General features: G+C 70.1%; 118 protein-coding genes and 1 tRNA gene (1 of these 119 cut by a window edge). 33 read left to right on the top strand and 86 right to left on the bottom strand.

All coding sequences use genetic code 11. The features are described 5' to 3' along the window. The 12 genes in view from VKT83_13295 to VKT83_13240 are tightly spaced (at most 33 nt apart) and all read left to right on the top strand, a layout consistent with a single transcriptional unit that may run on beyond the window. Nucleotides 1-438, top strand: the 3' portion of a protein-coding gene (locus VKT83_13295) for a LacI family DNA-binding transcriptional regulator (GenBank protein HLY23434.1). The gene continues 642 nt to the left of window position 1, outside the view; only the last 438 of its 1,080 coding nucleotides appear in the window; the start codon falls outside the window, past its left edge; its stop codon occupies nt 436-438. Beyond that, a complete protein-coding gene (locus VKT83_13290; protein HLY23433.1) occupies nt 435-1,712 on the top strand; it encodes a DegT/DnrJ/EryC1/StrS family aminotransferase in 1,278 nt (425 codons plus the stop codon). Before VKT83_13295 ends, VKT83_13290 begins: the two co-directional genes overlap by 4 nt. Before the next feature lies 1 nt (nt 1,713). After that, nucleotides 1,714-2,877 (top strand): Gfo/Idh/MocA family oxidoreductase, encoded by a 1,164-nt coding sequence (locus tag VKT83_13285; GenBank protein ID HLY23432.1) that lies wholly within the window; start codon nt 1,714-1,716, stop codon nt 2,875-2,877. A 25-nt stretch (nt 2,878-2,902) separates the two neighbouring features. Continuing rightward, entirely contained in the window at nt 2,903-3,886 is a 984-nt protein-coding gene (locus VKT83_13280) for a Gfo/Idh/MocA family oxidoreductase (protein HLY23431.1), read from the top strand. A gap of 33 nt (nt 3,887-3,919) precedes the next feature. Then, on the top strand, nt 3,920-5,161 hold the full coding sequence (locus tag VKT83_13275) for an extracellular solute-binding protein (protein HLY23430.1): 1,242 nt from the start codon (nt 3,920-3,922) through the stop codon (nt 5,159-5,161). Between the two features lies 1 nt (nt 5,162). Next, a complete protein-coding gene (locus tag VKT83_13270) occupies nt 5,163-6,212 on the top strand; it encodes an ABC transporter ATP-binding protein (GenBank protein HLY23429.1) in 1,050 nt (349 codons plus the stop codon). A gap of 3 nt (nt 6,213-6,215) precedes the next feature. Then, complete coding sequence (locus VKT83_13265) at nt 6,216-7,118, top strand: ABC transporter permease subunit (GenBank protein HLY23428.1); 903 nt, start codon at nt 6,216-6,218, stop codon at nt 7,116-7,118. Beyond that, nucleotides 7,115-7,960, top strand: a complete 846-nt coding sequence (locus VKT83_13260; protein ID HLY23427.1) for an ABC transporter permease — start codon at nt 7,115-7,117, stop codon at nt 7,958-7,960. The genes VKT83_13265 and VKT83_13260 overlap by 4 nt, the downstream gene beginning before the upstream one ends. Before the next feature lie 9 nt (nt 7,961-7,969). Next, the gene (locus VKT83_13255; protein ID HLY23426.1) at nt 7,970-8,737 is read left to right on the top strand and encodes a glycerophosphodiester phosphodiesterase family protein; all 768 of its coding nucleotides are present in this window, start codon (nt 7,970-7,972) and stop codon (nt 8,735-8,737) included. Continuing rightward, entirely contained in the window at nt 8,734-9,498 is a 765-nt protein-coding gene (locus VKT83_13250) for an inositol monophosphatase family protein (protein HLY23425.1), read from the top strand. The genes VKT83_13255 and VKT83_13250 overlap by 4 nt, the downstream gene beginning before the upstream one ends. After that, nucleotides 9,495-10,193, top strand: a complete 699-nt coding sequence (locus tag VKT83_13245; GenBank protein HLY23424.1) for a hypothetical protein — start codon at nt 9,495-9,497, stop codon at nt 10,191-10,193. The genes VKT83_13250 and VKT83_13245 overlap by 4 nt, the downstream gene beginning before the upstream one ends. Further along, complete coding sequence (locus VKT83_13240) at nt 10,190-11,017, top strand: sugar phosphate isomerase/epimerase family protein (protein ID HLY23423.1); 828 nt, start codon at nt 10,190-10,192, stop codon at nt 11,015-11,017. The genes VKT83_13245 and VKT83_13240 overlap by 4 nt, the downstream gene beginning before the upstream one ends. A gap of 19 nt (nt 11,018-11,036) precedes the next feature. On the opposite strand, the gene VKT83_13235 is transcribed toward VKT83_13240, so the two are convergent. From VKT83_13235 to VKT83_13135, 21 genes are all read right to left on the bottom strand, one after another. Beyond that, nucleotides 11,037-12,338, bottom strand: a complete 1,302-nt coding sequence (locus tag VKT83_13235; protein HLY23422.1) for a hypothetical protein — start codon at nt 12,336-12,338, stop codon at nt 11,037-11,039. Continuing rightward, nucleotides 12,335-13,444, bottom strand: a complete 1,110-nt coding sequence (locus VKT83_13230) for an ABC transporter ATP-binding protein (GenBank protein HLY23421.1) — start codon at nt 13,442-13,444, stop codon at nt 12,335-12,337. Before VKT83_13230 ends, VKT83_13235 begins: the two co-directional genes overlap by 4 nt. 38 nt (nt 13,445-13,482) lie before the next feature. Continuing rightward, nucleotides 13,483-14,310: an ABC transporter permease subunit gene (locus tag VKT83_13225; GenBank protein HLY23420.1), complete on the bottom strand. Its 828-nt coding sequence runs from the start codon at nt 14,308-14,310 to the stop codon at nt 13,483-13,485. Then, nucleotides 14,307-15,200 (bottom strand): ABC transporter permease subunit, encoded by an 894-nt coding sequence (locus VKT83_13220; protein ID HLY23419.1) that lies wholly within the window; start codon nt 15,198-15,200, stop codon nt 14,307-14,309. The genes VKT83_13225 and VKT83_13220 overlap by 4 nt, the downstream gene beginning before the upstream one ends. 13 nt (nt 15,201-15,213) lie before the next feature. Continuing rightward, nucleotides 15,214-16,362: an extracellular solute-binding protein gene (locus tag VKT83_13215; protein ID HLY23418.1), complete on the bottom strand. Its 1,149-nt coding sequence runs from the start codon at nt 16,360-16,362 to the stop codon at nt 15,214-15,216. A 158-nt stretch (nt 16,363-16,520) separates the two neighbouring features. Continuing rightward, on the bottom strand, nt 16,521-16,763 hold the full coding sequence (locus VKT83_13210; protein ID HLY23417.1) for a hypothetical protein: 243 nt from the start codon (nt 16,761-16,763) through the stop codon (nt 16,521-16,523). 96 nt (nt 16,764-16,859) lie between these two features. Then, nucleotides 16,860-17,669: a sugar phosphate isomerase/epimerase gene (locus VKT83_13205; GenBank protein HLY23416.1), complete on the bottom strand. Its 810-nt coding sequence runs from the start codon at nt 17,667-17,669 to the stop codon at nt 16,860-16,862. Nucleotides 17,670-17,716: 47 nt separating this feature from the next. Then, nucleotides 17,717-18,592 carry a carbon-nitrogen hydrolase family protein gene (locus tag VKT83_13200; GenBank protein HLY23415.1) on the bottom strand — a complete coding sequence of 292 codons (876 nt, stop codon included), beginning with the start codon at nt 18,590-18,592 and terminating at the stop codon, nt 17,717-17,719. Between the two features lie 77 nt (nt 18,593-18,669). Beyond that, nucleotides 18,670-19,551, bottom strand: a complete 882-nt coding sequence (locus tag VKT83_13195) for an ABC transporter permease (protein HLY23414.1) — start codon at nt 19,549-19,551, stop codon at nt 18,670-18,672. Continuing rightward, nucleotides 19,548-20,492, bottom strand: a complete 945-nt coding sequence (locus VKT83_13190; protein ID HLY23413.1) for an ABC transporter permease — start codon at nt 20,490-20,492, stop codon at nt 19,548-19,550. The genes VKT83_13195 and VKT83_13190 overlap by 4 nt, the downstream gene beginning before the upstream one ends. Before the next feature lie 20 nt (nt 20,493-20,512). After that, entirely contained in the window at nt 20,513-22,054 is a 1,542-nt protein-coding gene (locus VKT83_13185; protein HLY23412.1) for an ABC transporter substrate-binding protein, read from the bottom strand. Nucleotides 22,055-22,103: 49 nt separating this feature from the next. Beyond that, the gene (locus tag VKT83_13180; GenBank protein HLY23411.1) at nt 22,104-22,520 is read right to left on the bottom strand and encodes a DUF3830 family protein; all 417 of its coding nucleotides are present in this window, start codon (nt 22,518-22,520) and stop codon (nt 22,104-22,106) included. Nucleotides 22,521-22,524: 4 nt separating this feature from the next. Next, nucleotides 22,525-23,391, bottom strand: a complete 867-nt coding sequence (locus VKT83_13175) for a DUF3830 family protein (GenBank protein HLY23410.1) — start codon at nt 23,389-23,391, stop codon at nt 22,525-22,527. Between the two features lie 45 nt (nt 23,392-23,436). Continuing rightward, nucleotides 23,437-24,441 (bottom strand): TIGR03619 family F420-dependent LLM class oxidoreductase, encoded by a 1,005-nt coding sequence (locus VKT83_13170; protein HLY23409.1) that lies wholly within the window; start codon nt 24,439-24,441, stop codon nt 23,437-23,439. A gap of 2 nt (nt 24,442-24,443) precedes the next feature. Beyond that, nucleotides 24,444-25,310, bottom strand: a complete 867-nt coding sequence (locus VKT83_13165) for an ABC transporter permease (protein ID HLY23408.1) — start codon at nt 25,308-25,310, stop codon at nt 24,444-24,446. A gap of 7 nt (nt 25,311-25,317) precedes the next feature. Beyond that, nucleotides 25,318-26,265, bottom strand: a complete 948-nt coding sequence (locus tag VKT83_13160) for an ABC transporter permease (protein HLY23407.1) — start codon at nt 26,263-26,265, stop codon at nt 25,318-25,320. Next, the gene (locus tag VKT83_13155) at nt 26,265-27,860 is read right to left on the bottom strand and encodes an ABC transporter substrate-binding protein (GenBank protein ID HLY23406.1); all 1,596 of its coding nucleotides are present in this window, start codon (nt 27,858-27,860) and stop codon (nt 26,265-26,267) included. The genes VKT83_13160 and VKT83_13155 overlap by 1 nt, the downstream gene beginning before the upstream one ends. A gap of 2 nt (nt 27,861-27,862) precedes the next feature. Then, the gene (locus VKT83_13150) at nt 27,863-28,264 is read right to left on the bottom strand and encodes a DUF3830 family protein (GenBank protein ID HLY23405.1); all 402 of its coding nucleotides are present in this window, start codon (nt 28,262-28,264) and stop codon (nt 27,863-27,865) included. Next, entirely contained in the window at nt 28,261-28,710 is a 450-nt protein-coding gene (locus tag VKT83_13145) for a DUF3830 family protein (GenBank protein ID HLY23404.1), read from the bottom strand. The genes VKT83_13150 and VKT83_13145 overlap by 4 nt, the downstream gene beginning before the upstream one ends. A gap of 30 nt (nt 28,711-28,740) precedes the next feature. Then, nucleotides 28,741-29,442 carry an isochorismatase family protein gene (locus VKT83_13140; GenBank protein HLY23403.1) on the bottom strand — a complete coding sequence of 234 codons (702 nt, stop codon included), beginning with the start codon at nt 29,440-29,442 and terminating at the stop codon, nt 28,741-28,743. A gap of 61 nt (nt 29,443-29,503) precedes the next feature. Then, nucleotides 29,504-30,520, bottom strand: coding sequence for an NAD(P)-binding domain-containing protein (locus VKT83_13135; GenBank protein ID HLY23402.1), 1,017 nt, complete (start codon nt 30,518-30,520; stop codon nt 29,504-29,506). A gap of 99 nt (nt 30,521-30,619) precedes the next feature. Here VKT83_13135 and VKT83_13130 point away from each other — a divergent pair, with 99 nt between their 5' ends. After that, entirely contained in the window at nt 30,620-31,930 is a 1,311-nt protein-coding gene (locus VKT83_13130) for an aminotransferase class III-fold pyridoxal phosphate-dependent enzyme (protein HLY23401.1), read from the top strand. A 5-nt stretch (nt 31,931-31,935) separates the two neighbouring features. Here VKT83_13130 and VKT83_13125 read toward each other — a convergent pair whose 3' ends face one another. After that, nucleotides 31,936-32,913: a succinylglutamate desuccinylase/aspartoacylase family protein gene (locus VKT83_13125; protein ID HLY23400.1), complete on the bottom strand. Its 978-nt coding sequence runs from the start codon at nt 32,911-32,913 to the stop codon at nt 31,936-31,938. Nucleotides 32,914-33,026: 113 nt separating this feature from the next. Here VKT83_13125 and VKT83_13120 point away from each other — a divergent pair, with 113 nt between their 5' ends. Next, entirely contained in the window at nt 33,027-33,269 is a 243-nt protein-coding gene (locus VKT83_13120) for a DUF2630 family protein (GenBank protein ID HLY23399.1), read from the top strand. 18 nt (nt 33,270-33,287) lie between these two features. Further along, nucleotides 33,288-33,803 carry a DUF2127 domain-containing protein gene (locus VKT83_13115; GenBank protein HLY23398.1) on the top strand — a complete coding sequence of 172 codons (516 nt, stop codon included), beginning with the start codon at nt 33,288-33,290 and terminating at the stop codon, nt 33,801-33,803. Between the two features lie 80 nt (nt 33,804-33,883). Here VKT83_13115 and VKT83_13110 read toward each other — a convergent pair whose 3' ends face one another. From VKT83_13110 to VKT83_13090, 5 genes are all read right to left on the bottom strand, one after another. Next, nucleotides 33,884-35,812 carry a copper amine oxidase N-terminal domain-containing protein gene (locus VKT83_13110; protein ID HLY23397.1) on the bottom strand — a complete coding sequence of 643 codons (1,929 nt, stop codon included), beginning with the start codon at nt 35,810-35,812 and terminating at the stop codon, nt 33,884-33,886. A gap of 137 nt (nt 35,813-35,949) precedes the next feature. After that, a complete protein-coding gene (locus VKT83_13105; GenBank protein HLY23396.1) occupies nt 35,950-37,830 on the bottom strand; it encodes a diguanylate cyclase in 1,881 nt (626 codons plus the stop codon). A gap of 285 nt (nt 37,831-38,115) precedes the next feature. Next, nucleotides 38,116-39,030 carry an ABC transporter permease gene (locus tag VKT83_13100; GenBank protein HLY23395.1) on the bottom strand — a complete coding sequence of 305 codons (915 nt, stop codon included), beginning with the start codon at nt 39,028-39,030 and terminating at the stop codon, nt 38,116-38,118. After that, nucleotides 38,984-39,913 carry an ABC transporter permease gene (locus tag VKT83_13095; protein HLY23394.1) on the bottom strand — a complete coding sequence of 310 codons (930 nt, stop codon included), beginning with the start codon at nt 39,911-39,913 and terminating at the stop codon, nt 38,984-38,986. Before VKT83_13095 ends, VKT83_13100 begins: the two co-directional genes overlap by 47 nt. 73 nt (nt 39,914-39,986) lie before the next feature. Continuing rightward, complete coding sequence (locus VKT83_13090) at nt 39,987-41,540, bottom strand: ABC transporter substrate-binding protein (protein HLY23393.1); 1,554 nt, start codon at nt 41,538-41,540, stop codon at nt 39,987-39,989. 145 nt (nt 41,541-41,685) lie between these two features. Between VKT83_13090 and VKT83_13085 the strand changes: the two genes are divergently transcribed. Continuing rightward, a complete protein-coding gene (locus VKT83_13085; GenBank protein HLY23392.1) occupies nt 41,686-43,995 on the top strand; it encodes a prolyl oligopeptidase family serine peptidase in 2,310 nt (769 codons plus the stop codon). 16 nt (nt 43,996-44,011) lie between these two features. On the opposite strand, the gene VKT83_13080 is transcribed toward VKT83_13085, so the two are convergent. Both VKT83_13080 and VKT83_13075 read right to left on the bottom strand, forming a co-directional pair. Further along, entirely contained in the window at nt 44,012-45,766 is a 1,755-nt protein-coding gene (locus VKT83_13080; protein HLY23391.1) for a gamma-glutamyltransferase, read from the bottom strand. A gap of 103 nt (nt 45,767-45,869) precedes the next feature. Further along, nucleotides 45,870-46,766: a 5'-methylthioadenosine phosphorylase gene (locus tag VKT83_13075; GenBank protein ID HLY23390.1), complete on the bottom strand. Its 897-nt coding sequence runs from the start codon at nt 46,764-46,766 to the stop codon at nt 45,870-45,872. A 2,187-nt stretch (nt 46,767-48,953) separates the two neighbouring features. On the opposite strand from VKT83_13075, the gene VKT83_13070 reads away from it, so the two are divergent. Beyond that, nucleotides 48,954-50,045: a helix-turn-helix domain-containing protein gene (locus VKT83_13070; protein ID HLY23389.1), complete on the top strand. Its 1,092-nt coding sequence runs from the start codon at nt 48,954-48,956 to the stop codon at nt 50,043-50,045. Nucleotides 50,046-50,091: 46 nt separating this feature from the next. After that, nucleotides 50,092-50,505 (top strand): DUF3368 domain-containing protein, encoded by a 414-nt coding sequence (locus VKT83_13065; GenBank protein ID HLY23388.1) that lies wholly within the window; start codon nt 50,092-50,094, stop codon nt 50,503-50,505. Nucleotides 50,506-50,841: 336 nt separating this feature from the next. Here the strand turns inward: VKT83_13065 and VKT83_13060 are convergent, their stop codons facing one another. From VKT83_13060 to VKT83_12960, 21 genes are all read right to left on the bottom strand, one after another. Continuing rightward, a complete protein-coding gene (locus VKT83_13060) occupies nt 50,842-51,567 on the bottom strand; it encodes a hypothetical protein (protein HLY23387.1) in 726 nt (241 codons plus the stop codon). 4 nt (nt 51,568-51,571) lie between these two features. Beyond that, a complete protein-coding gene (locus VKT83_13055) occupies nt 51,572-53,170 on the bottom strand; it encodes a ThiF family adenylyltransferase (protein HLY23386.1) in 1,599 nt (532 codons plus the stop codon). Beyond that, on the bottom strand, nt 53,167-53,646 hold the full coding sequence (locus tag VKT83_13050) for a hypothetical protein (protein HLY23385.1): 480 nt from the start codon (nt 53,644-53,646) through the stop codon (nt 53,167-53,169). Before VKT83_13050 ends, VKT83_13055 begins: the two co-directional genes overlap by 4 nt. Next, the gene (locus VKT83_13045) at nt 53,643-54,356 is read right to left on the bottom strand and encodes a putative metal-binding protein (GenBank protein HLY23384.1); all 714 of its coding nucleotides are present in this window, start codon (nt 54,354-54,356) and stop codon (nt 53,643-53,645) included. The genes VKT83_13050 and VKT83_13045 overlap by 4 nt, the downstream gene beginning before the upstream one ends. Nucleotides 54,357-54,365: 9 nt before the next feature. Continuing rightward, the gene (locus VKT83_13040) at nt 54,366-54,626 is read right to left on the bottom strand and encodes a DUF2604 domain-containing protein (protein ID HLY23383.1); all 261 of its coding nucleotides are present in this window, start codon (nt 54,624-54,626) and stop codon (nt 54,366-54,368) included. A gap of 130 nt (nt 54,627-54,756) precedes the next feature. Next, nucleotides 54,757-56,079 (bottom strand): tyrosine-type recombinase/integrase, encoded by a 1,323-nt coding sequence (locus VKT83_13035; GenBank protein ID HLY23382.1) that lies wholly within the window; start codon nt 56,077-56,079, stop codon nt 54,757-54,759. Between the two features lie 158 nt (nt 56,080-56,237). After that, a tRNA-Met gene (locus tag VKT83_13030) sits at nt 56,238-56,314 on the bottom strand. Nucleotides 56,315-56,443: 129 nt separating this feature from the next. Beyond that, nucleotides 56,444-57,466, bottom strand: a complete 1,023-nt coding sequence (locus VKT83_13025; protein HLY23381.1) for an ABC transporter substrate-binding protein — start codon at nt 57,464-57,466, stop codon at nt 56,444-56,446. Between the two features lie 98 nt (nt 57,467-57,564). Continuing rightward, complete coding sequence (locus VKT83_13020) at nt 57,565-58,482, bottom strand: ABC transporter permease (protein ID HLY23380.1); 918 nt, start codon at nt 58,480-58,482, stop codon at nt 57,565-57,567. Further along, nucleotides 58,479-59,297: an ABC transporter ATP-binding protein gene (locus tag VKT83_13015; GenBank protein ID HLY23379.1), complete on the bottom strand. Its 819-nt coding sequence runs from the start codon at nt 59,295-59,297 to the stop codon at nt 58,479-58,481. The genes VKT83_13020 and VKT83_13015 overlap by 4 nt, the downstream gene beginning before the upstream one ends. A gap of 51 nt (nt 59,298-59,348) precedes the next feature. Then, nucleotides 59,349-60,617: a HAMP domain-containing sensor histidine kinase gene (locus VKT83_13010; protein ID HLY23378.1), complete on the bottom strand. Its 1,269-nt coding sequence runs from the start codon at nt 60,615-60,617 to the stop codon at nt 59,349-59,351. Further along, the gene (locus VKT83_13005; GenBank protein HLY23377.1) at nt 60,614-61,324 is read right to left on the bottom strand and encodes a response regulator transcription factor; all 711 of its coding nucleotides are present in this window, start codon (nt 61,322-61,324) and stop codon (nt 60,614-60,616) included. The genes VKT83_13010 and VKT83_13005 overlap by 4 nt, the downstream gene beginning before the upstream one ends. Before the next feature lie 10 nt (nt 61,325-61,334). After that, nucleotides 61,335-62,264 (bottom strand): hypothetical protein, encoded by a 930-nt coding sequence (locus VKT83_13000; GenBank protein HLY23376.1) that lies wholly within the window; start codon nt 62,262-62,264, stop codon nt 61,335-61,337. Between the two features lie 32 nt (nt 62,265-62,296). Next, a complete protein-coding gene (gene rsrA, locus VKT83_12995; protein ID HLY23375.1) occupies nt 62,297-62,521 on the bottom strand; it encodes a mycothiol system anti-sigma-R factor in 225 nt (74 codons plus the stop codon). Then, entirely contained in the window at nt 62,518-63,183 is a 666-nt protein-coding gene (locus VKT83_12990) for a sigma-70 family RNA polymerase sigma factor (GenBank protein ID HLY23374.1), read from the bottom strand. Before VKT83_12990 ends, rsrA begins: the two co-directional genes overlap by 4 nt. Further along, complete coding sequence (locus VKT83_12985) at nt 63,180-63,608, bottom strand: Rrf2 family transcriptional regulator (GenBank protein HLY23373.1); 429 nt, start codon at nt 63,606-63,608, stop codon at nt 63,180-63,182. Before VKT83_12985 ends, VKT83_12990 begins: the two co-directional genes overlap by 4 nt. Beyond that, nucleotides 63,605-64,042, bottom strand: a complete 438-nt coding sequence (locus VKT83_12980) for a M67 family metallopeptidase (protein ID HLY23372.1) — start codon at nt 64,040-64,042, stop codon at nt 63,605-63,607. The genes VKT83_12985 and VKT83_12980 overlap by 4 nt, the downstream gene beginning before the upstream one ends. 53 nt (nt 64,043-64,095) lie before the next feature. Further along, nucleotides 64,096-65,061 carry a pyridoxal-phosphate dependent enzyme gene (locus VKT83_12975; protein ID HLY23371.1) on the bottom strand — a complete coding sequence of 322 codons (966 nt, stop codon included), beginning with the start codon at nt 65,059-65,061 and terminating at the stop codon, nt 64,096-64,098. Nucleotides 65,062-65,064: 3 nt separating this feature from the next. Beyond that, nucleotides 65,065-65,931, bottom strand: a complete 867-nt coding sequence (locus VKT83_12970) for a hypothetical protein (GenBank protein HLY23370.1) — start codon at nt 65,929-65,931, stop codon at nt 65,065-65,067. A gap of 4 nt (nt 65,932-65,935) precedes the next feature. Continuing rightward, nucleotides 65,936-66,208 (bottom strand): ubiquitin-like small modifier protein 1, encoded by a 273-nt coding sequence (locus tag VKT83_12965; protein ID HLY23369.1) that lies wholly within the window; start codon nt 66,206-66,208, stop codon nt 65,936-65,938. 310 nt (nt 66,209-66,518) lie between these two features. Then, nucleotides 66,519-67,694 (bottom strand): peptidoglycan DD-metalloendopeptidase family protein, encoded by a 1,176-nt coding sequence (locus tag VKT83_12960; GenBank protein HLY23368.1) that lies wholly within the window; start codon nt 67,692-67,694, stop codon nt 66,519-66,521. 277 nt (nt 67,695-67,971) lie between these two features. Between VKT83_12960 and VKT83_12955 the strand changes: the two genes are divergently transcribed. Both VKT83_12955 and VKT83_12950 read left to right on the top strand, forming a co-directional pair. Next, entirely contained in the window at nt 67,972-68,394 is a 423-nt protein-coding gene (locus VKT83_12955; GenBank protein ID HLY23367.1) for a hypothetical protein, read from the top strand. 99 nt (nt 68,395-68,493) lie between these two features. Continuing rightward, the gene (locus VKT83_12950) at nt 68,494-69,090 is read left to right on the top strand and encodes a class I SAM-dependent methyltransferase (GenBank protein HLY23366.1); all 597 of its coding nucleotides are present in this window, start codon (nt 68,494-68,496) and stop codon (nt 69,088-69,090) included. Nucleotides 69,091-69,094: 4 nt separating this feature from the next. Here the strand turns inward: VKT83_12950 and VKT83_12945 are convergent, their stop codons facing one another. The 13 genes from VKT83_12945 to VKT83_12885 form a co-directional block, all read right to left on the bottom strand. Beyond that, nucleotides 69,095-70,051, bottom strand: a complete 957-nt coding sequence (locus VKT83_12945) for a M14 family metallopeptidase (GenBank protein HLY23365.1) — start codon at nt 70,049-70,051, stop codon at nt 69,095-69,097. Between the two features lie 11 nt (nt 70,052-70,062). Then, entirely contained in the window at nt 70,063-70,818 is a 756-nt protein-coding gene (gene lipB, locus VKT83_12940) for a lipoyl(octanoyl) transferase LipB (GenBank protein ID HLY23364.1), read from the bottom strand. A gap of 92 nt (nt 70,819-70,910) precedes the next feature. Continuing rightward, entirely contained in the window at nt 70,911-71,366 is a 456-nt protein-coding gene (locus VKT83_12935; GenBank protein ID HLY23363.1) for a DUF4149 domain-containing protein, read from the bottom strand. Further along, a complete protein-coding gene (gene efeU, locus VKT83_12930; protein ID HLY23362.1) occupies nt 71,363-72,238 on the bottom strand; it encodes an iron uptake transporter permease EfeU in 876 nt (291 codons plus the stop codon). Before efeU ends, VKT83_12935 begins: the two co-directional genes overlap by 4 nt. Before the next feature lie 79 nt (nt 72,239-72,317). Beyond that, nucleotides 72,318-72,875: a LemA family protein gene (locus VKT83_12925; GenBank protein HLY23361.1), complete on the bottom strand. Its 558-nt coding sequence runs from the start codon at nt 72,873-72,875 to the stop codon at nt 72,318-72,320. A 53-nt stretch (nt 72,876-72,928) separates the two neighbouring features. Next, nucleotides 72,929-73,324 carry a TPM domain-containing protein gene (locus tag VKT83_12920; protein ID HLY23360.1) on the bottom strand — a complete coding sequence of 132 codons (396 nt, stop codon included), beginning with the start codon at nt 73,322-73,324 and terminating at the stop codon, nt 72,929-72,931. A 1-nt stretch (nt 73,325) separates the two neighbouring features. Next, entirely contained in the window at nt 73,326-74,150 is an 825-nt protein-coding gene (locus VKT83_12915) for a TPM domain-containing protein (protein ID HLY23359.1), read from the bottom strand. Between the two features lie 125 nt (nt 74,151-74,275). After that, nucleotides 74,276-74,857 (bottom strand): LemA family protein, encoded by a 582-nt coding sequence (locus tag VKT83_12910; protein ID HLY23358.1) that lies wholly within the window; start codon nt 74,855-74,857, stop codon nt 74,276-74,278. 171 nt (nt 74,858-75,028) lie between these two features. Continuing rightward, nucleotides 75,029-76,387 (bottom strand): S41 family peptidase, encoded by a 1,359-nt coding sequence (locus VKT83_12905; protein HLY23357.1) that lies wholly within the window; start codon nt 76,385-76,387, stop codon nt 75,029-75,031. Between the two features lie 92 nt (nt 76,388-76,479). Then, on the bottom strand, nt 76,480-77,277 hold the full coding sequence (locus VKT83_12900; protein ID HLY23356.1) for an SAM-dependent chlorinase/fluorinase: 798 nt from the start codon (nt 77,275-77,277) through the stop codon (nt 76,480-76,482). Beyond that, nucleotides 77,252-78,457, bottom strand: a complete 1,206-nt coding sequence (locus VKT83_12895; GenBank protein ID HLY23355.1) for an ArgE/DapE family deacylase — start codon at nt 78,455-78,457, stop codon at nt 77,252-77,254. The genes VKT83_12900 and VKT83_12895 overlap by 26 nt, the downstream gene beginning before the upstream one ends. Before the next feature lies 1 nt (nt 78,458). Next, a complete protein-coding gene (locus VKT83_12890) occupies nt 78,459-79,253 on the bottom strand; it encodes a DNA-formamidopyrimidine glycosylase family protein (GenBank protein HLY23354.1) in 795 nt (264 codons plus the stop codon). Further along, entirely contained in the window at nt 79,246-80,490 is a 1,245-nt protein-coding gene (locus tag VKT83_12885; GenBank protein ID HLY23353.1) for an alanine--tRNA ligase-related protein, read from the bottom strand. Before VKT83_12885 ends, VKT83_12890 begins: the two co-directional genes overlap by 8 nt. Before the next feature lie 2 nt (nt 80,491-80,492). Here VKT83_12885 and VKT83_12880 point away from each other — a divergent pair, with 2 nt between their 5' ends. Next, a complete protein-coding gene (locus VKT83_12880) occupies nt 80,493-80,768 on the top strand; it encodes a YggT family protein (GenBank protein HLY23352.1) in 276 nt (91 codons plus the stop codon). On the opposite strand, the gene speD is transcribed toward VKT83_12880, so the two are convergent. The 3 genes from speD to VKT83_12865 are packed head-to-tail and all read right to left on the bottom strand — an operon-like array spanning nt 80,769 to nt 82,676. After that, nucleotides 80,769-81,245, bottom strand: a complete 477-nt coding sequence (gene speD / locus VKT83_12875) for an adenosylmethionine decarboxylase (GenBank protein ID HLY23351.1) — start codon at nt 81,243-81,245, stop codon at nt 80,769-80,771. 50 nt (nt 81,246-81,295) lie between these two features. Beyond that, nucleotides 81,296-81,754: a small multi-drug export protein gene (locus VKT83_12870; GenBank protein HLY23350.1), complete on the bottom strand. Its 459-nt coding sequence runs from the start codon at nt 81,752-81,754 to the stop codon at nt 81,296-81,298. Beyond that, entirely contained in the window at nt 81,744-82,676 is a 933-nt protein-coding gene (locus tag VKT83_12865) for an acyl-CoA thioesterase (protein HLY23349.1), read from the bottom strand. The genes VKT83_12870 and VKT83_12865 overlap by 11 nt, the downstream gene beginning before the upstream one ends. A gap of 57 nt (nt 82,677-82,733) precedes the next feature. Between VKT83_12865 and VKT83_12860 the strand changes: the two genes are divergently transcribed. The 5 genes from VKT83_12860 (at nt 82,734) to VKT83_12840 (ending at nt 88,946) form a co-directional block, all read left to right on the top strand. Further along, nucleotides 82,734-83,624, top strand: coding sequence for a hypothetical protein (locus tag VKT83_12860; protein ID HLY23348.1), 891 nt, complete (start codon nt 82,734-82,736; stop codon nt 83,622-83,624). A 17-nt stretch (nt 83,625-83,641) separates the two neighbouring features. After that, entirely contained in the window at nt 83,642-84,523 is an 882-nt protein-coding gene (locus VKT83_12855) for a hypothetical protein (protein ID HLY23347.1), read from the top strand. 131 nt (nt 84,524-84,654) lie between these two features. After that, nucleotides 84,655-86,376 carry an N-acetylmuramoyl-L-alanine amidase family protein gene (locus VKT83_12850; protein ID HLY23346.1) on the top strand — a complete coding sequence of 574 codons (1,722 nt, stop codon included), beginning with the start codon at nt 84,655-84,657 and terminating at the stop codon, nt 86,374-86,376. Further along, nucleotides 86,376-87,377, top strand: a complete 1,002-nt coding sequence (locus VKT83_12845; GenBank protein ID HLY23345.1) for a divergent polysaccharide deacetylase family protein — start codon at nt 86,376-86,378, stop codon at nt 87,375-87,377. Before VKT83_12850 ends, VKT83_12845 begins: the two co-directional genes overlap by 1 nt. 66 nt (nt 87,378-87,443) lie before the next feature. Beyond that, entirely contained in the window at nt 87,444-88,946 is a 1,503-nt protein-coding gene (locus VKT83_12840; protein ID HLY23344.1) for a leucyl aminopeptidase, read from the top strand. Here the strand turns inward: VKT83_12840 and VKT83_12835 are convergent. Beyond that, a complete protein-coding gene (locus VKT83_12835; protein HLY23343.1) occupies nt 88,919-89,611 on the bottom strand; it encodes an aquaporin in 693 nt (230 codons plus the stop codon). The two genes, VKT83_12840 and VKT83_12835, sit on opposite strands and share 28 nt — an antisense overlap. 87 nt (nt 89,612-89,698) lie before the next feature. On the opposite strand from VKT83_12835, the gene VKT83_12830 reads away from it, so the two are divergent. Next, nucleotides 89,699-91,459, top strand: a complete 1,761-nt coding sequence (locus VKT83_12830) for an adenine deaminase C-terminal domain-containing protein (protein HLY23342.1) — start codon at nt 89,699-89,701, stop codon at nt 91,457-91,459. A gap of 87 nt (nt 91,460-91,546) precedes the next feature. Here VKT83_12830 and VKT83_12825 read toward each other — a convergent pair whose 3' ends face one another. The 8 genes from VKT83_12825 to VKT83_12790 are packed head-to-tail and all read right to left on the bottom strand — an operon-like array spanning nt 91,547 to nt 97,340. After that, a complete protein-coding gene (locus VKT83_12825) occupies nt 91,547-93,016 on the bottom strand; it encodes an aldehyde dehydrogenase family protein (protein HLY23341.1) in 1,470 nt (489 codons plus the stop codon). Nucleotides 93,017-93,061: 45 nt separating this feature from the next. Next, nucleotides 93,062-93,832, bottom strand: coding sequence for a CoA-transferase (locus tag VKT83_12820; protein ID HLY23340.1), 771 nt, complete (start codon nt 93,830-93,832; stop codon nt 93,062-93,064). After that, nucleotides 93,832-94,746 (bottom strand): CoA-transferase, encoded by a 915-nt coding sequence (locus VKT83_12815; GenBank protein ID HLY23339.1) that lies wholly within the window; start codon nt 94,744-94,746, stop codon nt 93,832-93,834. Before VKT83_12815 ends, VKT83_12820 begins: the two co-directional genes overlap by 1 nt. Before the next feature lie 14 nt (nt 94,747-94,760). Beyond that, entirely contained in the window at nt 94,761-94,988 is a 228-nt protein-coding gene (locus tag VKT83_12810) for a hypothetical protein (protein ID HLY23338.1), read from the bottom strand. Then, entirely contained in the window at nt 94,985-95,806 is an 822-nt protein-coding gene (locus VKT83_12805) for a Phenylacetic acid catabolic protein (GenBank protein ID HLY23337.1), read from the bottom strand. Before VKT83_12805 ends, VKT83_12810 begins: the two co-directional genes overlap by 4 nt. A gap of 6 nt (nt 95,807-95,812) precedes the next feature. After that, nucleotides 95,813-96,040, bottom strand: coding sequence for a hypothetical protein (locus tag VKT83_12800; protein ID HLY23336.1), 228 nt, complete (start codon nt 96,038-96,040; stop codon nt 95,813-95,815). Beyond that, on the bottom strand, nt 96,040-96,405 hold the full coding sequence (locus VKT83_12795) for a metal-sulfur cluster assembly factor (protein HLY23335.1): 366 nt from the start codon (nt 96,403-96,405) through the stop codon (nt 96,040-96,042). The genes VKT83_12800 and VKT83_12795 overlap by 1 nt, the downstream gene beginning before the upstream one ends. Before the next feature lie 2 nt (nt 96,406-96,407). Beyond that, nucleotides 96,408-97,340, bottom strand: coding sequence for a Phenylacetic acid catabolic protein (locus VKT83_12790; protein ID HLY23334.1), 933 nt, complete (start codon nt 97,338-97,340; stop codon nt 96,408-96,410). 139 nt (nt 97,341-97,479) lie between these two features. On the opposite strand from VKT83_12790, the gene VKT83_12785 reads away from it, so the two are divergent. After that, entirely contained in the window at nt 97,480-98,415 is a 936-nt protein-coding gene (locus tag VKT83_12785) for a PaaX family transcriptional regulator C-terminal domain-containing protein (protein ID HLY23333.1), read from the top strand. Next, a complete protein-coding gene (locus tag VKT83_12780; protein HLY23332.1) occupies nt 98,412-99,293 on the top strand; it encodes a GNAT family N-acetyltransferase in 882 nt (293 codons plus the stop codon). Before VKT83_12785 ends, VKT83_12780 begins: the two co-directional genes overlap by 4 nt. Here VKT83_12780 and VKT83_12775 read toward each other — a convergent pair. Beyond that, nucleotides 99,280-100,059, bottom strand: coding sequence for an enoyl-CoA hydratase/isomerase family protein (locus tag VKT83_12775; GenBank protein HLY23331.1), 780 nt, complete (start codon nt 100,057-100,059; stop codon nt 99,280-99,282). The two genes, VKT83_12780 and VKT83_12775, sit on opposite strands and share 14 nt — an antisense overlap. 17 nt (nt 100,060-100,076) lie before the next feature. Continuing rightward, a complete protein-coding gene (locus VKT83_12770) occupies nt 100,077-101,669 on the bottom strand; it encodes a benzoate-CoA ligase family protein (protein HLY23330.1) in 1,593 nt (530 codons plus the stop codon). Nucleotides 101,670-101,806: 137 nt separating this feature from the next. On the opposite strand from VKT83_12770, the gene VKT83_12765 reads away from it, so the two are divergent. Continuing rightward, nucleotides 101,807-102,379 carry a gamma carbonic anhydrase family protein gene (locus VKT83_12765; GenBank protein ID HLY23329.1) on the top strand — a complete coding sequence of 191 codons (573 nt, stop codon included), beginning with the start codon at nt 101,807-101,809 and terminating at the stop codon, nt 102,377-102,379. 12 nt (nt 102,380-102,391) lie between these two features. Then, nucleotides 102,392-103,567 carry an amidohydrolase/deacetylase family metallohydrolase gene (locus VKT83_12760; GenBank protein ID HLY23328.1) on the top strand — a complete coding sequence of 392 codons (1,176 nt, stop codon included), beginning with the start codon at nt 102,392-102,394 and terminating at the stop codon, nt 103,565-103,567. Nucleotide 103,568: 1 nt separating this feature from the next. Here VKT83_12760 and VKT83_12755 read toward each other — a convergent pair whose 3' ends face one another. The 5 genes from VKT83_12755 to VKT83_12735 are packed head-to-tail and all read right to left on the bottom strand — an operon-like array spanning nt 103,569 to nt 107,793. Further along, nucleotides 103,569-103,874 carry an AzlD domain-containing protein gene (locus VKT83_12755; protein HLY23327.1) on the bottom strand — a complete coding sequence of 102 codons (306 nt, stop codon included), beginning with the start codon at nt 103,872-103,874 and terminating at the stop codon, nt 103,569-103,571. Beyond that, complete coding sequence (locus VKT83_12750) at nt 103,871-104,557, bottom strand: AzlC family ABC transporter permease (GenBank protein ID HLY23326.1); 687 nt, start codon at nt 104,555-104,557, stop codon at nt 103,871-103,873. Before VKT83_12750 ends, VKT83_12755 begins: the two co-directional genes overlap by 4 nt. A 39-nt stretch (nt 104,558-104,596) precedes the next feature. After that, nucleotides 104,597-105,571, bottom strand: coding sequence for an alpha-ketoacid dehydrogenase subunit beta (locus VKT83_12745; GenBank protein ID HLY23325.1), 975 nt, complete (start codon nt 105,569-105,571; stop codon nt 104,597-104,599). Nucleotides 105,572-105,623: 52 nt separating this feature from the next. Then, the gene (locus tag VKT83_12740) at nt 105,624-106,670 is read right to left on the bottom strand and encodes a thiamine pyrophosphate-dependent dehydrogenase E1 component subunit alpha (GenBank protein HLY23324.1); all 1,047 of its coding nucleotides are present in this window, start codon (nt 106,668-106,670) and stop codon (nt 105,624-105,626) included. Nucleotide 106,671: 1 nt separating this feature from the next. Continuing rightward, entirely contained in the window at nt 106,672-107,793 is a 1,122-nt protein-coding gene (locus tag VKT83_12735; protein HLY23323.1) for a nitronate monooxygenase family protein, read from the bottom strand. A gap of 137 nt (nt 107,794-107,930) precedes the next feature. Between VKT83_12735 and VKT83_12730 the strand changes: the two genes are divergently transcribed. Continuing rightward, nucleotides 107,931-108,269, top strand: coding sequence for a cupin domain-containing protein (locus VKT83_12730; GenBank protein HLY23322.1), 339 nt, complete (start codon nt 107,931-107,933; stop codon nt 108,267-108,269). Here VKT83_12730 and VKT83_12725 read toward each other — a convergent pair. From VKT83_12725 to VKT83_12710, 4 genes are read right to left on the bottom strand one after another with little or no spacing between them, the layout of a single operon-like run. Beyond that, nucleotides 108,266-109,276 (bottom strand): FAD binding domain-containing protein, encoded by a 1,011-nt coding sequence (locus VKT83_12725; protein HLY23321.1) that lies wholly within the window; start codon nt 109,274-109,276, stop codon nt 108,266-108,268. The two genes, VKT83_12730 and VKT83_12725, sit on opposite strands and share 4 nt — an antisense overlap. Beyond that, nucleotides 109,276-111,825, bottom strand: coding sequence for a molybdopterin cofactor-binding domain-containing protein (locus VKT83_12720; protein ID HLY23320.1), 2,550 nt, complete (start codon nt 111,823-111,825; stop codon nt 109,276-109,278). Before VKT83_12720 ends, VKT83_12725 begins: the two co-directional genes overlap by 1 nt. Next, nucleotides 111,825-112,304, bottom strand: coding sequence for a (2Fe-2S)-binding protein (locus VKT83_12715; GenBank protein ID HLY23319.1), 480 nt, complete (start codon nt 112,302-112,304; stop codon nt 111,825-111,827). The genes VKT83_12720 and VKT83_12715 overlap by 1 nt, the downstream gene beginning before the upstream one ends. Continuing rightward, nucleotides 112,301-113,107 (bottom strand): IclR family transcriptional regulator, encoded by an 807-nt coding sequence (locus VKT83_12710; protein HLY23318.1) that lies wholly within the window; start codon nt 113,105-113,107, stop codon nt 112,301-112,303. The genes VKT83_12715 and VKT83_12710 overlap by 4 nt, the downstream gene beginning before the upstream one ends. A 279-nt stretch (nt 113,108-113,386) precedes the next feature. Between VKT83_12710 and VKT83_12705 the strand changes: the two genes are divergently transcribed. Then, nucleotides 113,387-113,917 carry a CAP domain-containing protein gene (locus VKT83_12705; protein HLY23317.1) on the top strand — a complete coding sequence of 177 codons (531 nt, stop codon included), beginning with the start codon at nt 113,387-113,389 and terminating at the stop codon, nt 113,915-113,917. Nucleotides 113,918-114,637: the final 720 nt, after the last annotated feature.

The following is a 114,637-nucleotide window of genomic DNA, read 5'->3' as shown; positions in this document are numbered from 1 at the left end:
CCGTTCGGCCGGGAGACGCAGAGCGGCTACGCCGCGGCGCTGCGGGACGCCGGGCTCGAGCGCGATCCGGCCCTCGAGGCCGTGACCCCCGTCGACGCGGACGCCGCCTTCCGCCGCTCCGGAGAGCTGCTGGCGCTGGCCGACCGTCCGTCCGCGATCTTCGCGGTCACCGACAAGCAGGCGCTCGGCGTCATGCGCGCCGCGGGCGCGGCGGGACTCCGGATTCCGCACGACCTTTCGGTCGTGGGCATGGACGACATCGAGCTCGCGGCGACGACCGACCCGCCGTTGACGACCGTCCGAATACGCAAGGACGTGATGGGGGCGACGGCGGCCAGGATCCTCCTCGGCCTCGTCGCGGGAGACCGGGCGGCGCGGCCCATCACCACGGTCGCAAACGAGCTCATCATTCGAGGCACCACGGGAGGCAGACCATGAGCAGAACCACCGGCGAGCGGCTGGCAGTCGACGGCGGAACCCCGGTTCGCACCGAACCGCTCCTGCCCGGCTATCCCGGAGGCCTGCTGATCGGCGCGGAGGAAAAGGCCGCGGTGATGGAGGTGCTCGACAGCCAGAGCCTCTTCCGCCACTACGGTCCGAAGCCGCTCGGGAAGGTCGTGGAGTTCGAGCACGCGTTCGCGCGCGCGATGGACGCGCGCCACGCGGTCGGGGTGACGTCGGGCACGGCCGCGCTCATCACGGCGCTCGCGGCCCTCGGTGTGGGGCCGGGCGACGAGGTCATCGTCCCGACCTACACGTGGATCGCCACGATCAACGCCGTTGTGATCCTCGGCGCGGTGCCCGTGTTCGTCGACATCGACGAGAGCCTGAACATGGACCCGCGCGCGCTCGAAGCCGCGGTCACGCCCGCGACCAAGGCGATTCTCCCGGTGCACATGCGCGGGGCCGGCGCCGACATGGCGCCGATCCTCGAGACCGCCCGGCGGCACCGGCTCCGCATCGTCGAGGACACGGCGCAGGCGGTCGGCGGGCGGTATCGGGGCAGGCGGCTCGGCACGTTTGGCGATCTCGGCGCCTTCAGCATGCAGTACCACAAGGTGATCACCACGGGCGAGGGCGGCGTGGTGGTGACCCAGAACGCCGCGCTCTACGACCGCGCGGTGCGCTTCCACGACCAGGGGTCGGCGCGCATGCAGGAGCTCGACGAAACGCTGCCCGGCGCCAACCCGCTGATGATCGGCCTCAACTTCCGGATGAGCGAGATCACCGGCGCGATCGGCCTCGTGCAGCTCGGGCGGATGGAGGGCATCATCGAGCGCATGCGGGCGCACAAGCGGACGATCCTCGACGGGCTGACCGGCGTGCCCGGCCTCACGCCGCGGCCGCTGCCGGACCCGGACGGCGACACCGGCGCCACGCTGATGTTCTTCCTGCCGACCGGTGAGCACACCCGCGCCTTCAGCGCCGCCCTCAACGCCGAGGGCATCCGCAACACCGTGGCCTGGGACAGCGGCCAGCACGTCTACTATCACTTCGACCAGATCATCGAACGCCGCATGTTCTCGGAGCGGCACTGTTCGTGGGAGTGCCCCCACTACCGCGGCCGCGCGCGGCTCGAAAAGGGCATGTTCCCGCGGAGCGACGATCTCCTCCGGCGCGCGATCCACATCGACCTGCACCCGCTCATGACCGAGCGCGACGAGGCCGACATCGTGCGGGCGATCCGCAAAGTCTCGCACGCCCTGAGCTAGGATGGCGCGGCCGCTCGGCGTCGCGATCCTCGGCTACACGGGGGTCGCCAAGGCCCACCTCGCCGCGGTACGGCGCCACGGCGAGCTCTTTCCGGACGCGCCGGCGCCGCTGCGCCTCGTCGCGCTGTGCGGCCGGACGCGCGACGCGGTCGAAGAGACGGCCCGGCGCTACGGCGCCGAGCGGGCCGCGACGGCGTGGCAGGCGCTCGTCGACGATCCGGGCGTCGACGTGCTGATCAACGCGGCGCCGAACGACCTGCACGCGGCCCCGAGCGTCGCCGCGCTGCGCGCCGGCAAAGCCGTGCTGTGCGAAAAGCCGCTGGGCCGGACGGCTCGGGAAGCGGCGGAGATGGCGCGCGCCGCACGCGACAGCGGGCGCGTCGCGATGACCGGCTTCAATTACCGGTTCATGCCCGCGGTGCTGCTCGCCCGCCGCATGGTCGAGTCCGGCGAGCTGGGCCGCCTCTACCACTTCCGCTGCCGCTACAGCGACGACTCGCTGCTCGATCCGCGCGCCCCGTGGGGATGGCGCCACGACCGCGAACTGGCGGGCAGCGGCGTCATCGGCGACCTGGCGGCGCATCCGCTCGACCTGGCGCTCGCGCTCGCGGGGCCGATTACCGCGGTCACGGCGGCCACGCGGACGTTCGTCGCCGAGCGGCCGCGCGGCGCGGGCCGGGCGCCCGTCACCGTCGAGGACGCCGTCGTCGGGACCCTCGAGTTTCAAAGCGGCGCCGTCGGCACGCTCGAAGCGAGCGGCATGTGTCCGGGCCGCAAGAACCTGTTCACCTTCGAGCTCAACGGCGACCGCGGCACCGTGGTCTGGGACCTCGAGCGCCTGAACGAGCTGCGGGTGTATCACGGGGACGGGGACGCGCGCGGCCTCGCCGACGTCCTGGTGACCGAGCGCACCCATCCGTACGGCGGCCGGTGGTGGCCGCCGGGGCACACGCTCGGCTGGGAAAGCGGCTTCGTCCACCAACTCGAGGAGCTCGTCCGCCGAGTGACGGGCGCCGGCGGACCCGCGGCCGGGGCCACGTTCGCGGACGGCCTGGCCTGCGCGCTAGTCTGCGACGCCCTGCTCTCGGCGGCGGAGACCGGGCGGCGGATCGCCGTGCCGCCGCTGCCCGCGCCGTTCCAGGCCGGATCGGAAGGGACACGGTAGGCGGGGTGCATCAGGGGGGAGCGGCGTGCCGGTAAGGGTCGGACTGGTCGGCGCCGGCGCCATGGGCCGGCGGCACCTCGAGGCGCTGTCCCGCGACGCGCGCGTGTCGATCGTCGGGGTCGCGGACAACGTCGAAGCGGCCGCCCGCGGGGCCGCGGAGCCGTTCGGCGCGCGGGCGTGCCGGACGGTCGGAGACCTCGCCGAGGCGGGCGCGGACGCCGTGTACGTCACGCTGCCGAACGCCTTCCACGGCGCGGTCGTCATCGACGCGCTGGATCACGGACTGCACGTGTTCTCCGAGAAGCCGATGGCGACGGCGCTGGACGAGGCGCGGCGCGTGGCCGCCGCCGTGCGCCGCACCGGACGGCTGTATCAGATGGGCTTCAACCGGCGGTTCGCGCCGGCCTACCGCTATCTCAAGGAACAGGTCGCGGGCAGGTTCGCCCCCTTCTCGGCGAACGCCAAGATCACCGACGGCGACATGCTGACCCCGGCGTGGTACGTCGACGCGTCGCTGACGGGCGGGTTTCTCTACGACTGCGCGGTCCACATGATCGATCTCGTGGCGTGGCTTGTCGGCCCGGTGCACGCGGTGTCGGCGCTCGGCCGCCAAAGCTGCTACCCGGACCACGACGACATCGCGCTGCTGCTGGAGTGCGACGGCGGGCGGCCGGTCGCCCTCACCACCTGCGGGCACGCGTCGTGGGCCAAGCCGACGGAGCGGGTCGAGCTCTACGGCGACCACGCGCTCCTCGAGTCCGCGGATATGGACCGGGCGCGCCACTCGACGCGCGAGACGCCCGGCGCGGCGTGGCAGGTCTTCCCCTCGCCTGACGAGGTCACCGCCCTCGGCTACGTCGCCGAGGACCGGGCCTTCGTCGACGCATGTCTGGGCGAGGGCCGGCCGCCGGTCACCGTAGACGACGCGTTCCACAGCATCGCGGTCATCGACGCCGCGTACCGGAGCCTGCGCGCGGACGGGCGGCGGGAGCCGGTGCCCGGCGCGTAAGCTGTGAGGAGCAACGGACGGAGGAGGGAGACGATGAGACGGTTCGGCGGGATCGTGGTGGCCTTGCTTGTGATCGGCCTGCTGGTCTCGGTGTATCCTGCGGCGTGGGCGATCAACCCGGTGAGCGGCGGCGCCTTCAACGTGCAGAGCCGCATAGACCTGCGCGCGCTGACGCGCGACAATTTCGACAGGATGCTCGGACCCGCCGCGCGGGGCCAGAACATCGTCTTCTACGACTTCGCGGACACGCTGTGCGAATTGCTGGCCAAAGAAGTCGCGGACTGGGGCCGGTCCAGCGGGGTCGGGGTGAAGCACGTCTGCGTGGACGGCGACGCGGCGACGCAGCAATTGATCGCCGAGCACCAGGCCGGCAAGCCGCCGTCGGCGGACGTGTTCTTCCTGCCCAACAACAACGTCCGGCTGATGACCGGCGCGGGACTGGTCGCCAACATCGCGCTGGTCGACCTCCTGCCCAACGCCCGCGACGTCGATCCGTCGGTCGCCCGCGAGTCGCGCGGCTACCTGCACGGCGGCACGGCCCTGCCGTTCCACCGGAACCAGACGGTCGTCGCGTACAACAGCCAGTTCGTCTCGAAGCCGCCGGACACGTTCGCCGCGCTGTACGACTTCGCGCGCAGCCACTCCGGCAAAGTCGCGCTCACGCCGCCCAACCACGGCGGCAGCGGGTCCGGCTTCCTCGAGAGCGCGCTGCTCGCGTTCGCGCCCCAGTGCAGGAAGGATCTGTATTCGTACGGGATCAGCGACGCGCAGGCGCAGGCGATCGCCGCGAACTGTATGCCGCCCGTCATCGACTACTTCAAGAAGCTGAAGCCGTACGTCACGTTCACGAACGGCAACGAAGCGTCCGTCCAGGCCCTGGCGAACAACACCGCCTACGTCGCGACCGTGTGGGAGGACGACCTCTACACGCTGGCATCGAAGGGGCTCGTGCCGCCGTCCGTGCACCCCCACATGCTGGCCAGCGGGGAAGTGGGCGACGGGGACGCGATGATTGTCGTCGCGGGGACGCAGAAGCTCGAGGCGTCGCTGCTGCTGGCGGACTTTCTGATGGGGGACAAAGTGCAGATCGACAAGCTGGAGCAGACCGGCAGCCGGACGGCGCGGCTCACCCTCAAGACCCGCGGGCACATCCCGGCCAATATGGCGCCGTTCCTCCTGCCCGACGCGATGTACCACGAACGGACGCGGACGCGGATCAACGGCGTGGTCTCGAACGCGGCGGTCGCGATCTTCGTCCGGCAGATTCTCCAGTAGGGTGGCACAGGTCGAACTGCGCGGCGTAACCAAGGCCTACGGGCCCACGGCCGCCGTGCGGGACGTGTATCTCGAGGCCCGGGATGGAGAGTTTCTCACCATCCTGGGTCCCTCGGGGTGCGGGAAGACGACGACGCTGCGCATCATCGCCGGCCTGCTCGACCCCGACGCCGGCGAGGTCCTCATCGACGGCCGGCCCGTGCACCATCTGCCGGCGCACCGGCGCGAGACCGCGATGGTGTTTCAATCGTACGCGCTGTTCCCGCACATGACCGTCGCCGAGAACGTCGGCTTCGGCCTGCGGATGCGGCGCGTGCCCGCGGAGGAGCGGCGGACGCGCGTCGCCGACGCCCTGGCGATGGTGGAGCTGGGCGGGCTCGGGGACCGGTACCCGCGGGCGCTGTCGGGCGGCCAGCAGCAGCGCGTCGCGGTCGCCCGCGCGGTCGTGACGCGCCCCAAGGTCCTCCTCTTCGACGAGCCGCTCAGCAACCTCGACGCGAAGCTGCGGGAGCGCCTGCGGCTCGAGCTGCGGACCCTGCAGCAGCGGCTCCGGATCACCACCGTCTACGTGACCCACGACCAGGCCGAGGCGCTCGTCCTCTCCGACCGGATCGTCGTGATGGACCGGGGCCGGGTCGTCGAGGTCGGCGCGCCGCAGGACGTGTACCGGCGGCCGCGGGCCCGGGTGACCGCGGAGTTCCTCGGCATCGCCAACCTGATCGAGGCCACGGTCGCCGGCGCGGAGGGCGGCCGGTACGTCGCCGAGACTCCGATGGGGCCGCTCCAGATGGCGTGCGCCGACCGGCTGGCCAGCGGCGACGCGGTGACGCTGTCCTTCCGCCCGGAGGACATCCGCATCGGCACGGGCGGCGTGAACTGTCTCACCGGCGCGGTCCAGCAGGCTGCCTACCTCGGATCCATCACCGACTACGTCATCAGCGTGAAGGACGTGCGGCTCCGCGTGCAGCAGCCCGGCGAGCCGGCGCACCGGATCGGCGACACGGTGAGCCTGGTGCTGCCGGAGGCGCCCGCCGTCATCCGGGAGCGCTGAGGGGTGGCCGAGGTGCTCCCGGCCTCGCTCGCCCTCGACGGCTCGCGCCTCGCGGCGCGGCGGCGGCGCGACAACTGGATCACCCTGCTGCTGCTCGCGCCCGGCGTCGGCTTCCTCGCGCTGTTTCTCGTCATCCCGCTCGCGCAGGTGTTCCTCCGGAGCGTGGGGCTCGCCGCGGTCGGCCAGGCCTCGCGCTTCACCTGGGAGTACTACGGTCAGTTCTGGGCCGAGCCGCAGTACCGCGACGGGTTCTTCTTCAGCCTCTGGCTCGGCGTCGCGTCCACCCTGATCAGCCTCGCGACCGCCCTCCTGTTCAGCGCGCTGATGCAGATCCGGTTCCCCGGACGCCTGCTTATCAGCGTGCTGTACAAGATCCCGCTCGTCGTGCCGAGCCTCGTCGCGGCCTTCCTGATCCTGAGCCTGATCGGCCCCGGCGGCATCCTCGCCCGGCTGGTGTTTCACTGGGGGTGGGCCTGGCCGCGCCTCGTCTACGACCGCTGGGGCTGGGGCGTCATCCTGGTCCTCGTCTGGCACAACGTGCCGTTCATGATGGTCATCATCTCCGCCGTGATGGCGTCGATCCCGCTCGACATCCTGGACGCCGCCCGCAACCTGGGCGCGTCGCCGTGGGCGGTGTTCCGGCACGTCACCGTGCCGCTGTCGCTGTCCGGGATCTCCGCCGCCACGCTGCTGGTCTTCATTCAGGTGTTCGGGGCCTTCGCCGTGCCCTCGCTGCTCGAATCGGCCTACCCGACCGCACTGCCGGTGATCATGCAGATCGAGATGATGGACCATGCGAACTGGGCGCTCGCCTCCGCGCTCGGCGCGGTGTTGACGCTGGCCTCGGGCCTCGTGCTGTTCCTGTACTACCGGCTCGTGCAGGGACGCGGGGCGGGCGTGCGGTGACGCGGACCGGCGCCTTTCCGTCCCGCGCATTCCCGTGGCTCCTCGCGGGGCTGTTCTTCAGCCTGGCCCTGGTCGGCTTGATCGTGCCGCTGGCCGTGGGCGTTCTTTGGTCGCTGGTGAATCCCCGGGCGGGATGGTTCCCGCCGAACCTCGTGCCGCCGAGCCTGTCGCTCGCGAACTGGCGGGCGATGTTCTCCGTGCCGGAGATGGGCGACGCCGCGATCGCCAGCTTCACGATCGCGCCCATCGTCACCGCGCTGTGTGCGGCCCTCGCGCTGCCGACCGGCTACGCGCTCGGCCGCCGGCCGGTCCCCTTCCGCCGGGCGATCGAGTTCCTCGTGCTGGCGCCGATCATCATGCCGGGCATCGTGATCGCGACCGGGCTCGGCTCGGTCTTCATCCGGATCGGCCTGGAGCACACGATGCTCGGGGTCATCCTCGTCCAGACCGTCGTGGTGCTGCCGTTCATGATCCGCATCGTGACGGCGACGTTCGAGGCCGTCCCCCAGGACCTCATCGACGCCGCGCGCAATCTCGGCGCCGGACCGCTCAGCACGGCGTGGCGCGTGCTGATCCCCCTCGTCGTGCCGGGGCTCTTTGCCGGCGGCGTGTTCACGTTCATCGGCAGCATGGAGGAGTTCGTGCTGACCTTCATCGTCGGCAGCCCGGACGTGCGCACGCTGCCGGTGCTCCTGTTCGCCTATCTGGGCGGGCGGTCGCAGATCTTCACCTACGCCGCGGTCGTCACGATCGTGCTGCTCGCGCCGACGATCGTGTTTCTCTTCGTCGCCGAGCGGGCGCTCAAGCAGGAGTACCTCGCCGCCGGCCTCGGGAAGATGTGAGGGACGTCCGTGCCGCCTGAGTTTCTGCGCAGCCGGCGGGGCGCGCCGCACGTGTCGGCGCATCGCGGCGCCTCGTCGAAGGCGCCGGAAAACACGCTGGCCGCGCTCGACGCGGCGTGGCGGGACGGGGCGACGCTCGCGGAGATCGACGTGCGGCTCACGCGCGACGGGCACGTCGTCCTGATGCACGACCGTACGGTAAACCGGACGACCACCGGCCGCGGCTCCGTCGAGGAGATGACGCTCGAGGAGATCCGCGGCCTCGACGCGGGCGCCTGGTTCGCGGACGCGTTCCGCGGCGAGCGCGTGCCGACGCTGCGCGAGGTCGTCGCCTGGGCCCGCGGGAAGCTCGTGCTGCTCGTGGAGCTCAAGAACTACCCGTTCCGGGACGTCCCGCTCGTCGAGCGGACCGTGGAGCTGATCGACGAGACCGCCTCGGCCGACCATGTCGTCCCGGCGGGCTTCGACCACGTCGTGCTCCGTGACATCAAGCGGCGGCGCCCCGGCTGGGCGATCGAGATGATCTACAACGCGCGCCTCGCGGACCCTGTGGGCGCCGCGCGCGCGACGGGGGCGGCGCTGGTGTCGCTCGAGCCCCAGTTCGCCCTTCCGGAGGACGTCGCCGCGCTCCACACCGCGGAGGTGGCGGCGCTGACAACCCTCGAACGCCCCGAGGACGCGGCGCGCCTGCTCGCCTGGGGGCTCGACGTGCTCGAGAGCGACGATCCCGCGATGGCCGTCGCCGCGATCCGGGCGGCCGTGGGCGGCGTGCCGTGACCGCGCTTCTCGACGTCGCGGTCGCCGCGGCGCGGGCCGGCGGGACCATCCTGCGCGGGCGTTTCGGCAGTCCCGGGCGGATCGTGATGAAGGCGGCGGGCGCCGGACCCGTCTCCGAGGCGGATCTCGCCAGCGAAGCCGCGATTCTCTCGCATCTCCGGCCGACCGGCATCCCGGTGCTGTCGGAGGAAGCGGGCGGTGCGGCGCGGGGACGCCGGTGGATCGTTGATCCCCTCGACGGCACGGGCAACTTCATCCGGCATCTGCCCTGGTTCGGCGTGGCCGTCGCCCTCGCGACGGACGACGACGTCGAGCTCGGCGTCGTCTACGCGCCGATGACGGACGAGCTCTTCGCGGCGGCGCGGAGCGGCGGCGCCACCCTCAACGGCCGGCCGATTCGCGTCTCCGAGACGGCGCCGCTCGGCGAGAGCTGCGTCTTTACGTCGATCGATCGGGGGCTGTGCGCGAACCGGATCCGGACGCAGCGGTTCGTGCGCGTCGCCGAGCAGGTGGCGGAGATGCGCAGCCCCAACGCCGCGCTCGTCGACATGGCCCAGGTGGCGGCGGGACGCGCGGACGCCTTTTGGGAGGACGGGCTCCCGGCCTGGGACATGGCCGCCGGCAGCATTCTCGTCGAGGAGGCCGGCGGCGCCGTGTCCGGTCTCGACGGCGGCCGGCTTCACCTGGACGGCCGCGCGATCGTGGCGTCGAACGGCCGCCTCCACGCTGCGCTGATTGCGGCGCTTCGCGAGTCGCCGTGACCGGCGGCCCCAGCCACCCAAAGACGGCTTTCGACCTTCCGCCGCGCTCGGTCTTCGAGCCGCCGAGTTATCCGAACGTGTGGTTCTACGTGCACGACGCCGTCGTCGGGGCGCACGGCGACGCCGTGGCGTTCGTGACCGGATGGCTGCGCGATCGCGCCGGGATCGTGAACGACTTCGGACGCTACAAGCCGCCCGAGGCCTCGGACGCGCAGGCGCGGCTCCGCGGACTGCAGCCGTGGCGGGACGCCGCCGACCCCGCCCGCAACCACGCGCACGATCTGCACATCCGTTACTACTACGTCGCGCTCCGGCAGCAGCGGCAGGAGCGGGCGGGCCCGTATTTCCGGCTGGCCGGGAGCGTGCACTACGAAGTCGAGGACGAGCATCCCCTCCACCCGTACGTGGACGAATGCCCGTACTGCGGCCGGACCGCCGAATACGCCGGCGCGGACGACCTGTTTGCCGGCGCCCACGAACCCCTCGGCCTGGAGCTGCTGCTCTACGGCACGAACCACGGCCGGCCCGTCGCGCGGCCCGACGGCCGTCCCACCGTCGGCGTGGCGGCGCTCGCGGACACCCACGCCGTGGAGATTCAGCGGCTGCGTCCATCCCGCAACGACATGAACATCGCCGCGCTCGCCGTCGTCGTCATCGGCCCGAAGACCGCCCCGGCGCCGGGGCGCCGCGCATGATCCTCGGCGCGTGCACCTGGATCTACGGGGAGGCACCGCTCGCGGAGACGCTCGCGCGCATCGCCGCGGCCGGCTGCGACGCGGTCGAACTGCCGGGCGAGCCGGACCAGTTCGAGCCCGCGGAGGTGCGGACGGTCCTCGCGCGCCACCGGCTGGCGCCCGTGGCGCTGACGGCTTCCTGCAAATCGCCCGAGACCCGCCGAGACCTCGCCCACCCCGACGCCGCGGTACGCGCGGACGCGGTCGCGTACGTTGGCCGGTGCCTCCGCTTTGCCGCCGAGATCGGGGCGCCGCTCGTGCAGATGCTCCCGTCCGGGGAAACGCGCCTCGCGCCGCTCGCCGACCGCGACGACGAGTGGCACTGGTCGGTGGAGGCGATGCGGGCGGCCGCGCACGAAGCGGAGCGCTTGCGGGTGCGGCTCGCGGTCGAGCCGATCAATCGATACGAGACCTATCTCGTCACGTCGGTCGAGGCGGCCCTCGCCTATCTCGACGCCGTCGGCTCACCGTGGGTCGGGCTGACGCTCGATCTGTTCCACGCCAACATCGAGGAGCGCACGATCCCCGGCGCGATCCGCGCCGCGGGGTCGAAGGTATGGCACGTCCACATCGCGGACACTAATCGCGAGGCCCTGGGACGAGGGCACCTCGACCTCGACGCCTGCCTCGCCGCGTTGCGCGAGGTACGCTATGAAGGCGCGCTGGTCCTGGAAATGACCGCCCCCGGTCCGGACCCCTTCCGGCCGATCAAAGACGCGCGGTCGGCCGGCATCGTGGACGGCTACCTGCGCGAGTCGCTCGCGCGGCTGCGGGCCCCGCGGTAGGCGGCGCCGCGCGCGCTCGTCACGGCCGCGTCCACATCGTCGCCTCCGGCGCGGCGGCCGTTAGCGCGCGGGCGGCCGGGCTCTCGGGCGTCGATTTCATGGTTGCCGGCCGCCCGTCGGCCGGCACGGCGAACGGCGTCCGAGGACGATACTCGTCGTCGAGACAGTACGCCCGCACGAAGCGCACCGTCACGCCCTGCGACCGCGGCTCGATCGCGCGGATCGCGATCGCCTCGACGTCCCCGTCGCCGGCGCCCGGCGGCAGCTTGACGGCGGTGCTCTCCGCGTCGTCTCCGCGCATGGCGAGATCCGCGCGGCCCCACGCCGATCCGTGCCAGGCGCCGCGAATCCTGACGAGCGCCTCAAGCGGCACCGCCACGGCGTCCGAATCGCGTTTGAACTGCAGATACGCGTACGCGCGGGGATCGGCCGGCGCGTCCGCCGCCGCGTGCGATGTGCCGTCCAGATGTTCCTGGCGCACCACTTCGAGGCTGCTCACGCGCTGAATCCACGGGAAGCGGTACTGGACGCCCTCGCGCGGCTCGCCGTGCGGCTGTGCGATCGCCGGCGCCAGCGCGACGCGGTACGGACAGGTGATCCGGTCCGTCACCATGCCGTTGCGGGTCGACGCCTGCAGCACCGGATGCCCGCCCAGCGCCCGCGGGCCGCGAAAGGGCCGCGTCACGTGTTCCGGACCCTGAAACTCCTCCCGCACGATACGGCCGCAGGCGTCCCGCACGATGCGAAATACCCATTCGATGTCCGTGGTATGGCCCCAGACGGCCAGCAGGCCGGTGAGATCGGTGCCGGCGTCCTCATGGCTGTTGATGACGTGGTACTCGACGCCCCGACCCTCCGGCGTCTGGACGGGCCGGTAGAAGAGCAGCAGCGGCGTGTCGGTCGAGAGACCGTCCAGCGGACCGTCGAGGGCCCGGTAGTGCAGCACCGGCGCGTGCCGCCACACGAATGCGCCGCCCTCGTCATCGGCGACGGCGTGGGTGCGCAGCGCGTGGCACTCGAGCACGGCGGCCCCCGCCGCGGAGAGCGCCGCGTCGAACCGCACGGCGACCTGGTGCGGCCCGGCGGAGAGCCGCCCGAGGAGCCGCGCGTATTCCACCGGCTCGTCCGCGCCGGCCAGGACCAATTGCTGGGTATCGCCGCCGTCGATCTCGAGAGACGCCACCGCCGTTTCGCCGCGCGCCCACGACGTCCCAGGCGCCGCGAGGGTGAGCGATGCCCATGCCTCGCCCGGCGAAGGCAGCGTGAATTCGTAAGTGAGGATCCCTCCGCGCTCGAGGCGCGCGACCGGCGTCGCCTTCACCGCCCGTCGAGGCCCGTCCCCTGCGGCGCGGCCGGAGCCGGCTCAGCTTCCACGGCGGGCTGCCCCACCTCCACCGGCCGGCCGTCTTTGAACAGGAGCGCCCGCGCGATGCGCACGCCGATCTGCTGGCCTTCTCCCGGCGGCGCCTCCTTGTCGGTGAACAGCCGCACCGCCCCGACGCCCGGGACGTCCGCGAGCACCTGCAGGTAGTGTCCGAGATTCATCACGCGGCGCACGTGAGCCGCCGCACCCGCGGGATCGATGATGAGATCCTCCGGCCGGACGGCCAGGCTCACCTCGGCTCCGTCCGGCCACGCCGGATCCGGCAGCGGCAGGTGCCACGGCCCGGCGGCGACGACGCGCTCGGCGCGGCGCACCCGCGCGGGCATCACGTTCATCGTGCCGATGAAGTCGGCGACGAAGAGCGTGCGCGGGTTGGCGTACAGGCTGGACGGCGTATCGACCTGCTCCGCCACGCCGTCGTGCATGACCGTGATCCGGTCCGCGATCGTCAGTGCCTCTTCCTGATCGTGCGTGACGAAGACGGTCGTGATGCCGATCTCGCGCTGGAGCTGCTTGACCTCCTCCCGCATGTGGACGCGGAGACGCGCGTCGAGGTTGCTGAACGGCTCGTCGAGGAGGAGCAGCTGCGGCTCGAGGACGAGCGCGCGGGCAACCGCGACCCGCTGCTGCTGGCCGCCCGAGAGCTGATGGGGATATTTCCGGCCGACGTCGGGCAGGCCGACGAGAGCGAGGACGTCGCGCACCTTGGCGTCGACCTGCGCGTGCGGCAGGCGCCGGAGGCGCAGCCCGAACGCGATGTTGCCCTCGACCGTCATGTGCGGCCACAGGTTGTAGCGTTGAAAGACCATCGCCGTGGGCCGGCGCTCCGGCGGCAGTGCCACGACGCTGCGGCCGTCGATCCGGATGTCGCCGGCGTCCGGGGTCTCGAATCCGCCGATCATGCGCAGCGTCGTCGTCTTGCCGCACCCCGACGGGCCGAGCAGGCACATCAGCTCGCCCTCCCGGACCTCGAGCGTGAGGTCGCGGACCGCCGTGTGCGGGCCGAAGCGCTTGCTGAGCCCGACGAGGTCGAGGCGTGCCATCAGGCGCTCCCGGCCCGACGCGCCGGCCGGTACGAGACTCACAGGCTGTACCCGGCCGCGAGGTAGCCGGCGCGGAGATAGCGCTGCGCGAAGAGGAGCAGCACGAGCGACGGCAGCGACAGCAGAATCGAAAACACCGCGCCAACCGGCTGCGGGTAGCTCAACACCAGGTTGTACATCAGCACCGGCATCGTCATGTGGTTGGGCGTCCCCACGATGAGCGTCCCCTGCGCCTCGTCGAACGCGGCGATGAAGGCAAACAGGCCCGCCACGATGATGCCGGGGAGCGCGATCGGCAGCGTGATCTGGAAGAAGGTGCGCAGCGGTCCGGCGCCCGCGTCGCGCGCCGCCTCTTCCAGATTGCGGTTGATGCCGCGAAACGTGCCGGTCGGAATCCAGATCATGAACAAGAGCGTGTTGACGAGCTGGATCAGCACGACGCCCGTAAATGTGTCCATAAGGTCGAGCCGGTACAGAAGCGTGGCGATGCTGACGTAGAGCCCGATCTTCGGAAAGGCGTTCGCGCTCAGGAACGAGAGCAGCAGCGCCCGCTTCGCCGGAAACTCGAGCCGCGCGAACGCGTACGCGGCGGGGATGCAGATGACCGCCGAGATGAGTGTCGCCGTCGGCGCGCTCAGCAGGCTCATCCGGATCGCCTTGCCGACGTCGGCGTTCCCGAGCACGAACGTCCACCACCGCAGCGAGAACTCCGGCAACAGATTCGGAAACAGCCACGTCCCGGCGAACGCCCAGACCAGGAGCGTCAGCAGCGGGCCGAGGATGAACGACGCCAGCGCCAGCAGCGCGGCCGCCCCGACCGCCCGGCGGAACACGGCCGCGGCCCAGGGCCAGAGGACGCCGGTCACGCGGCGCCCCGCTCGCGGCGGCTGACGCTCGCCACGTACACCGCCCCCACAACCGACGCGATTAGAAACGCCAGCACCGCGATGGTGACGGCTTCGGTGCGCCGCAGGTACTGGGTGAGGTAGTTCGTCATCGTCACGCCGAGCATCGCCGGCGCGTTGCCGCCGACGAGGTACGGAATCGTAAACGAGCCGAAGACGCCGATGAACAACAGGGTGAGCGCGATCATCGTCGGCACGGCATTGAGCGGCAGGATGATCGACAAGAAGGTGCGCAGCGGACCGGCGCCCACGTCGCGCGCGCCGTCGATCAGCGCGTCGTCGATGGCCTGGAGTCCCGCGCCGAGGATCAGCACGGCGAACGGGATGTTGACCCACACCTGGGTCAGCATGATGCCAGTCCCGTTGTAGACGAGGCGGGGAAACGCGCGCACCCCGGCCCGGTATAGGAGCGTCGAGACCAGGCCGTGATTGACGAGAAACGTGATCATCGCGAACGAGGCGATGACGACCGGCACGAACAGCGGCACGACGAACAGCACGCCGAAAACTCGCGCCGCGCGGCCGCGGGAAAATCGCAGGTACAGCGCCAGCGGGTAGCTGAGCGCGAAGACGACCGCGACGGAGACGAGGGTGATGCCGACCGTGAACACGATGTCAACGCGCAGCGTGCGGGCGGCGAGGACGCGAGCGTAGTTCGCGAGGGTCGGACCGCCGCCCCCGGCCGGCGTCAACGTCTCGATCACGGCGGTGACGGCCGGCAGCGCGACGAGGCACGCGAGCACAAGCAGCGGTGGGAGCACCAGGGCGAGTCCCAGTACTCCCTGCCGCACTCTATCCCCGCGAAGTTGCATCGGCGCGGCTTCGCGGCGACCCCCGGCGCCGACCGTCATGCGCGGGGCCCGTCTACTGTCCGGCCGCCACCCGATCGTGCCAGAGCAGCTTCAGATCCGCGAGATACTTGGCGTTGGGCAACGGCGAGTACGGTTTCGCGACGTCCGCGAACTGCTTGCGGACCACCGCCGGCATGTACTTCCAGTCCACACCAGGATAACCGGACACCTGCGAGATCACGAGCTGCTGCGCCTCGGGGGTCAGCAGCCAGTTGAGGAGCGTGAGCGCGCCCTCGAGGTGCGCGGAGAGCGACGGCAGCGTGACGGTCGAGTCCCCGCCGAACAGCGGCGGGGAGATCTGCTCGTACTTCACGGTCTTGGGCACGAGGTCGCGCTTGTAGAAGTCCAGGCCCATATCCGACCACACCGGGGCTATGTAGATGTTCTGCTGGCCGAGGAGCTGCAGCACGGCGACGTTGCCGTTCGGATGGAACCCGTTGTTGTACATCGCCGGCTGCAGGTCGCGGAGCAACTTCCACGCCGGCTCCCATGCGGCCTCTTCCTTGGCATCGTAGGCCTTGCCCGCGTACTTCTCCGCGCTCGCGTAATGATAGATTGCCGCGGCGACGAACGCCTGCCCCGACCCGCCGGTGTTCGGGTCGCAGTATGTGAACTTGCCGGGATTCGCCTTGATCCACGCGACGAGTTCGTCGAACGTCTTCGGGGGGTTTTTCACGAACTGGCTGTTGTAGCCGATCACAACCGATGATCCACGATACGGCGCGCCGAACCCGTCCGTCGCCGCGAGCTTGGCGGCCGGTACCTTGGTGAGGTTCGAAACTAGCTTGTCAGTCAGCTTGACCCAGAGGCCGTCAGCTAGGCCTTGCTGGACGATCGACGGATCGGTCTCCCAGAGGTCCACATCGGTCGTCCGCCCCACGCGTTTGGCGGCGATGAGCTTTTCAAGCACGCCTTCCCAACCATTACCGTGCATCAAACCGACCATGTTGGTACGGTACTGTGGGTAGCGCTTGCTGAACGCCGGGAGCAACGACTTGCTCCAGAGATCGAAGATATTCGTGTCGCCGTTGATGTAGACGTTGAGGGTCACCGGCGCGGCGGCGCCTGCGCCGCGTGGCGCCGACACCGGGACGAGCACGACGGCTACCGCCAGAGCCAGCAGCCCGGGAACCAGCACGCGCATCTTGCTATGCCGTCTCACGAAGTTCCACCCCCCTTCAGGATTTCGCCTTCCGTTCAGAACGTCAGCACCCGATCCGCCTCGACCGTCAACCGCGCAAGGTCCGGCGGCGTGATGAACTGCGCTGGATATCCTTCGAGGTGCTGCTGCGAGACCCCACGGGCCTCGGCACACCCTTTTCACACGTAGAACCGAACGCCCTTTTGGGCGCATCCTGCGAGAAGATCGGCCAGCGCCGGCACGCCGACGCCGCGGACGGCTCCGGCGACGTCTCGCTTCAGGAGGTCGGTCGCATCACCGGTGAACGCAATCCCGCACTCGTGCCCGGCGGGAACCGCGCCGTTCACGGCGATATGGAACGGAAGGCTTGCCCGCGTGGGATCCTGGGAACCAACCGAGCTCACGATGAGAAACTTGGCCACCCTCCACCCCCTTGTTCGCATGTGGCCCGCTGTGCATCCGGCCAATTCGGGCCGCGTCGCCGCCACCCTTTTTCTCAATCCGCCGGCGTGCGATTCTTAACGGGCGCGCTCGTCGATCGTGTCCACGAGAGCGCGCAGCCGGGCGAAGTCGGCCTCCACGGTGGCCGGAAAAAGGCGGTGCCGGTATTCGTGAATCACCGTACCGCGGTAGCCCCGCAGGGCCTCGAACGCGCGGTCGAGCGGGAGGGCGCCCCAGCCGACCGGCAGATGCAGATCACCCTTCCCGAGCGGAAACGTGTCGGCCGGCGTCTGCGTGCGGTAGAGCGTAAAGTTCTCGAGGCGGAGCGGATCGTAGCGTCCGAAGTTGTCGTTCACGTGCAGGTGCCCGACCACGGGGCGCGCCGCCCGGATCGCGTCCATCAGATCGAAGCCGAACTGGGCGGCGGCGAGCGCCGCGTGCCCCACGTCGAAGGTCATGATCACGTTCGGCCGGCCGATCTCGCGGACGCGCTCCACCACGGGGTCGACCCGCTCGACTTCGATGTTCTCGACGCCGAGCAGCACGTCGCCGGCCTCGTCGGAAAGACGCAGAATCGCGTCGGTGAACGCAGCCTCGTCCTCCCGATCGCGGCTCTGCTGCTCGAAGTGGATCACCAGCACGCGGGCGCCGACCTCCCGGCTGAACCGCAGCGCGGCGCGCGCGAGGTCCAGCTGCGCCTCGCGGTTGCGCCGGTCGCGCAGATCGAGGCTGCTCGGACTGTGCACCGAATAGCTGAACGGGTGCCCGGCGAACGCGCGCAGCGCCTCGCGGAGGCGCTCGGGATGGAGCCGGCCGCCGAAGATGAGGCCGGTGCCGTCCATGCTGATCTCGACGGCATCATAGCCGAGCCGGCGGGCGAGCGCCAGTTCCTCGTCCCGCAGCTCGGCGGCGCGAATCGCGAGGCCGAGTCGGACTACCGGCGGGCCCCCACGGCCGGCTTCGCTGTCCCTGCCGCCGCATCGTTGGATCGCGCCGCAGGCACAGCGTCGACCGGCAGCGCATACAGCGCCTCCCGGCGGTGGGACAAAAGTGGCAGCTTCTCCCGGACTCTCGCGATGCGCGCGAGGTCGATGTCGCCGGCGAGCACGCCGGCCTCTTCCCCGCCGTCGACAACGGCGACGCCCATCGGATCGACCAGCATGCTGCGGCCGGTGCTCATGTTGCCCGTCTGATTGGCCGCGGCGACGAAGATCGTGTTTTCAATCGCCCGCGCCTGAATGAGTGTCGTCCAGTGCGCTTCTTTCAGAGGGCCGGCGATCCACGCGGCCGGAAGCAGCAGCACGTCGGCGCCGGCCAGCGCGAGGCGCCGGGTGAGCTCCGGAAAACGCAGCTCGTAGCACACCAGCAGGCCGAAGGTCCCGAGCGGCGTGCGCACCACGCCCGGCGGTTCGGAACCCGCCACGATCCGGTCCGACTCGCGATAGCCGAAGGCGTCGTAGAGATGCGTCTTCCGGTAGGCCAGCACGAGGCGGCCGTCGGGACCGAGGAGCACCGTCGTGTTGAACGCCCGCTCCCGCTCGCCCGGTACCTGCTCCCAGAGGCCGCAGCCGACGTAGAGGTGCTGCGCCCGCGCCTCCGCGGCGAGCCCCGAGACAAACGGCCCGTCCACCGGCTCGGCGACGGCGGCGGCCGTGGTGGGATCCTCGGGATGAAGGAACGCCATGTAGACCTCGGGCAGCAGGGCGACGTCCGCGCCACGGCGCTTGGCCTCACGGATCGCGTCGACCGCGGCGTTGAGGTTCTCGGATTTCGTTGGGGATGAGACGAGCTGACACAGCGCAACGCGCATGCCGGACCTCCGGTTTAAGTGCCGTCCTTGCCGTCTCGCTTCGCTCTGTCCGGCGCGGGACCTCCGGCCGCTTCCCCTCAGGTGCGCTCGCGATGCAGCAGCCGCCGGGCGCCCTCGCCGGCGAGATAGAATCCGAGCACCGCGATGAAGATCGCGACCCCGGCGCTGAGCGAGATCCACGGCGTGATCAGGAGGTACGCGTACCCCTCGCGCAGCATGCGCCCCCAGCTCGGCGCGGGCGGCGGGGTGCCGAAGCCGAGGAACGAGAGGCTGGCCTCGGTCAGGATCGCGCCGCCCATGCCGGCCGTGCCGAGCACCACGATGAGATCGAGGATGTTCGGCACGATGTGCCGCGCCAGAATCCGTGTGGTGCTGGCCCCGGTTGCGACCGCGGCGACGACGAAGTCGCGCGACCGGATGCTCAGCACCTCGCCGCGCGTCACACGCGCGAGGCCCGGCGTGATCGTGACGCCGAGCGCGACGATGACGTTGAGCAGGCTCGAACCCAGGAACGCGCGGATCACGAGCGCCAGTACGAGCGACGGGAAGACAAGGGCGACGTCCGCGAGCCGCATCATCACGTAGTCGAACCGCCCGCCGAGAAAGCCGCTGACGAGCCCCCACGGCACGCCCACGACGATGCCCAGCAGCACGGCGGCGGAGCCGACGGCAAGCGAGATGCGCGCGCCGTAGATATCCTGGCTCAGCGTGTCCCGCCCCAGGTTGTCCGTGCCGAGGAGAAAGGCGCGGCTCGGGCCCTCGAGCGTGTGATCCGGATGGTAGGTCAGCGGATCGTAGGGCGCGAGCAGCGGCGCCAGCAGAGCCATCGCGACCGCGATGCCGGCAAGGCACCCGCCCACGACCAGGGGACGGTTGCGGAGCACCCGGCGCCACCGCGACGTCGTCCGTCGCGGCCGGCCCGCCGCGGGCCGGCCAACGACCGCCGCGTTCGAACTCACTGGTACGTCACGCGTGGATCGAGCCACCCGTAGGCAAGGTCCACGCACAGGTTGACGATCAGCACGCCGAAAGTGAGCAGCGCGACCACCGCCTGGATCACGGGAAAGTCGCGCCCCAGAATCGAGTCGACGAGGAGCCGCCCGACGCCCGGCAGGGCGAAGATTGTCTCTGTGATGACGGCGCCGCCGAACAGCCGCCCGACCTCGACGCCCAGCACGCTCAGCACCGGGATGAGCGAGTTGCGCAGCACGTGGCGCACGAGCACCCGCCGCTCGGTGATGCCCTTGGCGCGGCCCGTCTGCACGTACGGCGCGCGCAGGGCGTCCTTGAGGCTCGATTTCAAGACGAGACTCAGAAATCCGATGTAGGCGAGGCTCAGGGTGGCGGTCGGCAGGATCATGAGCCGCAGGTTTTCGAGCGGCTGTGTAAGCGGCGGCGCGTATCCGCCGCTCGGCAGCCAGCGCAGGGTCAGCGCGAAGAGAAAGATCAGCACGATCCCCACCAGAAAGTTGGGGAGCGTCACACCGGCGATGCAAAAGCCGGAGACGGCGAAATCCACGGCGCTTCCGGCGCGGACGGCCGCGGCGGTGCCGAGGGCGAGCGCCGCGGCGAGCGCGACGGCCATCGCCAGGAGCGTCAGTTCCCCCGTCACGAGCAGGCGTTCCTCGACCGCGCGCGCCACCGGCACCCGGTCCCGCAGGGACCGGCCGAGATCCCCCCGCGCGGCGTGCGAGAGCCAGTCCGCGTACTGGACGTAGAGGGGCCGGTCCAGCCCAAGCTCATGGCGCAGCCGCTGCGCCGTCTCCGGATCCGCTTCCCGGCCGAGCATCAATACCACGGGATCGCCCAAAAAGACGTGGACCAGCGCGAAGACCGCGGCGGTGAGCAGCACGGCCATCGGGATGATGGCGAGCAGGCGCTGGACGATGTACCGCGCCACGAGGAATCAGAACACGCCGGTCACTTGGCGATCCACAGGTCGCGGTAGCGCGGCACGGAGTCCGGGATCCAGGCAAAGTTCTGCACCGGGGTGCGCGTCGGCGCGTACTCCGGCACGTAGAAGATCCAGACGTACGGCGCGTCGTTGATCACGGTCTGCTCGATCTCGCCGTAGACCTTCTTCCGAACCCCGCGGTCGTAGGTCGAGCTCGCGTCGCGGAGCAGGCGGTCGACGCCCGAGTAGCCCGTCGAGTTGGCGAAGTTGCCGGTGTAGAACAGGATCCTCAGCAGGCCGTCGGGGTCGCCGCGGAGTGTCCAGTCCGTCCGCGCCCAATTCAACTTGGCGGCCAGCACCTGCTGGTACATGTCGGACGGATTGACCGGGTTGATCGTGATGTTGACGTTGACCTTCTTGAGCTGCTGCTGCAGCAGCTCGGCGAACTGCAGCCCAAGCGGCGTGTTGTCCGTGGCGAATTCGGCGGAGAAGCCTCCCGGGTGGCCGGCCTCGGCGAGCAGACTCTTGGCCTTGGCCGGGTCGTAGGTGTAGCCCTTGACGCTGTCGTTGTACCACCAGACGTTGGACGGCGTCGGGCCCTTCGCGACCGTCCCGCGGCCGCCCAGCATGACTTTGACGAACTCCTCCCGGTCCACGCCGTAGGCGATCGCCTGGCGGAGCGCCTTGTTGTTGAACGGCGGCCGGTCCACGCGCCACTGCGTCGCCCACCAGTGCCCGGACGGGTTCTCTGTGATCACCTTTACGTTCTGGGCGTGCTCGAGACCGGGGATGTCCTTCGGGTCGGGCGAGCTCGCGGTGTCGAGCTCACCGGTCCGCACCATCGTCCCGCGCACCGCCGGATCAGGGATGATCCGGTAGACGATGCCGTCGAGGTATGGCTTGCCCTGGTCCCAGTAGCCCGCAAAGCGCTTCAAGGTAACGTGGTCGTCCGACACCCACTCCACGAACTCGAACGGCCCCGTGCCGACCGGCCGGCGCCCGAGATCCCGCCCGGACTTCTGCCAGGCGGCCGGAGAGACCATGAAGCCTGGCCGCTCCGCGAGCGCGGCCAGCAGCCCGGGATACGGCTCCTTCGTGTGAAAGACCACGGTGGTGGGGCCGGTCGCCTCGACGCCCGCCATGAAGGGGCCGATGAGCTTGCCCATCGGCGAGTTGTTGGCCGGGGCCAGGATGAAGTCCATGTTCCACTTGACCGCGGCCGCGTCGCAGGGCGTGCCGTCGTGGAACTTCACGCCCGGCTGCAGCTGAAACGTGACCACCTTGCCGTTTGGCTCGATCTTCCACGATCGGGCCAGCTCCGGCACGATCTCGAAGGACGGGTTGACCGCGACCAGGTTGTTGTAAATCGCGTACATGACGTGCCGCTCCGCGAAGTCCACGGAGTAGTGCGGGTCGAGCGTGTGCGCGTTGGGAATCCACCCGACGCGGAGCGTCCCGCCCCGCTGCGGCGCGGCCGCCGCCTCGGCCCCGCGAAGTGCGCCGCCTCTCGCCAGCGCGTATCCGGCCGCGGCGGCCGCGGTCGTGCGCAGAAACTCCCGGCGTCTCATACGCTCCCCCTCCCTGAACTACGCCTCGTCTCCTTCGATGCGGACCGCATCACGCGAGCCGAATCGCCACGGCCTTCGGCCCCTGAAACAGCACCTGTTCGCAGGTCTTGATGAACGGATCGAGGTTCTCCGTGATCTTGCCGATGCGCGCGACGTAGAGCTCGCCCTTCGGCTCGCGCCACTGGCTCACGCCGTAGATGAACGCGACCTTGAACAGTTGGTGCTCCGGAGCGTCGTAGTAGATGATGTCGCCGGGCTCGAGCCACGTCGCCCGGTTCTCGACCTCGCCGACCTTGAGCGGGTAGTTCTTCTCCGTGCGCCAGGCGGCGCCGGACCAGCGCACGTGGATCGTCCGGTCGGTAATCGGCAGGTGCGGGAGGAGCGCGGCCACCGTCTTCGGCGCCCGGTCGTCCCACAACTCGCCCTCCGCGCGGACTCCGTCGAGATCCACGGTGATCTTCCGCATCCGCCTATCGCTCCTTCTTTCGGATCGTCATCGTCTTGGCGCCCTCGAACATGATCGCGGACGCTTTCGCGCGGAACGCGTTCCAATCGCCCGTGAGGCGGGCGAGCGGGGTCAGATGGGACACGGTCGCGGGCCCGCTCTGCTGCGCCTGCCCGTAGCACAGCCGCAGGCCGCGGTACGCCGGATGGTAGTAGAGATAGCCGGGCCAGTGCAGCTCCTGGCCGTTTTCCGCCGCTTCGAGCCGGATCGGCACCTGCCCGAGCTCGCCGTCGCCGCCCCAAAACCGCAGCATCTGGCCGCTCCACTTCGTGTTCGTGACGCGGCCCTTGAGCGGCAGGGCAGCCCACAGCGCCTCCGCGGTCTTCGGCGCGGTCGCGTCGAGCAGCGACGCCGTCACGGTGACGCCGTCCACGTCGATCTCGATCTGCCGGCGGCCCGCCTCGGCTGTCCGGCCGGCCGGGGCCGCGGCGCCCTCGGCCCGGCGAAACTGAATCCGCTTCGAGCCGTCCCACATCAGACGCTCCGCCGTCTTGGCGAGGCGCGGCAGGTCCTGCTCGTCGATGAATCCGAGCGGTGTGAGATAGAGGAAGCCCGCGGTGCCCCGAAACCGCGCCGTGCCGTAGGCGATCGCGATCTCCTTGATCGGAGGATAGTAGACGATCTCGCCGGGCGCCTGAAACGCCTGCTTGTTCTCCGTCTCCTCGATCGGAATCGGCGCGTGCTCGAACATCCGGAACATGTCGCCGCTCAGCTGCGCGTGCACCGCCCGGCCCTCGAACGGCAGCGCCTTCAGCACCGCCGCGGCCGTCTTCGGCGCCGCCTCCTCGGACAGCGTCGCGCCAAACACCTCGTCGCCCAACACGATCTCCATCCGCGCCACAGGTCCCCTCCCCCTCGCCAGATGCGTGACTGTGTCCTATCCGATCGCCGGAACGACCTTTCTCGCGAACACCTCCATGTCCGCCAGGAGCTCCTCCATGCTGTCGGCCAAGAGGATGATCCCGAGGTGCGACGCCCCGGCGGCCCGAAGCGCCTTGACTTGCTCGGCCACCGCGGACGGCGTCCCGAGCAGGTTGCCGGCACGATACTCCGAAAGGCGCTCCTCGTCGGTGCGTCGGCGGTCTCCCGCGGCCATGCGGCGAAAGTGCTGGGACCGCAGCACCCGCTCCTCCGCCTCCCGCGTCGAATCGCCGAACGCCAGCCACGTCTGCACGTGCAGGCTGAGCGCCCCGGGATCGCGGCCGTGAACCTCCGCCGCCCGCCGGACCTCCGCCCACTCGCGCCGCGTTTGGTCGGGAGAGCGGGCCGCGACGATCAGGCCGTCGCCGAGCCGTCCGGCGCGCTCGAGGCCAGAGGAGGCGTGCGCCGTGACGTAGATCGGAAACGGACGCTGGCTGGGCTTCGGCGCCAGTTCGACGCCTTCGAACCGCACGTACCGGCCGGTGAAACTCGCGCGCTCGTCGGCGAACAGGCGGCGCAGGCCTTCGATCCCCTCCTCCACCATCGTGCCGCGGTGAGCGCCCTTGAGCCCCGGGTGGACGGCCTCGAATTCCTCGCGGTAGGCGCCGAGCCCGACGCCGAGCATGACGCGGCCGCCGGTCAGCCGGTCGAGCGTGGCGACCTGCTTGGCCAGCAGCACCACGTCGCGCTGCGGCAGCGTGATCACGCCGAGCATGAACCTGAGGCGCTCGGTGATGTTGGCGAACGTGGCGTACGTGACGACCGGCTCGTAGAAATTCGGGATCTCCGCCTGCGTGGCGCTCACCCCGTGCGGCGTGGTCAGATGATCGTTCGACCAGATGGAGTAGTAGCCGAGCTCCTCCGCGCGCGTGGCCACCGCGGCGAGATCTTCCGGCCGCACGAACCCGACCGGGTACGCGGTGCCCTCGCGGCAGCCCGGAAACCCGACCCCGACGTGCATCGTCACGCCCTCACCCGCGCGGACGCGGCGCGGGCCGTGATCGTGTGCGGATCCAGGAGGTCCCGGATCAGCTCGCCGGCCTGATTGAACACGAACACGGCCGCGAAGACGGCCGCCCCCGGGGCCAGCGCCACCCACGGCGCCGTCGCGAGATACTGGAAGCCGTCCCGCAGCATGCGGCCCCAACTCGGCGTGGGCGGCTGGACGCCCAGGCCGAGGAAGCTGAGCGCCGACTCCGAGAGGATGATCCCGGAGAACCCGATCACCGACCGCGCCACGATCACGTCGCTCGTCTGGGGCAGCACGTGGCGGCCGAGGATGCGGCGCGCGGACGCGCCGACGCTCCGCGCGGCGGCGACGAACTCGGCTTCGCGCAGCGACAGCACCCGTCCCCGGACGAGACGCGCGTACGCCGGGATGTGCCCGACCGCGAGCGCGACCACCACGCTCTCGAGGTGCTCGGGCCCGAGGATCGCCACGATCGTCAGCGCGAGAATGAGGTCGGGGAAGATGTAGAGCGCGTCGATGAGCCGCATCAGGCACTCGTCGAGCAGGGTGCCGCCCCAGAATCCCGAGACGAGCCCGATCAGCGTGCCGGCCAGCAGGCTCATCGCGACTGCGCCCGCGGCGATAACGAGGGTGGTACGGGTGCCGTAGACGATCTGGGTCAGCACGTCTTTGCCGAGCAGGTCGGTGCCCAGCGGGTGGTCCGGTCCCGGCGGCTGCAGGCTCTGGCCGCCCTGGATCTGCAGCGGGTCGTAGGCGCTGAGGAGGCGCGGGACGCACGCCGCGGCCACCAGCAGAAGCACGGCCGCGCCGAGGGCGGCTCCGGCCGGGGTGGCGAGGTGACGCGCGAGGCGGCGCCGCACGGCGGGGTCAGTCGTACTTGATGCGGGGATCGAGCATCCCGTACGTCAGGTCGACGGCGAGGCTGCTCGCGACGACGGCGGCCGTGACGAGCAGCACCGCGCCCTGTACCACCGGGTAGTCGCGCGACTGAATCGCGTCACTGAACAGCCGGCCGACGCCCGGCAGGCTGAACACGACCTCGACGATCACCGCGCCGGCGAGCATGAACGGAATGTTCTGTCCGACGATCGTCACGACCGGTATCAACGCGTTGCGGAGCGCGTGCTTGAACAGCACGGTCCGCTCGACGAGTCCCTTCGCGCGCGCGACCCGGATGTAGTCGCCGTGCAGTACGTCGGCGAGCGCGGAGCTGAGGTAGCGGGCCCACGCGGCGCCGTAGAACGCCGCGAGACTGACCGCCGGGAGGATCATCGACGCGAGATTGCGGCCCGGATTTTCCCCGAGCGGGGTGTAGGCGCCGCCGGACAGCCAGTGCAGCTTCACGCTGAACAGATAGATGAGCAGCATGCCGAGCCAGAAGTTGGGCACGCAGATGCCCGCGACCAGCAGCGCGCGCACCAGCCGTCCGGCCGGCGTGTCGCGGGCGATCGTGATGAACATCCCGGCCGGGATCGCGACCGCGAGCGCCAGCAGCGTGGCGAGGCCGGCCAGTTCCACGGTCGCCGGCAGCCGTCCGGCCAGCGCCGACCGGACGTCGATCGGGTATTCAAACGACCGGCCGAGGTCGAGCGCGCCGAGGCGCCGCAGCCACGCCGCGTACTGCACCAGGACCGGCCGGTCGAGTCCCAGGCGCGTCCGCGCCGCGGCGGCCTGCTGGAGCGTCGCCTCGTGCCCCATCAGGTACAGCGCCGGATCTCCCTTCACCGCGGTGCGCATCAACACGAAGATGCCGAGCGTGACGACCAGCATGGTCGGGATAAGAATGAGGACCCGCCGCAGCGTGTAGCGCCACATCAGCCTTCGACCCAGGCCTCCGCGACCCGCGGCATGAGATCGAAGCCGTAGCGGAAGCCGCGGACCTGCCGGCGCATGAGGGCGTAATCCGGCGCCGCGTAGTAGAAGACGTAGGACGCGTCGTCCACGATCAGCCGCTCCGCCTGCCGGTACAATTTCGTGCGCGTCTTCGTGTCGTACGTCGCCGACGCGTCGTCCAGCAGCTTGTCCACCTGGGGATTGCGGTAGTGCGAGCTGTTGGCGTAGCCCTTGGAGTGCCAGAGGATGTAGCTCAGGCCGTGGGGATCGACCCGCGGCGTCCACGTCTCGGGGATCGTGAAGGGGATCTCGCCGCGCAGCACCATCGGGTACTGGTCCCGCTCCGACACCAGCCGGATGTTCGTCCGGAGGCCGATCGCGGCGAGCTGCGCCTGCGCCATCTCGCCGAGGGGCACCTGGCTGGACAGGACGTAGAGCAGCAGCGGCGCCGGCCGGTCGAGATATCCCGACTCCCTGAGGCGCTGCTTCGCGAGATCGGGGTTGTAGGCCGGCCCGTTGTAGGATGGATCCTGCCACCAGCCTTCGTGGAAGAACTTCCCGGTCGCCTTTCCCAGCCCGCGGTAGATCACCGTGCGGATCTGCTCGCGGTTGATCCCGTACATGATCGCCTGGCGCAGGTTGCGGTTGTCGAACGGCGGCACATCCACTTTCATCTGAATCGCTTCCCAGCGGTACGCGGGGCTCAGCACCACCCGGTAGGCGGGCTGCTTCTGGAACGCGAGGACGTCGTCCGCCGGGAGCCCCTCCAGCGCGACGACGTCGAGATCCCCGCCCCGAAGGCGCGCGTCCGCGACGGCCGGCTCGGGAAAATCCGTGAAGGTGATGCCCGCCGACCGGATCGCCCGGCGGTTCCAGTACTGCTCGCTGCGCTGGACCACGACCCGGTTGCCCTGGATCCAATCCACGAACCGGAACGCTCCCGTCCCGACGGGGTTGCGGCCGAAGTCCCGGCCGAATTTCTTGACCGCCGCCGGCGACACCATGAGGCCGGGCCTATCTGTAAGTTCGGAGAAGAGCGGCGGATACGGCCGCGTGAGATAGATCCGCACCGTCGTCGCGTCGGCGGCCTGGACGCCCTGGATGATGCCTTCGAACCGTGTGCGGTGCTCCGAGCCCGTCGCCGGATCCAACACCCGCTCGATGTTCCACTTCACGGTCTCCGCGGTGAACGGCGTCCCATCGTGGAAGACGACGCCGGACCGCAGGTGGAACGTCACCACGAGGCCCGTGGACCCGACGTCCCACGATTTCGCGAGCACCGGAAAGAAACGGCCCTCGCTGTCCGCGTCGATCAGCGGCTCGTACAGCGTGTACAGCACCATGCGGTCGTAGAGCCGGGCGTTGATGTGCGGATCGAGACTCCGCGCGTCCGCACCGCGGGCGATCCGCAGCATTCCGGGCGTCTGCGCCGCGGCAGGTGTCCTCCGGCCGCCGCCGATGAGCGCGGCCGCCGCGCCCGCGCCGCTTCTCAGCAGGCCGCGCCGCGTCAGGCCGCGGGGCCCGGCCGACGTGCAGCCGGCAACCATGTAATTGAAGCCGGCCGTCCCCCGGGTCACGGTTAGGCCCGGCGCACCCGCACCGTCCTGGCGCCTTCCCACTCCACCCGCTTGCCGAGCGCCGCCAGCTCGGCGACGCCGCCGAGCATCCGGCCGACGAGCGGCGTGGGGTGCGCACCGCTCGGGCCCTGCATCCGCGCCTGTCCGTAGACGAAGCGCAGGCCGTTCCACTTCGGTAAAAATATGATATCGCCGGGGTTCTGCAGCTGCGACATGTTCTCACGCTCCGGCGGCTCGGGGATCTGGACCCACAGCCGCAGCATGTCGCCGCTCCACTTCGTGTTGGTCACCGGTCCCTCGAGCGGCAGGGCGTTCCAGATGTTGTTGCAGATGATCGGCGCCTGCTCGTCGAGGAGCACGGCCTCGAAGGCGTGGTCTTCGAACTCCACCACGATCCGCTTCATCGCGCCCCTCCCGCGTCCGCGCCGTCGAGACGGCGCAGCACCAGGAGCATGGCGCCGTCCCACATCAGGCGCTCCGCCTTCTTGGCGAACGCGGTGAGGTCGCCTTCGATCCGGCCCAGCGCCGAGACCATCATCGCCCCCATTACCCAGGCGAACCGGGCTTCCCCATAGGCGATCGCGAGCTCCCGGATCGCCGGCAGGTACACGATCTCGCCCGGCGCCTGAAACCCCACGGGATTTTCCATTCCGAACGGAAACTTCGAGTAGTCGACGTCAATGGGCAGCTCGGTGTTCGCGTGGAACATGTCGCCGGACCACTTCGCGTGCGTGACCCGGTCTTCGTACGGCAGGCTCGCCCACAACGCACCGACCGTGACCGGGGCCCGGTCTTCGTACAGGACGGCGGTCACCTTGACGCCGTCGAGCTCGATGCCGATCCTCTTCATTCCCGCCTCCTTCACCGTGACGCGAGTGCGCTATCCGCGGATCGCGGCGCGCGATTGTGGCCCACGCCGTAGGCCCGGGCGCGCCCGGAGCCACTCCAGGGAGTCGGCGAGGGACCAGACCGCCGCGTACTTGGCGGCCATGTCAAAGAGGTTCACGCGGTGCGGCAGCACGGCCCGGTCGAAAACGCACTCCGCGACGACCACCGTGCGAAACCCGTGCGAGGCGCTGTCGACGACGGTCGCACGCACGCATCCGCTCGTCGTGCACCCGCACACCAGCAGCGTATCGACGTGCGCGTGGACCAGATATTGAAGGAGTCCGCCCGCGTAGAACGCGCTGGCCGCGCGCTTCTCAAACACGCGCTCGCCGCCCGCCGGCGCCACCACCTGGACGATCTGCCGGCCGTCACGGCGCTCGTCCGGGGTCGCGTCCTCGGGATCGTCGGCGCCGCGAGTGTAGACGACCGGCAGCCCGGCCGCCCGCGAGGCATCGAGAAGACGGCGGATGTGGGGCAGACTTTCCCACGCGTGCTGCCCGCAGCTGTATCGGTAACGCCGGATGCTCTCGAGGATGGGCTCGGGCCGGTCGCCCGTAAAGTTATTTTCGAGGTCGACGAGGACAAGCGCCGGAGCAACGCCGGGATCGCGGGAGGTACGCCAGTAGCCGAGGCGGTCGTAGACCTGAACTTCGTCCGGGGAAAGGATACCGCTCCAGGGACCGCCGTCCGCCATGTCCGGCCCTCCCACGGCTCGCTTCGGCAGACCGTCGCCGGCCCCCTATCGGAGAGATGCGTTATACGGCGAGGGCGCGGCGGGCGCAAATCCAGGCGCCGAGCAGCGCGTCGAGTGTCACACTACCCGGTGCGCGCACGCATACGACGCCCCGCGGGTCCACCCGCGCCGGCTCCCGGCCCGAGATGACGTCCGACAGTTCGACGTCGACGTCGGATTGGTCGATCCGTCCATCGTCGATCAGCCGGCGGAAATCCGCGCGCTGCGCGCACTCAAGCCAGTTGGATACGATGAGACGCACCGGGCCGCGCTCGCGCCGGACGAGCAGATCGTCGGCGAATTCGACCGCGTCGCCGAGCCCGTACACCGTCGCGCCGGGCTTGACCCATGCGGCGGAGACGATCGGGGATGCGGCGTTCGTCGCCGAGACGAGAAAGTCGGCGCGGCCCGCGGCCTCGCGCGCGGAGTCGACGGCGGTCACGTGCGGGAAACCGGCCGCCGTCAGGTCGTGAACGAGCCGGTCCCGGGACGCCGGCCGGCGCGAGGCGATGACGATCTCGCCGGCCCTTCCCGACTCGATGAACGCGCCGAGCACCGCGCGGGCGAGGCGCCCCGCGCCGATCATGCCTATCACCGGCGCAGGCGCCGGCACGGTGTGCTCGGCGACGACGAGCGCCAGCGCGGCGATGCGCACGAGATAGGTCAGGTGCTCGTCGATGGTGGCGAGCAGATTGCGCCGCTCCAGACCCACCAGATGCAGAAACCGGACCGGGTCGTCGCCGAGGACGGAGCCGAGAAAACGGAACGCCGCGATGTCGAGGGCGGGGATCACGCAGCACTTCGAGATGGCCGCGACGCGAGGGCCGTCTCCCTGCGCGCTGTAGCGCAGGGCCGCGCGCCGGGCATCCGGCATCAGGACGCGCCCCGAGGCCTCCCACAGCACCGCGTCGCGGACGAGCCCGACCGCGTCCGCGAGCGGCAGGCGCCGCTTCGCCTCCTGCGCATCGATGAACGCGCCGCCGTATTCAGCGGCCCGCGCCAGTCCGGCCTTGACCTCGGTCACCCACGAGACCGTCACACGTACACAGTTCGCGGCGCCGTTCGCCGCATCATGCCGCGGCCGCGTCCTCCGCCGCCCGCACAGGAAGGCCCGCGGCGTCCTTGAATTCACACGACGATGAGCGACGCGCTCTCGGGTACCGTAAGCCACGTCCTGCACCGCAGCGACGCTCCGCGCCTCCGCGCCGTGCGCGGCCAGGGCGTCTATGTGTACGACGCGGAGGGCCGCAAGTACCTCGACGGCTCGTCGGGGCCCCTCGCCGTCAACCTCGGACACGGCGTCCCCGAGATCCTCGCGGCGATGGAGCGCCAGCTCCGGCAGATCACCTTCGCGCACGGGTCGGAGTTTACGACCGAGGCGCAGGAGCGCGCCGCCGACCTCGTCGTCGCCTTCACGCCGCCGGGTCTCTCGCGCGTCTTCTTTGTGTCCGGCGGCAGCGAGGCGACGGAGACGGCGATCAAGATGGCGCGCCAGTATTGGGTGGACGCGGGACGGCCTTCCAAGTACAAGATCATCAGCAAGCGCGCGAGCTACCACGGCGCGACGCTCGGCGCCCTGTCGCTGTCCGGGTTCGCCGCGCGCCGCGGACCGTACGAGCCGCTCTTGCTGCCGTTTCCTCAGATTCCGGAGGTGCACTGCCGGCGCTGCCCGTACGGCCTCGAATACGGCCGCTGCGCGATCGAGTGCGCGACCGCGCTCGAAGCGGCGATCCAACGCGAGGGCGCCGGCACCGTCGCGGCGTTCATCGCCGAGCCGCTCTCCGGCGCGGCCAACGCGGCCGTCGTCCCGCCGCCCGAGTACTTCCGGGTCGTCCGGGAGATCTGCGACCGCCACGACGTGCTGTTCATCGCCGACGAGGTGATGACGGGGTTCGGGCGAACCGGAGCCAAATTCGCGATCGATCACTGGGGCGTCGTCCCGGACCTCGTGGTCTGCGCGAAGGGGCTCGGCGCGGGATACGTGCCGATCGGCGCGGTGGTCGCGCACGAGCGCGTCGGCGACCAGATCCTTCGTGTGTCCGGGCGGTTCATCCACGGGCACACGTATGCCGGCAACCCGCTGGCCTGCGCCACCGCGGCCGCGGTACTCGAATACATTCAGGCGCACGACCTCGTCCGCGCGGCCAAACGCAAGGGCGCCGCGCTCGAACGCGAACTTGACCCGCTGCGCCGGCATCCGCGCGTGGCGGAGGTGCGGGGACTCGGGCTGATGTGGGGCGTGGAGTTTTCGGCGCCGGGTCCGGCGGCCGGCCCGGCCGTGGTCGCGGCGGCCCTACGCAACGGGCTCCTTGTCTATCCGGCGGGCGGGTCGCTTCCGGGCTCGGCCGCGAATCAGATCCTGGTCGGACCCCCGCTCACGATTGCGGACGCTGAGATCGTGGAATTGGGACGGCTGTTGAGAAAGAGCGTCGACGACGCGTTCGCGTAGCGCGCCTACGTGTGGTCGTCGTTCGCCGGTTGCGCGACCGACACGATCATCTCCCCGGCTTCGATCACCCGCAGGTGGCGGGTGACCCAGACCACGCCGTCGTAGGGAGCGCACGCCTCGCCGGCGATCTCTCCGAACGGCGTCCGCACCGTCGCCACGGGCGCGCCGCCGGATACGGCGTCGCCCACGGACGTCCGCATGTGCGCGTATCCTCCGGCGGGCGCCGGCACCTCCGTGGTCTCCCAGAACGGTCCGGTCACTTCCGGCGCCGGCCGGTCGCGGAGCATGCCGAGCCAGCGCATCAGGTTGAGGACGCCGTCGCGATCGGCCGCGACGTCTTCGTCGAGACACCCTCCGGCGCCGCTCATCTCGTTTCCAACGGTCGTAATGCCGCGCCGGGCGGTCTCGGAATTGAACGTGCCGGCGTGATCGCGGCCGGCCCATAGGTTCCGGACGCCGAATGCGCGCACGGCCGCCCGTGAGCGCTGCGGGTCGCCGAGACCGCGCCGGTACGCCGCGGCCGGCAGGAAGCGGTACCGCACCCCGCCGCTGTGGAGATCGAGGAAGAGCGACGGACGCAGGCGCAGGACGAACGCGAGCAGCGCGGCGGCGAGCCGTTGCGTCGGAGAACCGGCCGGATCTCCGGGAAACGTCCGCGCGAGATTGACGCCGTCGAGATGCGCCGGCGTCGTGCGAGATCCGGCCGCGAACGCCCACGGGTTGCAGATCGGCAGGGCCACGAACACCCCCGACAGCGACGACGGCGGCAGCGAGCCGCAGACCTCCCACAACGCCCGGGGACCTTCGTACTCGTCGCCGTGCACGCCGGCGGCGGCGACGAACACCGGTCCCGGGCGCTCGCCCGCGATCGCGATCACCGGCAGGTCGACCGCGGGACCCGCGTCCACGGCGGCCGTCACCCGGCGGCAGCCGGGGCGCCGGCTTACCTCGAACTCCTCGAATCGTACCTGGTCGTGCGGCACCCAGGGGGCTTCTCGGCCGGAGGCTCAGACTCCCAGGGCTTCACCGTCGGGGCGCGCGTCACTGGAGTATGATCGAAGGGCAGGTACGGAACTGCTTCTCGGGAGGCGACGCGGTGGAAGACAAGACGGTGTTTCACCGGATTAACGAGCTGACGAACGAGGAACACGAGATCTGGCGCAAAGAGTCCGCGGGCGAAGCGACGGACGCCGACCGCGAGCGCCTGCGGCACCTTCAGGTCACGCTGGATCAGTGCTGGGATCTCCTCCAGCAGCGCAAGGCCCGCCGGGCCGCCGGTCTCGACCCGTCCGGCGCCGCGGTCCGGGACGAAAAGACAGTTGAAGGCTACATTCGATAGCCCGCGCCGCGCCCGCCGTTGACGCTCACGTCGGCGCCAACGGCCGGTAGCCGGCGCGCCGGTCTGGAGTTCTTTGGCAGGCCGTGGCCGGTCTTTCTCATCGCGGTACAAAAGGGCATCAGCACGCTGGCGATCGTCGCCGGCGCGGTCTTCGCGTTCGTGCTGCGGGGGCATCCCGGCGAGAATCCCGTCCAGGTCGCGTTTTCGCGAAGGCTGTCACGCGGCGCGCACAGCGCGGTCGTGCACTGGCTCGCCGCGCACGTGCCGTACTTGTCGTCGAATCAGGCGCTCGCGCTCGGCATCGGGCTGGTCCTGTGGGCGGGTGTCTTCGCGGCGGAGACCATCGGCGTCTGGATCCAGGCGGCGTGGGGGGAATTGCTGGTGATCGCCGAAACCGCGGCCTTCCTGCCGGTCGAGGGATGGCGCATCGCACATCATCCCCGGCCGCCGGAGTTCGTGGCCGTGTCGATCAATCTGCTGATCCTGGGGTACCTGATTCGCAAATACCTGAGGCGCCGGCGCGGCGAGGCCTGACGGCGCCAGACCAAAAACCAGAAGCCCCGTCCGGCGGCCGGACGGGGCTTCGTTGTGGCGAGGCGCGTTGACCCCGGCGCCTACTGCAGCGTGGTAGTAACGGTGGCCGGCGCCGATCGCGCCGCACCGGTGTTGTCTGTGAGGACCGCGGTGATCGTCAGGTTCACACCCAGCACCGGAGGTTTCTGAGTGAACGTCGCCGACCAATGCCCGTTTACGTCCGCGGTGACGGTCTGGGCGCCGAGCGTGCCGTGCCAGTGAAAGCCGATGATGTTCTTATCGTAGTCCGCGGTGACCTTGACCTGAGACCCCGGCGGGGCGATGCCCGTCACGGTGAACGGGGTCGTCACACCCTTGCCGGCTGCCGGGCTGACGATCACCGGGGCCCCGGCGGCCGTTGACGGCGCCGCGGGCGCGTAAATCGACACCGGTGCCGGAGCCGTTGCGGTCAACAACTGCCGGTTGGGCGCGGTGAGGCTGACCACCACGTTCCCATTGGCGACGGCATCGCCCGGCTGCACCGCGTAGGTGCCGATATATGTGCCGGGCTGAGTCGCCGACTCCGTCATCGGGAGGCCGGCCCGCAGTCCGGCGATCGCGAAGGTCGCGGTGGCGCGCGCCGGGCCTGCGGCGACGACGGTCATCACATCGCCCGTGACCAGCTGACGCCCGGCCGGCGTCACGGTAACCGCGGTAATCGCCCCCGGCGCCGCCGCCTGCCGGAGGTTCACGCCGTACACCAGGCGCGTCGCCGGGTTCACCCGAAGCGTCACCACGCTGCCCGGTAGGAGGGCCGCGGGCGGGACGACCTGGCCGTCTCGCATCACCTGTGCGGTGGGGGCGAGCATGTACGTCTGTCCGTCCTGCAGGGCGATCTGGTTGCCGCCCGCCGACGCGATCGTACCGGTGATCTCGGCAAACGACACCTGAACGTTCTGCGCCGTCCCCGTCGGATCGGCCGCCACGGTCACCGCGTCGCCCGCCTGGATCGCGCTCAACGGCACGGGGCCGCCAACCCCGGTCGTCGTGTTCATCCGCGTAATCGTGGTGCCCGAGACGATCTGGTACGTGTAGACGGTTCCGTTCGACGCTTGAACGATCAGCCGGCCGGGATACGCCGAGGCGTTCACCTCCGTCACCGCGCCCGTGACCGTCGGGGCTCCCGGCGGCGCCGGCGTATAGTTGAGCGCCTGGACGCTCTGCGCCGTCCCGCTTGGATCGCCGGTCACGGCAACGGCGTCACCCGCCTGAATCGTGCTCAATGCGACGGGCCCGTTGAGACCGGTCGCGGGGTTCACCCGCGTGATCGTGGTGCCGGAGACAATCTGATACGTGTAGGTCGGACCGTCGGGCGTCCGCACGGTGAGTTGTCCCGGATACACGGCCGCGTTCACCTGCGTGACCGTCCCTGTGATCGTCTGGACTGCCGGCTGCGGCGCGGGCGCCGGGGGATAGGGCGCTGGCGGCGCCTGCCCCGGGTAGGGCGCCGGCGGCACCTGTCCCGGCGGGTAGCTGACCGACGGCGGAACGGTCGCCGGCGGCGCCGCGGCCCCTTGGCTCGCGATCTGAACGGTGTAGGTCGCCGCATCCCAACTGACGTTGGCCCCGAGCGCCTGGCTGATGAAGCGCAGCGGCACCATCGTCCGGCCCCCGACGAGCAATGCCGGGGAGTCGAGGGATTGCGGCTGCCCGTTGACGACCGCCTGTGACGCGCCTATGGTCAACGCGACGCCGGTCGGGCCGTTCTGCGCGCGTACGGTTTGCGATGCCGGATCCCAGATCACCGTCGCGCCGAGCCGCTCGAAGACGCCGCGAAGCGGTACGAGGACCCGTCCGTTGACGATCATGGGCGGCGCGTCGAGGTAGATGGGGCTGCCGTCGACCACGACCTTGACGTACGGCGCCACCGTTTGTGCCCCGGCCACGGACGCGAGGCCGGCGGCGATCGCCCCGATCAGGATGGTGCCGGCAACAATTCTCAACAGCCGGTCAATGCACACTGCGAACACCCCTCTTCTCCCCCATCCAGTGATCGCGTTTTTCCCAGGTGCGTGCACACCCTGGGTGGATACGAGAAGCCGGTGAGAGAAGTTCGCCCCAGGCCGGGGCTCCTCGGGTGACTCGACGCAGACCGGTCGATCGGATCTCAGGCGGAGTTCGCCCGTGCGGCCTCCACGCTCGGGCCGGCGTCGGCGACCAGCACCCGGTCCCGTCCCGCCGCCTTGGCGCGATAGAGCGCCTGATCGGCCGCTGCGACCAACCGGTCCCCGCTCTCGCCGTGGATCGGATAGGTTGCGATCCCGACGGAAAGGGTGACGCCGCCGAGGCTCCGGCCTGCGTATTGCGCGTTCAAGCCGCGACACTCCTCGCGCCACGTATCCGCGCGCCGCCGGGCGTCCTCGGCGGACGTGCCGACGAGGATGACGAGAAACTCCTCGCCCCCGTAGCGGCACGCCAGGTCCTGGCCCCGCACCCGCTCGCCCAAGAATTGACCGAGGGCCCGCAGAAACGCGTCGCCCGCGGGGTGCCCGTACGTATCGTTGAACGGCTTGAAGTGGTCGAGATCGAGCATGAGCAGCGTGACCGGCTCGCGGGTCCGCGCGGCCCGCTGCAGTTCCCGCTCCAGCGACTCTTCCATGAACCGCCGGTTGAACAACCCCGTGAGCGGATCGCGAATAGACTGTCGCCGGAGGGTCTCTCGGAGCTGCACGTTGGCGAGGGTCAGGGAGAGCCGCTCCGCCACGACCGCGGCTCGCCGGACATCGGTGTCTCCGTCGTCCTTCGCCCCGTCCGCGGCCGTCTCGGCCGGTCGCGGCCGACGCTCGACGCACAGCACCCCCAGGGTTTCACCGTGCGCCGCGAGCGGTACGCACACCGCGCCCCCGGGCAGGACGTCGCTCAGGTGGCCGCAGCGCGTCGACGCATGAGGATCGTGGACGACGTGGAGCTTGCCTCGCCGGAGGGCCCAGCAGTCGTCGGGTCCGAACGTCGGCGCCGTAACGGCTCGATCGCCCCAGGCCGCGACGGTCTCAACGGCGTCCCGGGAGGATCTGATCACGCACAGCGCCCCCGGCTGCGCGGGGAAGAACCTGGCGAGCATGCCGCCCGTCACCGCGTAGGCATCGTCGACGGTCGGGCATGCCTGGACGACGTCGATGAGCTCGGTCAACAGGGCGGTGTCGAGGGCCTGCGCCTCCGCCCTGCGCAGGGCCACGGCCAGCTCGGCGTGGGCCTCCCGCGTGCGGGCGAGGCCCTCCTCCAATATCTGCTCCGTGCGCTTGCGTGCGGTGATATCTTCCGCGATCCCGACCACGCGATAGAACGCCCCCGTCGTGTCGCGGACGGGATAGCTGCGATTGTTGATCCAGCGCACCGCGCCGTCGGGCCGGACGATCCGGTACTCCATCTCGGTCGTCTCGCCGCTTTGGCGCGCAAAGACGCGAAGGACGCGATCCCGGTCCTCCGGATGGATGGACTCGATCCACGCCGTGGCGCGATCGTACACCTCCTGGCGTGGCCTGCCCCAGATTTCCTCGTAGGCCGGGCTGAGATAGAGAACGCGGACCGGCTCGGGTGTGCTGACGAAGAAGACCTCGCGGATGTGCTCGGTCAGCTGGCGGAACTGCTCTTCGTTCTGCCGGAGCGCCGCCCTCGTCGCCGCTTCCTTGCTGAGGTCCCGGGCATACCCGATCCCGCCAATCACCTCGCCGCGCGGCCCTTTGACGGGGCCGACGCTCAACTCAAACAAAACATCTGTCCCATCGCGACGCGGGATCAGGCACTCACCCGTCCATCCGCGGTCCCGGAACACCCCCGCCACGATCTCCTTTTGCTTCCTGACACTGATATTCGGCGACAGGAGACGCGCGAACGGCGTGCCGAGCAGCTCCTCCGACGTGTACCCCAGCACCCGGCAGAGCGCGCGGTTCACGTACGTAAAGCAGCCCCGGGAGTCGACCATGCCGACCAAGCCGACGCTGTGCTCCGCGGCGTCGGCGAGCAGCGTTTTGCCGTGATCGCGACGCATCGCCGGAACGCGCCGCGGACTCGCTCTTCGTTGTCTCCCCGCCGTCTTCGGCGCGTGCCTCGACGCCATCGCGCTGCAAACCCTCTCGGTATTGCGGTCTGCCGCGCGGAGCCCAAGGCGACGCGGCTTGTGGTGTCTCCTTAGTATGAGCGCGCTCAATCGGGTTGGCCATCGGGCGCGATACGTATTATGCCGGTTCACGCGCTCGATCAGACGGCGCCGGGGCGACAGAGATCCTCCAGAAAACTTACATGAAACCTCGAGCGGGCCCCGTCGGCGGCGTCATCACACCGGTCCGAGACCGCGCAGCCGGGGATCGAGCACATCCCGCATACGGTCGCCCGTAAGGTTGAACGCCAGCACCACGAGCGTAATGGCCACTCCGGGGATAGTGGGCATCCACCACGCCCGCCAGATCATCTCCTGCGAGTATCCCAGCATCTGTCCGAGGCTGGGCGTGGGTGGCTGGATGCCCAGGCCAAGGAAGCTCAGTGCGGCCTCCGCGATGATCACCACGGGGAGGTGCAGCGTAGCAAGCACAAGCACCGTGGGGACCAGGTTTGGGAGCACATGTTGCGCGAGAATACGGACGTCGGACGCGCCCACCGCGCGTGCCGCGGCCGCAAACTCGCGCTCGCGCAGCGACAGGACCTCCGCGCGTACGACGCGCGCGTACTGCGGCCACCCGGCGATGACCAGCACGACCACGATCTGCAGCAGGCCGGAACCCAGCACGCACACCACGGCCACGGTGAGCAGCAGCGTGGGTATCGAGAGTTGCGCGTCCACGAGCCGCATCAGCGCGACGTCGAGCCAGCCGCCACGGTAGCCCGTGACCATTCCGACCGCCAGGCCGAGCAGCGTCGAGAGCGGCACCACCGCGACGGCCACCAGCAGCGAGATCCGGAGCCCGACCAGGAGGCGGCTGAAGACGTCGCGTCCCAATTGATCGGTCCCCAGGAGATGCACGCCGCCGTCCACCCGCGCGAGCGACGGGGGGCGCACCGCGAGGCCGAGGTCCTGCGCCGAGGGATTGTAGGGCGTGACGAACGACAGGCCGAACGCGGCCACCAGCAGCACGCTGAGGAGCGTCGCCCCCGCGACCCCGGACGGACTGCGCAGCAGCCGCCGGAGCAGCGACGCCCGCGTGCGGTCAGGCGCCCTGCGAGGCGCCGCGAAGACGAGGGTCGACCCAGCCATAGATGAGATCGACGGCGAGATTGACGGCGAGAAATACGGCCGCGCCCATGATCGTCGCGCCCTGTACGATCGGGAAGTCGCGCTGCAGGACGGCCTGGACCGCGAGACGGCCCATGCCCGGCCAGGCGAAGATCGACTCGACGATCAGCGCGCCGCCGAGCATCTGCCCGAAGCTGAGGCCGAGTACCGTCAGCACCGGCAGCGCCGCGTTCCGCAGCGCGTGCTTGAACAGCACCACGCGGCCGGCGAGCCCCTTGGCATAGCCGGTACGGATGTAGTCCTGGGCCAGGACCTCCAGCATGCTCGTGCGCGTGAGGCGGCTGACCTGCGCCGCGTAGAAGCCGCCGAGGACGAACGCCGGCATCACGAGGTGGTCGAGGCCGCCGTAGCCCGAGATCGGCAGCCAGCCCAGCATGACGCCGAAGACGATGATCAGCAGCAGGCCCAGCCAGAAACTCGGCATGCTCGTGCCGAGGAGCGCCATCGCCATGGCGGCGGTATCGACGCCCGATCCGCGCCGGGCCGCGGCGACCATGCCGGCCGCCACGCCGAGGCACATCGCCACCGCGAACGCGGCGAACGCCAGCTCGAAGGTCGCGCCCAACCGCTCGCCGATCAGTGCAGTCACCGGCAACCCCTGGCGGTATGAATACCCCAGGTCGCCTCGGGCAACCCGCGCGATGAAGTGCGCAAACTGCACCACGAGCGGCTGGTCGAGACCGTAGGCCTGCCGGATCCGCTCGATGTCGAGACGCGTCGCGTCCTGCTGCGCCAGCAGCGTGGCGGGGTCGCCGGTCGCGTGCAGCAGGACGAACACGATCAAGATCACGCCGAGCATCGCGCTCACGGAGAGCGCCAGCCGGCGGATCAGAAAGCCGCTCACCGCGTGTTGCGGCCCCGGGCGCCCGGCGCCGGCGACCGCAGGAAGTCCCTCCGGGTCCGCCCGGGGCGGAGGACTACTGTGTGTTCCAAGACGCGTCGATCATCGGCAGCAGCAGGTCCGGCCGCGGTGTAAACTCCACCTCGCGGCGTATGCCGAAGGCGTTGGGCGCGGTAAACAGCGAGATGGCCGGAGCCTGCTCCTTGTACATCAGCTGCAGCTTCTTGGAGGCGTCGCGCAGCTTCGCCTCGTCGGGAGCCGCCTGCGCCTCGTCGACCAGCTGGTTGAAGGGTTGGTAGCCGGGCCGCCAGATGGACCACTCGCCGGGCGTGGAGTAGAACGCCCTGAGCGGAATGATCGGCGCGATCCCGAAGAAATCGGTGAACCGGGTGAACCAGCCGTCATCGGCCAGTTTCCGGTCCAACACCGCCCGCAGCTGCACGCCGATCTCCTGGGTGTCGACCTTTGCGCGCACGCCGACCTTGGACAGCTGGTCCGCCACGGCGAGGACGATGTCCCGGTCGCCGGGGTAGATCCCGCTCGTCCCGCTGATGGTGAAATCGAAGCCGTTGGCGTAGCCGGCCTCGCGCAGCAGCGCGCGGGCCCGGTCCGGGTTGTACCCGAACGGCGGGACCGACTTGTCGCACGCCTCCATGATCTGGCTGCAGAAGGTGGCGACCGGCTCGCCGACGCCGTGCAGCACGGTCTTCACGATCGCCTCGCGGTTGATCGCGTAGTTCATCGCCTGCCGCACCCTGGGATCGGCCAGCGGCTTGTCCTTCGGGACGTTGACCAGGTTGTAGATCACGAAGAAGATGCTGAGGCTCTTGCCCACCACGAGCTTGGTCTTCGACGAGATTTGGATCGGGCTGAACAACTCGGGCGGGATGAGGTTGATGATCTGCACCGACCCGGCGAGCAGCTCCGCGACCCGCGGCGCGTCCGTCGGGATCACCCGGAAGACCACGCGATTGATCTTGGGGCGGCCGCCCCAGTACTCGGGATTGGCCTGGAGCTCCATGCGGTCGTCCTTGACCCAGCGGACGAATCGGTACGGCCCCGTGCCGACCGGATGGCGGATGAGCGACTCCTCGCCGTTTTGCTTGAGATATCCCGGCGGCACGATCATCCCATAGTACCCGAGGAACCGCGGCATTGCCGGCCACGGCGCCTGCGTCGTGATCCGCACCGTCGAGTCGTCGACCGCGCTTACCGCCTTAATAAGACGCAGGCCGCCGGCGCCCGGCCACTTGGTCTTGGGATCTAGCATTCGGTCGAACGAGAACTTGACCGCCTGCGCGTTGAACGGTTCGCCGTCGTGAAACTTGACGCCCTGGCGGAGTTTGAACTCCCAGGTGGTCGGATCCACCATGCGCCACGACAGCGCCAGGCCCGGGTGGAGTTTCAGGTCGGCGTCCCGGCGCACCAGCGTGTCGTAGAGATTGATGAGGACGTTCATCGTCGCCGTGCCGGTGCTCTTGTGCGGGTCGGCCGTGTCGGGGTCGGCGCTTTGCGCGACCACCAACGTGTCGGGCGTCTGTGCCGGCGAGGCGACGCCGGAGCCTACCGCGACGACCAGCGCCGCACCGGCGCAGAGCGTAACGATCTTCCGCCACCTGACGAGCCCCATTGCGACACCTCCCGCTCAACTTCGAACACGGCGCCCGATCGCCGGAACAGGTTGCGCACGAAGAATAACACGTTGGCCGGCGCCCGTGTCAATGATCGCGGGCGCGACATTTACAATTGTCCGTCTCCCAGGTATCGTCGGTGCGATGCCCCTGCTGCCGGTAGAACGGTACGTCCGGGCCGAACAGTTTCTGCCGTGGCACGTCAGCCGCATGCTGTTCCGCACGGCCGTCGAGCCGCACTGGCTCGACGAGCACGGACGGTTCTGGTACCGCATCCGCACCCGCGAGGGCCACGAATTCGTACTCGTGGATCCGGAGCGGGCGGCGCGGGAACCGGTGTTCGACCCCGCCCGGCTGGCGGCCGCGTTGTCTCAGGCATCGGGGTCACCGTGCGATCCCGCGGCGCTGCCGTTCGACCGCATCGAGCTCCTTCCACCGGGCACCGCGCTCCGCGTTGAGGTAGGCGAGACGCGTTGGGAGTACGATCTGCGCGATCATACGTGCCGGCCGGCGCACCGGGCGGCGCCGTCCGATGCGGTGGCCTCTCCCGATCGCCGGTGGAACGCGCTCGTGCGGGACCACAACCTCCACGTTCAGTGCGCCAACACCGGCGAGATCCGGGCGCTGACCAGGGACGGCACCTCCGAGTCCGCGTACGGAACACCGCTGCGCTCGCCACTCCGCGCGGCCGGGATCCCCGAGCCCGACGCGCCGCCGGCCCCCGCGGTGCTGTGGGCTCCCGACAGCCTGCGGTTTCTCTCCTTCCGGCGCGAGCCGAGCGGCAGCGGACTGTACCACCTGGTCCAGTCGGTGCCGCGGGACGGACGCCGGCGGCCGGCCCTCCACTCCTACCCCTACCCGCTGCCCGGCGACGAGGATGTCCCGACCGCGTCGCTCGTCATCGTAGACGTCGGAAGTGCGACTACGCGGGCGGTGGCGGATGAACACATTCCGCTCCTCTACTACGGCGCCTATGGCTCGCCGCTGCGGCCCGGCTGGGTGTGGTGGAGCCCGGACGGACGGCGGATCTACGCCGTGATCCGGGAGCGGGGCTACCGGTCATACCGGCTCCTCGCTATCGACCCCGGGTCCGGCGTGTCGCGCACGATGGTGGAAGAACGCGGCGACGCCGGCATCGATCCACACCCGGCCCACCACAACCCGCCTCTCATCAAAGTGCTCAACCAGGGCGCGGAGGTACTGTGGTATTCGCAGCGCGATGGATGGGGGCACCTCTACCTGTACGGCGGCGAGCAGGGAACGCTGCGGCGCCAGGTCACGGCCGGAGAGTGGTCGGTCACCGGCGTGTGCCACGTCGACGAGCGGGCGCGACATGTGTACTTCAGCGCCATGGGCCGCGAGGCGGGGCGCGATCCATACTTCAACCATCTCTACCGCGCCTGCCTCGACGGCGGCGAACCGGAACTATTGACGCCGGAAGACGCGACGCATCAGATCGACGTCGCCCCATCCGGGGCGTGCTTCGTCGATACGTACTCGCGCCTCGACCAGCCGCCGGTCACGGTCCTTCGGTCGCGGGACGGCGCGCTGATCTGCGAACTGGAGCGCGGCGACGCGGAGCGCCTGTACGAGCGCGGCTGGACGCCGCCGGAGCGATTTCGCGCGAAGGCCCGGGACGGGGTGACGGACGTATACGGGGTGCTGTTCCGTCCGTCGTGGTTCGACCCCGCCTCCGGCGGGCGGCTGCCGGTCCTGGACAGCATCTACGCCGGGCCGCAGACGAACCAAGCCCCGACGTCCTTCGCGGGGCTCTCCGCGACGCCGTCGGTTCCCAACAAATTCCGCGACGTGTGGCACGCGCAGGCGCTGGCCGAACTCGGCTTCGCCGTGGTCATGATCGACGGCATGGGGATGCCGTTCCGCTCGAAGGTCTTCGCCGACCGCTCGTACCGCAACCTCGGTGACGGCGGAATCGAGGATCACGTGACGGCCATCAAGCAGCTCGCGGCCCGGTACCCTTACCTGGACGCCGATCGCGTGGGCATCTACGGTCACTCCGCGGGCGGCTACGCGTCGCTGCGCGCCATGCTCATGTTTCCCGAGTTCTACAAAGTTGGGGTCTCGTCGGCGGGGAACCACGATCACCGCCTGGACAAAGCCTCGTGGGTGGAACGGTACATGGGGTTGCCGGTCGGCGTCCACTACCACGACCAGTCCAACGTCACGCAGGCGCACCGGCTCCGGGGAAGACTGCTGCTGATGCACGGGGAGATGGATGAGAACGTCCATCCCGCATCGACGCTTCAGGTCGTCGACGCGCTCATCAAGGCGAACCGGGACTTCGACCTCCTGATTCTGCCGAGCGAGCCGCACGGCTGCGTGAATTCGCCGTACTTCGTGCGGCGCCGGTGGGACTATTTCGTCCGCCACCTGCTTGGCGCGGAACCGCCGGCCGGGTACGCGGTGTCGCCGGCCGGCGACGACCGTCCGTAGCCGCGCCCGCTATCCGTCACCACCCGGCGGCGTAACTCTCCCGGCGTGGGTCGGCCCCGCCTTCGAGCACACCGCCGTCGCGACGCCGGATCGCGCAGACGGCGGCCACTTGCGGCGCGACGTCGGGCAACGCTTCAACGGTATGGCCGAGCGCGGCGAGCCCGTCCCGGACTTCCGTGGGGATGCGGCCCTCGATGCGGACCACGCCGGGCTCGTACGGATGGGGATGAAACGACGAGGGGAAGCTGGCCGAGACGACGCGGGGCGCCTCGATCGCCGCCTGGACGTTCATCCCAAAGTCCAGAACGCCGGACACCACCTGGACCATCGCCTGAACCTGCGCGTCGCCGCCGGGGCAGCCGAAGGCCATGACGGCCTGCCCGGACGCGAGCAGCATGGCCGGGTTCGGCGTGAGCCGCGGACGCTTCCGGGGTGCCAGGGCCGAGGGATGCCCCGGTGTGGTCCACAACTGGGCGCCCCGCGTCGAGATGATGATGCCGAGGTCCTCGACCAGCGGCGCGCTCATGCCCGGGTCGGACGGCGTCGCGCAGAAGGCGTTGCCGTCGGCGTCCATCGCGCAGACAAACGATGTATCGGGGTGCGCGGCGCCGGCGGCGGGCGCCGGAATGTAGCCGGCCGGCCCTGAACGTCCCTCGTACCGCCAGGGATCCCCCGGGAGGGGAAGCCGCGGACACGCACGCGCGGGATCGATGAGCCGCCGCCGTTCGTCCGCGTACTCGGGGTCGAGCAGCCCCGCGATGGGCACGTCGACCTGTGCCGGATCTCCAAAGAACGCCTCACGGTCGGCGCACGCGACTTTGATCGCCTCGATGAGGTAGTGCAAGTGCGCAACGCTTCCCTGCCCCAGCCTCCGAACGTGTTCGCCCTCGAGCAGGTTCAAGATCATCGGCAGGAGCGGTCCCTGCGACCACGGCCCGCAGGCATGCACCTCCAGGTCCCGGTACCGCGACGAGACCGACGGCTCCATCGCGACACGGTATGCCGCCAGGTCTTCCGCATCCAGCTCGCTGCCGGTCCGCTCGGCGTGCGCGGCGATGGCGTGGGCAATCTCGCCGTGGTAGACCTCGTCCCTGGCGGCCATGATGGCCGCCTCCCGTCCGCGCGACCGGGCGCTCTCCTCCACGTCGATCAGCCGTCCGAACAGGCTGCCCAGTTCGCGCTGCACGAGCACCTCGCCGACTTGCGGCGGACGGCCGTTGGGCAGGAAGACCCGCGCGCTCGCCGGCCATTCGCGCAGCTGCGACGCCAAGGCGGCGATCGTGCGCGCGAGGCGGCCGTAGACCGGGAAGCCGTCGCACAGGTCGCACGCCGGCCGCAGCACCTCGCGCAGCGTCAGGCGGCCGTACCGCGCCAACGCCGTCATCCAGGCGTCCGGCGCGGCCGGCGTCACATAGCGCGGCGCGCCGACGGGCATGTCGCCGCCGTACCGGGCGAGGTACCGCTCGAGGGTGAGCCGCCGCGGCCAGCATCCCACCCCGGCGATCGTCTCCGGCCGCGGCATTCCGGGCCGGAAAAACATGATGGGCGCGACGCCGCCGAAGTCGGTCAGGTGGCGCTCGAGCACATTGAGCGCGATCCCGGCGGCCACACCCGCGTCCGCCGCGTTTCCGCCGAGCGCGAACATCCGCAGCCCGGCCATCGTGGCCAGATAATGGCTGGAGCTGACGATGTGCTTCGTGGCCAAAAATTCCGGCCTGCCCTGCGTCACACCGGTGACCGGGATGGACGCCCCGGTCATGAATTCCAGCATGGCCCACCTCACCGAGGACTCGCGGCGTCGTTGGATCCGCCCGTCCACCATAGGTGAGATACGATGCCCACGGCCGATCGCCTGTGGGGGAGACTCGGGCACCTCAGCGGCCGGCCGGCTCCGCTTGTGCGGCCGTCCGGTACTTGCTCGGACGGGCCGTCCGATAGATGCCACAGCCACACGCGTGCGTGAGCTCTGCGCGGGCGACGGCTCGAAGACTGATACGGGCGGCCACCGCGCCCAGCTCATCGTGGATCGTGTCGAGCGCACCCCACTCCTCGGGGATGACGCCGTCGACGTAGTTGACGACGTACGACCCGCTCACGAAGCACGCACCGATTTCCCGTGCGTTGCCCGCCTCCGGCGCCATACTCTGGTTGGCCGCGTCGGCGCCGAGCAGCTGAAGCGCCCGCGCTTCGGCGGGGGTCTCTAGACGCGGTCCCCACGTATGTGCGGCGACGATCCGGTTCGCCCGTCCGTAGACGCGCGCAGGCGCCGGCCACAGCTCGCGGGCCACGGCCTCGAGCGCGCCCATGAGGCTGGGACAGAACAACTGCGCGCCCCGGCAGAGGTGCGCAAAGCGGCCCGGGAGGGTCGAGTACGGTGTCTGGCCCAGATCAAGGACGTCGCTTGTGACGATGTAATCTCGCGGCTGCAGCGCCCGGTTGAGCGATCCGCAGGTACTGTCGGCCAGGACCTTCTTGACGCCGGCTTGAGCCAGCACCCAGAACACCTTTCGGTGCACGGAGTGATCGATGGTGTCGCGCGGCCAGCCGTGTGCGAAGACGTTGAGCGCCAACCGGGGCCTGCTGTCCACGGTGACGCTGCCGTCGCATTCGATAACCTGCCAGTTCGCCGTCGGTCCCCACGGCGTGTTGAAGGTCAGCCCGCGCTCGATGACGCGGACGCCGGGTTCGCCGAGATCGTCGGGAAACTTCAGTCCCCAGCCCGCGCTCCCCGATATGAGCGCGAAGGGAGTCTGTGGGACGCCGCCGTCCATGCGCGCACCTCCTCGCTTCGATCCCCGATTTGTCCCGAGGTGACAGGTCGAATCACTACTCCCTAGAAATCCCGACTCCGATTCGAAGCCGGCCGAGGGAACTCAGTCATGGAGCAATTTCAGTTCAATCTCGACGTCAACCCCGACGCTCGGGAAGTTCAGTCCCTCAGCAACCGCATCGACACCTTCAACGTCGAAGAAACACGGATATACGACTTCAAGGAGCTCGCCGCTGCCAGCAGTGACCGTTGCGGGGGTTCTCAGAGATCCACGAACGCACGGGAGGAACTCTACCGGAAGGCATCGAGACCGAGCCGGCCGGCGTGATTGGCCAACAGACCATCCGTGACCGCCGCCGCCTCAAACTGCATCGCATATCGATCGCGGTTGCCTCGAGCGGGAATGCCGTGGACCTTCGACCAATGACACAGACCGCAACGCGGGCGGCCGCAGTCCCAAGGATCGCGCTTGCGAAGAACCCCGGGTCCTCTCTCGCAGTGACAGATACCCACCGAAGCTGATCCTCCGGATCGGTACGCGTCAAGGTACGGGGCGGGATCGAGGCCGTGCTTGCGAAGTTCGTCGCGCCACCGACAAAGCATAAGCGGCAGTTCTTCGTGCCAGCGTCGCATTAGCTCGCCCTCCTCAGGCTGTCATAAGCTCATGCGGCGCCACCCCCTATGGTCAGAACTCCCACGTGTGAAAGAACAAGTACACCAAATAGAATAGGGCGATAACAATCGGGACAAATGCGATCGTGCAAGCCCACAAAGCGGCGTTGTGCAGTGCCAAACCTCGTTTCCGCAAGAAGACGTAGACCAACACGCCGAGACCCACAATAACCACGAGGAAACTCAAAGCCCAAACGGTGGTCTGCCTATCCATTTTGATTTCTGCCCCAGGCGCAAAAGGAAGTCCTTTCTGAACGGCTCCATGCGGCGCGCAATTCCCAACAATTCCGAGCATTTCCTGCGGGATGTCCGGAAAGCAGAAAACCCGCCCCAGCGACGCGCTGGAGCGGGTTTGATCTGGGTTTTTGTTGGTAGCGGGGGCAGGATTCAGAACGAATTTGACGGCTTCGAATCGACTAGGATAAGACTCCGCTTAACTTAAGGGGGGTTGATCCCGTTAGAATTAGGGCATCTCGCCCCGGAGAGAGTAATTTAGCCTTTACTCCTCTGTTGCCCGGGGGGCGGGTGGTTGCGGCCGTGGCGGCGTTGGAGGAGGTGGCCCAGTAGGTCCTTTGCGACGCTTGGTCATGGCTAAGCTGAGTCTCCTTTCCCGAACTCTCGGTACGTTTTCGCATACGCCTGCGTCTGCAGGCCCTTTGTCAAGACAATGTCGAAGGTAATACGATTCTTCTGCATCGCCGTAACGTACCGCGCGCGTAAGTCATCAAACTCTTTCTGCAAGTCTTTCACAGCCTTCCCAAGCTTGAAGCCCATTTGGTACGTTTCTAGATCGAGGGCAATTCCTTGAAATACCCGATGAGCTTCTTCTTGCTCCTTAAGCCTATCCGGTATCTTTACCGTTGCGTTGAAGATCGAAGCAAGGGACGCGATCGCGGCCAGGGCGAGCCAGACCGTTTTCCCACCGGGCTCGGTCCACAGGCTCCATCCCGCAACGGCCGATCCAGAAGCCGGTCGAAAGGACGAAGTTCGAGCCAGTTATGTGAGGCCCAAGTCGAAGTTTCCGCCGAGGCCCTCCGCAATGGAATGCAAACCGACCGCGGCCATGACGCAACCCCAGCGATGCTCTTCTGCGTCCGCGATCAAGCCGGTTACCCGGCCCGTCACTGCCAGAAGGTGCAGGAGCGCACGCTAATCTTTTCTACTCATCGATCTGCCCCCAAATTTGTCCACCCCCGGATCGACTCAGAAGTGTCGCCCTCTTGGCGTGCGGAGTGCCCGCCGGACTTCATTGATCGACGTCACCTGAAACTTTCTCCGCAAGGTCTCGAGCTTGGTCCTGGGATCGACGGATTTGAACTCGGGGTAGTCCTTCGCGAGGTTTCTCGCTGTTTCGTCCCCTCTGGCCCTGCGGTAGTTGCCTTCCTTCGTGCGCGTATGCTGCGGCAACGACATGGCGTGAGCCTCCTTGTCCCTCGACGGTTTGTTTAGTCGGTTTACAAAATAGCATAATTTATGCTAGAATGTCAACTGAACGCTATGATCTGAGAACCAGGAGGTGATTACGACGGTTGGAGAGCGCATTAAGGAAGCCCGTCTCATGGCCGGCCTGAGCCTTCGCGATCTCGCCGACCGTGTAGGTGTGAGCGCTCAGGCAATCTCCAAGTATGAGCGCGGCCTAGACAAGCCGGGGTCCGGAGTGCTTCTGCGCCTCGCGAAAGCACTGGGCGTCCGAGTCGAGTACTTCGTGCGTCCCAAGAGTGACATTGTGCTGCAACCTGTTTTCCGGAAGCGTGCCGCTCTTCCGCGACGCAAAGAGGAGGCCGCGCTCGCCAGGGTACGAGAGTGGCTCGAACGATATCTTGAAATCGAGACCCTTACCCGCCGACAGGTACCCTTCACGTATCCCGAGGGATTTCCGTTCGCGATCGGGCAGTTGCCTGATACCGAAACGGCGGCCGAGGCTCTACGGAAGGCCTGGCAAGTGGGCGTCGACCCAATCGAAAACCTAACAAAGCTGCTCGAGGACCACGGTATCAAGGTAGGCGCCGTGGATGCGCATCACAAGTTTGACGCATGCGCCTTTTGGCTCGGTCCCGAGAAGCAGACCCCGGTTATTGCGCTAAAAGAGAGTCTACCGGGAGATCGTCAGCGGATGAATCTCGCGCACGAACTAGGACATCTTCTTCTCAAACCCGGTCCGGGTGTCGATGAGGAAAGGATGGCCTTTCGTTTTGCCGGCGCCTTTGTTGTCCCGCGGCAAGCCGCCGTGGCTGAGATTGGGGACCGGCGGCATACATTCACGCCGTACGAGCTCCATCTACTGAAACACAAGTACGGACTTAGCATGCAAGCCTGGATCTACCGCGCGAAGGATCTTGGCATCCTCACCGACGCAGATGCCTTAGCCCTCTTCAAAGCGTTTAAGGCACAAGGGTGGCATGTCAAAGAGCCGGGAGATCCATACCCGCCGGAACGTTCGGAGCGCCTCGAGCAGTTGGTCATGCATGCTTGGTCCGAGGGCGCCATTTCAGAGAGCCGCGCGACAGAATTGCTAGGCATGTCGTTCAAGGATTTCCAGCGCGAGGTCAAACGCGATCATGGCGGGATTCCCATCGCCGTGCGTCTCGGACACCACGCTGCTGGTTGACCTGCGCGAAGGCGGGATAACACGGTACGTCTTCCGACTCCCGACCGTGTGGCTGGCACCCGATGTCGTGGTGGAAGAAGAACTGGAACCAGCGCATGCGGAGAGACTGCTCCGGTTTGGGCTGCAAAAGCGGGAACTGACCGGCGACCAGGTCGAGGAAGTTGTCGCGCTGGCGCAACGATATCTCGGGCCGTCTCGCGCCGACCTGTTTTGCCTCGTCCTGGCAAAGGCCGAGCACGCTACTCTTGTCACGAGCGACAAAAGCCTTCGTGAGGCAGCCGAACAGGAAGGCATTCCCGTCCACGGCACGCTATGGATACTCGATTTCTTGGTTCGCAACGACCTCGTGCCTCGTCAACAGGCGGCGGCCGCGCTACGGAGGATGGTGGAAAACAACCGATGGCTGCCGCAAGCGGAAGTTAACGACCGTCTTCGTCAGTGGCGGCGATCGGGAGAATGATTAGAATTAATGCTGCATGGTTTTTCGAGGGGAGCCCAATACTGCACGGCTCCTGTGTCGGTTTCGCGACGTGACCTTTCGCGGCAACCCAAGCTGTCCGGTCGAACTAACGGCAACCCGCCATTATAGTCGATGACGTCATTTTAGTCTGCCGGCGAAGCGTTTCGAATAGTTTGCCATCCGATGTCACCATAACGTCGGCGCTTGCTGTCGCAGTTGGAGCCTTGGCCCACGCGGCGATCAACTCGAAGACCGCCGCGTCCTGTGGGACGATCACACTCGGGTCGCGCAGTAGCACCGCGAGAGCAGCCGGTAACCCACGGATGACGCCCTCGCTCATAGGTCTCCCTCCTCCTTGGCACGGCGGGCAGCCGTCGGCGTTGCGTCAGTGCGCGCCTGTTGTTTTCTATTTGCCCATGCTTCGGTCAACTTAGCTTTCGCGCGCGTCAGAAGCCCATCGACCTGCTTCGTCATGTTTTCATCGCCGAAGATCATCCTCGCCACTTCGGCGTAGCTGTATCCGGCCGTTACTACAAGGCGAATGGCCGTGAACTCCTTCTCGGTGAGATGGCGGGCGGCATCATCGAGCGCTGCAGTGTCCTCCATTCCGCGGAGGACTCTTTCTTCAGGTGTCGGGGTCGGATCAGGCGGCTCATCGAGATCCCCAAGCGCGACGAACTTATCCGGTTGGCGCGCCTTCAAAACCTTCCTTGCCTCGTCGACATAGGCATAAGCGGCGGCGCCTATGACCCACTGGACCGGCGTACCTCTGTTCGGGTTGAAACGCGCGGCATTCTTCCGCACCCGCTGAAGCGCAACTTTAGTGGCCTCGTGGGCCACTTCGTCGACTTCCTCGGGAAGGATATCCACGCCGCCGATCCACTCGACCTGGAGGTACCGGGCGACGCGGGCTGCCATCGTCGCATGGTTTGCACGGATCCACCGCCAAATGATCTCGTAGAAGAGGGCGTCGAACTGGCGCCAGCACTCGCTTTCAGGGTTAGCCGCGAGCTCGGCCAGGAGCGCCGTTCCGCGCCGGTTGAGTTCTTCAAGGGCGTCCACCTAATTAGGTCACCTCACCCTTGAGCATTTCGGGTTCGGCGTCCCCGTCGCCTCCGGCCGTCCTTTCGCGATGGGCGGCGCGGAAGAACGTGTCTGCGCAAAGACACCCATCGGCGCGCATTCGGGGGCGCGCGAGGACCTGCGGTAGCCCCGCAAGCGGGTCGTAGCGAGCCTCGATCGTGGACGGCCGTGCAGCTGCGAGTTCAGGGACCTCGGCAACGATGAATTCCGTTGCCAGCATCACGCCGGCAAGTGCTGATTGATGAGCAAGCGGAACGACGACTTCACGCGGCGCTTCACCGATGTTCAGGTGTAGGAGGGTCCCACCGCATATGCCGTCCTGGTACACGTCAGCTAATGACCGCTCACGCCAAGAGACGAGCTCGGAGGGGTCGACACCAGCCGCCGCGGCGATGTCGTCGACGAGCGCCGTCTGGAGCCATCGATCAGCGTCGGCCGGGGCGTCTAGTCCGGGCACGACAGGGATCCCGCCCGGCGGTACCGGCAAGCCGACGGGTAAGCGCCGGAGGAGGTAGACTAGAACCCGCAGCGGGTGCTGACGGAACGCGGCGGCAATCTGCTCATGCCGACTTGGCCGCTTGCGGTCCGGCCAGTAGAGGCATGCGAGGCACGGCTCCTCGCCGAAATGCTCGTGTCGCGACCAGCCGATGTCGGCTGGCTGCGTCCACGCATTGTAGATCGGTCCAGGCAGGCTCGCCTGGACAGCGATCCGCGCCTCTGCGGAATCGACCGCGACTAACGTTGGCAGTTGTTCCTCAACAAGGTCCGCGTGCCAGATGGCAGCTACCGGGAGGATCTGGAGTGTGGACTGGTCCAGTCGCTCTCGGACCAACTCAACCTTCGCGGCGTCGACGTCCGCGTCGCGCGTGAGCACGTAGCGCTGCAGGTTTGACAGCACCACCTTCTCGGGATCAACCGCGACCATGGTTCCCCGGACGCCGGAGAGGGCGAGCGTTTGGGCCGTGGCTTGCCCGATCGCCCCGACGCCGATGAGGCGAAACGTCGACACCTCGACACCGGCCGGCACCGGCAGGTGCTGTGGGTCGCCGAGCGTGACGAGGTTGAGTGAGCCGGGTTGCGGCCGACGGCGGCCACGGTCACCTAGTTCCGCGGCGAAAACGAGGCGGAAGAGATCCCCCATCCCGAACGCCGCCGCGGCGAGCGCCGCCGAGGCTGCGGCTGGAGTATGGTCATCAGGGGTAGTATCAACGTAAACATTCCAACCGCGGGCGAAAACTGATACGGCCGCGTCCGCGTCGGCGACGGTCTCGTACGACAGCGTCGGTGTAGTCGTATCGTTGCCGCCGGTCATATCGGCGCGCGGGTTGATGAGGATGATTTCACTCTCGGCTGCGCGTATCAGCTCGTTGGGACCGCGAAGACAGATGCGTGGGTAAATCCGCGCGGCGAGGTTCGCCGCGAGAAGGAAGCCGGCGCGGCCCGCGCCTTCAGCGGCCTTGTCACCAGCAACGAGCGCGATCGAGGAACTCTCGAGCTTGGCCCGCATTGCTGAGCGATCAATCCCACCGAGCACCGGCGCGGCCGCATCGACGACGCGGTCAAGGAAGCGGGGAAGGCTCATCGAAACGTGATCCTTGTTTCATCGCCAATTGGCGCCCACTGTCCAACCCCCACCAGCCGGTACCAGGCCCAGTAGTCTAGCCGAGCACGCCCGCCCTCGCCGAAATCAGGGACAACGCCCGATAGACCGCCCAATAGGGTCACTAGCGGATAGGTATCATCGGTCGACGAGTGGTAGGCAGAGGCTGGGTGGCTGTGGATCTGAGCGCCGAGGATTTGGCCACGCCGGTAGAAGGCGCGATTGGCGCGGAAAAGCGCATCGCCGTCGACGACGATGAGTAATCCCTCCGCACCCCGACTGGTCTTCTGCTCAGGCAAGTACACGGACAGGAACTCGAAGCGCTTCTCCCCAACGAGGTGACCGCCCAGCAGGATGAACGCCTCGTAGCCGTGGCGTCCAGCCTCCTGGAGCGCTTCGAGGACCTGATCGAGGAGCTGCAGTGGGACGATGAACTCGCGGACGCCTTCGAGCGTCACTTTGGCACCTGTGGCGGGGAACCGATCCCGAGCATGGCGAGGATTTCCGGCGGGATGGGTTGACCTACAACGCCGCCCGCCTGGGCAACGCGCGTCGCCTGCTGAGCCTGCCTGATGTTCTCCCACAATACTGGTACCACCTCGCCCGGCGCGTTCTGGAGGCGGAGTTGGAGCTTTAGCTGCCCCGGCACCGTCTGCATCTCGAGATGGATGCCGAGAAGGTTTCGCGCCATAGCACGCCACACGCGATCGCAGATCGTCGCCAAGCTGCCCTCGCCCGTGTTGCGGTGCAGGAACCAGGAGTCGCCGGAGTGCTGCGGGTGTTCGTGGTATTGGCGGATGCCGGGGACGCAGAAGAACGGCCGGTTCGTGTCCGGGTGGCTGAAGACGATGAGATTGCGCGGCCCCTCGTCAGTTTCGACGAGCGCCTGCACGATCGGCGGGGTATACTCGCCGGTCATGGGGTCGATAAATTCGACCGATGGAGCCCAAAGATCGAAGTTGGTGAAGTCGATCCTCACGCAGGCGGCCATGACCGGGATCGGCCGGGCGCCGAGCGGAAGCTGTCCGAGGAAACCCACGTCGACTTCTTGGTCGTGGTGGCCGAGGAGGATCCACCCGCGGCGGCGATAGATTTCCTCGTTCTCACGCCAAAGATTGAGTTCCCGCTCGACCTTCCGCCGCGTGACCTCCGGTGCAACAAGGACCATCAGCCGTTCCTACCCGCCGGCGCCGGCCTTCGGGCTGAGGAACAGCGTCATCCCATCCTTGAGGCCGGCGGCCGCGACCGTCAAGCTCTGGTTGAGCAAGGTGCCGTTCTCCGTCCTTAGCTCCCAGTCCGACGGTGGCTGCCCCTGGTTGCCACTCCTCTGAAGCGCATCCCGGACAAGTTGCTCAAGCGTCTGATGCACATTGATTTTTAGCCGCTCGGCTTGCCCCGACACGACCACGGTTATATCGATGTTCTGCTCGCTACTCATGTGGAACCCTCCTCGTCGTTGACCGGTGCCCCCACCACACAATAGGGACCGCAGATGGGCCATTCCCGCCCGAGCGCAACGAGGAGCCCGGATAGGTCTTGCGTTTGACTCCAACGACCAGATGATAGGCCTACAGGTGATCGAGCAGGTCGTCGGGATCGCCGCGGCGTGGTAGGTGTGTGTACACCAGCGTCGTCTTCAGGTCGCTGTGCCCCATCAACTCCTTCACACGCACCACATTGACGCCGCGCCCGATGAGCGACGTCGCAAAGCTGTGCCGCAGACAGTGGGTGGTGAGAGCGGCATCGATTCGGTGGAGCACCCGCTCCACCGCCGCTGAAATCGCGTCGCGATGCAGCGTATGGTGGCCGCCGAGGACGAACCGACCCGCGGTTTTGGACGGCAGCAGCGGGCGGATGCGCTGCATCGGCCTCGGATCTGGATCGTCGCCGGCCCCGGGCATCCAGATGGTCCGCGCCTCATGATCCTTGACGCGCCACATGCCGTCCTTGAACTGGTCCCGCGTTTCCCGCCGCTCGACGACGTTGCGATGGCGGCCGGCCGGCGAGGCGCTGGACCGGCTCGGCCCAAGCAGATCCGGGCGGACCGCCTTGGCTTGCACGAGCACCGCCGATCCGACCAGGTCCGCATGGGTGAGGTACTGGAGCTCCGCCCGACGGAGACCGTAGAACCGAAGAAGCAGGATTGCTCCCGCCAGCGCGGGTGAGGCGGTTTCCATATCTCGCACCAGGGCCAGGAGCTGCAGGTCCTCCTCGTAGCTGAGCGCCCGCGGGAAGCGTGTGCGGGCGACGGTGCTCTCGAACCCGTTGACACGCCGCGCCGGGTTCGCGGACATGAGCAGGTTCCACGGCGGCTGCCGGAGGACCCCGCGGCCGACGGGGTGATCCAACAACTGTCGCGCGACGTCGAGCTCGATCTTCAGCGTCTTCTTGCTGACTTCGGAGGATCGGGACGTCAGGTAGGCGCGGATGTCCTCATCGGCGATTCGCGCAACGGCTGCCCGCTCACGAAGGAACGCCACGATGCGCTCCGCGCGAGCCGCGTTGTTCCGGTGGGTGAAGTACCGGCACCGGCCGTATGAGCTCGAGATATAGGTCGAGAGCACCTCGTCCCAACTCATGTCGAGCTGCGTGCCGCCGAGTCGCAGGTAGTCATCTCTGGAGATGAGGCCCAAGCGTAGGAAGTGCCCGAGATCCTGCTGGGTCGCCGTGCCGGTCCGGCTCAGGCGCTCGAAGCGACTGGCCTCGGTTCGCAGGAGGCCAGCCTCGGCCTTCCGCGGCGTCAATTTCGAGCGGATCGTCCGCGAGCCGTCCGGATAGGACACAACGAAGCGGACGCGCCAACGGGGCGAGCGTGCATATTGCTCCGCGTGTCCGTCCGGCCGCCGGACCTGCCGACTGCCGTTGCCTCCTTCCCGGACAAGCTTGGCCACCCGAGCCCTCCTGCGATTTTGTGCGGACCCCTGTGCGGACCCCTCTGGCCGGTATTCCCGGGTACCGGCGGGCACCCAGGTAACAAACCCCCCAGAAAAGCCGAGAGCCCGAAACGCTTGAGTATCAAGCGTTCCGGGCGTCCCAGGCCTTCACTATTTGGTAGCGGGGGCAGGATTTGAACCTGCGACCTTCGGGTTATGAGCCCGACGAGCTACCGGACTGCTCCACCCCGCGCCGCTACCATCTGAACATTTGATGCCGCGTCACCGCGACACACCCAAATTATACCACTCGATAGGCCGCTGTCAAAGCGAAAACGGCGCGGCCCGGATTGGGCGCCGCGCCGCTTCGCGGGCGCCCGCGCTACTTGATCTTCGCCAGCGCGCCCTGCACGAACTCGTCCGTGTAGGTCTTCTTGAGCTCGACCTTGCCCGGATCCAGGTCCTTGTTGAAGGCCGCGAGCACTTTCAGCACGGTCGGCGGGCCGTCCGGCGGCATCATGCCGTTCGGGCTGAACATGTTCATGCTCGCGCCGAGCGCGGTCAGGTAGAGCGGCTTGTCACCCACGTAGTAGTCTTCCGGCATCTGCTCGGCCACCTGCGCGGCGGAGTGCGTCTGGAGGAACTTGAGCGTCCGCACATACGCCGTGACGACACGCTGCACCGCGTCGCGGTGGCTGTTCACAAAGTCCGACTTCATATAGAGACATGCGGCCGGATAGGTGCCGCCGAGGGCCGCGCGCGTGCCCGCCGCGGTTCGCATGTCGACCAGGACGTGCGCCACGCCCATTTTCATGAGGCGCGAGACCGTCGGCTCGGTGGTGACGGCCGCTTCGATGCGGTTCTGCTGCATCGCGGCGATCAGCGTGTTGCCGGCGCCGACCGGAACGGGCGTGTACTGCCCCTGCGAGCCGCCGCCCTTCGTGACGAAGTACGAGGCCAGGAAGTTGGTCGAGGAGCCGATGCCGGTCACGCCGATGTGCTTGCCCTTGAGGTCCGCGAGCGATTTGATCCCGGACCGGTTGGAGACGACGACGACCTCGCCCGGGACGCGGTCCCAGATGACGACGGCCTCGAGGATCTTGCCCTTCGACTGCAGGTCGATCGTGTGGTCGTAGAATCCGCCGACCGCGTCGACCCGTCCGGCCAGCATCTCGTCCTCCGCCGACACGCCCGCGCCCTCGTCGAGCAGCGTGACGTTGACGCCGGCGTCCTTGTAGTAGCCCAGCCGCTGCGCCAGCATCCCGGGCAGGTAGATGATCTTCTCGAGCCCGCCCACCATGATGCTGAACTTCGGCGGGGTCTGCGCGCCGGCCGCTCCGGCGCCGCCGATCCCGGCAAGGGCCGCGCAGACCAGAACGGCGATCCACCGCATCGTATGCTTCATGCATCCCCTCCTCGTGTGACCGTTTGAACTCCGTGCATCCGTGCGTATTGCCGGTTGGTTGGGACGGACTGTTCGCCTGCCGGCCGGGAGCGCGGGCCCTATGGGCCGACCCGCTGCGCCGGCGGCCGCCAGGGCGTGAGCCGGTGCTCCAGCCGCGTAACCAGGGCGTCCGCGATCAGCGCCACGACAGACAGGATCACCATCGCCGCGAAGACGCCGTTGGCGTTGAACGCGCCCTGCGCCGCCGCGACGAGGTAGCCGAGCCCCTGGTTGGAGCCGATGAACTCGCCGACGACCGCGCCGACCAGCGCGAATCCGAAACTCGTGTGCAGGCTGCTCGTGATCCAGCTCAGCGCGGACGGCAGCATCACGTCGAAGGAGAGCTGCCGGCCGTTCGCGCCCAGCACGCGCGCGTTGTTGACCAGGTTGGGATCGACTTCGCGCACGCCCTGGAACGCGTTGAAGAACACCACGAAGAACGTGAGCGTCACGCCGAGCGCGACCTTGCTGGCCATCCCCAGACCGAGCCAGATCACGAAGATCGACCCGAGGATCACCCGCGGGATCGCGTTGCCCATCCGCACGTAGGGGCCGAAGATGGCGGCCAGCGTGCGGTTGCGCCCCAGCGCGAACCCCGCGACGACGCCCAGCCCCACGCCGATCAGAAACGCGAGGATCGTCTCCTCGAGCGTCACGACGACGTGCGCCCAGAGCGGCCCCTGCGGCGTTCCGCGCGTCGTCCACCGCCAGATCGTCGCCGCGATGCCGGAGGGCTGCCCGAAGAAGAACGGATCGGCCAGCCCGACCCGCGCGCAGGCTTCCCACCCGCCGACGATCACGACGAACACGCCGATCTGCCACAGGCGCTCCCAGCGCCGGCGCGCGCGCTCGCGGGCGAGAATGGCCTGCTCTTCGAACTCGATCGCGGAGGGCTCAGGCGCGGCGGGCGGCCTGACGCCGCGGGAGGGAACCGTCGCGGCCGGGGACGACGCCGGGGGCGTCAGGCGCGCGGTCATGCCGCGCTCCCTCGCTTGGAGCGCTCGTAGGCCACCATGACCTCATCCCGCAGGTCCGCCCAGATCTGCGCGTACAGCGAGGTGAAGCGGTGATCGAACCGGATCTCGGTGACGTTGCGCGGACGCGGCAAATCGATGCGGTACTCGTGCTTCAACGTGGCCGGCGCCGCGGTGAACACCAGCACGCGGTCGGCCAGCGCGATCGCCTCCTCGAGGTCGTGCGTGACGAACACGACCGACGCCGACGTTTGCGACCAGATCTCCAGCAGCTCGTTTTCCATGAGCGTCCGCGTCTGCACGTCGAGGGCCGCGAACGGCTCGTCCATCAAGAGAATCCGCGGTTCGATGATCAGGCTTTGGGCCAGCGCCACGCGCTTGCGCATGCCCCCGCTGAGCTGGTACGGATAGCGGTCCTCGAAGCCCCCGAGTCCCACCCGGGCCACCCAGTCGCGGGCCTTGCGCTGCGCCTCCGCGTGCGGCATGCCGCGGTAGATCGGCCCGGTCGCGACATTGTCGACGACGTTCTTCCACGGAAAGATGGCGTCGGTCTGGAACATGTACCCGGCGTGGCGCGTGATGCCGGCGACGGGCGCGCCCAGCACCGTCACGCCGCCGCGGCTCGGCACGTCGAGGCCGGCGATCAGCCCGAGCGTCGTGGACTTGCCCGATCCGGTCGGACCGACGATTGCGCAGAACTCGCCCTGGGGAATGTCGAAGGTAAGATCGCGAACCGCGGTATAGTAGGTTCCGCCCGGCGTCCAGAAGCGCTTCGTGACGCCGTCGAGCTCGATCGCCGCCCGGCCCTGTTCCGCCACGCCGCCCCCCCGGGACCCGCCCGCCTGCCGCGGACGCGCCTGGGCGTCCGCTTAATCGTCGACTATACGGGGCGGAGATGACGGCGCCATGACGCCGGCAGCCGCGGCCGGCTCACCGCTCGGCCGGGCCTCGGGAAGGGGCGCGCGCGGAGGCGATGCCGCGCGGAGTACGAGGCTGACGATGGTGCCGGAGTCCCGCCCCGCCGCGATGACGATCCGGCCCCCGCATCGCACGGCGGCCGCCTGGGCGATCGCGAGGCCGAGACCATACCCGCCCCGCCTGCGCCCACCCTGGAAAAACGGCCTCGTCACGTGGGGGAGATCGGCCGCCGGGATGCCCGGCCCGGTATCGGCGATGTCGACGATCGCCCGGCGGCGATCCCGGCGGACCCGGACGGTCACGGTGCCGCCCGCGGGGCTGAATTTGAGCGCGTTCTCGACGACGGGCGACGTCGCCTCGTCGAGGGTCTGCCGGTCCACCCACGCCCACACCGCGTCCGGCGCGTCCACGGCCAGCGCGACGCCGGCCTGCTCCGCCGCGGGACGGAAAAGCGCGGCCAGGTCGCGCACGGCAGCGGTGAGCTCCACGGTGCCGCGCGGACGCCGCGCCCCGGCGCCCGCGCGCGCGAGCCGCGTCAACCGATCGGCGAGCGTCTCGATGCGCCGCGCCTGTTCGAGGATCACCCCGAGCGCCTCGGCCGGCGAGACGTCGAGGCCGGCGCGGGCCAGCTCCGCGGAGGTCCGGATGACGGACAGCGGGGTGCGGAGTTGATGCGACGCGAGCGCCACGAACTCGCTGCGGTCGCGTACGGCGTGGTCGAGCGGCCGCACCGCGACCCCGGCCAGCGCGTAGCCCGCGCACAGCGCCGCGACCGCGGCGGCCAGCGTCATCCCGGCGAGCGACCGCCGCAGCTGATCGAGGGCCCGCAGTTCGGGACCCGCCGGCACGGCGACCACGTGGGGACCGTCCGCCGTGACCGGCAGCGTCAACACGGCGACCGGGCCGAACCGTGCATCGCGCACGATCTGCATGCCCTCGCGCGAATCGTCGTACTGCGGAGGACCGCTCGAGAGCAGATGATCGCTTTCATCGAAGACGAGATACCCGCCCGGTTCGCCGAGGTGCCTCGCCTCGAGCGCAACGCGCTCGAGGCGGCCTTCGAGGGCGGCGTAGCCGGCGCGCTCCGCCGCCAGATACAGGCCGGCGGCGATCAGGGCAACCAGCGCCGCCACGATCAGCGCCGAGGGCACGGCGATGTTCAGCCGGCTGCGGCGCAGTAGCTCGGCATGGGCGGGCGGCCGGCCGGCGCTCCACCTCACGGCGACACGCTCCGCCGGACCGGCGCCGCGCCGCGATTCTCGAGACGATACCCGAGCGTCGGCACCGCGACGATCTGTCCGTCCCAGCCGGCCGCCGCGAGACGCCGCCGCAGCCGCGAGATCGTCGCGTCAACCACGTTGGCGCGGGGCGGCCGCTCGGTGCCCCAGATCCGCTCGGTAATGAGGTCGCGCGGCAGGGTGTGGCCGGCATGCCGCAGGAGATACTCCAGCAGGTCGAACTCCCGCGCAGGGATGTCGATCGCCCGTCCGGCCACCGCCGCCCGGCGTTCGCGCGGCCAGACCGTGAGCCCGCCGAGCCGCAGGACGTCCGGCACGAGCGTCTCGCCCGGCCGCCGCAGCAGCGCGCGCAGTCGCGCCAGGAGTTCTTCGAAGGCGAAGGGCTTGGTGAGGTAATCGTCGGCCCCGGCGTCGAGTCCCGCGACCCGATCGCCGGTTTCGCCGCGCGAGGTGAGGCACAACACCGGCGTGAGCACGCCGGCGTCGCGCAGGGCCCGCAGCACCGTAAGCCCGTCGGTCCCCGGCAGCATCAGATCGAGGACGATCGCGTCGTAGACCCCGCCCGACGCGGCGTCGTACGCGGCGTCGCCGTTGAGCTCCCAGCGCACGCGGTAGCCGCTCGCCTGGAGTCCCCGCTGGACCATTTCGCCGAGCGCCGCGTCGTCCTCGACCACCAGCACGTGGGCCATCGTACCAACGCTACCGCGCCGGCGGCGCGGCGACCAGCGCCCACAGCAAGTCCGCCTCGCTCGCCGTGATCGCGTCGCAGCGCAGCGAGGCAAGCGCATGGCGCACGACCAAGGTACCGGCGACGATCACGTCCGCACGCTCGGGCTGCAGCCCGGGCAGCCGGCGCCGCTCGGCCAGCGGCAGGCGGCGCGCCGTCTCGAGCAGCCGCCCGACCTCGGCCGCGGTCAGCCGGTACCCGTGCACCCGGTCGGGCTCGTAGGGCACGAGCCGCTGCGCCATGGCGGCGAGCGTCGTGACCGTCCCGCCGACGCCGATCAACCGATCCGTGCGGGATCGCAGGGGCGCGAGCACGGGCTCGAGCGCGGCGGCAAGCGTCTCCTCGAGCGCCGCGGTCTCTGCGGGGACGGGCGGATCGTGCGCGATCATGCGCTTCGTCATGACGACGCATCCGATCGGGAGACTGCGGCTTCCCTCGACCCCGTGCCGCGCGGTGCCCCAGGTGACCTCGACGCTGCCCCCGCCGACGTCGAGCACGGCGACCGGCGCGTCGGGCGCCAAATCGCGGAACCCCGAGACGACACCGCGAAAGCCGAGCGCCGCCTCGTCCTCACCGCTCAGCACGCGCACCGGAACCGACAGCCGGAACAGCAGGGCGTCGGGGTTGCGGGCCGCGCGAACCGCATACGTCGCCGCGACCATCGGATCCGGCACGCCCGACTCCTTGGCGCGGGCGACGTACTCCTCGACCACCGCGGCGGTGCGGGCTGCCGCGTCGGGGGTGAGCAATCCGCCGGCATGCAGCGATTCGCCGAGACGCGTGATCGTGAGGCGCCGGTCCACCGGCCGGAGCGCGCCGCCCCCCGCCGGGTCCTCGCCGACGTCGGCCACGAGGAGGCGAACGGAATTGGTGCCGATGTCGATGGCCGCGCGTCGCGTCATAGGATGCGGCACCGGGGGCGCGCGCCCCCCCGCTAATAGAGCTGCAGAATCTTCGCGAGGCGCTCGCGCAGACGCGCGGGCGCGTGCTCGCCGCCGCACGCGCGCCGCATCATGTCTTTGAGGCGGCGCTCGAGCTCGGCCTGGGAGAAACACTCGCGGCACTGCGCGAGGTGGCGCTGCAGCTCATCGCTCGACGCGATGTCCAGCTCGCCGTCGATGTACTGCCACATCTGATCGAGGCATTCCCGGCAGTTCATACGCCGCCCCCGTGGACGAGACGCCGGCGGCGGACATAGTCGACGAGCCGGCGCCGCAGCGCGTGCCGGCCGCGGTAGAGCCGCGACATCACCGTGCCGACCGGAACGCCGAGCACGTCGGCCGCCTCCTTGTACGCGAACCCGTCGACGTCGACGAGCAGCACCGCGGCAAGGAACGGCACGGGCAGCGCCTCGAGGCTCTCCCGTATCTCGGCGTCCAGGATGTGGTCGAGCACCAGGAACTCCGGATTACCGGATTCGCCGAGCGCGGCGCCGTCGCGCGCCCGGCTGTAGAGGTAGAGGTCGCCGACGTCGTCCGCGGCGACGATCTCCGGCTCGCGCGAGCGCTTGCGCTGCGCGTCGAAGTACGTGTTCATGAGAATCCGGTAGAGCCACGCCCGGACGTTGGTGCCCGGCTGAAACGTGTGGAAGGACCGCCACGCCTTGAGCATCGTCTCCTGGACGAGGTCCTCCGCGGACGCGGCGTGGCGCGTGAGCCGGCGGGCGGTGCTGTAGAGTCCGTCGAGGTGGGCGGAGATCAGATGCTCGTACGTGTCGCGGGAACCCGGCGCGGCGGGCCCGCCCGCGTCGGAAGACGCCGGCTCGAGCGCGCGGGACGGAGCCTCGACGTGCTGGCAGCCGCCGCGGGGCGCGGCCGTCACGCCTTCGTGAGCGGCGCCAGCGGGCGCCCGACGACGTCGGCGAGGGTGGTGCGGTTGAGCACGTCCTCCGTCGCGGCCTTGACGGCCTGCCAGACGGGCCGCAGCCCGCACCCCGGTGCGTAGATGCAGTGCGCGTCCTCGTCCTCCACGCACAGCCAGGGCGCGACGCTGCCCTCGAGAGCGAGAAAGGCCTCGCCGATCGTGACGCCTTCCGGCGAGCGCGCGAGCATGTGGCCCCCGCTCGGGCCGCGCTTGCTCTGCACGAGGCCCGCCCGCCGCAGGGTCGTCAGCAGCTGGTTGAGGTACGGCTCGGGAAGGCCCTGGCGGCGCGCGATCTCGTGGCTCTGCACCGGCCCCTCTCCGAAGTGCTGAGCGAGGTCGATCAGCGCGCGAATTCCGTATTCCGCCCGAGTGCTGACCTTCACGTCACCACCACGTCCTCTTCGGGGACCGATTTTGCCTTGTCCGCCCCGTCGAGCCGGAAGGCTCGAATCCGAGGATTCCCCGGTTCCTTCAGCGAGACGATCACGTAGCGCGCACCCGGAAAGAGCGGTCGGTCCTTGTCGTCACGCGCGCGGTTCTTGTCGGTCTCGCTCGGGTAAGCCTCCGTCAGCGGATGGGAATGATAGATTCCGACTAGTTGCCACCCGCGCTCGTCCATCAGGCGAAACGCCCGCAACTCATCCAACGGATCCATGACGTAGCGCGTTTCGGGTGTCTCGTCCACGTTCCGCCCTGCGAACACTTCCTCTACGGCATCGCCCCGGCCCAGCAACAGCCCGCAGCACTCATGCGGCGCTTCGGCGCGCGCTTGAGCGAGAATCTGTTCGAACTGCGCTTGTGTCAGCCGGACCGCCACCGCCTGGCATCCACCGATCCTTCCGCCCACAATTGTAACACGAATCGCCGCGCTCAGGTCAGGCCGCGCCACAGCGCCGTACTGAAGTAGCGGTCCCCCGCGTCGGGGGCGATCACCACGATCACCCCGCGAGGAAGATCCGCCGCGACATGCAGCGCCGCCTCCACGGCGGCGCCCGCGGACTCGCCGACCAGCATGCCTTCCTCCCGCGCAAGCCGCCGCGCCATCGCGTACCCGGCTTCGGTCGTGACACTTACCTTATCGTCGTGTACCGCGGGATCGTAGATTCCCGGCACGATGGACGAGGCGATGTGCTTGAGCCCTTCGAGCCCGTGGAGGGGCGCGTCCGGTTCCACGGCCACGACCCGGATGCGCGGGTCCGCTTCATGCAGCCGCCGGCCCGCGCCGACCACGGTCCCGGTTGTACCGAGACCGGCGACAAAGTGCGTCACCCGGCCGGACGTCTGCTCGAGGATCTCGACCGCCGTCGTGTCGTAGTGGGCGAGCGGATTGGACGGATTATTGTACTGGTCCGGCTTGAAGTACCGGTCCGGGGAGCCGGCGTGGACCTGCCGGGCGAGCAAGATCGCCCCGTCGCTGCCCTCCAGTGGATCGGAGAGAACAATGCGCGCGCCGTAGGCCGCGATGATCCGCTTGCGCTCCTCGCTCGCGCTCGCGGGCATCACGAGCTCCACGGGATAGCCCTTCACGGCGCCGATCATTGCATAGGCGATCCCGGCGTTGCCGGAGGTAGAGTCGAGAATGGTGACGCCCGACCTGAGGCGCCCGTCGCGCTCCGCGTCGGTGAGCATGCGTAGAACCGGCCGGTCCTTGACGGACCCGCCGGGATTGAACCACTCCGCTTTCACGTAGACTTCCACCGCGGACGGAAGCGAGGCCGTCACGCGCTCGAGCCGCAGCAGCGGGGTGTTGCCGATCTGGTCGAGCAGAGACGTTCCCGCCGGCCGGTGCGCCGGGCGCGGGGACGGACCGCGGGTGGCGCGGGACGGAGCCGTCATCCCCTACTCGTCGAACAAGAACGTGGGCTCGGCGTAGTAGCGCACGCCGTGCGCCTGCCATCGCTGCTGGACCTGCGCGTCCAGCGCGGCCTGCTTGACGCCCAGGTCGATCCCATCCGCCAGCCAGGCGAGCGGCGTGTTCACGCGCAGCGCCCGTCCCGGAATGACGTGCCGCGTGATCCCGGCGGGCAGGCGCCCGCCGGCAAGGCTGAGATCGAGAATGTCCGATTTCTCGAAGCGGCGGAAGAGCACCAGCGCCCCAGGGCCGTAAGCGCCGCGCAGGTCATCGAGCCTGCCGGCCTCGACGCGGTGGACCGGCCGTCCGTCCCGGTAGAGCGCCGTCAACCGGCACAGCGCGTCGGCGTTGGCCGCCGGCCCGCCGGCGCACCGGAGCACGACCCCGCCCCGGGCATCGACGATCGCGGCAAGGCCGCCCGCGGCGATTTGCGACTCCGCGCCGGCCTCGTCCCCGGCCGGCGCCGTGATCCCAAAGCCCGCGGCCGACACGGCCGCGCGGAGCGCACCCGGAGCAGCCTCCGCCGCATAGTGCCGCCAAACCAAGAGGCCGACGTGCGGATCGTCGTAGGCGACCGGCTGCGCGACCACGTGGGGCAGCCCGAGCGCGCGAAGCGCGGTGACGCGGTTCGCGCCGTCGAGCACGACGGCGCGTCCGTCCTCGAGGGGCGCGACGATCGGCGGATTGCGCAGCACGCCGTCGCGCCGAAGCGCGTCCTCGAGGCGCCGGACCCGCGCGGCGTCCGCCTCCTCGTGCAGCAGCAGGCGGTCCGTCGCCCAGACCCGCAGCGCCGGCATGGCCCCCGCACCGGCAGGCGGTGCCGCGGGCGGGCGGCGGCGCAGCGAGAGCTCCACCGCGCTAGCCTCCGGCCATTGCGGGAACGATCGAGATCTCGTCGGTCGCATGGACCGGGGTTGCCGCGCCCTGCAGCCGCCGGATCTCCGTCCCGTTGACGAACACGTTGATGAAGCTGCGCACCTCGCCGTTTGGGTCGCGCAGCTGCTCCCGCAGCCCGGGAAATTCCCGTTCCAAATCGGCGAGCGCCTCTTCGACCGTGCCGCCCGCCGTGAGGACGCGCGCCCGGCCGTTCGTCAGCCGGCGCAGCGGCGTCGGCAGATATACCTGCGCCATCGTCGCGCCACCTCCTCAACTCTCCGAAAAACATCACGGCCGCGGGACGGGCGCCGCGGCCGAGTCATGGTGCACGCAATACGAAAATTCGGACGCCCGCGCTTAACCCCGGCGGCGCACCTCCGCCGCCAGGCGGTTCCCGCTCGTACAGATGCAGTGGAGCATCCGAGTCATACCGCCGTCCCTGAAGGGTGTCCCGCTCCTCATGTCACTTTGGCGAACGCCGCAGTCCCGCGCCGTATTCCGAGTCAGGGAGGAGTCTAGCACGGGCCTATGGGGAGTTCAAGCACGCGGCGGCCGCGGACGGGTCTTACGGGGCGAGCGGATCGACCGGCTGGCCGTCCTGGCGCACCTCGAAATGCAGATGCGGCCCGGTGCTCCAGCCCGTGGCGCCGACGCGGGCGATCACCTGCCCGCGCGTGACGGCCTCGCCGGCGTGTACGACGTACGACGACAGATGCCCGTACACGGTGGACACGCCGTTGCCGTGATCCAGCACCACGACGTTGCCGTATCCGGTCATCCAGCCGACATACAGCACGGTGCCGCCGTCCGCGGCTTCGACCGGCGTGCCCCACGGTACGGCGATGTCGATGCCGGTGTGCAGCGCGCGGCGGTGGATGAACGGATCGATGCGCCAGCCGAATCCGGAGGTAATCGGTCCCGACGCCGGCCAGACAAACGAGCCCGCCAGCAGGCTGAGCCGCGCGCCGCGGTGCAGACCGCGCTGCTGGCGGCGGATCATGTCGGCGATTCGGAACGATTCGGCCTCCAGCTCGCGGACCGCCGCTTCCTGCATCTCACGTTGGACGCGGAGCTGCGACAGCATGCGGCGGCGCTGTTCCGCGAGGGCGGCCGTCTCCTGGCGGCTCACGGTCCACTGCCGCTGCTGCGTCGCGAGATCGGCCTCGCGCTGCTTGAGCGTCGTCTCGACGGCGTCCCGGCGGTCGCGCTCTTCCGTCACCTGCTCGTAGAGCCGGAGATCCCGCGAGATGATCAGACCGACCAGATAGGAGCGCGCGACAAAATCACGGAAATCCGTGGCGCCGAGCAGCACGTCGAGATAGCCGAGCGGGCCGTCTTTGTAGAACGCTTGCAGGCGCTCCTCCATCAACTGCTCATGAACGGCCAGCCGGCGCGACACCACGCGCAGCGCGTCGTTGGCGTCCGCGACCGCCTGCCGGGTGCCGCCGAGGGCCGCGGTCGTCTTGTGCAGCTGAGTCTCCGCGACGTGGAGCTTCTCCTCGGTCCGGGACAGCTCGCCCAGCACGCGGTGTTCATCGTGTCTCGTCTTCGCCAGCTGACGCTGGCGGTCGGCGAGCCGCTGCTGGACCTGCTGCAGCCGCGCCTGCGCGGAGACGCGGGACGGCGCGGACGTACGGACCTGACGGGTAGGCGCGGAGGACGGCCACGCGGAGGTGTTCCACGCGACCAGCGTCGAGACGAGCGCGACACAGCCTATGATGACCCGGATACGGCTCCGCATCCGCTGCCTCGGCCGGTGTTATGATGACGAACTGCGACGAGTCGGTATCGAGGGGCGAATGCGGCCCCGCTAAAATGCGGGGCTACTCTTCGTCGCAGCCTATGAAACTCCTCCCGCGCGCCCCCCGGCGCGCTGTCCATCAATCTGCCCACCGCGGCCCCGCGTCAGACCTGCCGGCGCCGCTCGTTCCGGCGCGCGGTCCGCCCCGCCCGGGAAAGGAAATGCTCCAGAACCGTCGAAGGACCGCGCGCAATCAGGCCGACAAGGAGGTTCACGTATGGCGAGTAAGACCCGGCGGAAGAAGCGGGCCAAGACTTCGTCCCGCAAGGGCCGCGCTATCACGCGGTCGCGCCGCAAGCGCGCGGGCGCCGCGAGAAGCCGGTCGTCGGCGCGGCCGGCCCGGAAGCGGCGCGCGGGGTCGACCCGCCGCCGCACGGGCGCGAAGCGAACCGGAACCCGTGCGCGGACCGCCACCAAAGCGAAGCGGACGGCGCGGCGGCCCGCACGGCGGGCGGCGCCCAGGCGGAAGGCCGCGGCAAAGGCGCCGGCGGCGTCCATACAGACCACGCTCGGCACGCTGACCCCGGCGCTTCCGCCGATCGCCCCCTCCCCGAGCAATCCGGCGCCGGCGCGGCCGATCTGGGGCACGGAAGATCACGAGACCGAAACGGAGAGCGACGAAGACGAGGAACCGATGTAGCCTGCGCCGTCCGCGGCGCGGTCGACGCGGCCAGTCCCGGAGGCACGGACCGTGCGGTCCGTGCCTCCGGCTTTTCCTCCCTCGAGGTATCATGTCGCCGTGAAGGCCGATCGCACGAAATGGGACGCCCGCTACCGCGCCGGCAGCCGTCCTCACGACGGGCCGCCGTCGGGCCTGCTTCGCCGCTGGCTGCCGAAGGCGCCCGCGCCGCGCGCGCTCGACGTCGCGACCGGGCTCGGCCGCAACGCGCTGCACCTCGCACGCGCCGGTTATCAGGTCGACGCGGTCGACATCTCGCCGACGGCACTGCGGGAAGCGGCGCGACGGGCGCGCCGGGAGGGACTGCGCGGCATCCGCTGGATCGCCGCGGATCTGGACCGCTGGCGTCCCGCGCGCGGACGGTACGACGTCGTCGTCAACGCGTTCTATCTCAACCGGCGGTTGTTCCCCGCGCTGCGCGCCGCGGTGCGTCCCGGCGGCATCCTCATCTTCGAAACGCACCTCGTCGCGGATGAAGCGGACGGTCCCGCGGGACCGAAATACCGGCTTCGGCCGGGGGAGCTCCGTCGCGTCCTGCGCGGATGGAACGTGCTCTACACGAAAGACGGGCTGTGCCGCGCGGGGCGCCGCACGCTCGCGCTCGGCCGGATCGTCGCCCGCCGGCCGGCGGCCGCGAGGACACGCCGGCGCCGCTGACCGGCTACTCAGGCTCGCCCACCGCAAACAGCGGATCGTTGGGGTTTGTCGCCGGCGTCGTGACCGTGAAGAGCACGATGCCGGCGGCAGGCGACCGCAGCTCCGCGAGGCGGCGGCCGAAGTAGTCCCGAAACTCACCGATTCGCCGGCCGCTCTCCACACGATCGCCGGGCGCCACCTCGACGTAAAAGAGGCCCGTGTGCTGCGACGACACCCAATGGAGCCGCCCGAGCGTCGTCACGGGCTCGACCCGATCAGGCGCGCCGTCGATCAGGCGCAGATGCCGCAGGACGTTGCGCAGGCCGCGCAGGTGCGTCTGCAGCGACGGCTCGTCCAGGAGCCCCTGTCCGCCGGCCTCGGTGAGAATCGCCGGGATGTTGCGCTGCGCCGCGGCGGCGTAAGTGCCGCCGCCGACGCGGCCGCGCACGACGTACCGGATGCCGTACACGCGCGCGAGATCGCGGGCGCGCGCGTCGACGTCGGCGTTCCCCGTCTCGACGATGATCGTAAACGGCACCAGCGCCTCGTTGATGTCGCCGCCGTGGAGGTCGACGTACGCGTCGCTCGGCGCGATGACCTCGGTAAACAGCGTGTGGGCGAGCCGCTCGCTGGCCGTGCCGTCCGCCCTGCCCGGGAACACCCGGTTGGGGTTCTTGCCGTCGAGCGGGCAGACGTAGATGCTGCGCGCCGCGAACGCCGGCACGTCCACGATGTGCACGATGACGACGGTACCGCGCACGTCCCGGGCCTCGAGGCCGGCCGCGGTGCGGATCGCGGCCTCGATGCCCGGGTACTCCCCCCCGTGAACGCCCGCCGTGATCGCCAGGCGCGGACCGGCGGCGGTTCCGTTCACGATGGTCACCGGCATTTCGATCGGCGTGCCCGGAACCGGCACGAGCCCGGTCACCTTTGCGCCCGGCGCGGCGTGCAGCGGCCCAACTGAAACGACGTCTTGTCCCATCGGCGCTCCTCTCACGCGTCCGGCTGTGATTTCACGGCTGCCGGCACGGCAATTCGCGTCTCGCGGCCCGCGCCGTCATCCACGGCCGCCGTCGCGAGGTCGGCGCGAACGTCCTCGACCGTCCGCGGCTCCCAACGTACCTCCAGCGCCTCGGCGAGCGTCTGTGCGACCACCGGACCCGCCTCGTCGAGACCGACCGGCCGGCCGAGCAGGCGGGCGATCGAGGTCACCGGCCGGCCGAGCCCGCACGGGTTGATAAGGTCAAACGCCGCCAGATCCGGGTCGACGTTCAGCGCGAAGCCGTGCATCGTGACCTTTCGCTTCACCGAGACGCCGATCGCCGCCACCTTCGCACCGCCGGCCCAGACGCCCGGGAACCCGTGCAGACGCTCCGCGGTGATCCGCCACGTGCCCAACGCGTCGATCAGCGCCGCCTCGAGGGTCCGCACGTAGCGCCCGATGTCTTCGCCGTACGCGCGCAGATCCACGATCGGATACCCGACGAGCTGGCCGGGGCCATGGTAGGTGACGTCCCCACCCCGCTCGATCTGGAAGAGGTCGATGCCGCGCGCGGCAAGCATCCCCGGCGCGGCCAGGACGTTCGAGGCGCGCGCGGCGCGCCCCAACGTAATCACCGGCGGATGCTCCACGAAGAGAACCGCGTCGGGCACGGCGCCCGCCTGACGCGCCGCGAGCAGCGACTTCTGCAGCGCCCACGCGTCGCCGTACGCCAGGCGCCCGCAGGGAATGAACCACGCCGTCCGCATCGCAAACCTCCCGGTTCCCCGAGGGCGAAGTTCGACGGGCGCGCGGGGTGATCCCCCGGAACCCGACGGCGCGGTCGGGGCGTGGGCGGAGATCAGCGCCGGAGCAGCGACCAGCCGGACAGCACGGCGATGCCGCCGGCGAAGATCACGAGCTCCATCACCGCGTAGATGCCGTGCAGCGAGCGGATCGCGGCGTATCGCGGATCGCCGGGCGTTCGATTGACGAAGTCCAACCCGGCGGCGAGGCGTGTGATCTCGGGCGTCAGGTAGAAGGTCTGCGCGGCGACGAGCGCCAGCATCACCGCCGTGACCGCGACGGTCCAGCGGGCCGACCGGGCTCCGACCGCCGCGGCCAGCGCGACGATTCCGCAGGCCAGCTCGATCCGGTTGAACCGCGCGAACACCGCCTGCCCGAGCGCAACCGCCTGGTTGCGCGTCAACGCGGGCGTCGCGAAGCGCAGCGGCGCGTCGATGAAGTCGAGCCCCGCCATGGCGCCGACCCAAAGCGCCACGGCGATCGTGCGGACGACGGCGGCCGGGGCCGTCATGCGCGGGGGTGCCCCGGCTGCGCCGCGCGGTCGACCAGCCGCGCCGCCCTTCCGGACGGCCGCGGGCCGGCCGGCATCCGCACCGGGCGGAGGTATGACCACCCAACGGCGGCCAGGTAGACGGCGTAGGCGATCACCTGCGCGAGCGACGGCGTGCTTGTGTAGCCAAACATCGCCTCGAGGAGGCTGCCCATCGTCGACGTCTGACTCACGAGCCGGTTCGAATTCCACACGTGCTCGACGAGCGCCGGAATGAGCCCGGCCTCGTGCAGCTCGCCGATGCCGCGCGTGAGCAGGCCCGCGCCGACAAACAGCAGCAGCGCGCTGGTGATGTTGAAGAACATACGGAGATCGAGCCGGTATGTGCCGCGGTAGAGCAGCCATCCCAACAGCACCGCCGTCCCGAGACCGAGCGTCCCGCCGAGTCCCGCGGCGAACGGCGACGACGCCCGCACGGTGGCAAAGAAGAACAGCGCCGTTTCGATGCCCTCGCGTCCGACGGACACCCACGCGAGCACGACGAGCGCGGCGCGCGATCCCGCCTGCAGCGCCTCGCTCATTCTGGCCTGCAGCGAGGCGCGTATCGTTACCGCCTCCCGCCGCATCCAGAAGATCATGTAGGTCAGCACCGCGACGGCCGTGAAGAACGCCGTCGCTTCGAACAACTGCTCGCCGCGTCCGGTGAACTCTCCCGCCGTCGCAAAGATGATGCCGCCGGCGGCCAGACTGACCAGGGCGGCAAAGGCGACGCCCGCCCACACGGCGGGAAACTCGCGGCGGTGCCCGGTGCGGGCGAGATACGCGAGCAGGATGCCCACGATCAGGGACATCTCCAAGCCTTCCCTGAGCGTGATCAAGAACGCGCTGATCATGTATTGTTCACTGGTCTAGTCAACAATCTCGCCCGCGGGTTAGGCTAGCCCAACCGCCAAGGTCTGTCAATCCCCACGGTTACGGCGACAGTCTCACGGTTGGCGGGACCGCCGCGGACCCGGCGGCCTCGAAGTACGGCCGCGGCTGAAATCCTCCCGCCGACGCGACCAACGCCGAGGGGATCTGCTGGACGAGCGTGTTGTAGACGCGCACGCGGTCGTTGTACCGCCGCCGCTCGACGGCGATGCGGTTTTCGGTGCCCGCCAGCTCGTCCATCAGCGCGGCCACCGCCTCCCGGCCGCGTAGATCGGGCGACGCCTCGACGATGCCGATCAACCGGCCGACGGGCGCTTCCAGCGCCGTCGCCGCGCGGACGCGTTCAGCCGAGCCGGCCGGCGCGCCGAGATATGCCGTCCGGGCCGCTGCGATCGCGCCAAAGACCTGCCGTTCTTGCGCCAGCTGGCCGGATGCCGCCGACACGAGCGAGGGAATGAGATCGACGCGGCGCTGATATTGCGCCTCGACCTGCGCCCACTGCGTGTCGACGGCCATACGGGCCTGCACGAGCCGGTTGTACGTGGTGATCCACCACCCGGTCACCCCCAACACCACGGCGAGGCCGAGCAGCGCCGCCACCGCCCACGGTCCCGACGGGCGTGCCGGTTCACCCGGCCGTGATGTCGCGGCGCTCACCGGGTCTCGGCGCGGCGCACCAGGTGGCCGATCGCCTCCACGCCGCGGACCAGTCCTTCCCCAAACCGTCCGTGACGAAACTGCGGCGCGATGACGAAGTCGATGACGCGCTGCGCGTCTTCGGGGCGAACCACGGTCCCGAGGCCGCGGCCGATCTCGACGTGGATCGCGCGGTTGTCCATCGCCACGAGCACGAGCACGCCGTTGTCGTGGCCGTGCTTGCCGATGCCGACGTGATCGAAGTAGGCGCGCGCGAGAGCGGGGACGTCGTTCGCGCGACGCACCACGAGCGCCGCGATCTCCGCGCCGGTCTCGAGCTCGATCGCCTCGGTAAGGCGCCGCAGGCGGGCCTTGTCGCGCGCGTCGAGCAGCCGGTGCATGCCGCCGATCACGCTACCATCCGCCCGACGCGCCGCCGCCGCCCGACGCGCCGCCGCCGAACCCGCCGAACCCGCCCCCGCCGCCAAACCCGCCGCTGCCCCATCCGCCGCCGACCAAGTACGGCACCGGCATCATCGCGGGCCGCTGGACGAGCCGCTTGTCCTTGTAACCGCATTTGGGGCAGGTCCACGCCTCCACCGCGCCGACCCCGGCCGTGCCGCTCTGCGACGTCAACCGGAGGGTCGCGCCGCAGCGGGGACAGCGCCGCGCTCCGCGCCGGGCCGCGAAGGTCGTCAGCGCGACGAACACGAGGAAGAGCAGAACGGGGAGGCCGCCACCTCCCCCGCCGCCGGACGGAGCGCGCGCGCCCCCGCCGGACGGCGGGGTGGCGGATGCGCCCGGAGCCGCGGCACCGGCCCCGGCCGGCGCGCCGATCAGATTGACGAGCGCGTCGACCCCGGCGGCAAGGCCGTCGGCGTAGCGTCCGGCCTGAAACGCGGGCGCGAGGTCGTCCCGAATGATACGGCCGGCATCGGCGTCGGTCACCTTGCCCTCCAGACCGTAGCCGACCTCGATCCGGATCGCGCGCTCTTTGAGCGCGACCAGCAGCAAAATGCCGTTGTCGCGACCCCGCCGGCCGACCTTCCACGCCTCCTCGAGACGAACGGCGAAATCGTTGATCGGGACGCCGCCGAGATCCGGAAACACCGCGATCGCGATCTGATTGCCCGTCGCGCGGTCGTACGCGGCGAGGCGCGCTTCGAGCGAGGCGCGCGCGCCCGGATCGAGCACGCGGGCGAAGTCGGAGACGTAGCCCTGCGGGGGCGGAAACGCCAAGCGGCCTCCTGCCGGCGTCCCCCCGGGGACGGCGGACGCGAGTCCCGCGGCCGCCGCGACGCTGGCGCCCGCGAGCAGCGCGGCGGCCCAGGTCCGCGGCGAGATGCGCCGCCGCGTGCGCGCGGTCAGGGCGTGGGGACCCCGAGGTTCACGCGCGGGGCCTGTTGGGCGCCGGGCTGAGCCTGGAAGTACGGGCGCGGCTGGAAGCCGAAGCTCGCGGCGATGAGCGTCGTCGGGAAGGTCTGCAGAGCGGTGTCGTACGCCTGCACGGCCGCGTTGTACTGGCGGCGTGCGTAGGCGAGCTGGTTTTCCGTCCCGGCGAGCTCCCGCATCAGCGACTGCACCGTCTCGTTGCTGCGGAGGGTGGGGTAGTTCTCGACGATCACGAGCAGGCGGGCCAGCGCGCTCTGGAGGTTGTTGGCCGCGTCGATCCGCTGCGGCGTGCCGGGCTGGGTGCCCGCGTACTGCGTCCGCGCGCGCGCCAGCGCTTCGAACACGGTACGCTCCTGGGCGAGCACGGCGCGCGTCGACTCGACGAGGTTCGGAATGAGATCGAAGCGGCGCTGCAGCTGCGTCTCGACGTCGGCCTGCGCCGCGTCCACCTGCTGGCGCAGCTGCACGAGATGATTGTAGGCGCCCGCGACGGACGAGACCGAAACGAAGCCGATCACCACCACCACGAGCACCGCGATCAGCGCGGCACGCATGACACGTCCCCCCAATACCCGCGCGCTCGCAACCGCCGTGCGCGGGCCATCCTCAGTATACGAGCGGGATCAAGCCGTGGCGACGAAAGCGTGAACGGCCCCCCCGGCGGAGAGGCCGTTCGATGGCGCTCCGGCGGCCGCGCGCGGCCGCCGGCGATTCCGATTCCGGTATCAGGCCGCCCGTGCGGCCGGCATGACACACCCGTTCGTCGGCTTGATGCCGAGCTGCATGTTGAGGATCTCGACCGCGCGATCGAGCTGGTTGTCGTGACCCTCGTCCATCGCCTGCGAGGTCAGCGACTCCGGGGTATCCGGCGTGACGCCCTGCCCTTCCAGCCGCATCCCCTTGCCCGTGAACACGCGGGCGACGGTCACGCTCATTCCGGCGCCTTCCGGCAGATCGATCGTAATGCCGATCTCCACCGCGCCCGCGGTCTTCGTCCCCTCGACCACGCCGCGGCCCGCTTCCTGGATCGCGGCCGAGAGCAGTTCCGCCGCGGACGCTGTGCCCTCGTCCACCAGCACTACGATCGGCACGCTGGCCGGCACGATGGGCTGGTTTGGCGTCTGCATCACGATGCTGCGGCCGGTGCGGGTACGCATCTGAAGAACTGCCGAGCCCTCCGGCAGGATCGCCGACGAGACCTCGCGCAGCTCGCTCACCAACCCGCCGGGATTGCCGCGGAGATCCAGCACCAGCGCCCGCATCCCGCCGGCGCGCAAATCCTGCATCGCGTTCCGGATGCTGTTGCCCACGCCGGGCACGAACTCGAAGAGGCGCACGTATCCGATCTGCCCGGGCAGCATGCGGTCGGTGACCGTCGGCACGTGGATCGGTCCGCGCACGATCGGCACCTCGACGGGATCCGTCACCCCGGCGCGGAGGACCGTCAGCGTCACGCGGCTGCCGGCCGCGCCGCGGATCATCTTCGACACTTCGTCGTCCGCCAGTCCGTTGGTGGCATGGCCGTCCACCGCCACGATCCGGTCGAACACGTGGATCCCCGCCTGCTCGGCGGGACCGCCGGGATAGATCTCGTTGATGTAGTACTGTCCGTCACGGTGGAGGAGGACGATGCCCACCCCGGTGAACGCGGCCTGTCCGGCCTCCCGGCGCTTGATCTCCTGATACAGCGACGGCGGGACAAACCCCGTGTGCGAATCATGAAGGCTCTGGAGCATTCCCTCGACCGCGGCGTAGGCCAGATCCGTCTCGGTGACCCGTCCGGCCACGCCCGCCGTGATCGCGGCGAACCGCTGGGTGAAGAGGGACGAAGCCAGCTCCTCCGTCGCGGTGTCCGGGATCAACGCGCCCGCCTCCGCGCCCGCCTTCTTTTCCGCGGCGGTCAGCGCCGCGTTGAGCAGGGGGGCCGCGACGAGCTGGTCGACGTAGTTTTTCTGCAGCGTCTTGAAGGCCGAGAGCACGAACGGGGCGGATGCCGCATCGGCGTGGGGCATAACGGGCGCCGCGAGCACGGCGACGAGAACGGCGGCGAGTGCGACCGAGGTGATTCGAACGCGCAAGGACATCAGGTCCTCTCCCCCCAGGAGCACGAGAGTTGCGCGAAGTGCCCCCAAAGTGTTCGCTATAGTATCACGGACTCCCCGCTGAATGTATAGTGTCAAGAACCGATATCCGCGGCCCGAACCCGCACCGGATCGCCCGGCGCGGCGGCCAGGGCGTCCGCTGCACGGCCGCGATTGAGCGCGACCTCCACGAGGCCGTCGCTGCCCTTCACAATTACCGCCCCGCCGGGCGCGGCGTCCCCGAACGTGCGTCCGACCCCGGCGCGAAGCCCCTTGGACCCGACCTCGACCACGGCGTTCCGGCTCTCCGCCAGCCGGGCAAGCAGGCTGCCGGGAATTGTCGTGACGAGATTGCCGAATGGGTCGACCCACAGCACGGCGCCGCGCAGGCTCGAGCCGTCCCACCCGCCTTCCTCGATCGTCAAGTCGACGTACTCGGGCGCCGCCTCACCCACGGCCTCAACTGCTGCGCCCGCGGCGAGATGGGCCGCGGCCGGAGCGAAGATGTCGCGTCCGTGAAAGGTCCCGGAAACGGGATGGTGCCAGTAGGCGGGATTCGTCAGCCGGTACACCTCCGGGGCCCCCAGTCGTCTCGCGGCCGGCAGCAGCAGCCCGTTGTCGGGTCCGACGAATATCTGCCCTCCGGCAGCCACGGCCAGCGGGGCCCGCGCCGTGCCGACGCCCGGATCCACCACGGCGCAGTGCACGGTGCCGGCGGGGCAGACCGGAGCCACGGACCACAGCAGATACGCGCCGGTGCGGACGGCGTGGCGCGGCACCGCGTGCGAGATGTCGAGGAACCGGGCGTCGCAGATCGCGGACGCCACGGCTTTCATCGCCGCCGGGTACGGCGAGTCGAGGCCGAAGTCAGAGAGAAACGTCAGCAGGCGCATCGTCCGCTCCGCAGAACGCCAGGATCGTCTCCGCGAAGATCTGGGCGCAGGCGGTCACGGACGGCAGATCGACGTACTCGACCGCCGCGTGCGCGCCGTCGCCGGACGGGCCGAAGACCACCGTCGGCATCTCGTGCTGGGCGAGAATGGCGGCATCGCACCAGTACGCGACGCCGATCTGAGGCGGGCTCTGCCCCGTGACCTGCCGGGCCGCGCCGTCGAGCGCCCGGACGATCGGCGCGTCCGGGTTCACCTCGAGCCCCGGCCGGCTGCCCGTGATCTCGACCGCCGCCCGAAACGCGGGGTCCGCCGCGCGCAGCCCGTCGGCGATCACGGTCAGTTCACGCCGGACGTCGTCCACGGTCTCGCCCGGCAGCGTCCGGCGCTCCACGTCCAGCGTGCAGGCCGGCGGATACGTGCTGAGCCCCTCGCCGCCCTCGATCAGCGACGCGTGGACGGAGGGGCGGCCGACCAACGGGTGCCGGGAACGCGGCAGCACCTCCCGATCGAGCCGGTCGATCGCGGCCAACACCCGCCCCATGTGCGCGATGGCGTCGACGCCGGCTGCCGGATCGCTGCCGTGCGCCGCGCGTCCCTCCGTGCGGATCCGCGCCCACACAAACCCCTTATGCGCGAGACAGGTGCGCATGGCGGTGGGCTCGGTCACGATCGCCGCGTCGGCGCGGTAACGGCGCGCCACCGCCTCCGTGCCGGCGCTCAGGTACTCTTCATCGACCACAAACGTCAGGATCACGTCGCCGAGCGGGGCCACGTGCGCGTCGCGCAGCGCGGCGACGGCGCCGACCATCGCGGCGAGGCTCGCCTTCATGTCGTATGCCCCGCGGCCATAGAGGCGCTCGCCCCGGCGCTCAGGCGAAAACGGCCCGTCCATCCCCGCCGCGCCGACCGTGTCGGTGTGGCCGTTCAGCAGAAGCGAGCGGCCGCGGCGCCGGTCGCGGCCGCGCAGCACCGCGACGACGTTGGGGCGGCCGGGCAGCGCGTCCTCGACGGCCACATCGAGATCGAGCGAACGGCACGCGCCGGCCAGCACGCCCGCGATCTCGGCTTCGCCGGCGCCTCCCGGGACCAACACGGGATTGACGGACGGAACGGCGACGAGGCGCTCGAGCAGGCCGATCACAGCCTCGGGACGGACGCGCGGGTGCGCCGGCCGGCCCATGCTATCGCTGGCAGCGCGGGCAGAAGAACGTCGGCCGTCCGTGGAAGCGCCCGTCGCGCACGGTGCCGCCGCAGCCACGGCAGCGTTCGCCCGCCCGGCCGTACACCGCGAGGCGCGCGCGCCCTTCGCGGCCGAGCGCGTCGTGAAACCCGGGTTCGCCGCCCGCGGCGATCGCGGCGCGCAGTGTTCGCCGGATGGTCCGGTAGAGACGCCGCGCCTCCGAAGGCGAGAGCGATTGGACGGTCCGGTCGGGACGAAGGCGCGCCCGAAACAGGATCTCGTGCGCCCACAGGTTGCCGATGCCCGCGATCCGCGCCTGGTTGCAGAGTGCGTCCTTCAGGCTGCCGCGCCCCCCGAGCGCGGCGAGGAACGTCTCGACGGTGAGCCCTCGCCCGAGCGGATCGAGGCCGGGCTCCGCCGCCTCGGCCGCCCGCGTGGTCTTGAGGAGATGAAACGTGCTCAGTTGAAGCTCGCGAAATTCGAGCGTCGCGCCGCCGGCGAACCCGAACAACACGCCGGTCCCCGGGCCGGGCGCGGCCCCGTCCCGCTGGAAGCGCACAACGCCCCACAGCATATAGTGGAAGACGAGCACCCACGGATCGACGGAGAAGCGCAGTGCCTTGCCCTGCCTCGTGATGCCTCGGATCGTGCGCCCCCGCAGGGCGCGGGCGAAGCCCGGGCCGGAATGCGTGCGGAGCACCGTCGGGCGCCGGACGATCACCCGGGCGATCGTCTTGCCGGCGACCGTCCGGAGGAGCGATCGCCGCGCCGCTTCGACCTCCGGCAGCTCAGGCACGGCATACCTGCTCGACGGCCAAGTCGAGCGCGCGGGCTACCTCCGCGGGCGGCACCGTTCCCTGAGCCGCCTCCGGGGTACCGCCGCCGCGTCCGCCGACGGACCGCGCCGCCCCCGTCAGGACCGCGGCCATGTCGGCCGCCACGCCCGCCGACCGGACAAAATACAACCGGCCTGTCTCCACCACCCCGGCGAGCGCCACGCACGGCTCGCGCGACGTCAATTCTCGCAGCAGCAGGCGAACCTCGTTCTGATCGCGCTGCGGGAACTCGAGCCGGAGCACCTTTGGACCTTCTCCCGCCGGGAGCGCGGCGAGACGTTCCGCCGCTTCATACGCCAGGAGGCGCCGGAGCGAGGCGGCCAGGGCGCGTTCGCGGTCCTCGACGCGCGCGGTGAGCCGCCCGAGCGCCTCCGGCAGCTCACGATCCCCAACGGTCAGGCGGCCGCTCCACTCCGCGACGAGCGCGTGCTTCCAGCGATAGTCGCGAAGGGCGCGCCAGCCGGCCAGAAACTCGACCCTCAGGTGCCCCTTCGCGCGCTCCCACCGCCGCAGCAGCACGGGGCCGAGCTCTCCGGTGGTCCGGACGTGCGTGCCTCCGCAGGCGGACCGGTCGAGGCCCTCGATTTCCACGACCCGAAGCGGACCCGCGCGCTTTGCCGGCCGCCTGAGGCCCATCCGCTCCGCTTCGCCGGCGTCGACGAACCGCACGCCGACGGGACGGTTGTCGTAGACGGCCTCGGCGACGGCGTCCTCGACGGCGAGCGCCTCCTCGGGGGATAGGGCAGCGCGCTCGAAGTCGATCGTCGACGAGTCGCCGAGGTGCACCGCGACGGTCTCGGCGCGAAGCTGCTGGAGAAAGGCGGCGGACACGAGATGCTGCGCGGTGTGCTGCTGCATGTGATCGAACCGCCGGTCCCAGTCGATCTCGGCTTCGACCTCCACCCCGATGCCGGGCGGCGAGCTGCCGGCTTCGAGCACGTGGATCACGTGCTCATCGGCGTCGACCACGTCGACGACAGGAATCCCGTCGAGCGTGCCGGTGTCGTGGGGCTGGCCGCCGGAGGTCGGATAGAAGACGGTCCGGTCGAGGACGACGCCGGTGCGGCCCCCGGCGGCCGGCACGACCGCGAGAACGCCGGCGAGAAACGTCCGCCGGTAGGCATCGGTGTAGTATAGGCGCTCCGTCGCCGCGGTGCCCGGCGGGACCGGCGATTCCCGACCTGTGCTAGAATACATGCGTGTTGTTCCTCGTCACCCTCATTTCGGATGTGGCGCAGCTGCTCGCACTGCTCATCATCGTGCGCGCCCTGCTGACATGGGTTCCGTCGGTCGACTACGGGCATCCGGTGATCCGTGCCATCGTCCGCGTCACAGACCCGGTGCTGCTGCCGATCCGCCGTCTCGTCCCGCCGCTCGGCGGGATCGATGTGACGCCGATCGCCGCGCTGCTGCTGATCCAGGTGGCGCGTTACCTGCTGATCAACATCGTGGTCGCCGCCTTCGGCGGCGGCTGATCAGGACGTCGACATGACCTTGGCGCGCCGGCGCCGCACGGGCCGGCGGCGCCGGGGCCGGTGGTTCATCAAATTCTCCGGCAGGTTTTCTTCCCACGTGATCATGCTGTGGAAAAAGACCTTGTCGCCCTCTTCGAGACCGCGGGTCACCTCGGTGATGTGCATGTTGGTCGCGCCGAACGCTTTGAGCGCGTGTTGAACGGCGGCCTCGGGCTTGGCCCGGTCGCCGCAGGTGAAGATGTCCAGGGCCACGTAGCCGACCTCCGGCCACGTGTGCACCGAGAGGTGCGACTCTGAGATCACGACGACCCCGCTGACCCCCATGGGCCGGAAGCGGTGGAACGAGATCGCCCAAATCTGGACGTCGGCCACCTCCGCGGCCCGGACCAGGACCTGCTCGACCTGCTCCACGCGACTGATCACGTCGCGGTTGCAGCCCGAGCCCTCGACAATGTAGTGGTGCCCGACCGTGTCCACCGGTCATCCCTCCAGGGCAGCGATGCGCGCGCGCGTCCCCCCGCGCGTGCTCACACGAACCGTCTGATGACCGCGATCAGGCCCGTGCTGATCAGCGTCACGAGAAACGCGCTGACCAGCACCCCCAGCGCCAGCGCGGCGATCGCCTGGCGCCTCGGCAGCCCGAAGGTCCACGCGAGTACGGCGCCCGAGTACACACCGGGTCCGGGCAGCGGCAGGCTCACGTAGATCCCCACGCCGACGACGCCCCACCGTTCCACGTATTTTCGTCCGCGGTGCCGGACTTCCTGGATGAACCGCCGCACCAGCGCGGACCGCGAGAGAAACCGCTCGTAGAACAGATCCAGCCCAAGGAACGCCGGCAGGATCACCGCCCAACTGGCCAGCACCGCGGCGCCAAAGGCGGCCGCGGGCGGCAACCCTTTGGTGATGCCGTACGGAATCGCCAGGCGCAGCTCGACCCAGGGAACGAGCGAGAGCACCATCACGTGGACGAACCTAATGAGCATCGGATGCGGCACGCAGCGCCGCCACCCGCTCTTTCCGCGCGCGTGTCCGCATCGCCCCGGCGAGCCGCACGCGCCGCGCGTCGCCGTCCGGCGCGGGCAGCGGCGGCATCGGCGCCGGCCGGTCCGCATCGTCGACGTGGACCATCGTGAGGAACGCGGTGCAGGTGTAGTGGCGGCCCCCGCCGACCTGCTCGCCGTCCACCCGCACGCCGATCTCGGCGGACGTTCTCGACACAAACGTCACCGCCGCGACGACGTCGGCGATCTGGCCGACGCGGAGGGGATGGTAGAAGTACACCGTGTCGAGCGACGCCGTCACGACCGGACCGCGCGCATACCGGACGGCCGTGATCGCGGCCGCTTCGTCGAGCAGCGTCAAGACCTTGCCGGCGAACATAAGCGTCCCGCTGAACGCGTCGTCGGGCGTCACCAGGTGGGCGATGTGCGTCGGCGGCGGCGCCGGACCCAGCGGGAGAGAATCGGCGCCCTGCGTTTGCATCCGGGCGAGCCGCGCGGCCTTGCGCGCGGCGGCCGCCTTATAGACGGCCGCTTCGGCGCTCGATCCGGGCGTGACCGTCAGTCCGACCGGCCGCGGCCGCTCGCGGTCGTCGAGCGCGATGAAGGCCAGGTGCGACGACGTCGTCCGCCTCGGGGCCGACCGTCCGGGCGCCTCGGACTGCACGACCACGCCGACCTCCATGGAGGACCGCCCGACAAACTCCACCTGGGCGTCGATCGTCACGATCTCACCGACGTGCACGGGCGTCAGGAAATCCAGATCGTCCATCGCGCCGAGAACGACGAGGCCGTGGGCGAACCGCGACGCGGCCAGCGTACCGGCCGTGGCGATCCAGGACATCATGCGTCCGCCGTAGAGCGTGCCGTGGGGGTTCGCGTGTTCCGGAAAGACGAGTTGCACCATCTGGAAGCGCGTCTCCGTGATGGTCGGCACAGGCTGTATGGTACCATAGGAGCGCCGATGACGCTTCGCTATGCGCTGAGCCGCCTCGAACGGGCCGACGCGCGCCGCGCGTTTGGCCGCGCTTGGCTGTGGGTCTGTCTGGCCGGCGCCGCCGTGACGCTCGCCGCGGACGGCGGCCGCGACCTCTTTCTCGTCCTGGTGGCATGGATCGTCTGCGTCTTCGCGCCGGTGCGGATCGCCGTCGAGACGCTGCAGACGATCGGCCCGCGGTGGAAGCGCTCGCTGCAGCGGCGGCTTCTCGAGCGTCCGAATCGCTACACCTCACCGGAAGACATCACCCTGATGGTGGAGTGGTTCGTCGCCCAGGACGTGCAGGTGCCGCGGCTCGCGCCCCGCGATCTCGCGCCCAAGGTGATCACCGCGGCGTCGGGGGTCTGCGGCGCCACGCTGCGGGAGGGCGCGCCCGGCCTGCTCCACGCCGCCGTCCGGTGCGCCTCTCTGCTCGACCGGTGGGTCGGCACGATCGCGGCCGGCGAGCAGCTGCCTCCGGTCCCGGCGTCCGCCGGCGTCGTCGCGTCGAACGGTGCGGCGCCCGCGGCACTCTGGGAGGCCGGCGCCAGCATCCAGGATCAGTGGGGTACACTCCGGGCGCTCGCGAGCCTCGCCGCCCTCACCAAGGTGCTCGTCGACGTCTACGAGGACAGCACGGGACTCGCGCTCGATGGCGGCGCCGCCATCCGAACGGAAGCGGACGCCGCGATGGACTACGTGGACCAGATTGGGCTCCGCCTCGACGGCCCGCCGTGGGAGGACGTGCCCGGCGTGCCCCGAGCGGCGCTGCCGGTCGAGACGGCCGCGCGCCTCGTCGAGACGTGGCTCGTGTTCGTCGCGGGACCGCTGCCGGCCCCGCGCCGGCTCGCGGCCTTCGTCGAAACCATCACCGCCTAGGGAACGCTGTAAGACACATGGCCGCGGATCCTCTCCCCTGCCGGAGCACAGGCCCGAGGCGCCTGCCGCGGCGCACGCTGCTGCGGGCCGTGCTGGCGGCCGCCGCCGCCGGCACGGCCGCGCGGTCTCGCCCCGCGTGGGCGGCCGCGACCTCCCGATGGTGGAGCAGCCTCGTGTGGGCCGTGTTTGAGAATCGCAGGTTCGCCGAAGTGTCCGGCCTCGCCTCGCATCGGCGGCTGGCCCGGGAAGGCGCCGTGCTCGACCGCTACTTCGCGGTGTCGCACCCGTCAGGCCCCAACTATCGCGCCATGGCCTCGGGCGAGGTGTGGGGCACGGCCGAGGTCATCGACACGTTCCACCCCACGGTCGCGAGCGCCGGCGCCGCCGCCGCGCCGCCGATTCCCGCGTACGTCTACCATCTGGCCGGGACAATCGCGCGCAAGCACAACCCGCTCGTCGACCTCCACGCTCCGATCGCCCGCACCGGGATGGGCCTCGACGCGCTGCGCGCCGATCTGGGCGGCGGTCCGGCGGGCCTGCCGGACCGCTGCCTGGTTTACGCCGGATGGGACGACGACAACGAAATGCACAACGGCCACCCGCAGCGGGCCGACGCCAATCTCAACGCGCTGCTCGACACGCTGGCCGCCTCGCCGTGGTTCACGACGCCGGACGCGGACGGCCGGTACCCCGCCCTCTTTTTCTGCTACGACGAAGACGACTTCAACGGGGACAACCGCGTGTTCGCCGGGTTCTGGGGACGGGGCGTCCGGCGGGGAGCCGCGTCCGCGATCCGGCACAGCCACTACGGATTCTGCCGCACGATGAGCGACAACTGGAACCTTCCCGCGCTTGGGAGGGCCGCGCGCGAGGCGCCGATCGCCGAGGTCTGGCGCTGAGCACAGGCGGCGGCCGCCCGGCGGTCCCCGCGTGCGGTGGAGGAGTTATGGGACGTCCGGCGTACTAGCACCGCGGGTTCGTCCGGCCGTCCGGACGTTTCCGCGCCAGACGCGTTTTGACGCCGTACTCGTTGCAGCATTCGACGCCGCATCATCGGGGGCAGATCATCGAACATCACAGCCGGCGGCGCGGCCTTCTCGTCTCCGTCCTCCTGTCTCTTGCCGTGCTCGGCGCCGGCGTGTCTCCCACGCCGGCGCAGCCCGTCCCACTGCGGATCATCGCCAACGGCGAAGACCTCGCGTCCGCGGGGGACGCGATCGTGCAGGACGGCGTCGTCATGGCGCCCCTCCCGGGACTCTTCGAACCGCTCGGCATCCACGCGACGTGGGACGGCCGCGCGCGCGTCCTGACGCTCCAGAGTCCGGCCGGCGACGAGATGGAGTTGCGGACGAACGATCCGTACGCCACCGTCAACGGGGAACGCCGCCCCGTTCCGGTACCGCTCGTGACGGTTCTCGGCCGCGTGCTCGTGCCGGCGCAGTGGGTCTTCGATACGTTGGGCGACGTGACGATCTACGACGCCGGGCAGCGCACGCTGTTCGTCAACGGCCAGATCACGGCGGTTTCGTGGCGCGCGACGGACGCCGGCCTGGAAGTGACGCTCGAGGCCACCGCGCCGCTGCATCCCCGCATCACAACGCTCCACACGCCCGAGCGGCTGGTCGTCGACGTCCCCGGCGCGGTGGCCCGGACGCCGCAGCCGCTGACCGACGTCCATGAAGGGCCGCTGCAAACGATCCGCATGGGCCAGGCGGCGGGCGGCGCGCGCGTCGTCTTCGACCTGACCGGGCCGGTGCGTTACCGCCTCCTCTCCGCGCCGGCGGACCGGCACGTCGTGATCGCCCTCGGCGGCGGCGCCGCCCCGGGGCCGATCCCGGCGGGGCCGTCCGGACGCAAACTGCTCGATGTCGCGTACGAGCCCGCGGACGGCGGCGGCCGGGTCGTCATCACGGCGACGCAGCCCATCCGGGCCGCGGAGCACGTGCTCCGCGGCCCGGACCGCATCGTCCTCGACGTCGCGGACGCGGTCTTTGTCCCGGTCAAGAAGGCCCTCGACGTCAACGACGGCCTCGTCGTCCAGGTCCGAGCGGCGCAGTTCCACAAAGATCCCAACATCGTCCGGATCGTCGTCGAGCTGAGCCGGCCCGCGCCCTACGCCGTGCATCCCGGCGCCGATCCGTCGCAGCTCGTAATCGATCTCGGCGGCGCCGCGCAGCCGCCGGCGGCCGGCGGCCACGGCCGGCTGGTCGTGGCGATCGACGCCGGCCACGGCGGCAGCGATCCGGGCGCGATCGGCCCCTCCGGCGTGCTGGAGAAGGACGTGGCGCTCGCGATCGCCCAGGACCTTCGCACCCTGCTCGTCCGGCAGCGGATCGATGTGGTCATGGTGCGGGACGCGGACGTCTTCGTCCCGTTGGAAGATCGCGCGCGCATCGCGGCGCGCGGGGGCGCGACCCTCTTTGTCAGCATCCACGCCAACGCCGCGGTCGACGCGAACGCCAACGGCACGCAGGCCTTCTACCTCACGCCGCAGAGCGCACCGCTCGCCTCGGCCATCGCGGACGAGATCGGCCGAGCCGCGGGCGTAGGCTCGCGCGGCATCGCGGTGGCCCGATTCGCGGTGCTGGTCGGCAACCCGCATATTCCGGCCGTGCTCGTGGAGACGGCGTTCGTGACCAACCCCCGCGAGGAACAGCTGCTGCGCGTTCCGGCGGGACAGCAGGCGTTCGCGCAGGGCATTCTGAAAGGGCTGCAGCGGTATGCGGCGGCCCCCGCCGCGGAGCAACCCTGATGGCCCCTAAAAGCGCGCGCGGCGGCAGAACACGCGGCGGAACCAACGGCCGGTCCCGGCGCGGCATCCCGGCGTTCGCGCTGGGGATGCTGGCCGGCGCCGGCATCGTGCTCGGCCTGCTGGCCGGCTGGCACGTCCGTCCGGCGCCGCCCGCTCCGCCCGCCCCGCCCCGCGCGTCTCACGCGGCGCCGCCGGTTGCGGCGCGTCCCCGTCCCGCGCGGCCGGCCGCCCCGGCGCCCGCGCCCCGCGCCGCCGCGCCGCAGCCGCCGCGCGAAAACCCCGAAGGCTCCCAGAGTCCCGCCGTCGCTCCCGGACCGGCGGCATCACCGGAGCCATCCGCTCATCCCCGGGTCGCCGTCATCTTCGACGACGCGGGCTACAGCCTGCGCGCCGCGCGCGAGGTGATGGCGCTTCCCCGTCCGGTGACGATTTCGGTGCTGCCGGGCCTGCCGTACTCGACGCCGATCGCCGAGGAGGCGGCGGGCCGGGGGGTCCAGGTGATCCTTCATCTCCCCGTCCAGCCGGACAACGCCGCGCTCGACCTGGGGCCCGGCGGCATCACGGTGGACATGACCGACGACGCGATCGCACGGACCGTGGCGTCGGACTTTGCCACGGTGCCCGGCGCCGCCGGCACGAACAACCACATGGGCTCGCGCGGGACCGCCGATCCGCGCGTGATGCGGGCGATCCTCGGCGTTGTCAAGGCACGCCGGCTGTTCTTCGTCGACAGCCTGACCTCGCCGCGGTCCGTCGCCGCGGACACCGCGCGCACGATGGGCGTGCCGACGGCGGTGCGGGCCGTCTTTCTCGACAACCAGGACGACGACACCTACGTCCGCGCCCAGTTCCATGCGCTCATCCGCATCGCGCAGACCCGCGGACAGGCGATCGCGATCGGCCACGTCGGCAAGGTGACGGCGCGCGTGCTGCGGGAGATGCTGCCGGAATTCGACGAGGCCGGCATCCGGTTCGTTCCGGTGTCGGCCCTCGTGCGCTGAACCTGTCTGTTACAATAGGCAGCGTGTGAAAGACAGGCACTTGAACGCCCCCCCCCGGAGGTCAACATGCGCGTCACGCTCGCCGACACACTTCCTGCCGCCACCGCCTGCGATCTCCTCGCGCTGGCGGTGCCTGAACCCGGCACGCTCGCCGGGGACGCGGCGGCGGTTGACAAGCAGCTCGGCGGACGGTTGACGGACGCGGCCCGCGCGGACGGTTTCACGGGGAAGCGCGGCCGCACGCTGCTCCTCCACGCGCTCGACGCGCCGTTCCGGCGCGTGCTCCTCGTGGGGACCGGCCGCGGCGGAGACGCGGAAGCCGTGCGCCGCTTCGCGGCCGTGGCCGCCCGGCAGGCCGGCGGCGTGCAGGCCAAGCGGATCGCGATCACGGCGGCCCTCGACGGCGGCGCGGGCGGACCGGGCGGCGCCCCGGCGGAGCACGTCCGCGCCGCCGCGGAAGGGGCCGGCCTCGCCGCCTACCGGTTCGACCGGTACCGCACCGCCGACGATCCCGCGCTCGACGAAACCGTCGTGCTCGCGCGCGGAGACCGCGGCGCCCTGACCCGCGCGCTTCGCCAGGCCGACCTCGCCGTGGCCGCCACGGGCCGCGCCCGCGACCTCGTCAACGAGCCCGCCAACGTCGTCACGCCAACCGCGCTCGCGGACCTCGCGCGCGAGATCGCCGCGCGCGACGGGCTGGACTGCCGCGTGATCGACCTCGACGGCGCACGGAAGATGGGGATGGGCCTGTTCGCCGCGGTCGCGGCCGGCAGCGAGCAGCCGCCGAAGTTCATCGTGCTGGACTATCGCCCGGCGGGCGCAGCCGCGGACGCCTCACGAACCGTCGCGCTGGTCGGCAAAGGCATCACGTTCGACACCGGCGGGTACTCGATCAAGACGGCCAACGGGATGATGACGATGAAGGGCGACATGGCGGGCGCCGCCGCCGTGTTGGGCGCCATGGGCGCGCTGAAAGACCTCGCGGCGCCGGTGCGGGTGCTCGGCATCGTGGCGGCGACCGAGAACATGATCAGCGGGCGCGCCACGCGTCCCGGCGACGTGGTCCGCGCCCTCGGCGGCAAGACGGTGGAGATCAACAACACCGACGCCGAAGGCCGCCTCGTGCTCGGCGACGCGGTGGCCTTTGCCGTGCGCGAAGGCGCCGCCGAAATCATCGACCTCGCGACCCTCACCGGCGCCTGCGTGATCGCCCTCGGCGACTACACCGCAGGGCTGATGACCAACGATCAGCCGCTGGCCGACCGCCTGCTGACCGCGGCGAAGGCTTCCGGCGAGCAATTGTGGCAGCTGCCGATGTACGACGAGTTCGCGGAGGCGATGCGCAGCGACATCGCCGACCTCAAGAACTCCGGGGGGCGCGCAGCCGGCGCGGAGCGCGGCGCCGCCTTTATCGGTGCGTTCGTCGGGACGACACCCTGGGCGCACCTCGACATCGCCGGTCCCGCGTTCGCGGAGGACCGCAAGGGACCGCCGTACATGCCGCTCGGCGGGACCGGGTATGGCGTCCGAACGCTGCTGCGCTACTTGGAAGCCGGCCCCGGCAAGTAAGCGCCGCCGAACAGGCCGCCGGCCAGGGCGCCGCCGATCAACGGGCCGATCCAGTAGACCAGCTGATTGGTCCACACGCCGGACACGAGCGCCGGCCCAAACGCGCGCGCCGGATTCACCGCCGCGCCGGTCAGCGCCCCGAACGCGAGGATGTCCATGGTAATTGTGAGGCCGATCGCGAGGCCGCCGATGCGCGGCGCCGCGGGGTGCACGGCCGTGCCGAAGACCACCGTCACCAGGAAGAACGTGCCGATCGCCTCGAACAGGATGCCGGCCGTCGTGGGCACGTCGGGCGCGAGCAATGGCGTGCCGAGACTCACGGCGACGACCGGGCCGTGTGGATACGCCGCCCACAGCGCCAGGCCCCCGAGCGTGGCCCCGGCAAGCTGCGCGATCACGTACGCGATCGCTTTGGCCGCCGGGATTCGTCCGGCGACGAGAAAGCCGCAGGTCACCGCCGGATTGAAATGCCCGCCCGAAATAGCGCCGAGCGCCGAGACCATGACGCCGATCGCGAGCCCGTGGGCCAGCGCGATGCCCAGCACGCCGACGCCGCCGTGGGTGATTTGATTGGCGATGATGGCGCCCGCTCCCGCAAAGATCAACGTAAACGTCCCGATCACTTCGGCGAGCAACGGCTTCCACGCCGGCTGTGCCTCTGCCATACCCACCCCCCGACCTTTCGCGGCGTCTTGTCTTTGCGCCGCGCCGCCCGGCATCCTCTCGCCGCCGCCCGTGCTAGACTGAGGCGCGTGAGGCACACCAGCCGGACCCTGGAGGAGCTGCGGCTCCTGCTCGAGGTCGCCGCCGGGCGCCGTCCGGCCGATCTCTACCTCGAGGGCGCGCTTCTATTGAACGTATACAGCGGCGAGCTATATCGCGCCGACGTCGCGATCGCGGGCGGGCGGATCGCCTATGTCGGACTGAACCGCGGCATGGTCGGTCCGGACACTCGTGTGCTGTCGTATCCGGGGAAGGTGCTGGCGCCGGGATACATCGATCCGCATACCCACATCACCGGGATGGCGACGCCGGTGGAGTTTGCCCGCGAGGTGTTGCGAACCGGCACGACCACGCTCGTCGCCGATGCGATGCAGCTGATGCTGCAGACGCCGGCCGGCCGCCTCGCGCCGCTCCTCGAGACGCTGGCGTCGATGCCGGTGCGTCTCTTCTGGGCAATCCGTCTCCACGCGCCGTCACACCTGCCGGACGAAGGGCCCTTCGCGCTCGAGCGCGTGCGCGCGCTCCTCGCGCTCGAGGCGGTGCGAACCGTAGGCGAGGTGACGCGGTGGCCCGCCGTGTACTACGGCGACCACGACCTCATGCAGAAGATCGCCGCCGCGCTCGAAGCCGGGCGGCGCGTCGACGGGCACGCGCCGGGCGCGTCCTACGATCGCCTGACGGCGCTCACGGCGGCCGGCTGGTCCTCCGACCACGAGGGGATCACCGCGGCCGAAGTGACGAACCGTCTTCGCGCCGGCCTATATACGATGCTGCGGCACTCGTCGCTGCGTCCGGACGTCCCAGCGCTCGCGGCGGCAATCACGCCCGAACGCGCCCGGTCCGGCCGGTTGATGCTCACCGCCGACGGCCCGGAAGCCGCGACGATCGCGCGCGAAGGGTACCTCGACCACGTGATCCGGCAGGCGATCGCCGCCGGCATCGAGCCGGTGCTCGCCTACCAGATGGCGACGCTGGCGCCGGCCGCGTACCTGGGGCTCGACGAGGATCTCGGCGGCATCGCCGCGGGCCGGCGCGCCAACATCCTGGTGCTCGACGATCTCCGCGAACCCCGGCCGTCCACCGTGTTCGCGGACGGGCGCATCGCGGCGGAGGACGGCGTCTGCACCGCGGCGTTCCCGGAGATCGCCTGGTCGGAAGCCGTTCCGCGGCGCTTCGCGCCGGACTGGGATCCCGCGCCGGAGTTGTTCGAGATCCCGGCGCCGGCGCCGGCCGGCGGCGGCGCGGCGTTCCCGGCGATCGTCCTCGAGAACAGCGTGATCACGCGGCGGACGGACGTGCCGGTGACGGTGCGGGACGGCCGCCTGACCCTGCCGTCCTCCGTCGTGCGATGCGCGCTCATCGATCCGCGCGGCCGGTGGATCGTTCGCGGCGCGCTCGGCAACTTCGTCGAGCGCCTCGGCGGGCTCGCCTCCACCTTCAACGTCACGGCGCACCTCACCGTGCTGGGGCAGCACAGCGGGGACATGGCCCGCGCCGCGCGGCGGGTGCTGGAGCTCGGCGGCGGCATCGTCGCCGTCGAGGACGGCCGGACGGTGCTGGAACTGCCGCTGCCGATCGGCGGCATCATGGCGCCGGACCGGCTGCCGGTGATCGCGGAGCGGGCGGCGGCGCTCTACGCGTTCCTCCGCGCGCGGGGGTACCCGCACACGGATCCGCACTACACGCTGCTGTTTCTGCCGCTGGACTCGCTGCCGGACGTGCGGATTACGTATCGAGGCATATGGGACGTACGACGCAATAAGGTGATCGTGCCCAGGCAAGATCTCTGACGCGCAGCAAACCCTCCCTCTGCCGCAGTCGCCTGAACTAATGGCGAACGGGCGTCGATCGGGCTTGCTGCGCGCCCAACGCCTTATCTACTTTTCGATCTGAATGTTGACGTGCTTTAGCTCCGTATATTCAAACAGACCTTCGAGACCGTACTGGCGGCCCAGACCGGACTGCTTGAAGCCGCCCATCTCGGTGGACTGGTACATCTTGCCGAAGGTGTTGATCCACACGGACCCGGCGCGCACGCGCATCGCGATCTTCATCGCCTTGTTGATGTCCCGCGTCCACACCGCGGCCACGAGGCCGTAGCGCGTGTGGTTGGCGATCCGAATCGCGTCGTCCACGTCCTTGAACGTCGTGATGCCCATCACCGGGCCGAAGATCTCTTCCTGCGCGATCGTCGCGTCCGGCGACATCTCGTCGAAGACCGTCGGCGCGAGGAAGTAGCCCTTGGCCAAGTCGCCGTCGGTGAGGCGCTGCCCGCCGACGAGGAGGCGCGCCTCTTTCTTGCCGGCTTCGATAAACCCCGTGACTTTCTCCATCTGCGCCGCCGAGATCACCGGGCCGACTTCGACGCCCTTCTCCCACCCGGGCCCGACCTTCATCTTGGGAACCATCTCCTGGATCCGCGACACGAACTGGCCGTGCACGCTCTCCTCGACCAGCACGCGCGTCCCGGCGATGCAGATCTGCCCGGCGTTGTAGAAAGAGGCGGCGTTGATCGCGCCGCGAATCGCCCGGTCGAAGTTGGAGTCCGCGAACACAATCGTCGGCGACTTGCCGCCGAGCTCGAGTGAGATCTTCTTGAGGTTGCCGGAGGCGAGCCGCATGATCTCGCGTCCGGTCGACGTGTCCCCGGTGAACGAGACCATGTCCACGTCGTCGTGGCGCGCCAGCTCGGCGCCGACGGGTTCGCCGGGGCCGGTCACGATGTTGACGATGCCCTTCGGAAACTCCTCGATGCCCTCGACGATGCGGCCGAGCTCGACGGTGGAGCCCGCGGTGTAGCTCGCCGGCTTGACGATCACGGCGTTGCCCGCGGCGAGCGCCGGCGCGATCGCCCGGGCCAGCAGCGCGAGCGGCGCGTTCCACGGCACGATGATCGCCACCACGCCGACCGGCTCGCGCATGATCATGCTGATGCTGTTGGGCTGCGGAATCTGCGAACGGCCGAAGATCCAGCGCGCGAGGCCGGCGTAGTAGCTGATCGTCTCGGCGAGCCGCAGGGCCTCGCCGCGGCTGATCGGGAACGGCTTGCCGCTCTCGCGGGTCAGCTGCGTGGCGAGATCCTGGTGGCGGACGCGAACCGCCTCGGAGAATTTCGTCAACGCCGCGGTGCGCATCGCGGTGTCCTCGCGCCACTCCGTGGACTCGAAGGCCTGGCGCGCCGCACGAACGGCGGCCTGCGCGTCGTCCACCGTGGAGCGCTGGGCCCGGTAGAGCAGCTCCCCGTTGGCCGGGCTGCGGACCTCGAAGGCGCCGCCCTTGGAATCGCGCCATTCACCGCCGATGAAGTTCTTGTACGTCGCCACCTGCTGTGCCGTTGCTTCGGACATTCCCGTCCCTCCCGTCCGCCGAGTCGCCGATCTACGCCTTCAACGCTATCCCGTCCACGCGCCGTCCGGATCGAACCGCCGCAGCACGGCGAGTTCCTCCGCGGTCGGCACCGCCGTCGTATCCGGCCGCGCCGCGGCCCGCAGATCCCAGCCCGTGTGCGCGCGCACCTCGCCGATCGTCACCCCCGGGTGCACGCTCTCCAGCACCATCTCGCCCGACGCCGGATCGAACCCCATGACGGCGAGGCTCGTGATCACGCGGGCGGGGCCGCCCCGCGGGAGCCCCGCCTCGCGGCGCCACGCCCCTCCGCTGCCGTATCCCGGCGACGTCAGATAGCCGACGCGCTCGGGAAAACGCCGCAGTTCGTGCCGCATGATCACCACGGTCCGGCGCGACAGCGCCGCGATATCGGCCGCCCCGCCGCTGCCCGGCAGGCGCACACGCCTTCCGCCCTCCTCGACCCAGGTGGTGTTCAGATTGCCGAACCGGTCTACTTGCGCGCCGCCGAGGAACCCCACGTCGACGCGGCCGCGCTCGAGGTGGCTCATCACGTCGAGCAGGGTCGTGCACATCACCGCGCCGGCGATATTCGGCGGGTCGCCCATCGTAATGAGCGCGCCGGCCGGGGGCGTGTCTCGGATCACCCCGTTCTCGAACAGCCCCACCGCGCGCGGCGCGTGGGTCGCTTTGGCCACGGCAAAGCCCAAGAGCGGCAGGCGCATGCCGACGAAGACGATCTCCGTGTCGCGAATCTGCCGGGCGGCCGCGACCACCATGATCTGACGCCGCGTGGCGGCCGGCGCCTCCGCGCGCATCACAGCCCGTAGTCGACCGGGGCGGCGAGGCGCGCCGTCCGGGGACGCAGGCTCTCGACCCGGCTCGCCCCAAGCCGCGCCACGTACGCCGCGTGGTCGGGCGTTCCCGCCACCATGCGGTCGAGCCAGCCGAGGAATCCCTCGCGCGTCTTGGTCTCGGCGTGGTACTCGTCGTAGAACCGGTCGTCGCGGTTGACGTACCCCTGCGTCGGCGAGGGATGCGAGCCGTACGGCACGACCGACACCGCGCCGACCAGAAACCCCGGGATGAGCGTCCGGTTGGGATCGCTGCGGATCACCGTCTCGTCGACCAGCTCCTCGCACGTGAGCACGACGTGCCGCGCCGCGCGCGCCGCCTCGAGCGTGACGCCGAGGTTCCCCCACAGGTGCGCGTTCCCGCCGCGATCGCACCGCGGCACGTGCAGGATCGCGAGGTCGAGCTCGAGGGCCCCGACCCCGAGGAGGCGCTCGCCGGTAAACGGGCAGGTCATCTCCCTGAGGCGCTCGTGGCCGCGCAGGATCTCGCTGCCGAGGACCGTCCGCGACGGCAGAAACGGGACCCCGCGGGCCGCCGCCTCGAGGGCGAGCGCAACCGTCAGGTTTGAGTGATCTTCCATCGCGAGCGGCCGCGGGATCTGCTCCTCGACGGCGCGGCGGAAATTGTACGCGATCCCGGCCCCGACGTTGCCGACCCACGCCGCGATCACGCGCGCGACGCATCCGGCGCCGATGAGCTGGTCGAACAGGATGTCCGAGATCGGGCCGACGAGCGTCAGATCGCGCCGGCGCTGCCGGATGATCTCGTGTCCCGCCGCGAAGGGAATGCACGACTCGAGCCCCGTGCCCATCGCGATGACCGCGCCGTCGCGCGCGTACTGCGACACGGCGTCGCGGAGCGGCATCACCTTCGACACGAGGTCCGCTCCGATCAGGAATCCCGCCTGGAAGGGGGGGGCGGCGGCGGGGTGCCCCATTTCACCTGCTCGAACGCGCTGCGGCAGCCGCGGCAGTAGTACTGCGAGGTGAGCGCAGACGAACCGAAGAGGCTCATGAGCTCCGTCTCATGCGAGCCGCAGAAGGGGCACTCCGGCACGGCCCCCGCGGCGGGCGCGGATGCGCCGGCCCCGTCCGGGCGCGCGCCCTCACGGCCGGTCACGGCCTCACCCTCCTCGCGCGTTCGTCCCAGCGGCCCCACGGCAGCGGCTCCGACGGCTCCCAGCCTGCGCCCCTTTCGATTTCATGGTTGCCGGCCGCCTGCCGGCCGGCACCGCGCAGCGGCGCCGGGACGCCCGCGGCGGCGAGAACCGGCGCGAGCTGTGCGAGGAAGCGGCGGCGAAGCGCATCCCCGGCCGCGCCGAGCACGCCCGCGTCGACCAGCGTGCCGAGCGCTCCGCCGTCTCCGCGGCCGAACCAGCAGAGCGCGTCACTCCAGATGTCGCGCAGCGCCGCGGCCAGCTCCGCGCGCACCTCCGGCCCCTCCGTGGCGAGCTGGGCGAGCCAGCTCTGCCCGTGAATCGCGTGATAGCGTTCCTCTTCGATGATTTTTCGTGCCCGCTGCCGGAGCGGCAGGTAGCGCGAGTCGAGCGCCGCCTCGAGGACCGTGGCCAGCACCCGATCAAGCATCAGGTTGGCGACGATCAGCTGCGGCCAGCCCGCGAACGCGCGGTCGACGAACGCCACGGTCCGGGCGTCCGCGGCCGACCACTCGTGCTCCGACCGCCGCGGGGCGCCCGGCAGCTCTTCGAGCAGGCCGTAGAGCACGCGCGCGTGGCCCAGTTCGTCCTGCGCCATCGCGGTGGCCGCGACCCCGGCCTCGATCGTCGGGCCGCTGCTGCACCATTCCGCGTACCGGAGTCCCAGCGCGTGCTTGTTGTCCGCGAGCGCCGTGACGAGATCGACGAGCGGCGCCACACAGCCGCCCGGAAGCGCCGACGGCCGGTCCAGGAGTGTCCCCTCAGGGGACGGCGCGCTCACCGGCGGTCACGCATGCGCGTCGACCGCTTCGTCGCGCACGTCGCCGACCGCGATAATCGCGCGCCGCGGAACGACGTACATCTCGAGCCACGATTCCTCGTCGTAGATGCTGCGTGCGTAGACGCGCGCCAGCGCGTCGCCGGGCGCGGCGACCGATCCCACGTGGCGAAGCGGCTCGCCTTCCACGCGCCGGGCGAAGACCTCGTAGACGGGCTCGTCGCCGATCGTGTGCATCAGACGGAGACGCCCCAGCGGCGGAACTGCAGCCGGGCGGCGTCGCTCAGCCGTGCCTTCGTCCACACCGGATCCCACGTGATCGCAAACACGACGTCGCGGACGCCGGGCAGCCGGCGCAGGCGCTCCCGCACGTCGTCCTGGATCATCTCCATGCACGGACACGCGGTCGACGTAAAGGTGAGCGTGACGCGGACGACGCCGTCCTCAACGGCCACCCCGCAGACGAGGCCCATGTCGACGATGCTGACCGGCCACTCCGGGTCGGCGACGTCCCGCATCGCCGCCAGCACCTGTTCCGGCGTCACCGGCTCCGGGGCCGCCGCCCCGCCTGACGTCCGCTCGACCGGCGACTCCACCGCCATCGTCAGTGCCTCGACAGCGCGCGCATCTGCCGGCGGCCGCGCTGCAACATGTCGACCAGCATCCCGTTGCCCGGCCCCCGGAGCTTCCAGCGCACCAGCACCTCGTCCCACGTGATCGGCCGGTCCATCAGCCACCGCCGCTCGCCTTCGTCGAAGTCGACCGGCAGCGGATAGTCGAGCACGTAGGTGTCGGTTGCCTGCTCGTGATGCGCCGGCACCGTGAAGCCGAGGCCCTCGCACAGCGGCACCGCGGTCCGCAGCCACTGCTGGCGCAGTTGGTCGTTGGTGCTGCCCTTCAGCTTGTAGGCGATCTGGCGCCCGTGGGTCTTGAGGGTGTCCGGGAGACCGAACCACTCGACCGTCATCGGGAACATCCAATCGATCGCGCGCTGGACGTCGTCCCGCCCGCCGCCCGAGGCAAGCCGGCGCATCCCGTTCTCCCCGTGGCGCAGATGGAAATTCTCCTCCTTGTCGACTTTGGCCAGCGCGCGCCGCCACGGCCCGTAACTGCAGTGCCGGTACACGTCGCCGAGCAGCACGAAGCCCGCGCGGTCGTAGAACGCGTTGGCGACGATCAGCTCGACCCAGGAGCGCAGCGGCACGTCGAACGCGTACGGGTGCTTGAACGCCGTCGGCGCGCGGTCGTAGATCAGCGTCTCCGTGTCCACGCCGAGATCTTGAAGAATGCGGTATCCGATGTGGGCGTGGCTCAACTCGTCCTGGATGATCGCGAGCGCCGAGATGAGGTTGTTCATCGACGGCGAGTCCTTGGCCGCGGTGTAGTAGCTCGGGGCGCTGATCATTTCGGTGTCGGCGGACACGGTGAGGATGTGGATGAGCGTGCGCCGGTAGTCATCGCTCATCTCGGCGGGCGTCTCGATGATGTGTCCCTGCCGGATGCGCTCGACGATCTGTTCGTCCGTCGGCGTGCCCACCGTCGACCTCCGCGCCCGGCCCCGCCCGCCGCGGAGATCCGCGGAGGAGGCCCGGCTAATATACTACGATTTTTGCACGAACGACGTGAATAGCGTGTATAATTATTATACCACAACGATGCCCCGTGAAAGGCGGCGCATGATCGATCGCGTGCCGGATCGACGGTCCGGCCGGCGGGCGGCAGGCATCCCCCGGCCGGCCGCAATTTCATGGCGGCGGGCGAGTCCGCCGGGCAGGCGGTCCGCCGGCAGCGCCCGGTCGCTGCTCGTGACGGTGTGGGGCGACACCGTCCGTGCGCGCTGCGACGAGATCGGCGCCGCCACTCTGATCGGCCTGATGGCGCCGCTCGGGCTCACACCGCGCGCGGTCCGCGCCGCGCTGTCGCGCATGACCCGCCGCGGGTGGCTCAGCCGCCGCCGCGGCGGCCGGCGGGCGTTCTACTCGCTCACCCCCGCCGGCGCGCTTCGCCTGGAACAAGGCGTGCGGCGAGTGTACCGCACGACCGCGGAGGCGTGGGACGGACGCTGGCGGCTCTTCACTTACGTCATTCCGGAGGCGCGGCGGGCGGCCCGGGACCGGCTTCGGCGCGAACTGGCCTGGCTCGGTTTGGGGCCGCTGTCCCGCGGCACGTGGGTGACCACGCATGATCTGGCCGGCGTGCTGCGCGCGTTGAGCGCGGCGCACAGACTCGACGGCGCGGTCGCGCTCTTCGACGCGCGAAGCCTCGGTCCGGCGGACGACCGGGCGCTCGCCGAACGCTGCTGGAATCTGGACCGCATCGCCGCGCAGTACCGCCGGTTCATCACGGCGACCCGGCCGCGCGCCGCGTCGCTGCGCCGGCGGATACTCGCCGGCGCCATCGCCGACGACGCGTGCTTCGCCGAGAAGATCCGGCTCGTCCACGAGTACCGCAAGTTCCTGTTCGTGGACCCGGGACTTCCGGACCGGCTTCTGCCGTCGCGGCGTCCCGACCGGGAGGCGGCGGCGCTGTTTCGCCGGACGTACGCCCTGCTCGCGCCGCGGGCCGACCGGTTCGCCGCGCGCGTGATGGGACGCGCGGCCGCACGCCGATGAACGTCGTTCGCTACGGCACGCCGCGGGCGTTTCTCGACGCCGTCGAGCCGTTTCTGCTCCGCGACGAGGCGTGTCACAACCTCCTGCTCGGAATTCCGGCGCGCCTGGCCGCGCGCGATCCGGCCGAGGCCGAGGATGTGTATCTGGCCGCGGCACTCGATCGCGGCGAGATCGCCGGCGCGGCGATGATGACCTCGCTGTACCGGCTCGTCGTGTCGCAGACCACCCGGCCTGGCGCCGTCCGCGCGCTCGCCGAAGACGCCGCCACGCTGCGGCCCACGCCGCCCGGCGTGCACGCACCCGATCCGGTCGCATCGGAGTTCGTCGCGGCCTGGCAGCGGCTCACGGGCGAGCCGAGCCGCCTCGCGCTGCACGAGCGGATCCACCGCCTCGACGCCGTCCGGCCGGTGCCGGCCATCCCGGGCCGCCTCCGCCCGGCCGAAGACGCGGACCGCCCGCTGCTGCTCGACTGGCTGCGCGCCTTCGGCACAGAGGCATTCGGAGAAGGGAACCGTCCCGCCGGCGAAGCGGAGACCGTGCTGAACACGCGGCTCGGCAGTCCCGGCGAAGGCTTCGTGCTCTGGGACGACGCCGGTCCGCGATGCGTCGCGGGATACGGCGGAACGACCCGGCACGGCATCAAGCTCGGCCCCGTCTACACACCGCCGGAGTTTCGGAATCACGGCTATGGGACGGCGTGCGTGGCGGAGCTCAGCCGGCGGCTGCTGGAACAGGGCCGCCGCTTCTGCATGCTCTACACCGATCTGACGAACCCGACGTCCAACCGGATCTATCAGCGCATCGGCTACGAGCCGGTCTGCGACGCCGCCGAGTACCAGTTCATCCGGAACGCGCCCGCGGGATCTACCGCCCCTTGAACTGCGCCGGCCGCCGCTCCGAGAACGCGCGCACGCCCTCCACCCCGTCCTCGGTGATGAACGCCCGGAACAGCGCCTCCCGTTCGTAGGCCAGCGCATCGTCGAGCGCCATCTCGAGCCCCCGGTTGACCGTGAGCTTGATCAACCCCACGGCCACCGCGGCGCCGTTGGCCAGTCCGTCGGCGTACGCGGCCGTTTTGGCGAACAACTCCTCCGCGGGGAACACGCGGTCGACGAGCCCGATCGCGAGCGCCTCGTCGGGCGAGACCGATCGTCCGGTAATCATCAGGTCGAGCGCGCGGCTCTTGCCGATCAGGCGCGGCAGCCGCTGCGTCCCGCCGTTTCCCGGGATGATGCCGAGCGAGATCTCGGGCTGGCCGAGCCCGTACGCCCCCGCGGCGGCGAACCGCAGGTCGCACGCCAGCGCAATTTCCATGCCTCCGCCGAGGCAGTGCCCGGCAATCGCCGCGATGAACACCTTGGGGGTCGTCTCGACGCGGCGCAGCACCTCGTGCATGTGCGTGATGAACATGACCTTGTCCTCGAGCGTCGACCCGGCGAACCACTTCACGTCGGCCCCGGCGGAGAAAAACTTCGGCAGGGTGCTCCGCACGATCACCGCCCGCACGGCGGGATCGTCGCGCGCGCCGTCGACCGCCGCTTGGAACTCGCCGGCGAACTGCGGATTGTAGGCGTTGGCGGGTGCGCGGTGCAGCGAGATCACGCCGACGGCGCCTTCGCGCTCCAGGCTGATCATCTCTCCCATGGGGTCCCCTCCAGTGTCTACGATGAAGCGGAGGCCGCCGGCGGCGACAGCCGTTCGCGCAGCCGGAACCGCTGAATCTTGCCTGTGGCGGTCTTCGGCAGGTCCGGGACGAACTCGATCCACCGCGGATACTTGAACGCCGCGATCTTGTCGCGGACGAACGCCTGAATCTCGCGCGCGAGCGCGTCCGACCCGGTCTGATCGGCCTTCAGAACGACGAAGGCGTAGGGCTTGACCAGTTCGTCCGCGTCCGCGCAGCCGACGACCCCGCACTCGAGCACCGCGGGGTGCTGGATCAGCGTCGCTTCGACCTCCGCGGGGGACACCCACTGTCCGCCCGCTTTGAGCATGTCGTCCGAACGGCCGCAGTACCAGTAGTAATCGTCGTCGTCGCGATAGTACTTGTCGCCGCTCCGGAACCACTCGCCCGCGAACGTCCGCCGGGTCTGCGCGTGCTTGTTCCAGTAATAGGCGGCAACGCTGTCACCGCGCACGAGCAGGTCGCCCATTTCGCCGGGCGGCAGGTCGCGACCGCCCTCGTCCACGATCCGCACCTCATATCCCGGGACCACCTCGCCGCTGCTGCCGGGGCGCACGCGTCCGGGCCGGTTGCTGATGTAGATGTGCAGGGCCTCGGTCGACCCGATCCCGTCCAGGATCTCGACCCCGAACCGCTCTTTCCACCGCGTAAAGATCGCCGCCGGCAGCGGCTCGCCGGCCGAGACACACCGCCGCACCGCGCCGAGGCTCTTCGGGCCGTCCGCGGCGAGCATCGCGGCATATGCCGTGGGCACGCCGAAGAACAGCGTCGGCCGGTGGCGCTCGATCAGCCCGAAGTACGTCGGCGGGTCGAAGCGGCCGGGAAACAGCACGGTCGACGCGCCGACGCGCAGGGGAAAGTAGAGTCCGTTGCCGAGGCCGTAGGCGAAATACAGCTTCGCGATCGACAGGCACACGTCGTCGGGCTCGATCCCGAGCACGCCCCGCCCGTACAGCTCCGCGGCCCACAGCATGTCGTGGTGCAGGTGCACGGTGCCTTTCGGCGCGCCGGTGCTCCCGCTGCTCCACAACCAGAACGCCGGCTCGTCGCGGTGGGTCGGCGCCGGCGCGAGCCGATCGTCCGCCGCCGACAGCAGATCGGCGAGAGCGTGCCGGGCGGGCCCGGGCACGGCCGGCACCGCGTTCGTCCCGGCGACCACGACGTGGCGCAGATCCGGCGCGTCCCGCAGCGCCGGCTCGACGGCCGGAAGGAGCGCGTCGCTGACGACCAGGACGCGCGCGCGGCTGTCGCGCAGCATGTACGCATAGTCCTGGGACCGCAACGCCGTGTTCGTCGGGACCGGCACCGCGCCGATCCGGATCGCGCCCCAGAACAGATAGGCGAATTCCGGGGAATCGAGCAGGAGCAGAAAGACCCGCTCCTCCGGCCGGACGCCGAGCCCGCGCAGCGCGTTCCCGGCGCGGTTGACCTGCGCGGCGAGTTCGCCGTAGGAGATGCGGCGATCGTCCGCGTGGATCGCCACCGCGCGTTCCCGGCCCGTCTCGAGGTTATGGTCGACGAACGCGGTCGTGACGTTGAACGCGTCGGGGATGTCGAGCGACAAGTCCATGGCGCGGTCGGTTCGCGTACCCGAAGACGGTCTCCTTCGCCGCCCGCGGCACGGCCCCGCATCGGACGGAGCAGGCCGGCCGCGGCCCGTTCGCGAAGCGATGCGGCGAGCCCCGCAGGTCGACAGGAGGATCGAGAATGATTCTTCCATTCCACGGACGCACGCCGCGGATCGCCGAGAGCGCCTTCATCGCGCCGAGCGCCACCATCATCGGCGACGTGACGATCGGCGACGAGGCCAGCGTCTGGTTCGGCGCGGTGCTGCGCGGCGACGTGGGGCGAATCGAAATCGGCGCGCGGACCAGCGTGCAGGATAACGCGGTGCTGCACACCACCGACCGGATCGCCACCGTCATCGGCGACGACGTCACGATCGGCCACGGCGCGGTGCTCGAGGGCTGCACGATCGAGCGCGGCGCGCTGGTCGGCATGAATGCGGTGGTGCTCCATGAAGCCGTCGTCGGCGAGGAAGCGCTCATCGCCGCGGGCAGCGTCGTCACGGACGGCACCAAAATACCGGCCCGCACGCTCGCGGCCGGCACGCCCTGCCGGATCCGCAAGCCGCTCGAGGGCGTAGCGGCGCAGTGGATCGCCCGCGCCGGCCCGGCCTACGTGCGGTTGTCGCGGCGGTACTTGGCGGAACACGGCGCGTCGAGCGCCGCCTCGCGAACGGCCGGCGGCCGGGCGTCAGAGGGCCCGGTGCCCGGATAGCGGAGGCGCCCCGTGCCGGACTATGATCTGCTGCTGAGCGGCGGGACGGTGCTCGATCCCGCCGCCGGCGGCGACGAGGCGGGCCCGCGGAGGGCCGACGTGGCCATCGCCGGCGGACGGATCGCCGCGGTGGCACCCTCGCTGCCGCACGAGCGGGCCCGGCGCACGATCGACGTCCGGAGCGGGCTCGTCACCCCCGGCCTGATCGATCTGCACACGCACGTCTATTGGGGCGGCACCTCCCTCGGCGTCGATCCGGACGCGCTGTCGGCGGCCTCGGGCGTGACGACGCACGTGGACGCCGGCAGCAGCGGGGCCGGTAATTTCCCGGGATTCCGCCGGCACCTGATCGAGCGGGCGCAGGTCCGGGTGCTGCCGTTTCTCAACATCAGCTTTGCCGGCATCTTCGCGTTCTCGCGGCGCGTGATGGTCGGCGAGTCCATCGATCTGCGGCTGCTCAACGTGCACGAAGCGGTGCGCGTCGGCCACGAGCACCGCGATCTCATCGTCGGCATGAAAGTACGGCTGGGGCTCATCGCGGGGGAAGGCCGGGGGCTGCCGCCGCTGCAGCATACCCTTCAGGCGGCAGAGGCGCTCGGCGTCCGGATGATGGTGCACACCGACAACCCGCCGCCGACGCGGCGCGAGGTCCTGCCCTTGCTGCGGAAGGGCGACATTCTGACCCACGCCTTCCGGCCGTTCCCGAACGGCCCGACGGTCGACCCCGGCGTCACGGGCCGCATCCTGCCGGAATTGTGGGAAGCGCGGGAGCGCGGCGTCGTCATCGACATCGGGCACGGCATGGGAAGCTTCTCGTTCGAAAGCGCCGAGGCGTGCCTCGCTCAAGGGTTCCTGCCGGACGTGATCAGCAGCGACGTCCACGCCCTGTGCATCGACGGCCCGGCCTATGATCTGCCGACCACGATGTCCAAATTGCTGAGCCTCGGCATGCCGCTCGAGCGGGTGATCGCGGCGGCGACGTCCGCGCCGGCGCGCGCGATCGGCCGCCCCGACCTCGGCACGCTGCGTCCGGGTTCGCCGGCCGACGTCACGGTGCTCGACGACCGGACCGGCGCCTTCGAGTACGTGGATGTGACGGGACGGACGATGACGGGACGCCGGCGGCTCGTACCGGTGCTGACCATCGCCGGCGGGGAGGTGCTCGAGCCGCGACCGGCGCCGGACTGACCTACGGGGCGAGCCAGCGCAGCAGCGCGTAGGCGCTGAGCCCGGCGGCGATCGTCACCGGGATACTCCGCGTGCGCCAGCCGACGACCAACCCGAGGAGACCGGCCCACAGACGGACGCCCCCGAGCAGCGCCCCGGCGGGGGCCAGCAGCGCAGGCACAATCAACGCCGCGAAGAGCGCCGGCGGCAGATGGCGCAGACGACGCTCGAGCCCGGCCTCGATTCGCCCCATGGGCACGATCAGCGGCGCCGCCCGCAGCACATAGGTGATCGCCGCCATCGCGACGATGACGAGCCAGTGGTTCACCGGCGGGGTTCGGCGGCGGCGCCCGCGAGCGTCCCGCCGACCGCGGCGATCAGCAGATACCAGGACCCCGGAACGATGAGGCGGGCCGCGAGGCCGAGGCCGCCGGCCACGGCGGCGGCAATGCGCGCCGCCGGGGACCCGAGATACGGCATCAGGAGAACGAAGAAGCTCAGCGGAAAAACGAGATCCAAGCCGATCGGCCCGAGGCCGGACGCCCCCAGGCTGAGGGCGATGCCCGCCGCAGTACCCCCGAGCCACGCGAGGTAGAGACTCGTCCCCGATCCCAGAAGATACGGCGGGCCTGAGCCGCGCAGCACACGGCCGATCGACATCGCATACGACTCGTCCACGATCACGAACGCGACGCCGGCCCGCAGCATTCGCGAATACCGGCGCAGCGGCGGCGCCAGCGACGCGGACAGGAGGACGCTCCGCGTGTTCACGACAAGCGTCGTGAGCAGAATCGCAAGGGGACCGGCGCCTCCCGCAAACAAGGCTGCCGCGGCGAACTGCGCGCTGCCGGCGTAGACGAGGATCGACATGCCGGCTATCTCCGCCGCGCCGAGCCCGGCGGCGTGCGCCGCGAGCGCGTAGGCGGCGCCGAACGGCGCGACGCCCGCCCACAGCGGCACCGTCTGCAGAAATCCGTTCCAGAATCCGCTCTGCGCTATCCCATCATCCACGCGACCTGCAGGGCGGTCCGTCAACGGCGCGGCCGCGGCTCAGTACGCGGCCAGCCGGTGCATCGCGTCCGCGATCTCCGCGACCGTCGGCTGAAACGCCGCCTCGAGGCCGGTGTTGTGCGGCACCGGTGTGTCTTCGCTCGCCAGACGGATGACCGGGCCGTCCAGCGAGTCGAAGGCCTCTTCGGCGATCAGCGCGGCGATCTCGCCGCCGATGCCGCCGGTCCGCGACGCCTCGTGCACGATGAGCGCCTTGCCGGTCTTGCGCACCGACGTGAGAATCGCATCGCGATCGAGCGGCGCGAGCGTGCGCAGATCGAGCACCTCCGCCGCGATGCCGTCCGCCGCGGCGAGACCGGCCGCCTCCAGACATTTGTGGAGCATCCACCCGTACGAGATCACGGACAGCGCGGTCCCCTCGCGGACCAGTCGGGCGCGCCCGATCGGCGTGGCGTACTCGCCGTCGGGCACCTCCTCCCGCCGGAAGCGGTAGAGGTGCTTGTGCTCGAAATACATCACGGGGTTCGGATCGCGAATCGCGGCGACGAGCAGGCCCTTCGCGTCCTCGGCGAACGCGGGAGCCACGACCTTGAGGCCGGGCGTGTGCGCGAACCACGCCTCCATGCACTGCGAATGGAACGGGCCGCCCTTGACGTCGCCGCCGTACGGCATGCGCAGGACGAGCGGCAGCGGCATCCGTGTCCGCCAGTGGTACTTGGCCGCCATGTTCACGACCTGGGTGAACGCGTCCGTGACGAAATCCGCGAACTGCATCTCGACGACCGGCCGCATCCCCATCACCGCCGCGCCGATCCCGGCGCCGACGTTGGCGGTTTCCGCGAGCGGCGCATCGATGACCCGCCACGGACCAAACTCGTCGAGGAACCCCTCGGTGATCTTGAACGCGCCGCCATAGACGCCGATGTCCTCGCCCAGCACGAACACGCGGGGGTCGCGCCGCATCTCCGCGCGAAGCCCTTCGCGGATCGCCTCGAGATACGTCAGTTGCGCCACCGCCGCTCCTTCCGCGGCCGCGCGGTCCCGGCCGGCCGCGCCGCCCCGTCCGTCATTCTTCGGCGTACACGCCGTGCGTAACCGTGGCCGGATCCGGCTCGGGGCTCGCTTCCGCCCAGGCGAGACCGTCCTCGACGTCCTGCGCGACCCGGAACTGCATCGCCTCGTCGATCTCGGCGCTGAGCACGCCCCAGGCCCGCAGCCGCTCCTCGAACGCCACGATCGGGTCCCGGGCGGCCCACTCCTCCAGCAGGGCCTTCGGGACGTATGAGAACTTGTCGGCTTCGCTGTGCCCGCGGACGCGGAGCGTGCGGCACTCGATGAGCGTTGGACCCGCCCCGTCCCGCGCGCGCACCACCGCCGCCGCCGCTGCCTCGTGGACCGCCAGCACGTCGTTGCCGTCAACCGCCACGCCCGGGATCCCGTATCCCGCGGCCTTGTCGACGAACGCCTGCGCCGCGGTCTGCCGGTCGAGCGGCGTCGAGTACGCGTACTGGTTGTTCTCGAGCACGAGGACGACCGGCAGCCGGAACACCGCGGCGAAGTTGACGCCTTCGTGCCATGCGCCCGTGCTCGTCGCGCCGTCGCCAAAAAAGGTCAGGACGACGCGGGCTTCGCCGCGCTGCCGGCACGCGAGCGCCATGCCTGCCGCGACCGGCACGGAGGCCGCCATGTGGCTGATGAACGGCAGAATCCCGCGGCGCGGGTCGCCCATGTGGACGTTGCCGTCGCGCCCCCGCGTCGGGCCGCCTTCGCGGTCGAGGAACTGTGCAAAGACTTCGCCGACCGTGATGCCGCGCATGATGTACGCGGCGAGATCGCGATGCATCGGGGCGAGCAGGTCGTCGGGAGCGAGTGCCGCGGCGGCGCCGACGACGATCGCCTCGTGGCCCCACCCCGTGAAGTACGCGCCCGGAATGCGGCCCTGGTAGTAGAGTTTGACGCCTCGGTCCTCGACGGCGCGCTGGAGGCGCATGAAGTAGAGCATCTCGAGCAGCCGGTCCGCCGGCAGGCGGCCGGCACGCTCCTCGCTTCGCGGCGACTCGCGCTTTGATTTCACGGTGGCCGGCCTCTTGTCGGCCGGCATGGACTTCGCCATATTATGGAAGGTCTTCGACGCGAAGACTCGCCAGCACGGCCCGCGCCTCCTGGGCGATCGTCCGCACGACGTCGCCGGCGCCCGGCAGGTCGCGAATCAAGCCGACGCCCTGGCCCGCAAACATCGGGAAGTACTCTCCGGTCCCTCGCGCCGCGGACGCGGTGAACACGTCCTGCGCGGCGGCCCGCTGGGCGAGACCCGGCAGGACCGGGGCGCCGGACCGCGCGTATTCCTCCGCGTACGAATTGCGCAGGGCCCGCGCGAAGAGACCGGTAAACGCGTCGGTCACCGACGTCGCGCTCCCGTCGCGCTCGATGAGCGCCCGCTTGTAAAACTCCGGGGCCGTTGATTCTCGCGTCGCGACGAATCGCGTCCCGAGGAGAATCCCCTGCGCGCCGAGGGCGAGCGCGGCAACGAGCCCACGGCCGTCAACGATACCGCCTGACGCGACGACCGGAACCCGGACCGCGTCGACAATTTGAGGCACCAGGGCTACGAGGCCGACGCTTGCCTCTTCCGCGGTACGGGTTTTCACCCACGTGGACCGATGGCCCCCGGCCTCCCCGCCTTGAGCGACGATCACATCCACCCCGGACCGCTCGAGCGCCTTCGCGTCGTCGAGCCGCGCCGCCATCGCCAGGACTTTGACGCCGCGCTCGCGGCAGCGGTGCACCATTTCGGGACCGGGGTTGCCCAAGCCAATGCTCCATACCGGAACGCGCTCTTCCAGGATCACGTCGAACTGCGCATCCACGAGGTCGGGGAGCCGCGGCGGACGCGCGTCGGTCGCGGGCACTCCGAGGCGCCCACGGAACCGATTGAGCGTGCCCTGCACGGCGGCCACGGTCTCGCCCGGAATGGTCGCCGGATCGACGGGCGGCCGCAGTTCGGTGTGCAGCCAGAGATTGACGCCGAAAGGACGATCGGTCAGCTCGCGCACCTGCCGGATGCGCCGGCTCAGCTCGTCGGGCGGAACGCCGAGCCCGGCCAAGATGCCCAGTCCGCCCGCCTTTGCCACCTCGGCCACGAGGTCGGGACCGGCGACATTCCCCATGCCGGACTGGATGATCGGGTAGTCGATATGAAGAAGATCACACAGCGGCGTCCGTAGGGCCCGGTCCACACGCCACCTCCATGCCGCGGCCGCCGTTCGCAGGGGCCGCCGTCCACGTCGCGATTTCATTCTACAACGGCCGGAGAGCGGCCTCGTCATGCGGAAGGGATTATCCGGACGGCAAATCGGACCCGCGGAAACATCCCTTGAAGACGTCGGACCTCGGCGGAGACGCGATGAAGACGGTGCGCGCAAACGCTGCAAAGGGATTCTTCGATGTGGTGGCCGGGACATCCCGATCGCAGGCGGCGACGATGGTGCTCAAGCCCGGTCAGTCCACCGGCGGCGACGACAACGTCCACGCCGGCGCGGATAAGTGGCTCTACGTCATCGCGGGCCGCGGTGAGGCGACCGTCGAGCGGCGAACGGTGCCGATCGAGACGGGACACCTCCTGCTCATCGAAGCCGGCGAGCATCACGAAATCCGCAACACCGGTGGAGACCCGCTCGTCACCGTCAACGTCTACGCGCCGCCCGAATATTAGCCGGCCGCCGCCCCTTCGACCGACAATCCGGTCAGCTCCCGGAGGGCCCGCTCGACATAGACCCGCGTCATCTTCTTGCGGTAGCCGATCGTCAAATCGGCGTTGTCGAGCGGCCGCGACGGCTGGGCCGCCGCCTGCGCGGCGTGCGCCACGAGATCCTCGGCGGGATGCCGCCCGCGCAAGAGCGCCGCCGCCTGCGGGGCCTCCACGGGATGCGAGGCGACCCCGCCGAGCACGATCCGCGCATCCGCGATGCGGCCGTCAGGCTCGAATCGGAGCGCGGCCGCAACGCCGAGAATGGGAAAATCGAACGACCCGCGCCGCCGCAGCTTCCAATAGGTCGAGCGCCACCCGTCGGCCGGCGGCAGGATCACCTCGACCAGCAGCTCCTCCGGGGATTTGGCGAGGTACTGCATTCCGTCGTCTCGGTAGAACTCGGCGGCCGGGACGGTCCGCTCGCCGCCCGGTCCGACGAGCCGGAGCCGCGCGTCGAGGGCGATCGCGGCGGGCGCCGTGTCGGTCGAGGAGATCGCCCAGCAGCGCGGGCTGCCGGGCGCCACCAGACAGATGTCGCCGTCCTTCTTCATGCAGAAGCCGATCGACTTACGCCAGTGAAAGGTCTGATTGTAATAGTTGCACCGCGTGTCGAGGCAGAGGTTGCCGCCGATCGTGCCCATGTTGCGAAGCGGCGGCGTGCTCACGGCGCCGGCCGCAAGCGCCAGGGCGCGATATCGGTCCGCGATGCCGGCGTCGGCGGCGAGGCGGGTCAGGGTCACACACGCGCCCACGGTCATCCCGCGGTCCGGATCGCCGGCGAGCCGCCGCAACTCGGGGATGCCGCGCAGCCCCACGAGCGTCTTCGGCTCGAACTGCCGGCGCTTCATGTTCGGATAGAGGTCCGTGCCGCCGGCGACCGGCATACCGTCGGGGGCGGTCTCGCCGAGGAAGCCGATCGCCTTTTCCAAGGTGCGCGGCGCGAGGTACACGAACGGCGGAAGACGCAGCATCAGCGGTCCTCCCTGTCCGCGGCGTCCGGGCCGGTCGCGCGCCCGGGGTCTCGACCGCGACGGGCGCTCCCGGCGGCGTCGAGGTCCGTCCCCGTATGGAGGCGCCGCGCGGGGCCCTGCGCGCCACCGGCCACGAGTGTATCCGGCCGCCACGCCTGATCCCATCCGGCCGGCGGCTCGACGACAAGCGGCGGGCGAAACGGGAACGCGGGGATGCCGCGCGGCCCGACGCGCGCGGGTCCGCCCTTCGCCCGCTGCTCCATCGCGGCGAGCACCTTGTCGGGCGAGATCGGAATCTCGTCGATCCGCACGCCCACCGCGTCGTGAACCGCGTTGGCGACGGCAGGGATCACGGGCAGGAGCGGTCCCTGCCCCGCCTCCTTCGCGCCGAAGGGGCCTTCCGGGTCGTCGCTTTCGACCAGGATTGTCTCGACCGGCGGCATCTCCAGAAACGTCGGGCTCTTGTACTCGAGCATCGACGGAATCTTGTGGAGGCCCTTGCGGAAGGTCTGCTCCTCCATCAGGGCCTCGCCGAGCGCCATGTAGACGCTGCCCTCAATCTGTCCGATCACCAGCGTCTCGTTGATCGCGCGGCCGATGTCGTGCGCGATCCAGACCCGCTCCACCCGCACGTCGCCGGTGGCCCGATCCACCTGGACCTCGACCGCCGCCGCGGAGAAGGAGTAGGCCGGCGACGGCCCGACCCCCGAGCCCTTGTAGGGCCCGGCGAGGCGCGGCGGCCGGTACGAGCCCACCGTGGTGAGCGCGCCGAACATCGCCTCCGCGAGGGCCGCGGCCTCCGCGAACGTCACGCCGCGGGGCGGATCGCCGGCCGCGTGGATGCGATGGTCGCCGACGACCAGGTCGTCGCGGTCGACTTCGAGATGCTCGGACACCGCGGCGCAGAGGAGGTCGCGGGCCTTGCCGGCGGCGGCGAGCGCCGCGTTGCCGGCCATGAACGTCACGCGGCTGCTGTATGAGCCGAGGTCGATGGGGGTGAGGTCCGTGTCCGCAGTGACGAGGCTGATCTCGGCGGGGTCGAGCCCGAGCACCTCGGCGGCGACGCCGGCCAGCACCGAATCGCTCCCCTGCCCGATATCGATCGCGCCGCAGTAGAGGGTGACCCCGCCGCCGCGATCGACGCGCAGCTGCACCTCGCTGTGCGGCATGTCGTTCCAGTAGATCGGGAGACCGGCGCCGCTCAGATAGGCGCTCACCGCGAGGCCGATGCCGCGTCCGGCCGGCAGGCGGCGGTGCTTCTCGCGAAATCCGCTCGCCGCGACGACGCGCTCGATGCACTCCCGCAGGCCGTTGCTCGTGATCCGGAGGTGGTTCACCGTGCGCGTGAACGGCGCGGTCGCGTTCACGAGGCGGATCGCGGCGGGATCCATGCCCAGGTCCTCGGCGAGCTTGTCCAACTGGATCTCGATGCCGAAGCGGGGCTGGGGCGTGCCGTGGCCGCGCTTCGGACCGCACGGCGGCTTGTTGGTCCAAAACCGCGCGCCCTCGAACTTGTACGCGGGAATGCGGTACGTCACCGTCTGCAGCGCGCCGGTGTAATAGGTCGTCGCGACCCCGTACGAGCCGTAGGCGCCGCCGTCGAGAAACGTGCGGATGTGGCAGGCCGTGATCCGGCCGTCGCGCCGGACGCCGGTGCGGATCCACATCAGCACCGGGTGCCGGCCGCGGTGCGCGTAGAACACCTCTTCGCGTGTGAGCGTGATCTTCACCGGCCGGCCCGTCAGGAGGGCCAGCTTGGCGGCGCAGATCTCGTGGCTGAACGGGTCGCTCTTGCCGCCAAAGCCGCCGCCGACCGGCGTGGCGATCACGCGAATCGCGCTCATCGGCAGGCCGAGGACCTTGCTGAGCGCCCGGTGTACGTAATGCGGCGTCTGCGACGACGTCCAGAGGGTCACGCGGCCCGCCGCGTCGCGCTGCGCGACGGCGCTGTGCTGCTCCATCGGCAGATGCGTGTTGCCCTGGAAGAAAAACACGTCCTCGCGCACGTGCTCCGCCGCCGCGAAGCCGGCCGTCACGTCGCCGAACTCCAGCGAGACGTTCTTGTGCACGTGAGGGCCCGGGCCGTCGCCGTAGTCCTGGATGCGGACGGTCCCCCCGCTCGAGGACGGGGCGGCCGCCTCGTCGATCGACATGACCGGCGTGAGCGGTTCGTACTCGACGTCGATCGCCCCGCACGCCCGCTCCGCGGTCTCCTCGTCCACGGCCGCGACGGCGGCGATCGGATCGCCGACGTAGCGCACCTTATCCAGGCACAGGGTCTCTTCGTCCTGGCTGCTCGGCATGATGCCGAACTTCACCGGCAGGTCGGCCCCGGTGATGACGGCGTGCACTCCGGGCATGGCCCGGGCGCGGCTTGCGTCGAGACGCCGGATGCGCGCGTGCGGCAGGTGGCTTCGCAGCAGCCGGCCGTGCAGCATGCGGGGCAGCAGCAGGTCGTCGGCATAGACCGTCTGTCCGGTGGTCTTGCCGGGCCCGTCCACGCGCCGCCAGGGACGCCCGATGATGCGCAGTTTGCCGTGGTCCGCCATCAACGTGCTCCTTCGCGCATGCGCTGCGCCGCCAGCTCGACCGCTTCGAGAATCTTCAGGTAGCCGGTGCAGCGGCAGAGATTCCCGGCGAGCCAGGACGCGATGGCCTCGCGCGACGGCGCGGGGTTGCGATCGAGCAGCGCCTTCGCCGCCAGCACGATGCCGGGCGTGCAGTACCCGCACTGCGCCGCGCCGAGATCCGCGAACGCCGCCTGCAGCGGATGCGGCGCGCCGGGCGCGGCCACCCCTTCGATCGTCGTGATCTCGCTGTCCTGAACGTCCACGGGTAGGGTGAGACAGCTCAACACCGGCTCGCCGTCGACGAGCACCGTGCACGTGCCGCACTCACCCAGTTCACAGCCGTGCTTGGTTCCGGTCAATCCGAGGTCCTCGCGGAGCACCTCGAGCAGCGTCTTGTGCACCGGCGCGATGAGATCGCGGGTCTCGCCGTTGACGCGGAGGGCCAGCGCGGTTTTCATGGCGTCCCGTCACGCGGTCCCGGGTCTCTGGCCTGCCGGAGGGCCTCGGCCAGGCCCTGTGCCGATGTCCGCAGCGCCGGTACCCACTCCCGCAGCGTCGCCATCGACACCCGGGAAGCGACCGCGATAATGGAGTACGCGCCGATCAACTCGCGCCGGCCCGCACCGCCGAGGAGCACGGGCACCGACACCGCCCGGATGCCCTCCTGGAACTCCATGTCGTCGAGCGCGAATCCCGCGCGCCGGACCTTGCCGAGTTCCCGCCGCCACCGGTCCATCTCGGTGATCGACCGGCCGGTATACGCCGGCAGGACCGCGGGCAGGCTGCGGGGCGCGGCATCGAACGCCTCGATCACCTTGGCCACGGCGCCCGCGTGCGGCGGCATGCGGAAGCCGGGCGGGGCCGTCACTTTGAGACGTTGCGGCGACTCCTCGCTCGCCACGATGATCGAGCCGTCGCCGTCCGCGGTGTGCAGGGCGACGGTCTCCGCGCTGAGCCGGCTCAGGTCGACGAGGTGCGGCCGGGCCAGACTGCCGAGGTTGTCCGGGTCCTGCGCGGCCCGGCCGAGTGCCACCAGCGCGGACCCGAGCCGGTAGCGCCGCGTCGCCGGGTCCCGCTCCACGAGGTCGAAGGCGCTGAGCGTACCGAGGATGCCGTGCGCCGTGCTCTTGTAGATGCCGACCGCGCGCGCGAGATCGGTGAGGCTCGCCTCGCGCCGCCCGGCCAGCGCGCGAAGGATGCCGGCCGCGCGGGCCACGGCGGGCACGGAACGCGAGGTAAGGCGTACCGCGGTATCCGGCACGATCGGGCCTCCCTGCCCGTCTGGCGCGAGATTCCGCCGCGCCCGGGACGGGTCGTCATGATTCGATACTCCGAACACTAGTTCCGTAGATAGAACTACTGCGAGGGCGCGTCCAGCTCCTGCCCTGCGGCCGACGAGGCATTATCGTCCCCAGGGAACTGCGGCGGCCACCCCGCCGCTTTTGCCAACAATCGGGCCGCCAACCTATGGCGCGGTGGGGCATGAGTCGAGTAAATTAGCCACTGACCGAAGGGAAGTTTCATTCGGGGGGAGAGACCGATGCGCAGGGTTTCGACATGCGCCGGCGCACTGCTCGCAGTCATCGTTTTCACCGCGGCGTCGGCCGCGATCGCTTCCGCGCCCGCGCCTAACCGCACCGAACTGACCCGCAGTTACACACTGCCGTACCGGATCGCAGAGGCTCCGGCATCGTCGGTGATGGAGGTCACGATGCTGGCTCTCCTCAACCAGTCCCGCGAGGCGGCGGGGCTGTCGCCGCTGAGGGCCAACACCACCCTCCGCACGGTCGCGAGAACGCACGGATCCGACATGTTTGCCTATGGATATCTCTCGCACGAATCACGGGACGGCCGGCTGCCGCTCGCGCGCGTGGAAGCCGCGGGACTCTCGCCGTGGCACGTCGGTGAGAATCTCGCGTACGCGCAGGACGTCCAGGAAGCCCACCGGCTGCTGATGAACAGCCCGGGACACCGCGCCAACATCCTCTCGCCGGTCTATCGCTGGATCGGCATCGGCGTGATGGATGGCGGACCGCACGGCGTGATCGTCGTCGAGGACTTCACCGACTAGTTCGAATTTCTCGAGCCGCTTCTGCCCGAGCAAACGGTTGACCCGCGCGGGGCTGCGCCCCGCGCGGGTCAATTGCCGATTCGTCACCTTTAGAACCGCATAGAACGTTACGTCTGCTTACGGAACCCCCGCGCGAAGAGCAGCAGCCCGAGCATGCCGAGCAGGGATCCTACCCACTGCCCGCCGGTCACGAGCGTCGCCCAAGCCGGTGAGAGTCCGTTGAACGGAAGCGTACGCGGCTTGACCTGCGCCGCTCCCAGTATCGCCGGCTGCGTTGGAGCGGATGGCGCGGTCTGCTGCGCGCCCAGTACCGCTGGAGCCGGCGCTGCTGCCGCCGGAGCCGAAGGAGCCGCCGCGCCTGGAGCCGCGCCTGGAGCTACCGCACCGGGAGCCGCCGTGACAACTTCCGGCGCCGCTGGCTGAGCCGCCGGAGCGGCTTCAATCGGAGCCGCAACCACTGCAGCTCCTGCAGCCCCAGCACCGGCCGCGCCGGCTTCCGCGCCGCCGCCCCCAGCGGACTCGCCGTTCGACTCAGGTGGCAGAGTGACGGTGGCACCGCTGCTTACGCTAGTCGTGGTCGTCGCGCCGGTCGACACGCCGCCGGTCGTTCCGCCCGTTGTTCCACCGGTCGTTCCGCCGGTCGTCCCGCCGGTTGTGCCGCCGGTCGTTCCGCCGGTTGTTCCCCCGGTCGTCCCGCCGGTTGTGCCGCCGGTCGTTCCG

The organism is bacterium (assembly GCA_035308905.1).
In the GTDB taxonomy this organism is placed as follows: domain Bacteria; phylum Sysuimicrobiota; class Sysuimicrobiia; order Sysuimicrobiales; family Segetimicrobiaceae; genus DASSJF01.
This window is presented reverse-complemented; position numbering and strand designations above follow the sequence as displayed.

Excerpts from the sequence above, each read along its gene's own strand:
- VKT83_12725 (HLY23321.1), bottom strand. The coding sequence starts at position 109,276 with ATGCTGCGTCTTCCGCCGTTCGTGTACCTCGCGCCGCGCACCTTGGAA.
- VKT83_13185 (HLY23412.1), bottom strand. The coding sequence starts at position 22,054 with ATGAGACGCCGGGAGTTTCTGCGCACGACCGCGGCCGCCGCGGCCGGA.
- VKT83_12775 (HLY23331.1), bottom strand. The coding sequence starts at position 100,059 with ATGGGAGAGATGATCAGCCTGGAGCGCGAAGGCGCCGTCGGCGTGATC.
- VKT83_13090 (HLY23393.1), bottom strand. The coding sequence starts at position 41,540 with ATGGGGCTCGTCAGGTGGCGGAAGATCGTTACGCTCTGCGCCGGTGCG.
- VKT83_13200 (HLY23415.1), bottom strand. The coding sequence starts at position 18,592 with ATGCGCGTTGCGCTGTGTCAGCTCGTCTCATCCCCAACGAAATCCGAG.
- VKT83_13100 (HLY23395.1), bottom strand. The coding sequence starts at position 39,030 with ATGGCTGGGTCGACCCTCGTCTTCGCGGCGCCTCGCAGGGCGCCTGAC.
- VKT83_13175 (HLY23410.1), bottom strand. The coding sequence starts at position 23,391 with ATGGAGATCGTGTTGGGCGACGAGGTGTTTGGCGCGACGCTGTCCGAG.
- VKT83_12900 (HLY23356.1), bottom strand. The coding sequence starts at position 77,277 with ATGCGCCTGCTGACGTTTCTCTCTGACTTCGGCCTCGACTCGCCGTAC.
- VKT83_13055 (HLY23386.1), bottom strand. The coding sequence starts at position 53,170 with ATGAGCCTTCCCCGCTTCCTTGACCGCGTCGTCGATGCGGCCGCGCCG.
- VKT83_12870 (HLY23350.1), bottom strand. The coding sequence starts at position 81,754 with ATGCTCATTAGGTTCGTCCACGTGATGGTGCTCTCGCTCGTTCCCTGG.
- VKT83_13170 (HLY23409.1), bottom strand. The coding sequence starts at position 24,441 with ATGCACGTCGGGGTCGGGTTTCCGGGCTGCCGCGAGGGCACCGCGTAC.
- VKT83_12955 (HLY23367.1), top strand. The coding sequence starts at position 67,972 with ATGGCGAGTAAGACCCGGCGGAAGAAGCGGGCCAAGACTTCGTCCCGC.
- VKT83_13020 (HLY23380.1), bottom strand. The coding sequence starts at position 58,482 with ATGACCGCGCGCCTGACGCCCCCGGCGTCGTCCCCGGCCGCGACGGTT.
- VKT83_12885 (HLY23353.1), bottom strand. The coding sequence starts at position 80,490 with ATGTATTCTAGCACAGGTCGGGAATCGCCGGTCCCGCCGGGCACCGCG.
- VKT83_13130 (HLY23401.1), top strand. The coding sequence starts at position 30,620 with ATGAGCGACGCGCTCTCGGGTACCGTAAGCCACGTCCTGCACCGCAGC.
- VKT83_13220 (HLY23419.1), bottom strand. The coding sequence starts at position 15,200 with ATGACGGTCGGCGCCGGGGGTCGCCGCGAAGCCGCGCCGATGCAACTT.
- VKT83_12975 (HLY23371.1), bottom strand. The coding sequence starts at position 65,061 with ATGACGGCTCCGTCCCGCGCCACCCGCGGTCCGTCCCCGCGCCCGGCG.
- VKT83_12765 (HLY23329.1), top strand. The coding sequence starts at position 101,807 with ATGATTCTTCCATTCCACGGACGCACGCCGCGGATCGCCGAGAGCGCC.
- VKT83_13075 (HLY23390.1), bottom strand. The coding sequence starts at position 46,766 with ATGGACGGCGGCGTCCCACAGACTCCCTTCGCGCTCATATCGGGGAGC.
- VKT83_12740 (HLY23324.1), bottom strand. The coding sequence starts at position 106,670 with ATGGCGAAGTCCATGCCGGCCGACAAGAGGCCGGCCACCGTGAAATCA.
- VKT83_12860 (HLY23348.1), top strand. The coding sequence starts at position 82,734 with ATGACGCTTCGCTATGCGCTGAGCCGCCTCGAACGGGCCGACGCGCGC.
- VKT83_12855 (HLY23347.1), top strand. The coding sequence starts at position 83,642 with ATGGCCGCGGATCCTCTCCCCTGCCGGAGCACAGGCCCGAGGCGCCTG.
- VKT83_13045 (HLY23384.1), bottom strand. The coding sequence starts at position 54,356 with ATGGTCCTTGTTGCACCGGAGGTCACGCGGCGGAAGGTCGAGCGGGAA.
- VKT83_13085 (HLY23392.1), top strand. The coding sequence starts at position 41,686 with ATGCCCCTGCTGCCGGTAGAACGGTACGTCCGGGCCGAACAGTTTCTG.
- VKT83_12840 (HLY23344.1), top strand. The coding sequence starts at position 87,444 with ATGCGCGTCACGCTCGCCGACACACTTCCTGCCGCCACCGCCTGCGAT.
- VKT83_12845 (HLY23345.1), top strand. The coding sequence starts at position 86,376 with ATGGCCCCTAAAAGCGCGCGCGGCGGCAGAACACGCGGCGGAACCAAC.
- VKT83_12835 (HLY23343.1), bottom strand. The coding sequence starts at position 89,611 with ATGGCAGAGGCACAGCCGGCGTGGAAGCCGTTGCTCGCCGAAGTGATC.
- VKT83_12770 (HLY23330.1), bottom strand. The coding sequence starts at position 101,669 with ATGGACTTGTCGCTCGACATCCCCGACGCGTTCAACGTCACGACCGCG.
- VKT83_13275 (HLY23430.1), top strand. The coding sequence starts at position 3,920 with ATGAGACGGTTCGGCGGGATCGTGGTGGCCTTGCTTGTGATCGGCCTG.
- VKT83_12935 (HLY23363.1), bottom strand. The coding sequence starts at position 71,366 with ATGACGGCCCCGGCCGCCGTCGTCCGCACGATCGCCGTGGCGCTTTGG.
- VKT83_13000 (HLY23376.1), bottom strand. The coding sequence starts at position 62,264 with ATGACGCGACGCGCGGCCATCGACATCGGCACCAATTCCGTTCGCCTC.
- rsrA (HLY23375.1), bottom strand. The coding sequence starts at position 62,521 with ATGAACTGCCGGGAATGCCTCGATCAGATGTGGCAGTACATCGACGGC.
- VKT83_12895 (HLY23355.1), bottom strand. The coding sequence starts at position 78,457 with ATGGGCCGGCCGGCGCACCCGCGCGTCCGTCCCGAGGCTGTGATCGGC.
- VKT83_13150 (HLY23405.1), bottom strand. The coding sequence starts at position 28,264 with ATGAAGCGGATCGTGGTGGAGTTCGAAGACCACGCCTTCGAGGCCGTG.
- VKT83_12865 (HLY23349.1), bottom strand. The coding sequence starts at position 82,676 with ATGGTGCAACTCGTCTTTCCGGAACACGCGAACCCCCACGGCACGCTC.
- VKT83_13025 (HLY23381.1), bottom strand. The coding sequence starts at position 57,466 with ATGAAGCATACGATGCGGTGGATCGCCGTTCTGGTCTGCGCGGCCCTT.
- VKT83_13005 (HLY23377.1), bottom strand. The coding sequence starts at position 61,324 with ATGGCCCACGTGCTGGTGGTCGAGGACGACGCGGCGCTCGGCGAAATG.
- VKT83_13080 (HLY23391.1), bottom strand. The coding sequence starts at position 45,766 with ATGCTGGAATTCATGACCGGGGCGTCCATCCCGGTCACCGGTGTGACG.
- VKT83_13240 (HLY23423.1), top strand. The coding sequence starts at position 10,190 with ATGATCCTCGGCGCGTGCACCTGGATCTACGGGGAGGCACCGCTCGCG.
- VKT83_13105 (HLY23396.1), bottom strand. The coding sequence starts at position 37,830 with ATGCGTCGCGATCACGGCAAAACGCTGCTCGCCGACGCCGCGGAGCAC.
- lipB (HLY23364.1), bottom strand. The coding sequence starts at position 70,818 with ATGCGGACGGCGTGGTTCATTCCCTGCGGGCGCCTGGCGTACGGCGAC.
- VKT83_12785 (HLY23333.1), top strand. The coding sequence starts at position 97,480 with ATGATCGATCGCGTGCCGGATCGACGGTCCGGCCGGCGGGCGGCAGGC.
- efeU (HLY23362.1), bottom strand. The coding sequence starts at position 72,238 with ATGATCAGCGCGTTCTTGATCACGCTCAGGGAAGGCTTGGAGATGTCC.
- VKT83_13285 (HLY23432.1), top strand. The coding sequence starts at position 1,714 with ATGGCGCGGCCGCTCGGCGTCGCGATCCTCGGCTACACGGGGGTCGCC.
- VKT83_12780 (HLY23332.1), top strand. The coding sequence starts at position 98,412 with ATGAACGTCGTTCGCTACGGCACGCCGCGGGCGTTTCTCGACGCCGTC.
- VKT83_12825 (HLY23341.1), bottom strand. The coding sequence starts at position 93,016 with ATGTCCGAAGCAACGGCACAGCAGGTGGCGACGTACAAGAACTTCATC.
- VKT83_13290 (HLY23433.1), top strand. The coding sequence starts at position 435 with ATGAGCAGAACCACCGGCGAGCGGCTGGCAGTCGACGGCGGAACCCCG.
- VKT83_13040 (HLY23383.1), bottom strand. The coding sequence starts at position 54,626 with ATGAGTAGCGAGCAGAACATCGATATAACCGTGGTCGTGTCGGGGCAA.
- VKT83_13230 (HLY23421.1), bottom strand. The coding sequence starts at position 13,444 with ATGGCACGCCTCGACCTCGTCGGGCTCAGCAAGCGCTTCGGCCCGCAC.
- VKT83_12905 (HLY23357.1), bottom strand. The coding sequence starts at position 76,387 with ATGTCCTTGCGCGTTCGAATCACCTCGGTCGCACTCGCCGCCGTTCTC.
- VKT83_12960 (HLY23368.1), bottom strand. The coding sequence starts at position 67,694 with ATGCGGAGCCGTATCCGGGTCATCATAGGCTGTGTCGCGCTCGTCTCG.
- VKT83_12965 (HLY23369.1), bottom strand. The coding sequence starts at position 66,208 with ATGGCGCAGGTATATCTGCCGACGCCGCTGCGCCGGCTGACGAACGGC.
- VKT83_13180 (HLY23411.1), bottom strand. The coding sequence starts at position 22,520 with ATGCGGAAGATCACCGTGGATCTCGACGGAGTCCGCGCGGAGGGCGAG.
- VKT83_12910 (HLY23358.1), bottom strand. The coding sequence starts at position 74,857 with ATGCGTGCCGCGCTGATCGCGGTGCTCGTGGTGGTGGTGATCGGCTTC.
- VKT83_12795 (HLY23335.1), bottom strand. The coding sequence starts at position 96,405 with ATGGCGGTGGAGTCGCCGGTCGAGCGGACGTCAGGCGGGGCGGCGGCC.
- VKT83_12800 (HLY23336.1), bottom strand. The coding sequence starts at position 96,040 with ATGCACACGATCGGCGACGAGCCCGTCTACGAGGTCTTCGCCCGGCGC.
- VKT83_12945 (HLY23365.1), bottom strand. The coding sequence starts at position 70,051 with ATGGGACAAGACGTCGTTTCAGTTGGGCCGCTGCACGCCGCGCCGGGC.
- VKT83_12720 (HLY23320.1), bottom strand. The coding sequence starts at position 111,825 with ATGGCGGACCACGGCAAACTGCGCATCATCGGGCGTCCCTGGCGGCGC.
- VKT83_12715 (HLY23319.1), bottom strand. The coding sequence starts at position 112,304 with ATGAAAACCGCGCTGGCCCTCCGCGTCAACGGCGAGACCCGCGATCTC.
- VKT83_13145 (HLY23404.1), bottom strand. The coding sequence starts at position 28,710 with ATGAAGAGGATCGGCATCGAGCTCGACGGCGTCAAGGTGACCGCCGTC.
- VKT83_12820 (HLY23340.1), bottom strand. The coding sequence starts at position 93,832 with ATGCGCGCGGAGGCGCCGGCCGCCACGCGGCGTCAGATCATGGTGGTC.
- VKT83_12705 (HLY23317.1), top strand. The coding sequence starts at position 113,387 with ATGCGCAGGGTTTCGACATGCGCCGGCGCACTGCTCGCAGTCATCGTT.
- VKT83_13140 (HLY23403.1), bottom strand. The coding sequence starts at position 29,442 with ATGGCGGACGGCGGTCCCTGGAGCGGTATCCTTTCCCCGGACGAAGTT.
- VKT83_13160 (HLY23407.1), bottom strand. The coding sequence starts at position 26,265 with ATGTGGCGCTACACGCTGCGGCGGGTCCTCATTCTTATCCCGACCATG.